General features: G+C 52.2%; 101 protein-coding genes, 1 tRNA gene, 10 pseudogenes, 1 CRISPR repeat array and 1 riboswitch (2 of these 114 cut by a window edge). Of the genes and pseudogenes, 60 read left to right on the top strand and 52 right to left on the bottom strand.

Features of this window, described 5'->3' with window-relative positions; all coding sequences use genetic code 11:
* Positions 1-182: the 5' portion of a sulfate transporter CysZ gene (gene cysZ, locus DDT52_RS09450; protein ID WP_136156127.1), read on the bottom strand. Its footprint begins 595 nt before the window's first position; 182 of the gene's 777 nt are visible here — the first part of the coding sequence; its start codon is at positions 180-182; its stop codon lies beyond the left edge, outside the window.
* Between the two features lie 221 nt (positions 183-403).
* On the opposite strand from cysZ, the gene zipA reads away from it, so the two are divergent.
* Entirely contained in the window at positions 404-1,378 is a 975-nt protein-coding gene (zipA, locus tag DDT52_RS09455) for a cell division protein ZipA (RefSeq protein ID WP_210732698.1), read from the top strand.
* Between the two features lie 155 nt (positions 1,379-1,533).
* Positions 1,534-2,787, top strand: coding sequence for an L-methionine/branched-chain amino acid transporter (gene yjeH / locus DDT52_RS09460; RefSeq protein WP_136156128.1), 1,254 nt, complete (start codon positions 1,534-1,536; stop codon positions 2,785-2,787).
* 64 nt (positions 2,788-2,851) lie between these two features.
* Here yjeH and ubiK read toward each other — a convergent pair whose 3' ends face one another.
* Positions 2,852-3,133, bottom strand: coding sequence for a ubiquinone biosynthesis accessory factor UbiK (gene ubiK / locus DDT52_RS09465; protein WP_136156129.1), 282 nt, complete (start codon positions 3,131-3,133; stop codon positions 2,852-2,854).
* Positions 3,134-3,303: 170 nt separating this feature from the next.
* Positions 3,304-3,494, top strand: a riboswitch (FMN riboswitch).
* A 129-nt stretch (positions 3,495-3,623) separates the two neighbouring features.
* On the opposite strand from ubiK, the gene ribB reads away from it, so the two are divergent.
* On the top strand, positions 3,624-4,277 hold the full coding sequence (gene ribB, locus DDT52_RS09470; protein ID WP_109054502.1) for a 3,4-dihydroxy-2-butanone-4-phosphate synthase: 654 nt from the start codon (positions 3,624-3,626) through the stop codon (positions 4,275-4,277).
* A gap of 151 nt (positions 4,278-4,428) precedes the next feature.
* Here ribB and tehB read toward each other — a convergent pair whose 3' ends face one another.
* From tehB to DDT52_RS09485, 3 genes are all read right to left on the bottom strand, one after another.
* Positions 4,429-5,295: an SAM-dependent methyltransferase TehB gene (tehB, locus tag DDT52_RS09475; protein WP_136156130.1), complete on the bottom strand. Its 867-nt coding sequence runs from the start codon at positions 5,293-5,295 to the stop codon at positions 4,429-4,431.
* 220 nt (positions 5,296-5,515) lie between these two features.
* Positions 5,516-7,159 (bottom strand): class I fumarate hydratase FumA, encoded by a 1,644-nt coding sequence (gene fumA / locus DDT52_RS09480; protein WP_136156131.1) that lies wholly within the window; start codon positions 7,157-7,159, stop codon positions 5,516-5,518.
* Between the two features lie 502 nt (positions 7,160-7,661).
* The gene (locus DDT52_RS09485) at positions 7,662-8,549 is read right to left on the bottom strand and encodes a LysR family transcriptional regulator (protein ID WP_136156132.1); all 888 of its coding nucleotides are present in this window, start codon (positions 8,547-8,549) and stop codon (positions 7,662-7,664) included.
* 156 nt (positions 8,550-8,705) lie between these two features.
* Between DDT52_RS09485 and DDT52_RS09490 the strand changes: the two genes are divergently transcribed.
* Entirely contained in the window at positions 8,706-9,170 is a 465-nt protein-coding gene (locus DDT52_RS09490) for a multidrug/biocide efflux PACE transporter (RefSeq protein ID WP_136156133.1), read from the top strand.
* Here DDT52_RS09490 and DDT52_RS09495 read toward each other — a convergent pair.
* Positions 9,112-9,846: a DNA-3-methyladenine glycosylase family protein gene (locus tag DDT52_RS09495; RefSeq protein ID WP_136156134.1), complete on the bottom strand. Its 735-nt coding sequence runs from the start codon at positions 9,844-9,846 to the stop codon at positions 9,112-9,114. The two genes, DDT52_RS09490 and DDT52_RS09495, sit on opposite strands and share 59 nt — an antisense overlap.
* Before the next feature lie 265 nt (positions 9,847-10,111).
* Between DDT52_RS09495 and ada the strand changes: the two genes are divergently transcribed.
* The gene (gene ada / locus DDT52_RS09500; protein WP_136156135.1) at positions 10,112-11,266 is read left to right on the top strand and encodes a bifunctional DNA-binding transcriptional regulator/O6-methylguanine-DNA methyltransferase Ada; all 1,155 of its coding nucleotides are present in this window, start codon (positions 10,112-10,114) and stop codon (positions 11,264-11,266) included.
* Positions 11,267-11,292: 26 nt separating this feature from the next.
* Positions 11,293-11,949, top strand: a complete 657-nt coding sequence (gene alkB / locus DDT52_RS09505) for a DNA oxidative demethylase AlkB (protein WP_136156136.1) — start codon at positions 11,293-11,295, stop codon at positions 11,947-11,949.
* A gap of 9 nt (positions 11,950-11,958) precedes the next feature.
* On the opposite strand, the gene DDT52_RS09510 is transcribed toward alkB, so the two are convergent.
* From DDT52_RS09510 to DDT52_RS09520, 3 genes are read right to left on the bottom strand one after another with little or no spacing between them, the layout of a single operon-like run.
* Positions 11,959-13,335 carry an MFS transporter gene (locus DDT52_RS09510; RefSeq protein WP_136156137.1) on the bottom strand — a complete coding sequence of 459 codons (1,377 nt, stop codon included), beginning with the start codon at positions 13,333-13,335 and terminating at the stop codon, positions 11,959-11,961.
* Positions 13,336-13,338: 3 nt separating this feature from the next.
* Complete coding sequence (gene nrfD, locus DDT52_RS09515; RefSeq protein ID WP_136156138.1) at positions 13,339-14,301, bottom strand: cytochrome c nitrite reductase subunit NrfD; 963 nt, start codon at positions 14,299-14,301, stop codon at positions 13,339-13,341.
* On the bottom strand, positions 14,294-14,998 hold the full coding sequence (locus DDT52_RS09520; RefSeq protein WP_136156139.1) for a 4Fe-4S dicluster domain-containing protein: 705 nt from the start codon (positions 14,996-14,998) through the stop codon (positions 14,294-14,296). The genes nrfD and DDT52_RS09520 overlap by 8 nt, the downstream gene beginning before the upstream one ends.
* A gap of 995 nt (positions 14,999-15,993) precedes the next feature.
* On the opposite strand from DDT52_RS09520, the gene manD reads away from it, so the two are divergent.
* From manD to DDT52_RS09545, 5 genes are all read left to right on the top strand, one after another.
* Complete coding sequence (gene manD, locus DDT52_RS09525; protein ID WP_136156140.1) at positions 15,994-17,208, top strand: D-mannonate dehydratase ManD; 1,215 nt, start codon at positions 15,994-15,996, stop codon at positions 17,206-17,208.
* Positions 17,209-17,223: 15 nt separating this feature from the next.
* Positions 17,224-18,243 (top strand): Zn-dependent oxidoreductase, encoded by a 1,020-nt coding sequence (locus DDT52_RS09530; RefSeq protein WP_136156141.1) that lies wholly within the window; start codon positions 17,224-17,226, stop codon positions 18,241-18,243.
* Positions 18,244-18,446: 203 nt separating this feature from the next.
* The gene (locus tag DDT52_RS09535) at positions 18,447-19,817 is read left to right on the top strand and encodes an MFS transporter (RefSeq protein ID WP_136156142.1); all 1,371 of its coding nucleotides are present in this window, start codon (positions 18,447-18,449) and stop codon (positions 19,815-19,817) included.
* 40 nt (positions 19,818-19,857) lie between these two features.
* Entirely contained in the window at positions 19,858-21,324 is a 1,467-nt protein-coding gene (locus tag DDT52_RS09540) for a mannitol dehydrogenase family protein (RefSeq protein WP_136156143.1), read from the top strand.
* A 174-nt stretch (positions 21,325-21,498) separates the two neighbouring features.
* On the top strand, positions 21,499-22,185 hold the full coding sequence (locus tag DDT52_RS09545) for a GntR family transcriptional regulator (protein ID WP_109054489.1): 687 nt from the start codon (positions 21,499-21,501) through the stop codon (positions 22,183-22,185).
* 149 nt (positions 22,186-22,334) lie between these two features.
* Here DDT52_RS09545 and ydfZ read toward each other — a convergent pair whose 3' ends face one another.
* From ydfZ to DDT52_RS09555, 3 genes are all read right to left on the bottom strand, one after another.
* Positions 22,335-22,541, bottom strand: coding sequence for a putative selenium delivery protein YdfZ (gene ydfZ / locus DDT52_RS09550; RefSeq protein WP_136156144.1), 207 nt, complete (start codon positions 22,539-22,541; stop codon positions 22,335-22,337).
* 141 nt (positions 22,542-22,682) lie between these two features.
* The gene (locus tag DDT52_RS21380; protein ID WP_281728906.1) at positions 22,683-22,814 is read right to left on the bottom strand and encodes a hypothetical protein; all 132 of its coding nucleotides are present in this window, start codon (positions 22,812-22,814) and stop codon (positions 22,683-22,685) included.
* A 34-nt stretch (positions 22,815-22,848) separates the two neighbouring features.
* Entirely contained in the window at positions 22,849-24,042 is a 1,194-nt protein-coding gene (locus tag DDT52_RS09555) for a multidrug efflux MFS transporter (RefSeq protein ID WP_136156145.1), read from the bottom strand.
* 363 nt (positions 24,043-24,405) lie between these two features.
* Between DDT52_RS09555 and azuC the strand changes: the two genes are divergently transcribed.
* Positions 24,406-24,483, top strand: coding sequence for a stress response protein AzuC (azuC, locus tag DDT52_RS21490; RefSeq protein ID WP_136156311.1), 78 nt, complete (start codon positions 24,406-24,408; stop codon positions 24,481-24,483).
* Between the two features lie 111 nt (positions 24,484-24,594).
* Here azuC and DDT52_RS09565 read toward each other — a convergent pair whose 3' ends face one another.
* On the bottom strand, positions 24,595-25,674 hold the full coding sequence (locus DDT52_RS09565; RefSeq protein WP_048637068.1) for a tartrate dehydrogenase: 1,080 nt from the start codon (positions 25,672-25,674) through the stop codon (positions 24,595-24,597).
* 108 nt (positions 25,675-25,782) lie between these two features.
* On the opposite strand from DDT52_RS09565, the gene DDT52_RS09570 reads away from it, so the two are divergent.
* The 3 genes from DDT52_RS09570 to DDT52_RS09580 all read left to right on the top strand — a co-directional run bounded on the left by DDT52_RS09570 (position 25,783) and on the right by DDT52_RS09580 (position 27,573).
* Entirely contained in the window at positions 25,783-26,667 is an 885-nt protein-coding gene (locus DDT52_RS09570) for a LysR family transcriptional regulator (RefSeq protein ID WP_121588959.1), read from the top strand.
* A 91-nt stretch (positions 26,668-26,758) separates the two neighbouring features.
* Positions 26,759-26,899, top strand: a complete 141-nt coding sequence (locus DDT52_RS21155; protein WP_247595513.1) for a hypothetical protein — start codon at positions 26,759-26,761, stop codon at positions 26,897-26,899.
* 182 nt (positions 26,900-27,081) lie between these two features.
* On the top strand, positions 27,082-27,573 hold the full coding sequence (locus DDT52_RS09580; RefSeq protein ID WP_136156146.1) for a DUF2569 domain-containing protein: 492 nt from the start codon (positions 27,082-27,084) through the stop codon (positions 27,571-27,573).
* Between the two features lie 131 nt (positions 27,574-27,704).
* Here the strand turns inward: DDT52_RS09580 and DDT52_RS09585 are convergent, their stop codons facing one another.
* The 5 genes from DDT52_RS09585 to DDT52_RS09605 form a co-directional block, all read right to left on the bottom strand.
* Positions 27,705-28,250 (bottom strand): fimbrial protein, encoded by a 546-nt coding sequence (locus DDT52_RS09585; RefSeq protein WP_136156147.1) that lies wholly within the window; start codon positions 28,248-28,250, stop codon positions 27,705-27,707.
* A gap of 121 nt (positions 28,251-28,371) precedes the next feature.
* Positions 28,372-29,409, bottom strand: coding sequence for a hypothetical protein (locus tag DDT52_RS09590; protein ID WP_136156148.1), 1,038 nt, complete (start codon positions 29,407-29,409; stop codon positions 28,372-28,374).
* Positions 29,410-29,443: 34 nt separating this feature from the next.
* The gene (locus DDT52_RS09595) at positions 29,444-30,193 is read right to left on the bottom strand and encodes a fimbrial biogenesis chaperone (protein WP_136156149.1); all 750 of its coding nucleotides are present in this window, start codon (positions 30,191-30,193) and stop codon (positions 29,444-29,446) included.
* Between the two features lie 26 nt (positions 30,194-30,219).
* Positions 30,220-32,730, bottom strand: coding sequence for a fimbria/pilus outer membrane usher protein (locus DDT52_RS09600; RefSeq protein ID WP_136156150.1), 2,511 nt, complete (start codon positions 32,728-32,730; stop codon positions 30,220-30,222).
* A gap of 233 nt (positions 32,731-32,963) precedes the next feature.
* Positions 32,964-33,512 carry a fimbrial protein gene (locus DDT52_RS09605; protein ID WP_136156151.1) on the bottom strand — a complete coding sequence of 183 codons (549 nt, stop codon included), beginning with the start codon at positions 33,510-33,512 and terminating at the stop codon, positions 32,964-32,966.
* A gap of 829 nt (positions 33,513-34,341) precedes the next feature.
* Between DDT52_RS09605 and DDT52_RS09610 the strand changes: the two genes are divergently transcribed.
* The 13 genes from DDT52_RS09610 (at position 34,342) to DDT52_RS09670 (ending at position 49,767) form a co-directional block, all read left to right on the top strand.
* Positions 34,342-35,091 (top strand): winged helix-turn-helix domain-containing protein, encoded by a 750-nt coding sequence (locus DDT52_RS09610; protein ID WP_136156152.1) that lies wholly within the window; start codon positions 34,342-34,344, stop codon positions 35,089-35,091.
* Complete coding sequence (locus DDT52_RS09615) at positions 35,078-35,557, top strand: FidL (RefSeq protein WP_136156153.1); 480 nt, start codon at positions 35,078-35,080, stop codon at positions 35,555-35,557. Before DDT52_RS09610 ends, DDT52_RS09615 begins: the two co-directional genes overlap by 14 nt.
* A 413-nt stretch (positions 35,558-35,970) precedes the next feature.
* Positions 35,971-36,879: a LysR family transcriptional regulator gene (locus DDT52_RS09620; protein WP_136156154.1), complete on the top strand. Its 909-nt coding sequence runs from the start codon at positions 35,971-35,973 to the stop codon at positions 36,877-36,879.
* Positions 36,880-37,488: 609 nt separating this feature from the next.
* The gene (locus DDT52_RS09625; protein WP_136156155.1) at positions 37,489-38,484 is read left to right on the top strand and encodes an enoyl-CoA hydratase/isomerase family protein; all 996 of its coding nucleotides are present in this window, start codon (positions 37,489-37,491) and stop codon (positions 38,482-38,484) included.
* Positions 38,485-38,681: 197 nt separating this feature from the next.
* Positions 38,682-39,521 carry a beta-keto acid cleavage family enzyme gene (locus tag DDT52_RS09630; protein ID WP_136156156.1) on the top strand — a complete coding sequence of 280 codons (840 nt, stop codon included), beginning with the start codon at positions 38,682-38,684 and terminating at the stop codon, positions 39,519-39,521.
* 35 nt (positions 39,522-39,556) lie between these two features.
* Entirely contained in the window at positions 39,557-40,726 is a 1,170-nt protein-coding gene (locus tag DDT52_RS09635; RefSeq protein WP_136156157.1) for a thiolase family protein, read from the top strand.
* 2 nt (positions 40,727-40,728) lie between these two features.
* Positions 40,729-41,394: a CoA transferase subunit A gene (locus DDT52_RS09640; RefSeq protein WP_425591543.1), complete on the top strand. Its 666-nt coding sequence runs from the start codon at positions 40,729-40,731 to the stop codon at positions 41,392-41,394.
* Positions 41,391-42,035: a 3-oxoacid CoA-transferase subunit B gene (locus DDT52_RS09645; RefSeq protein ID WP_109052710.1), complete on the top strand. Its 645-nt coding sequence runs from the start codon at positions 41,391-41,393 to the stop codon at positions 42,033-42,035. The genes DDT52_RS09640 and DDT52_RS09645 overlap by 4 nt, the downstream gene beginning before the upstream one ends.
* Positions 42,036-42,084: 49 nt before the next feature.
* Positions 42,085-43,440 carry an MFS transporter gene (locus DDT52_RS09650; protein ID WP_136156159.1) on the top strand — a complete coding sequence of 452 codons (1,356 nt, stop codon included), beginning with the start codon at positions 42,085-42,087 and terminating at the stop codon, positions 43,438-43,440.
* Complete coding sequence (locus DDT52_RS09655; protein ID WP_136156160.1) at positions 43,437-44,423, top strand: SphA family protein; 987 nt, start codon at positions 43,437-43,439, stop codon at positions 44,421-44,423. Before DDT52_RS09650 ends, DDT52_RS09655 begins: the two co-directional genes overlap by 4 nt.
* 148 nt (positions 44,424-44,571) lie before the next feature.
* Entirely contained in the window at positions 44,572-45,750 is a 1,179-nt protein-coding gene (locus DDT52_RS09660) for an acetyl-CoA C-acetyltransferase (protein WP_136156161.1), read from the top strand.
* Between the two features lie 208 nt (positions 45,751-45,958).
* On the top strand, positions 45,959-47,878 hold the full coding sequence (locus tag DDT52_RS09665; RefSeq protein ID WP_136156162.1) for an FAD-dependent oxidoreductase: 1,920 nt from the start codon (positions 45,959-45,961) through the stop codon (positions 47,876-47,878).
* Between the two features lie 512 nt (positions 47,879-48,390).
* Positions 48,391-49,767, top strand: coding sequence for a carbohydrate porin (locus DDT52_RS09670; RefSeq protein ID WP_247595510.1), 1,377 nt, complete (start codon positions 48,391-48,393; stop codon positions 49,765-49,767).
* 104 nt (positions 49,768-49,871) lie between these two features.
* Here the strand turns inward: DDT52_RS09670 and DDT52_RS21160 are convergent.
* Positions 49,872-50,174, bottom strand: a pseudogene (locus DDT52_RS21160) (heparinase II/III domain-containing protein); the annotation flags it as partial.
* Here DDT52_RS21160 and DDT52_RS09675 point away from each other — a divergent pair.
* The 3 genes and pseudogenes from DDT52_RS09675 to gss form a co-directional block, all read left to right on the top strand.
* Positions 50,175-50,642, top strand: a pseudogene (locus DDT52_RS09675) (alginate lyase family protein); the annotation flags it as partial.
* A gap of 362 nt (positions 50,643-51,004) precedes the next feature.
* Positions 51,005-53,182, top strand: a complete 2,178-nt coding sequence (gene fhuE, locus DDT52_RS09680) for a ferric-rhodotorulic acid/ferric-coprogen receptor FhuE (protein ID WP_136156163.1) — start codon at positions 51,005-51,007, stop codon at positions 53,180-53,182.
* A gap of 238 nt (positions 53,183-53,420) precedes the next feature.
* Positions 53,421-55,292 (top strand): bifunctional glutathionylspermidine amidase/synthase, encoded by a 1,872-nt coding sequence (gss, locus tag DDT52_RS09685; RefSeq protein ID WP_136156164.1) that lies wholly within the window; start codon positions 53,421-53,423, stop codon positions 55,290-55,292.
* Between the two features lie 77 nt (positions 55,293-55,369).
* Here the strand turns inward: gss and DDT52_RS09690 are convergent, their stop codons facing one another.
* On the bottom strand, positions 55,370-55,969 hold the full coding sequence (locus DDT52_RS09690; RefSeq protein WP_136156165.1) for a TetR/AcrR family transcriptional regulator: 600 nt from the start codon (positions 55,967-55,969) through the stop codon (positions 55,370-55,372).
* 115 nt (positions 55,970-56,084) lie between these two features.
* Here DDT52_RS09690 and DDT52_RS09695 point away from each other — a divergent pair, with 115 nt between their 5' ends.
* From DDT52_RS09695 to DDT52_RS09705, 3 genes are all read left to right on the top strand, one after another.
* A complete protein-coding gene (locus tag DDT52_RS09695) occupies positions 56,085-56,687 on the top strand; it encodes an NAD(P)H-dependent oxidoreductase (RefSeq protein ID WP_136156166.1) in 603 nt (200 codons plus the stop codon).
* Positions 56,688-56,827: 140 nt separating this feature from the next.
* Positions 56,828-57,106, top strand: coding sequence for a colicin E3/pyocin S6 family cytotoxin (locus DDT52_RS09700; protein WP_247595511.1), 279 nt, complete (start codon positions 56,828-56,830; stop codon positions 57,104-57,106).
* Positions 57,106-57,357 (top strand): DUF7683 domain-containing protein, encoded by a 252-nt coding sequence (locus DDT52_RS09705; RefSeq protein ID WP_136156167.1) that lies wholly within the window; start codon positions 57,106-57,108, stop codon positions 57,355-57,357. The genes DDT52_RS09700 and DDT52_RS09705 overlap by 1 nt, the downstream gene beginning before the upstream one ends.
* A gap of 363 nt (positions 57,358-57,720) precedes the next feature.
* Here DDT52_RS09705 and DDT52_RS09710 read toward each other — a convergent pair whose 3' ends face one another.
* Positions 57,721-59,187, bottom strand: a complete 1,467-nt coding sequence (locus DDT52_RS09710) for a tetratricopeptide repeat protein (protein WP_168709755.1) — start codon at positions 59,185-59,187, stop codon at positions 57,721-57,723.
* A gap of 80 nt (positions 59,188-59,267) precedes the next feature.
* On the opposite strand from DDT52_RS09710, the pseudogene DDT52_RS09715 reads away from it, so the two are divergent.
* Positions 59,268-59,502, top strand: a pseudogene (locus DDT52_RS09715) (type II toxin-antitoxin system TacA family antitoxin); the annotation flags it as partial.
* Positions 59,482-59,574: pseudogene (locus tag DDT52_RS21165) on the top strand (GNAT family N-acetyltransferase); the annotation flags it as partial. The pseudogenes DDT52_RS09715 and DDT52_RS21165, both read left to right, overlap by 21 nt.
* Before the next feature lie 153 nt (positions 59,575-59,727).
* Here the strand turns inward: DDT52_RS21165 and DDT52_RS20920 are convergent.
* Positions 59,728-59,895, bottom strand: coding sequence for a hypothetical protein (locus DDT52_RS20920; RefSeq protein ID WP_168709756.1), 168 nt, complete (start codon positions 59,893-59,895; stop codon positions 59,728-59,730).
* 147 nt (positions 59,896-60,042) lie between these two features.
* On the opposite strand from DDT52_RS20920, the gene DDT52_RS09720 reads away from it, so the two are divergent.
* From DDT52_RS09720 to DDT52_RS09730, 3 genes are all read left to right on the top strand, one after another.
* A complete protein-coding gene (locus DDT52_RS09720) occupies positions 60,043-61,392 on the top strand; it encodes a CobW family GTP-binding protein (protein WP_136156169.1) in 1,350 nt (449 codons plus the stop codon).
* Complete coding sequence (locus DDT52_RS09725) at positions 61,380-62,420, top strand: WD40 repeat domain-containing protein (protein WP_136156170.1); 1,041 nt, start codon at positions 61,380-61,382, stop codon at positions 62,418-62,420. The genes DDT52_RS09720 and DDT52_RS09725 overlap by 13 nt, the downstream gene beginning before the upstream one ends.
* A 10-nt stretch (positions 62,421-62,430) precedes the next feature.
* A partial coding sequence (locus tag DDT52_RS09730; RefSeq protein ID WP_136156315.1) for a CobW family GTP-binding protein occupies positions 62,431-63,529 on the top strand: 1,099 nt, incomplete at its 3' end.
* A 1-nt stretch (position 63,530) separates the two neighbouring features.
* Here the strand turns inward: DDT52_RS09730 and DDT52_RS09735 are convergent.
* A pseudogene (locus DDT52_RS09735) lies at positions 63,531-64,131 on the bottom strand (transposase); the annotation flags it as partial.
* 46 nt (positions 64,132-64,177) lie between these two features.
* Positions 64,178-64,381, bottom strand: a pseudogene (locus tag DDT52_RS09740) (transposase domain-containing protein); the annotation flags it as partial.
* A gap of 67 nt (positions 64,382-64,448) precedes the next feature.
* On the opposite strand from DDT52_RS09740, the pseudogene DDT52_RS09745 reads away from it, so the two are divergent.
* Positions 64,449-65,979: pseudogene (locus DDT52_RS09745) on the top strand (IS3 family transposase).
* Between the two features lie 1,380 nt (positions 65,980-67,359).
* Here the strand turns inward: DDT52_RS09745 and DDT52_RS09760 are convergent.
* From DDT52_RS09760 to lptF, 7 genes and pseudogenes are all read right to left on the bottom strand, one after another.
* Positions 67,360-67,992 (bottom strand): LysE family translocator, encoded by a 633-nt coding sequence (locus tag DDT52_RS09760; protein WP_210732699.1) that lies wholly within the window; start codon positions 67,990-67,992, stop codon positions 67,360-67,362.
* Between the two features lie 172 nt (positions 67,993-68,164).
* Positions 68,165-68,335, bottom strand: a pseudogene (locus DDT52_RS09765) (helix-turn-helix domain-containing protein); the annotation flags it as partial.
* Positions 68,336-68,539: 204 nt separating this feature from the next.
* Entirely contained in the window at positions 68,540-68,701 is a 162-nt protein-coding gene (locus DDT52_RS09775) for a CopG family transcriptional regulator (protein ID WP_136156172.1), read from the bottom strand.
* A gap of 17 nt (positions 68,702-68,718) precedes the next feature.
* Positions 68,719-68,856, bottom strand: a pseudogene (locus tag DDT52_RS21170) (tyrosine-type recombinase/integrase); the annotation flags it as partial.
* Positions 68,857-69,105: 249 nt separating this feature from the next.
* Positions 69,106-69,190: transfer RNA gene (locus DDT52_RS09785), tRNA-Leu, on the bottom strand.
* Between the two features lie 243 nt (positions 69,191-69,433).
* Positions 69,434-70,504, bottom strand: a complete 1,071-nt coding sequence (gene lptG, locus DDT52_RS09790; protein ID WP_136156173.1) for an LPS export ABC transporter permease LptG — start codon at positions 70,502-70,504, stop codon at positions 69,434-69,436.
* Entirely contained in the window at positions 70,504-71,619 is a 1,116-nt protein-coding gene (lptF, locus tag DDT52_RS09795; RefSeq protein WP_136156174.1) for an LPS export ABC transporter permease LptF, read from the bottom strand. Before lptF ends, lptG begins: the two co-directional genes overlap by 1 nt.
* Before the next feature lie 282 nt (positions 71,620-71,901).
* Here lptF and pepA point away from each other — a divergent pair, with 282 nt between their 5' ends.
* The 4 genes from pepA to DDT52_RS09815 all read left to right on the top strand — a co-directional run bounded on the left by pepA (position 71,902) and on the right by DDT52_RS09815 (position 77,661).
* A complete protein-coding gene (pepA, locus tag DDT52_RS09800) occupies positions 71,902-73,413 on the top strand; it encodes a leucyl aminopeptidase (RefSeq protein WP_136156175.1) in 1,512 nt (503 codons plus the stop codon).
* Positions 73,414-73,500: 87 nt separating this feature from the next.
* Positions 73,501-73,950, top strand: a complete 450-nt coding sequence (locus DDT52_RS09805; protein ID WP_136156176.1) for a DNA polymerase III subunit chi — start codon at positions 73,501-73,503, stop codon at positions 73,948-73,950.
* Positions 73,951-73,962: 12 nt separating this feature from the next.
* On the top strand, positions 73,963-76,818 hold the full coding sequence (locus tag DDT52_RS09810; protein ID WP_136156177.1) for a valine--tRNA ligase: 2,856 nt from the start codon (positions 73,963-73,965) through the stop codon (positions 76,816-76,818).
* Between the two features lie 192 nt (positions 76,819-77,010).
* Complete coding sequence (locus DDT52_RS09815) at positions 77,011-77,661, top strand: DUF421 domain-containing protein (RefSeq protein ID WP_136156178.1); 651 nt, start codon at positions 77,011-77,013, stop codon at positions 77,659-77,661.
* 57 nt (positions 77,662-77,718) lie between these two features.
* On the opposite strand, the gene DDT52_RS09820 is transcribed toward DDT52_RS09815, so the two are convergent.
* Entirely contained in the window at positions 77,719-78,753 is a 1,035-nt protein-coding gene (locus tag DDT52_RS09820) for a M48 family metallopeptidase (RefSeq protein WP_136156179.1), read from the bottom strand.
* A gap of 9 nt (positions 78,754-78,762) precedes the next feature.
* Positions 78,763-79,944, bottom strand: a complete 1,182-nt coding sequence (locus DDT52_RS09825; protein ID WP_136156180.1) for a YjgN family protein — start codon at positions 79,942-79,944, stop codon at positions 78,763-78,765.
* 364 nt (positions 79,945-80,308) lie between these two features.
* Between DDT52_RS09825 and DDT52_RS09830 the strand changes: the two genes are divergently transcribed.
* Positions 80,309-80,812 carry a GNAT family N-acetyltransferase gene (locus tag DDT52_RS09830; protein WP_136156317.1) on the top strand — a complete coding sequence of 168 codons (504 nt, stop codon included), beginning with the start codon at positions 80,309-80,311 and terminating at the stop codon, positions 80,810-80,812.
* A 78-nt stretch (positions 80,813-80,890) separates the two neighbouring features.
* On the opposite strand, the gene rraB is transcribed toward DDT52_RS09830, so the two are convergent.
* Complete coding sequence (gene rraB / locus DDT52_RS09835; RefSeq protein ID WP_136156181.1) at positions 80,891-81,316, bottom strand: ribonuclease E inhibitor RraB; 426 nt, start codon at positions 81,314-81,316, stop codon at positions 80,891-80,893.
* A 92-nt stretch (positions 81,317-81,408) separates the two neighbouring features.
* Here rraB and argL point away from each other — a divergent pair.
* Both argL and argF read left to right on the top strand, forming a co-directional pair.
* A pseudogene (argL, locus tag DDT52_RS21495) lies at positions 81,409-81,456 on the top strand (putative translational regulatory protein ArgL); the annotation flags it as partial.
* 22 nt (positions 81,457-81,478) lie between these two features.
* Positions 81,479-82,486, top strand: a complete 1,008-nt coding sequence (gene argF, locus DDT52_RS09840) for an ornithine carbamoyltransferase (protein WP_136156182.1) — start codon at positions 81,479-81,481, stop codon at positions 82,484-82,486.
* Positions 82,487-82,546: 60 nt separating this feature from the next.
* On the opposite strand, the gene DDT52_RS09845 is transcribed toward argF, so the two are convergent.
* Positions 82,547-83,014, bottom strand: coding sequence for a NanQ anomerase/TabA/YiaL family protein (locus DDT52_RS09845; protein WP_136156183.1), 468 nt, complete (start codon positions 83,012-83,014; stop codon positions 82,547-82,549).
* 431 nt (positions 83,015-83,445) lie between these two features.
* Here DDT52_RS09845 and pyrB point away from each other — a divergent pair, with 431 nt between their 5' ends.
* The 7 genes from pyrB to DDT52_RS09880 all read left to right on the top strand — a co-directional run bounded on the left by pyrB (position 83,446) and on the right by DDT52_RS09880 (position 89,653).
* Positions 83,446-84,381 carry an aspartate carbamoyltransferase gene (gene pyrB, locus DDT52_RS09850; protein WP_136156184.1) on the top strand — a complete coding sequence of 312 codons (936 nt, stop codon included), beginning with the start codon at positions 83,446-83,448 and terminating at the stop codon, positions 84,379-84,381.
* 17 nt (positions 84,382-84,398) lie between these two features.
* The gene (pyrI, locus tag DDT52_RS09855; RefSeq protein WP_109053858.1) at positions 84,399-84,863 is read left to right on the top strand and encodes an aspartate carbamoyltransferase regulatory subunit; all 465 of its coding nucleotides are present in this window, start codon (positions 84,399-84,401) and stop codon (positions 84,861-84,863) included.
* 148 nt (positions 84,864-85,011) lie between these two features.
* Positions 85,012-85,398 (top strand): 2-iminobutanoate/2-iminopropanoate deaminase, encoded by a 387-nt coding sequence (ridA, locus tag DDT52_RS09860; RefSeq protein ID WP_136156185.1) that lies wholly within the window; start codon positions 85,012-85,014, stop codon positions 85,396-85,398.
* Positions 85,399-85,709: 311 nt separating this feature from the next.
* Complete coding sequence (locus tag DDT52_RS09865; protein WP_136156186.1) at positions 85,710-87,149, top strand: circularly permuted type 2 ATP-grasp protein; 1,440 nt, start codon at positions 85,710-85,712, stop codon at positions 87,147-87,149.
* Positions 87,143-88,072: an alpha-E domain-containing protein gene (locus DDT52_RS09870; protein ID WP_109053855.1), complete on the top strand. Its 930-nt coding sequence runs from the start codon at positions 87,143-87,145 to the stop codon at positions 88,070-88,072. Before DDT52_RS09865 ends, DDT52_RS09870 begins: the two co-directional genes overlap by 7 nt.
* A complete protein-coding gene (locus DDT52_RS09875) occupies positions 88,069-88,893 on the top strand; it encodes a transglutaminase family protein (RefSeq protein ID WP_136156187.1) in 825 nt (274 codons plus the stop codon). The genes DDT52_RS09870 and DDT52_RS09875 overlap by 4 nt, the downstream gene beginning before the upstream one ends.
* Positions 88,894-88,915: 22 nt before the next feature.
* On the top strand, positions 88,916-89,653 hold the full coding sequence (locus DDT52_RS09880) for a proteasome-type protease (RefSeq protein WP_136156188.1): 738 nt from the start codon (positions 88,916-88,918) through the stop codon (positions 89,651-89,653).
* Positions 89,654-89,675: 22 nt separating this feature from the next.
* Here the strand turns inward: DDT52_RS09880 and DDT52_RS09885 are convergent, their stop codons facing one another.
* The 4 genes from DDT52_RS09885 to DDT52_RS09900 all read right to left on the bottom strand — a co-directional run bounded on the left by DDT52_RS09885 (position 89,676) and on the right by DDT52_RS09900 (position 94,685).
* On the bottom strand, positions 89,676-91,262 hold the full coding sequence (locus tag DDT52_RS09885; RefSeq protein ID WP_136156189.1) for an ABC transporter ATP-binding protein: 1,587 nt from the start codon (positions 91,260-91,262) through the stop codon (positions 89,676-89,678).
* On the bottom strand, positions 91,255-92,076 hold the full coding sequence (locus DDT52_RS09890; RefSeq protein ID WP_136156190.1) for an ABC transporter permease: 822 nt from the start codon (positions 92,074-92,076) through the stop codon (positions 91,255-91,257). The genes DDT52_RS09885 and DDT52_RS09890 overlap by 8 nt, the downstream gene beginning before the upstream one ends.
* A gap of 63 nt (positions 92,077-92,139) precedes the next feature.
* Complete coding sequence (locus tag DDT52_RS09895; protein WP_136156318.1) at positions 92,140-93,126, bottom strand: ABC transporter permease; 987 nt, start codon at positions 93,124-93,126, stop codon at positions 92,140-92,142.
* 14 nt (positions 93,127-93,140) lie between these two features.
* The gene (locus tag DDT52_RS09900; RefSeq protein ID WP_136156191.1) at positions 93,141-94,685 is read right to left on the bottom strand and encodes an ABC transporter substrate-binding protein; all 1,545 of its coding nucleotides are present in this window, start codon (positions 94,683-94,685) and stop codon (positions 93,141-93,143) included.
* Positions 94,686-95,235: 550 nt separating this feature from the next.
* Between DDT52_RS09900 and nrdD the strand changes: the two genes are divergently transcribed.
* Together nrdD and nrdG are read left to right on the top strand one after the other, a co-directional pair.
* A complete protein-coding gene (gene nrdD / locus DDT52_RS09905; RefSeq protein ID WP_136156192.1) occupies positions 95,236-97,374 on the top strand; it encodes an anaerobic ribonucleoside-triphosphate reductase in 2,139 nt (712 codons plus the stop codon).
* A gap of 54 nt (positions 97,375-97,428) precedes the next feature.
* A complete protein-coding gene (gene nrdG, locus DDT52_RS09910; RefSeq protein ID WP_136156193.1) occupies positions 97,429-97,893 on the top strand; it encodes an anaerobic ribonucleoside-triphosphate reductase-activating protein in 465 nt (154 codons plus the stop codon).
* 67 nt (positions 97,894-97,960) lie between these two features.
* On the opposite strand, the gene DDT52_RS09915 is transcribed toward nrdG, so the two are convergent.
* From DDT52_RS09915 to DDT52_RS09930, 3 genes are all read right to left on the bottom strand, one after another.
* Positions 97,961-98,614 (bottom strand): Rossmann-fold NAD(P)-binding domain-containing protein, encoded by a 654-nt coding sequence (locus DDT52_RS09915; RefSeq protein ID WP_136156194.1) that lies wholly within the window; start codon positions 98,612-98,614, stop codon positions 97,961-97,963.
* A gap of 39 nt (positions 98,615-98,653) precedes the next feature.
* A complete protein-coding gene (locus DDT52_RS09920) occupies positions 98,654-99,109 on the bottom strand; it encodes a YhbP family protein (RefSeq protein WP_136156195.1) in 456 nt (151 codons plus the stop codon).
* A 132-nt stretch (positions 99,110-99,241) separates the two neighbouring features.
* Positions 99,242-101,485: a YgiQ family radical SAM protein gene (locus tag DDT52_RS09930; protein ID WP_136156196.1), complete on the bottom strand. Its 2,244-nt coding sequence runs from the start codon at positions 101,483-101,485 to the stop codon at positions 99,242-99,244.
* 371 nt (positions 101,486-101,856) lie between these two features.
* Here DDT52_RS09930 and DDT52_RS09935 point away from each other — a divergent pair, with 371 nt between their 5' ends.
* Positions 101,857-102,534 carry a hypothetical protein gene (locus DDT52_RS09935; protein ID WP_136156197.1) on the top strand — a complete coding sequence of 226 codons (678 nt, stop codon included), beginning with the start codon at positions 101,857-101,859 and terminating at the stop codon, positions 102,532-102,534.
* 153 nt (positions 102,535-102,687) lie between these two features.
* Positions 102,688-103,876: a CRISPR direct-repeat array (repeat unit 29 nt; unit sequence CGGTTTATCCCCGCGGGCGCGGGGAATAC).
* A gap of 84 nt (positions 103,877-103,960) precedes the next feature.
* Here the strand turns inward: DDT52_RS09935 and cas2e are convergent.
* Genes cas2e through casA form a run of 7 tightly spaced genes read right to left on the bottom strand, consistent with a single transcriptional unit; the run spans position 103,961 to position 109,832 of the window.
* Positions 103,961-104,254 (bottom strand): type I-E CRISPR-associated endoribonuclease Cas2e, encoded by a 294-nt coding sequence (gene cas2e / locus DDT52_RS09940; RefSeq protein WP_136156198.1) that lies wholly within the window; start codon positions 104,252-104,254, stop codon positions 103,961-103,963.
* Between the two features lies 1 nt (position 104,255).
* Complete coding sequence (cas1e, locus tag DDT52_RS09945; RefSeq protein ID WP_136156199.1) at positions 104,256-105,173, bottom strand: type I-E CRISPR-associated endonuclease Cas1e; 918 nt, start codon at positions 105,171-105,173, stop codon at positions 104,256-104,258.
* 27 nt (positions 105,174-105,200) lie between these two features.
* Positions 105,201-105,851, bottom strand: a complete 651-nt coding sequence (gene cas6e, locus DDT52_RS09950; protein ID WP_136156200.1) for a type I-E CRISPR-associated protein Cas6/Cse3/CasE — start codon at positions 105,849-105,851, stop codon at positions 105,201-105,203.
* The gene (gene cas5e, locus DDT52_RS09955) at positions 105,851-106,585 is read right to left on the bottom strand and encodes a type I-E CRISPR-associated protein Cas5/CasD (RefSeq protein ID WP_136156201.1); all 735 of its coding nucleotides are present in this window, start codon (positions 106,583-106,585) and stop codon (positions 105,851-105,853) included. Before cas5e ends, cas6e begins: the two co-directional genes overlap by 1 nt.
* 9 nt (positions 106,586-106,594) lie before the next feature.
* The gene (gene cas7e / locus DDT52_RS09960; RefSeq protein ID WP_136156202.1) at positions 106,595-107,656 is read right to left on the bottom strand and encodes a type I-E CRISPR-associated protein Cas7/Cse4/CasC; all 1,062 of its coding nucleotides are present in this window, start codon (positions 107,654-107,656) and stop codon (positions 106,595-106,597) included.
* 3 nt (positions 107,657-107,659) lie between these two features.
* Complete coding sequence (gene casB / locus DDT52_RS09965) at positions 107,660-108,295, bottom strand: type I-E CRISPR-associated protein Cse2/CasB (RefSeq protein ID WP_136156203.1); 636 nt, start codon at positions 108,293-108,295, stop codon at positions 107,660-107,662.
* 16 nt (positions 108,296-108,311) lie between these two features.
* Positions 108,312-109,832, bottom strand: a complete 1,521-nt coding sequence (gene casA, locus DDT52_RS09970) for a type I-E CRISPR-associated protein Cse1/CasA (protein ID WP_136156204.1) — start codon at positions 109,830-109,832, stop codon at positions 108,312-108,314.
* A gap of 486 nt (positions 109,833-110,318) precedes the next feature.
* Between casA and DDT52_RS09975 the strand changes: the two genes are divergently transcribed.
* Positions 110,319-110,591, top strand: coding sequence for an AbrB/MazE/SpoVT family DNA-binding domain-containing protein (locus tag DDT52_RS09975; protein WP_136156205.1), 273 nt, complete (start codon positions 110,319-110,321; stop codon positions 110,589-110,591).
* Complete coding sequence (locus DDT52_RS09980; RefSeq protein ID WP_136156206.1) at positions 110,591-110,956, top strand: type II toxin-antitoxin system PemK/MazF family toxin; 366 nt, start codon at positions 110,591-110,593, stop codon at positions 110,954-110,956. Before DDT52_RS09975 ends, DDT52_RS09980 begins: the two co-directional genes overlap by 1 nt.
* Before the next feature lie 84 nt (positions 110,957-111,040).
* On the opposite strand, the gene cas3 is transcribed toward DDT52_RS09980, so the two are convergent.
* The 3 genes from cas3 to DDT52_RS20925 are packed head-to-tail and all read right to left on the bottom strand — an operon-like array spanning position 111,041 to position 114,655.
* Complete coding sequence (gene cas3 / locus DDT52_RS09985; RefSeq protein ID WP_425591544.1) at positions 111,041-113,776, bottom strand: CRISPR-associated helicase Cas3'; 2,736 nt, start codon at positions 113,774-113,776, stop codon at positions 111,041-111,043.
* 38 nt (positions 113,777-113,814) lie between these two features.
* The gene (locus DDT52_RS09990) at positions 113,815-114,516 is read right to left on the bottom strand and encodes a bactofilin family protein (protein ID WP_247595512.1); all 702 of its coding nucleotides are present in this window, start codon (positions 114,514-114,516) and stop codon (positions 113,815-113,817) included.
* Positions 114,509-114,655, bottom strand: a complete 147-nt coding sequence (locus DDT52_RS20925) for a hypothetical protein (RefSeq protein WP_168709757.1) — start codon at positions 114,653-114,655, stop codon at positions 114,509-114,511. The genes DDT52_RS09990 and DDT52_RS20925 overlap by 8 nt, the downstream gene beginning before the upstream one ends.
* 266 nt (positions 114,656-114,921) lie before the next feature.
* Between DDT52_RS20925 and DDT52_RS09995 the strand changes: the two genes are divergently transcribed.
* Positions 114,922-115,343, top strand: partial view of an aminoimidazole riboside kinase gene (locus DDT52_RS09995; RefSeq protein WP_136156208.1) — the start only. 514 nt of this gene lie beyond the right edge of the window; 422 of the gene's 936 nt are visible here — the first part of the coding sequence; the start codon lies at positions 114,922-114,924; its stop codon lies off the right edge, out of view.

The raw sequence follows: 115,343 nt of genomic DNA on the forward strand, positions 1-115,343 counted from the left end.
TGTGGGATCCAGTCATTGAGCCGGGTGAACAGCCACCAGAACGCGCCTCCCATCAGCACAATATTGACCAACAGCGGCAGGATGACGAAACGCCGGATGCCTGGTAGCGAAATCAGACGCCATCCTTCGACAAAATAGTGTATTCCGCTATGCGATGTATTTCTGGGATTGGAGTAGGACATGTTGTGATAATTCTCAGCCGTTTGTTTATAGATGCATCATATCGGTATGATTTTATGCTGACCAGTCTGCATTTGGATGAAAAAACAGCAAAAAAGTGCGTTGTATCTATCTTTATTGTCAGAATGTATCGTACAGACTTGCACTTGTGTACGCAGGCAAATAGAGTTAGTGATATAAGTGTCTGCCGTATTGGCAATGTATTGGAACAATTGGGATAGCAATGATGCAGGACTTGCGTCTGATATTAATCGTCGTTGGCGCGATCGCTATAATAGCGCTATTACTGCACGGCTTGTGGACCAGCCGTAAAGAGCGTTCGTCCCTTTTTCGTGATCGCCCGGTTAAACGCTTAAAAAAAGAGCGCGACGAAACGCCGCTTGAGGAGCTTGATGAAGGCGTTGGCGAGGTGCGAGTCAAAAGCGCGCGTCCGAAAGATGAGCCTTCCTTCGGCGCTTATGACGTCAAAGAAAGCCCACGGCCTGAATCTCAGTCTCCATTTGGGAAGCAGCCGCTTCAGCCCTCGTCTGCTTACGATCCTTTACTGGGTGAAGTGACGCCTGATGACGTGTCGCGCCCTGCGGTACGTACCGAACCAGAATCTCGTCCTGCTGCGCCGCAATCGGAGCCATTGCGGGAACCCTCTGTTTTTGCCAATGACACAACTTTCGCAAATGACACAGCGTCTGCTGACGAACCGCGTCTGCATGAAGAAACGAAGCCGGCCCAGACCAGTTCCCAGCATTCCGTTGAAAATGAACCTGTTGATGTACAGCCGAAAGAAGCGGTTTTAGTCCTTCATGTCGCCGCACACCACGGTGGTGTCATCGGTGGTGAGCTACTGCTGCAAAGTGTATTGCAGGCAGGCTTCCTGTTCGGCGAGATGAATATTTTCCACCGCCATGTGAATCCTGCCGGCGCCGGGCCCGTGTTGTTCAGCCTGGCGAATATGGTCAAACCCGGTTCGTTCAACCCGGATGAAATGTCGGAGTTTTCTACGCCGGGTGTGTCCATCTTCATGATGGTGCCGTCCTATGGCGATGCCGGCCAGAATTTCAAGCTGATGCTGCAATCCGCACAGCGTATCGCGGATGATGTCGGCGGCGTGGTATTGGATGATGAGCGTCGGATGATGACGCCGCAGAAAGTGGAATCGTACAAAGCCCGCATTCGCGATGTACTGAAAGCCAATGCCTGATGACTTATGATGCGATTGCAAATGAAAGCCTCCGACCGTGGAGGCTTTTTTTATCGGACTATTTACTGTGTTGATATTTTGCCGTGCCAAATGGGTTATAGCGGTTGCGTGGTATTGATGGGCGCGGGCAACAACGAAAAATAAGGTGAGTGGCGGTGAGTAAGGCTCAAGGATTAAAACAGGAACTTGGGGTGATTCAGGGCGTGGGGCTGCTTTCCACTTCATTGCTGGGTACCGGCGTATTTGCCGTACCTGCGCTGGTTGCTCAACTGGCGCAGCAGGATAGCCTGTGGGCATGGCCGCTGTTAATCCTGTTTGTGTTCCCTATTGCGATCGGGTTTGCGGCATTAGGCCAACATTTCCCTAACGCCGGTGGAGCAGCCCATTTCGTCAATATGGCGTTCGGGCCGCGGCTGGCCCGCGTGACCAGTTGGCTGTTTCTTTCTGTGATCCCGCTGGGGCTCCCCGCGGCGTTACAAATAGCGGCCGGTTTCTGGCAGGCGGCGTTAGGCTGGAGCGATCTGGGATTGTTGATGGTACAGCTACTGACGCTGGGCGGCATCTGGGTTCTTGGGCTGCGCAGCGCCGGGTCCAGCGCCAATATTCAAATTATTATTGCTCTGTTGGTGGTTGGCCTGGTGGCGGCCATCTGGTGGCAAGGGGATATTACACCGGCGCACATTCCGTGGCCGACCATCAGCGAGCTTTCCTGGCCGAATACGTTTAGCGCATTAGCGGTGATGTTCTGGTGTTTTGTCGGGCTGGAAGCGTTCGCGCATATGGCGACAGAATTTCGGACGCCTGAGCGTGATTTTCCGCGCGCCTTGCTGATTGGTATGCTGCTGGCCGGCGCCGTTTACTGGGGCTGTACGGTCGCTGTTTTACACTTTAAAGCCTATGGTGAAGGGATGGCGGCGACGGCTTCCTTACCGGGTATTGTGGTGCAGCTGTTTGGCGAGCATGCGCTGTGGATCGCCTGCATGGTGGGGTATCTGGCCTGCTTTGCCAGTGTGAATATTTATACGCAAGGGTTTGCCCGGCTGGTGTGGTCGCAGGCGCCGCAGAGCAGCGCGTTGGCGAAATTATCCGACGGACAGGCGCCGGTTAATGCGTTATCTATCGTGGTGGCGTGCTGTCTGGCTTGCTGCCTGCTGATCTACTGGTTGCGATTGCCATTAGAGACGCTCATCGTGTATGCCAATGGCATTTTCGTTTTGGTTTATCTGCTGTGTATGCTGGCGGGATGGCGTTTGCTGAAAGGGCGGGCCAAAGTGATGGCCGCGGCGGGCAGTGTGTTGTGTTGCGCGTTGCTGGTGATGATTGGTTGGAAATCGCTGTATGCGCTGACCATGCTGGCACTGTTATGGGCCTTCCTGCCCCGCAGGCAAACCGAACTGGCCTCCCATTAAACCAGATTTTCATTAAGACAATGCCGCCACCGCCGGTCGGTTGGCGGCATTGTCGTCGAGGCGGTTATTCGTTATCCGGCTCGGCCGCCGTTGGTTGTGTCGCGGACAGCCTGGCCTCCAGTTCGCTCAGGCGTTGTTCCAGCTGCGCGATTTTTTCGCGGGTCCGCAGCAGCACCTGGGTTTGAATGTCGAATTCTTCGCGGTTAACCAAATCAAGCCGGGTAAACTGGGCCTGTAGCACCTGACGGATTCTCTTCTCCACATCATCGCCCAATTCCCGGATACCTTTTGGCATGGACTCATGCACTTGACGGGCAATCTGCTCAATCTTCTTCGGGTCAATCATGGCGTTTTCCTGATATGTTATGTCGGATGATCATATTAGTCAGTGTAATGCTAGTTGAATGTTGGATAAACTAAAACCTCGAACTTGTACTGTTAGATTCATCGTTTCCATGTCACATTTCCCGTGGCTAATCAATTGCCCTGCTACTTCATTAGCGCTATAGTTATCTCGCTTATTCTCAGGGCGGGGTGTAATTCCCCACCGGCGGTAAACCAGTCATATACAACGTATACGGATTGGAAGCCCGCGAGCGCTCATTGTTTGATTGACCGGCGAAACCGTCTGGTTTTTCAACGTGGGGTCAGCAGATCCGGTGTAATTCCGGGGCCGACGGTGATAGTCCGGATGGGAGAGAGTAACGGTACCTGTCGGGCATTGTGCCCGCTCGCGTTATTTTTGTTAGCTATTACTATGCAGCCAGTGGTAATGGTTACTCCTCAAAGCTCGCCCTGATTCTGGTAATCCATATAAATATTGAGGTTTTTTTACCATGAATCAGACATTACTTTCTGAATTTGGCAATCCCACCGAACGCGTAGAACGCGCACTTGATGCATTGCGTCACGGTCGCGGCGTTTTGGTTCTGGATGATGAAGATCGTGAAAACGAGGGTGATCTTGTTTTTGCAGCTGAAAGCATGACCGTAGAACAAATGGCGCTGACAATTCGTTACGGTAGCGGCATTGTTTGCCTGTGCCTGACTGAAGAACGCCGTCAACAGCTGGCGTTGCCGATGATGGTGGAGCATAACTCCAGCCCTTATCAGACCGCCTTTACCATCACGATTGAAGCCGCAAAAGGGGTCACCACCGGCGTTTCCGCTGCCGATCGTATTACTACGATCCGTGCGGCAATTGCGGATGATGCGAAACCGAGCGATCTGAATCACCCGGGGCACGTTTTCCCGCTGCGTGCGCAGCCGGGCGGCGTGTTGACCCGGGGCGGACATACTGAAGCCTCGGTCGATCTGGCGACGTTGGCGGGGCTGAAACCGGCGGGCGTGCTGTGCGAATTGACCAACGATGATGGCTCTATGGCCCATGCGCCAGAAGTGATCGCGTTCGCCAGACAACACAATATGCCGGTATTGACCATCGAAGATTTGGTGGCTTACCGTCAGGCGGTGGCGCGTAAGGCGAGCTGATTTCTCAGACGGTTGTGATTAACACCAAGGGCCGGTTATTCCGGCCCTTGGTCGTTTTTGCGTGATATTGCTTGTCGTCGCATACGGCTTCGCCTGTGCGGCGTAGATTATCAGGCCACATGATGTGGCCTGATAACAGGCAATGACGTTTTCACTCCGGTTTCTTTCTCGCCAGCAGGGTGGCGAAACGCAGTTTAATGCGGTTGCCGTTTGCGTCCGTTTTGTGCAACTCGCCGATATCTTCGTTGTATTTGATGATGTCCCAGCCGGAATAGTAGTTCTTCAATTCTCCTGCTTTGAAAGTGAAAGAGAAGGGTATCGGGCACGGGTAATCATCGGTCGACATGGCGGAAATAATCAGGTTATAGCCGCCGTTTGAGGTGCTTTCCTGCATATTCCGAATGATATGCGGGATGCGATCGCGCTCCAGAAACATCAACACGACGGTCGAGAGAATAAAGCCGTACTGTTCTTTGATTTCAGCCAGATTGATGTTGTAAACCCCCGCCTGAATCGCCGTCAACGCTTCACTGTTAATGATTTCCTTGAGCGAAGCAATACTCAGCTCATTCTTATCGCAGGCGGTGACATCAAACCCGCGCAGGTTCAAATACAGTGAATTACGCCCGCCGCCGCAGCCTAAATCCAGCGTTTTGCAGGGTTTGACGTATTGCATGGCATGAATGACTTCGGAATGTGCGCGCGTCAGTCCGTATTTTTTATGGTAAAAATCTTCTGGCGTGCAGAAAAAACTCAGCTGACATTCTAAATTGTCAGAAAAAGAGACGATACGGTGCCATGCCTGCGGTTCAATGAAAGGCGGCTGATTTTGTTCTGAGAAGTGAAACGTTTCCTGAACGTCACCGTTTTCGTGTAACAGCGCAAAAGTCATCTCCCCCTGAAGAATGGTGAGCCTGGCCCAGGTACCTTCTTTGGTATTGTGTTTTTCCTGAAAGGCTGTGGGCAACGTCAGGCTATTCCACTGCGGCATTTTTTTATAACAAATGAGATCTTGCATCTTCACCTCGGTATGTACGCTTCATCGCTCTATTTTATGAATCGGTATGGGTGATGATCAATAAATATGTATTTTAAATGCAATATTTGTTTCAACCTAAATAGGGGCAGAGGGCAAAGGAACGGGTAGGGGGAAACGACGGTAGAGCACTGGGGCTAATCAGGACATCATATATAACATCCCCGGCGTGGTACGCCGGGGAACGTGTTAGCGCATTTTCTTATGCACACTGGGTGCATTTGGCGTTCTGGATCATCTGGTAGAAGTCATTGCCTTTATCATCCACCAGAATAAAGGCCGGGAAGTCTTCCACTTCGATTTTCCAGATAGCTTCCATACCCAGTTCCGGGTATTCCACGCAGGTCAGGCTCTTGATGCTGTTCTGTGCCAGAATCGCCGCCGGGCCGCCGATGCTGCCAAGATAGAAACCACCGTGTTTCTTACACGCGTCGGTAACCTGCTGGCTGCGGTTGCCTTTTGCCAGCATGATCATGCTGCCGCCGTTGGCCTGTAGTAAATCAACATACGAGTCCATACGGCCAGCGGTTGTCGGGCCTAATGAACCGGAAGCGTAGCCTGCCGGAGTTTTGGCCGGGCCGGCGTAGTAGATCGGGTGATCTTTGACGTACTGCGGCAGGCCTTCGCCGTTATCCAGACGTTCTTTCAGTTTGGCATGCGCAATATCACGACCAACGATGATCGTGCCGGTCAGGGAAAGGCGGGTCGACACCGGGTATTGCGACAGCGTCTTCAGGATCTCCGCCATCGGACGATTCAGGTCGATTTTGACGGCATCGCCTTCACCCGCTTCACGCAAACGTTCAGGGATGTATTTACCCGGGTTCTGTTCCAGTTGCTCCAGCCAGATCCCTTTACGGTTGATTTTAGCTTTGATGTTGCGGTCAGCCGAGCAGGAAACGCCCATGCCGACCGGGCAGGATGCGCCGTGACGCGGCAGACGGATAATACGCACGTCGTGAGCAAAGTATTTGCCGCCAAACTGTGCGCCCAGACCCAGATCGCGAGCGGCTTCCAGAATTTCCTGTTCCAGGGCGATATCGCGGAAGGCCTGACCGTGTTCATTCCCCTCAGCGGGCAGTTCATCATAGTATCTGGTGGAGGCCAGCTTAACGGTTTTAAGCGTGGTTTCGGCAGAGGTGCCGCCAATGACAAACGCGATGTGATACGGCGGGCAGGCCGCCGTACCCAGCGAGCGCATTTTCTCAATCAGGAAGCTTTTCAGTTTTCCCGGGTTCAGTAACGCTTTGGTTTCCTGGTACAGATAGGTTTTGTTCGCGGAACCGCCGCCTTTGGTGACAAACAGGAATTTATAATCTTCGCCATCGGTGCTGTAGAGGTCGATCTGTGCCGGCAGGTTGGTGCCGGTATTCACCTCTTTGTACATATCCAGCGGGGCATTTTGTGAATAGCGCAGGTTATCTTCGGTGAAGGTGTTGTACACACCGCGGGATAGCGCCTCGGCATCATTGCCGCCGGTCCAGACCCGCTGGCCTTTCTTGCCGACGACGATCGCCGTGCCGGTATCCTGACAGGTGGGCAGAATGCCTTTGGCGGCAATTTCAGAGTTCCGCAGGAATTGCAGGGCGACATATTTGTCGTTTTCGCTGGCTTCCGGATCGTCAAGGATGCTGGCGACTTGCTGTTGATGGGAAGGCCGAAGCATGAAAGAGGCATCGTGGAAGGCTTGTTGAGCGAGGAGGGTAAGGGCTTCCGGCTCAATCTTGAGAATATCCTGACCTTCAAATTGCGTTACAGAAACGAAGTCGCTGCTCAGCAGACGATACTCGGTGTCATCTTGACCTAGCGGAAAAGGGTCTTGGTAATGAAAGGGTTTATTCGACATTTTTTCTCACTCGCGTTCGCATTATTAGTAGGCTTGTATCTGGTATGATTCAATTCTCTATTAATGACTTTTGTATCAGTCCGAACACCTCTCCCACGCGGGTATCGAAAGCGGTTCTTTATCGTTGTGGCATTCTCATTTGGCACAAATACAAAAGTAATAGTCCTTATAATAGTATGGTTTTGTGTCGGGGAGTACCACTTTGATACATCACATAATTGGCAATCAATCGCGATATTATCTTTACGTTTGTGTCTTAATGAGGAAAAGTAAAATCATTGTAATCAAATAGGTTTGATTATTAGGATTCGGGATATTAAGTTATTTAATTAACTTTATTAATTAAAGTAATAACGCCATTTGACAATAATAACCATTCAATTAATTCCGTTATTTTTTTAAACGGATTGCGTAAGGCGAAAATAATATAAGCAAATAAACCACGCTTCCCCCTCCTGTGGGGGAAATATCACCGTTTCTCAGCGACGAATATGAAAGCGATTCAGTCTCGGAAATCTGGCGTATTTTCCTGTTGAGCCAGGAGGTTATCAATCATCCACAGGCCTGCCGGGCCGGGCGGATGTGGCTTGGACCAGGCTACATCGACCTCAATGAGCTGCGGCCATCCTGCCACCGGCAGTTCCACCAGCATTTGATGATCATAGCGGGAAACCAGCCAGCGCGGCAAAATACTCCAGCCAAAACCTTGTTGCGCCATTTCCAGCAACAACAGATAAGAAGGAGCCGACCACACGATACCTTCCGCCTGTAGCCGATCGCTGCGTTTATAGGTGTTCAGGTAGAGCTGCCGAACGGTGGCAAGCTGGCTGCGGGTGACCTTTTTTGCCAATGCCAGAGGATGGCTAGCCGCGACGAATACCGCCATTTCGGTTTTGATCTGCAAGCGGGAAGCGGCAATATCCGGCGGATAATCGGCCTGGGCGCGCAAGAGTCCTACGTGTGCACGCTCGGATTGCAGCAGGTCAATCACATCGTCATCTTCCGCAATCAGGCATTCAAACTCAATATCGGGAAAGCGCTGGGCAAAGCGCTGAAGCACCGGTTCATAATGCGTGGTTTTCCAGGTGTCGGACAGCACGAAGGTCAGCCGAGGCTCAATATTATCGGCCAACCGGATTGCCAGTTCGTCCAGTGCATCGCTGGCCGAGAGGATGGCCTGTATATGCGTCAGCACCTTTCTGCCTGGCTGGGTCAGCACCGGTTGATGACCTGAGCGATCGAACAGTATTAATCCCAGATCGGTTTCCAGATTGGCTATTGCGGCGCTCACTGTGGATTGGCTCTTGTGCAACTGGCGGGCGGCAGCGGAAAAAGAACCGGTATTTACGGTTGCCATGAAAGCCATGAGCGATTCAGGGGAGTAGCGCATTGTCATCTCTATCGTTTTTATCGATGGATTCTAATTTTATTCTATCACTTATTACGATGAAAATGCGTCACGCTTATTCTCTTTATGAGGAGAAAAGGCGTGAAAGCGGAAACTATGTATGTATGCCGCGCAATCTGAAGAATGAGTGAAAGTGCTATGCAAAAGAAAACAATACGTGAGCGCATTTGCCATGCGGCCGGCTTTGAGCTGATTGCATTGATGATTTGCGCGCCAGTCGGCGCCTGGCTGATGAATAAACCGATATTTGATATAGGCGCGCTGGCCATCATGCTATCCAGCGTGGCGATGATCTGGAATATCATTTATAACTCGGTCTTTGATCGGCTGTGGCCCGTGACGCGAGTGAAACGACGTTTGCCGGTGCGTATTGGCCACGCATTAGGATTTGAAGGCGGGTTCATTTTGATCGGCCTGCCGCTGGCCGCCTGGATGCTGAATATAACGCTGTGGCAGGCCCTGATGGTAGAGATTGGCTTTTTCCTGTTCTTCCTGCCTTACACCATGGCCTATAACTGGATCTATGACACGCTGCGAGAGCGCATCATTCATCGTCGTCACGCCGGGATGCGGGGCGAGTCGGTAAATTCCCGCCTGCGCTGACGGTCGGGGATGGCGGCCGGAGTGCCAGTTTGAACGTCTGATAGGTTGGCAGTTCAAGCGCGCGCCATAAGTACCACGACGCGATAGTGCGGTAGGGTTGGCATGGTTCGCTCAGTTCGCGCAGGACATAGCGAGTCGGCATGTCTTGCAGATTGTAGACATAGCGCAATCCCTGCCTGATGCCCAGATCGTCAAGCGGCATAATGTCACGACGTTCCAGCGAGTAAATCAGAAAGATTTCCACCGTCCAGCGCCCAATCCCTTTTAATGAACTCAACTGCCTGATAAGGGCTTCATCATCCATGTCGGCGGCCTGTTTTAAGCTGGGCACCAAACCGCTCAGGGCGCCGTGGGAGATGGCATGCAGCGTTTCTACCTTGCGGGCGGAAAACCCGCACTGTCTCAGGGTTTCCGTTGAGCAGGCAACCATCTGTTCCGCACTGGGAAATTGTCCATCGTGGATATTGATCAGTTTTGTCACCATCGAATCACCGGCTCGGGTGGTTAACTGCTGATGAGCGACCGCCCGAATCAATGCCTCATAAGGTTCTCTGTGAGGTGCGGTTTGATGACGACATACTCCCACTTGCGATATCAGGCTGGCCCAGCGTTCGCTAATGGCGCTGAGGTGTGCAATGGCTTTACGATCAAAATCCCGCTGAGAGTTGGGCGTCATCACTGTTTTTCCATGATCGAGAGGATAATTCTTGAGGTTTCAATAGGTAATCTACGCATCTGAGCTTGAAGGATAACGAATGTAACCTATCGGTCAGAAAACCTGAGCATAGGCGATTATAGGATGATCCGCTACGCTATGGATGATCATGAGCGATGCCTGGAATTAAAAAGCAAGAGTTGGGCGTGTTCACCATTTCTCTTCATCTTATGGTGGAGGACGCCCTTAAAAAGGCTTCCGACAATCATGACGCGCGAGGTGAAAAATGAAACTAACCGATCCACGCCAACAGAACGATCAAATTCATCAGGTTGTTCAACCCGATCAGGATGAAGACCTGCGCTGGCTGGCTTTACGCACCCGAAACAAAGCGGCAGATGGCCACTTTGTTTATGCCGTCAAAACGACCGGGGTGTATTGTTCTCCCTCCTGCGCTTCGCGTCAGCCAAGGCGTGAAAACGTGGTATTTTTTGATTCGCCTGATAAGGCGGAAGCGGCGGGGTTTCGCCCTTGCAAGCGTTGCCGTCAGGGCCGGATATCCAGGGCGGCTCAGCAGGCGGAACAGATTGCCCATGCCTGCCGCATCATCGAGCAGGCAGAGAATACGCCAGCGCTGGCGGTGTTGGCAAAGACGGTGGGGTTGAGTACTTTTCATTTTCATCGTCTGTTTAAATCGATAACGGGCGTAACGCCGAAACAGTATGCCCGTGCCCATCGCCACCAGCAGATTCGCCGACAGTTGACGGAAAATGGTTCGGTTACGGAAACGATATTGGCCGCCGGTTATGGCGCCAATGGGCGTTTCTACTCGGAAGCCAATGCCTTGCTGGGAATGACGCCGACGACGTTTCAGAACAAAGGACAAGGGATGACGATCTACTTCGCCGTCGGCGTCTGTTCGGTTGGTGACATTCTGGTCGCTGAAAGCGATCGAGGGGTTTGCGCCATTCTGTTAGGGGATGAACCGCAGCAACTGGTCAATGAATTGCAGGCTATGTTCGCTCATGCGCAGCTGGTGGGCGGCGATGCGGATTTTGAACAACGCATGGCGCAGGTCGTTGGTTTTGTCGATGATCCGAATATTGGGCTCGCATTGCCGCTTGATATCCGGGGGACCGCTTTTCAGCAGCGGGTATGGCAGGCGCTGCGGGATATTCCCGTTGGCGAGACGGCCAGCTATCGGGAGATTGCGACTCAGATTGGATCGCCGATGGCGGTTCGGGCTGTTGCGGGCGCCTGTGCGGCCAACCGTCTGGCGGTGGCAATCCCTTGCCACCGGGTGGTTCGTCACGATGGGGCACTGTCGGGATATCGCTGGGGCGTGGAGCGTAAGCGAGCCCTGTTAACACAGGAAACGTTACTCGCGGGCGATAGACCTCCTGCGACGTTGGCTAAGCGCGATTCGGCGGACAAGGGGTGATGGTGGAAAACGAGGAGTCGCATATCATGAATCTTGATTTATTTGCGGATGAAGCCCCGGAACGATGGACGGAAACGCTGGCATCGGGCGCGGTTATTCTGCACGGATTTGCTTATCCGGAGGCTGCGGTGTTGATGTCGGCAATCACTGAGGTCATCAAGCGTGCGCCGTTGCGCCATATGATGACGCCGGGCGGGCATGTCATGTCGGTAGCGATGAGCAACTGTGGCGCGCTGGGCTGGGTGACGGATGAGTCCGGCTATCGCTATTCGCCGGTTGATCCTCTTAGCGGGCACTCATGGCCCGCTATGCCGGCTGTTTTTTCCCAATTGGCGAAGCGTGCCGCCAGCGCAGCCGGTTTTGAGAATTTTGCGCCTGATGCCTGTCTGATTAACCGCTATGATGTCGGGGCGCGGATGTCGCTGCATCAGGATAAGGACGAGCGTGATTTCAGCCAGCCTATTGTCTCTCTTTCGCTGGGGCTGGGAGCCCTGTTTTTATTTGGCGGATTGAAGCGCAGCGATCGGGCTCAGCGCTGTTCGCTGTTGCATAGTGATGTAGTCGTGTGGGGTGGCGAGTCGCGGCTTCGTTACCACGGGATATTGCCGCTGAAAAGCGGCGCGGTGCCCGACAGCGTACCGGGAGAATATCGTTTTAATCTGACGTTTCGTAAAGCCGGGTGATACTTTCTCTTATCGCCCGTGAATAAAATGATGACCATCGTCGTCATTGAGTGATTTAAATATCAGGCAGCAAATCGGCAACCCAATTCCCAATAATAAAAACAACAGGCTGAAACTATTTAATTTAAAGATGACTTCAAATTGAGAGAGAAACCGTAATATAGGGAACGTCAGGGCCATACTGACCATAACGGAAATAAGCTGTGTGATGGTCAACATATTATTACCGCTGTTATACGTGGCGTGGTTCAGATTACTGAAGGCCAGCGTACTTTCCGCCGAATGCAGGGTTGAAATCAATACGCCCAGAATGGCCGCAATAACGCCGATCTGCATCATCGATTTCTCCTGCACGGCAAAACTCAAAGCAAGGATGCATATCGATGTAAACCCGGTCGTCAACATCAGCAGCCGTCTATAGCCGGTACGTTTTATCATGGGCTCGAACAGCACTTTTGACAGTAGCGCCCCGGTGGAGAACAGCAGCAGAATGATACTGGTTTCAACCGGCTTGCACGCCAGGGTCGTTTGCAGCATTAATGAGAGCACGACGGGGGTGGACGACAGTAAAATCCGGGTTAACATGCCGCCAATCATCCCAATGGAGAACGTTTTTATTTCAAACAGCGACGCAGGGAATAATGACTCCTTCTTTGTCATATCCTGTTTGAAATAAAGAAACGCCAGACCGATACCAGACAGGCTTAACAATAGAGCGACAGGCATTGGGATAATGTTTTTCGGTATGGCGGTCAGGATAAACGCGGCTAAAAATAACGTGATCACCAGCAATATCAGGCCATAAGGGTCGGTGCGCCGTTCTGTTTCCCTGTTTTCGTTTGGAATATATTTCCTCGCCAGAAAAAGACAAAACAACGACAGCGGAATATTGGCAATAAAAATCGCCCGCCATGAAAAAAGATTAACGATCAAACTGCCTAATACCGGTCCAATCATCGTTCCCAATAAACCCAGCAGGGTAATCCGATTGAGGAAGATCAGCTTCATGGTCTGCGGCGTCGTTTTTAATATCACGGTTCTGATGATGGGCAACATCAATGCGCCGCCGATCCCCTGAATAAAACGAAAGGCGCTTAAGCTGATGACAGAATTCGCGGTGATGCATAACAGTGAACCCAGTGAAAAGATGCCTATCGCCAGCAAATAGGTTTTTCTTTCCCCCAGACGTTCCGCCAGCCAGCCATTGACTGGCGTAAACGCCACGACGGTAATGACATAGGAAATCACGATCATTTCCATATGCAGCACCGGTTGATGCAGTGAATCCGCGATGGCCGGAATAGCGATATACAGCATGGTGGTATCCAGGGATTGCATAAAAAAAGTGATAGATGCAATCCAGAATAAGACCCATGACGTATTCATTGACTAGGCCACCGTCATTTGTCCGGCGTAGAGCACGAACAGGCGTAACAGGAACACGCCGAGCAAGCTTAGCGTCGCCATGGCAACCAGGTGTCCTTTACCAGGATGCGCATGCGGGTTACGCATAAAACCGGCGATCAGCGGTACGGCAATGCCGGCACCGATAATACCGATCCAGAATACGCCGCCCCAGAAGCCGCTGAGCGCCGTGTGTGCGGCAACGGTTTTCTGTCCCCCCCCCAGTAACAAGCCGATAAAGAAGGCAAACAGCAGGAACAGTTCCGCATAGACCACCGGGTTTTCTATTCGGTGAATAAAGTGCAAGGTTGCCGTATTACCGGAGGACTGGCGGCTCATAGCGCTGGCAAGCATCATCACGGCAATGCCGGACGTTGTTCCTGAGGCCAAAAACAGCACGGGGAGCACCGGGTTATTGAGCAGCGGGAAAGATTTCAGCGCGGAGAGCAGGAAACCGGTATAGCAGCCGAGCAGAATAGCCAGCACCAGCAGCACGTTTTCAATCAAAGCGGATTTTTTGGCGATGATGGCGGTGATGCTTTGCGCCAGCGACGTCAACGCCGGGCGGTGCAATCGGGTTTCAATCAGGCTGAGTAGCCCTTCCTTATAGAGATTAATTATCCATAGCAGGATGACCACAAAGTACACCTGAAATAGCATGACCCCGAGGGACATGATGGAGGTCGGATTATAGAACACCATCAGATACCAGAACGTCATTGGCCGCGTCAGGTGAAAAATCAGAATGACCAGACCCAGAATAACGGCCAACGGGGCGACGATGGCCGTGGATTTAATCACAATATTGCTGCCGCTGTATTCCGCAGGAACGTAATACCTGATCAGAATCGATAGCGATACCATCCCTGCCGAAATACCGACGAGTAGTAGATAAATGGCGATGGGCCAATCCCAGACGAGGGAGTCAAACTGGAAGGCGTTATGCATTGTCGATTTCTCCCCGTCTACCCGGAATACGATAAAGTTGCGGTTCGGTGCCAAGGTAGACCTTTGACCGATAGGTTGAATTGCTCTTGATCATTTTTGAAATATCGCTGTCGGGATCGTTCAGATCGCCAAACACCAGCGCTTTGGTCGGGCATATTTCCACGCAGGCCGGCTGTTTCCCGGCGGCCAGATTGGTTTCCCGGCAAAAATTGCATTTATCCGCCGTCTTGCTGACCGGGTTGATAAAGCGCACATGATAAGGACAGGCGGCAATGCAATAACGGCAGCCGACGCAGCGTTTATCGTTAACATCGACAATGCCGGTTAATGCATCCTTGAAGGACGCTCCGGTCGGACATACCGAGACGCACGGCGGATTTTCACAGTGCTGACAGGATTTACGGAAATACTGTTTGAAGGAGCGCGTGGTTTCCGTCGCCGGTATATCGACAGTTTTCAGTATCTCCAGTCGGGTAACGCCATCGGGCACGCTGTTGGTGGTTTTACAGGCGCCGATGCAGGCGTTACAGCCGATACAGCGCTGTTCGTTGTGTAACAGACCATATTTGACCGCGGTTGATTTGGCGGTGTTCGCGGGTTCGTCCTGCGTCTGCGCTCGCGCGAGGCTGGTGTTCCCGGTGACGACAATCGCGCTTCCTATATAAGCAATGAAACGACGGCGAGAAAATTCTTCCATAACATAAACCTTCACATTGAAGCGGTAGCCGCGCTGAGACAGCACCGAGAATAAGACGTCATTTATTCCCGAACGGCTTTCTAACCGCAGGGCGTCTGGCGTCCTGCGTCTTGAAATCCGGTCGGGGATATTGACTGAAAATATTGCATTTCAGACAACATATTTACTCGTAAACCATACTTTTATTATGCATTTTATTTGACCATAGGGGCCGGAATGTAGTTGTGCTCTTAGTCACATTTATTTATTCATACCGCTATATAAATTACCTATCGGATTATTATAAATGCCTGTTATCTGAGCGAGTCGGGTAATTCTTCATTTTTATCGCACGTGAATATTTTATGCATAACCAATATTTATTTTTGCATAAAGGTTTTGGTAATGAGAGTTGTTTTTATTTGGCCGTTAGCGCATTTTTATATTAGTTGATTTATGTCATATTATAATGGATTTATTGAATTGATTTTTTATAACTATTTGATTTTTATTTATTTTATCAGGGTTATGTAAAACGTTTTAGCTCTCAGGGGAAAGAGTAAGCCGTTGACAAAGCGTTGTTCCGTATTACGAACGCCAAACGTGTCATTTGCAATAAGGCGGGGAAAGATCGGACGATTTATTGCTGGTGGACGTTATTCCGATTTTCAATTACTTGAACTATTACAACATTTTTAATCTATTTCATAATCGTTTCATGAATATTGAAACCACCTTTATTGGCAGGGTAAGTATTGGCTTACCAGAGGAAATAGGTAATACCAGGATTCATATTTCTTTTTCGGTGCCTTCATTATCGTATTCCCGTTTTGATGGGGGATGCCGAATGTATTGATTAACGCCGCTCATCCGTAGCCATTCGCGCACCGCCTTCCCGCCTCCTGAACATTTTTTCAGCATAAATGTGAAGTGATTCAAATTATAATACTAGATATACTTGTATGGTAGTTGCCATTGAAGATATGAACAGTCATGAGTAGAGAAGGATAAGTAAAGTGAAAATTGTCAGCGCTGAAGTGTTTGTTACTTGCCCGGGGCGTAACTTTGTTACCCTGAAAATTACGACAGACAGCGGTGTGACCGGTATTGGTGATGCGACGCTGAATGGTCGTGAACTATCGGTCGCTTCTTACCTCAAGGATCATATATGCCCGCAGTTGATTGGGCGTGATGCGCATCAGATTGAAGACATCTGGCAGTATTTCTATAAGGGCGCCTACTGGCGTCGCGGCCCCGTTACGATGTCGGCCATTTCCGCGGTGGATATGGCGCTGTGGGATATTAAAGGCAAAGTGGCCAATATGCCGCTTTATCAGCTCCTGGGCGGCGCATCGCGTACTGGCGTGATGGTGTATTGCCACACAACCGGGCATACCATTGATGAAGTGCTGGATGATTATGCCAAACACCGCGATATGGGATTTAAGGCTATTCGCGTGCAATGCGGCGTCCCCGGCATGAAAACGACTTACGGTATGGCAAAAGGGAAGGGGCTGGCCTATGAGCCGGCAACCAAAGGAAACTGGCCGGAAGAGCAACTGTGGTCGACAGAAAAATACCTCGATTTCACCCCAAAACTGTTTGAAGCGGTACGTGACAAATTCGGTTTCTCGGAGCACTTGCTGCATGACATGCACCACCGGCTGACGCCGATAGAAGCCGCCCGTTTCGGCAAGAGTATTGAAGATTACCGCCTGTTCTGGATGGAAGATCCCACCCCGGCTGAAAATCAGGCGTGTTTCCGTTTAATCCGCCAGCACACCGTTACCCCGATTGCGGTTGGTGAAGTATTCAATAGTATCTGGGATTGTAAGCAGCTGATTGAAGAGCAGTTAATCGACTACATCCGTACCACGATCACCCACACCGGCGGGATTACCGGGATGCGCCGGATTGCTGATTTCGCATCCCTGTATCAGGTTCGCACCGGTTCTCATGGCCCCTCGGATTTGTCACCGATCTGTATGGCGGCGGCACTGCATTTCGATCTCTGGGTGCCTAATTTCGGCGTACAGGAATATATGGGGTATTCGGAACAAATGCTGGAAGTGTTCCCGCATAGCTGGGTCTTTGACGATGGCTACATGCACCCTGGCGACAAGCCTGGGCTGGGTATCGAGTTTGATGAAAAGCTGGCAGCCAAATATCCCTATGAGCCTGCCTACCTGCCGGTGGCTCGCCTGGAAGATGGCACGCTGTGGAATTGGTAATAAGAGGTTAATTACATGAAAAGTATTGTGATACAGCAGCCGAATACACTGGTGATCGAAGAGCGCAGCCTGTCCCAGCCCAGCGCAGGAGAAGTGCGGGTTAAGGTAAAATTGGCGGGTATTTGCGGCTCGGACAGCCATATTTACCGGGGACATAATCCTTTTGCCAAATATCCGCGGGTGATTGGACATGAATTCTTTGGCGTCATCGACGCAGTAGGCGATGGCGTCGATCCGGCGCGCCTTGGCGAACGGGTATCGGTCGATCCCGTGGTGAGCTGCGGCCATTGCTATCCTTGTTCCATCGGCAAACCGAATGTCTGTACATCACTGGTGGTGCTGGGTGTACACCGTGATGGCGGGTTCAGTGAATATTCCGTCGTACCGTCGAAAAATGCATACCACATTCCGGATGATATCCCGGATGAATTCGCGGTAATGGTGGAGCCGTTTACCATTTCCGCCAATGTGACCGCGCAGGTAAAACCGACGGAACAGGACGTTGTGCTGATTTATGGTGCGGGACCAATGGGGCTGACATCCGTTCAGGTTCTGAAGGGGGTGTACAAGGTTAAAGAGATCATTGTCGTTGATCGTATCCCCGAACGGTTGGAAATGGCGCAGCGTAATGGAGCGGACAGAGTCATTAATAATACGTCGCTGTCATTGAAAGAAGAACTGGACGCGCTGAATATCAAGCCCACGTTGATTATTGACGCTGCTTGCCATCCGTCCATTTTGCAAGAAGCGATTACGATTGCTTCGCCTGCGGCACGCATCGCCATTATGGGTTTTTCCAGCGAGCCTTGTCAGGTAAGCCAGCAGGGAATAACCAGCAAGGAACTGTCTATATTCTCGTCCAGACTGAATGCCAATAAATTCCCAATAGTGATTGACTGGTTGAAAAATAAAAGTATTGATCCGTCAAAATTAATTACACATCAATTTGAATATCAGCAGGTAATTCAAGCTATTGAGGTTTTTGAGAAAGATCAGAAAAACTGTTGCAAAGTGTTACTGACATTTAACGACTGATAACGTTAATAATATTGGGGTTATTTTCAAGAGGTAAGCCAATATAAATTATATTCACATGTAACGATTTATTTAATAGCAGTTATTTCTTTTTGTACTGATCCAGATCTTATTTTATGAGACCTGGATCGCATTATGACACCATTATAAGCAGTGATTTTATTGCTGTGCTCTACCCATAACTAAAACCGTCGAGAGTATATATGAATAAGCATAAAATAGAGTCTGGACAAAATAAGCCTGTAAGGAGTACCGCTGATTTGGTCAAGGCGGCCGTATCCGGTTGGTTAGGGACTGCATTGGAGTTTATGGATTTTCAGTTATATTCACTCGGTGCGGCATTGGTTTTCCATGAGATCTTCTTTCCTGAACAATCGGCGGCGATGGCGTTGATTCTGGCAATGGGCACTTACGGCGCAGGCTATGTGGCGCGTATTGTCGGCGCCTTTATCTTCGGCAGAATGGGCGATTCGGTAGGCAGAAAGAAAGTGCTGTTTATTACCATCACGATGATGGGGATCTGTACGACGTTAATCGGCGTTTTACCAACCTACGCCCAGATCGGTATTTTCGCTCCGATACTGCTGGTGACGTTGCGTATTGTTCAGGGGCTGGGCGCGGGCGCGGAGATATCTGGCGCCGGTACGATGCTGGCTGAATATGCGCCGAAAGGCAAACGTGGCATTATCTCTTCTTTGGTGGCGATGGGAACCAACTGCGGAACACTCAGCGCCACGGCGATATGGGCGGTGATGTTCTTTGCGCTCGACAGAGAAGAATTATTGGCCTGGGGATGGCGTATTCCTTTTCTGGCCAGTGTGATAGTGATGCTGTTCGCCATCTGGTTGCGTATGCACCTCAAAGAAAGTCCGGTCTTTGAAAAAGTCAGCAACGAGGCGGCGGAAATGAATTCCGTTTCGACTGCCGCTGTTGAGCAAAACAGACCGAAATCCATACTGGAAATGTTCAAAGGCAAGTCTTTCTGGCTGGCGACGGGATTACGGTTTGGACAAGCCGGTAATTCGGGGCTGATTCAGACATTCCTGGCAGGCTATTTGGTACAGACGCTGTTATTTGAGAAATATATTCCCACCGATGCGCTTATGATCAGCTCTATTATCGGGTTTATCACGATTCCATTGCTGGGGTGGCTCTCTGATAAAATAGGTCGTCGGACGCCTTATATTATTCTGAATATTTCTGCGATTTTATTAGCGTATCCGATGCTCTCAATTATCGTGGATAAAAACGCAGATGTTAACATTATTATCACCTGTATCATTGTTATCCATAACTTCGCCGTATTAGGTCTGTTTGCGCTGGAAAATATCACGATGGCGGAAATGTTCGGCGCCCGGAACCGCTTTACGCAAATGGCGATTTCCAAAGAAACGGGCGGGTTGGTTGCCGTCGGATTCGGCCCGTTACTGGCGGGTATTTTCTGTAATATCACCGACTCCTGGTGGCCTATTGCGGTAATGGTGATTGTTTATTCGCTGATAGGTCTAATTTCCGCAATCTGTATGCCTGAGGTAAAAGATCGCGATTTGGATGAGCTGGAAGACGCGGCATAAATCCAGGCTGTATTTTTTGAGTATAAAATCAGAGAAAATTATGAATATCACTGAGTTTAATGAGCTTAAACCGCAGGTTATCGTACCCCGGTACGATCGTAGCAAGTTAAAAACGCGTATCGCCCATCTTGGTTTTGGCGCCTTTCACCGGGCGCACCAGGCCGTGTGTGCGGATAAACTGGCATCAGAATTCGGCAGCGACTGGGGATATTGCGAGATCAATCTGATTGGCGGCGAACAGCAAATCGACGCGATTCGCCAGCAGGATTTGCTCTGGTCGGTGTCCGAAATGGCGGATACCGGATGGCAGAGCCGGGTGATTGGCGTCGCGACGTCAGCCCTGCATGCCGAAATTGAAGGTATTGATGCGGTTCTGGAGGCCTTGAGCGCGCCGGATATTGCTATCGTATCGATTACGGTCACTGAAAAAGGCTATTGCCACTCTCCGGCAACGGGCCTGTTAAATATCGAACATCCGCTGATTCGCCATGACTTGTCGTTTCCTGACCAGCCACGCTCCCTGCCCGGCGTGATCCTGGCTGCCATTAAACGCAGGCGTGAACGTCAGGTGCCGCCTTTCAGCGTGATGTCCTGCGACAATATGCCGGAAAATGGTCACGTTACCCGCAATGTGATTGTGCAACTGGCCGAGCAGCAGGACACCGAATTGGCGCAGTGGATTGGAAAAAACATTACCTTTCCGTCAACGATGGTCGATCGGATTGTTCCGGCGATTACGCCTGAAACCCTGGAGACGATTCAGCAGCAACTGGGGGTTGTCGATCCGGCAGGCGTTGCCTGCGAGCCATTCTTTCAATGGGTTATCGAAGACAACTTTGTCAACGGCCGCCCCGATTGGGAAAAGGCCGGCGCGGAACTGGTGCGGGATGTGCTGCCCTTTGAGGAGATGAAGCTACGTATGCTGAACGGTAGCCATTCGTTTCTGGCTTATCTGGGTTATCTTGCCGGGTATCAGCATATCAGCGAGTGCATGCAGGATGACATGCTGGTCGCCGCCGCTCACCATCTCATGCTGCGGGAGCAAGCCCCGACATTGCGTACTCAGGGCGTCGATCTCGCTGCCTATGCGGATGCATTGCTGGCACGCTACCGCAATCGTGCATTAAAGCACCGCACCTGGCAGATTGCGATGGACGGTTCGCAAAAATTGCCGCAGCGTATGCTGGACTCTATTCGCTGGCATCTGGCGCACGATAGCCGTTTCGATGCGCTGGCGTTGGGGGTTGCAGGCTGGATGCGTTACGTCGGCGGCGTGGATGAGCAGGGGCAGCCGATTGAAATCAGCGATCCGCTGAAGGATGTCATTGCCCACACCGTGCAGAACAGTGCCGAAGGTGAAGCCCGTGTGACGGCGCTGCTTTCTCTGAACGCTATCTTTGGTCAGGATTTACCGAAAAATACCGTCTTCGTGGACACGGTGATGCAGTACTACCTGACGTTGCTGGAGAAAGGCGTCCGGGGAACGTTAGCAACCGTTGACTGGTAAATATGGCCTTTGCCGGAAAGAAGCACGGTAGCGGATGCTATCCGTGCTTTTTTTTACGCGGTTTTTATCACCGAAAATCCCGGGTTATTGAAATTTTAGCGGCAATTACACCTAGGGCGACGAGCGTGAAACATGTATCATAATCCATAAACATTTGGTGTAAAAAGCGACGGTATGGATACTTCTTTTCAGATCAACAACAACGAACCTGTAAATCAACAAATTTACCGTGTGCTGCGTAAAGACATTGTGGAATGCAATATTCCTCCGGGTAAACTGCTGTCTGAAAAAGAAATCTCCACACGTTTTGACGTGTCCCGCCAGCCTGTCAGAGAAGCGTTTATTAAACTGGCTGAAGCCGGTTTGGTACAAATCCTGCCGCAACGCGGCACGTTTGTGATGAAAATTTCTGAACAACGGGTAGCCGATGCGCGTTTTATCCGCCAGGCGCTGGAATGTGCGATTGCCCGCCGGGCGGCAGAAGCGGTCACCGATGAGCAACTGCTGATTCTGGAACATAATCTGCGCCGGCAGGAACTGGCGGCGCAGAATAACCGGATACGTGAATTTCTTAGCCTGGATGATAGCTTTCATCAGTTTTTGACGCAGATTGCCAATTGTCCGCTGGCGTGGGAAACCATTGAATCGATCAAAGCCACAATGGACAGAGTCCGCTTTCTCAGTTTGAGTCAGGTTTCGCCGCCGGTGAGTCTGATTCAGCAACATTACCTGATTTTTAGCGGGTTGAAGGCGCGCGATCCGGATGCCACCGAAAAGGCGATTCGCGAACACCTACAGGAAATGATTTACTCGATTACACCTATTTCGCAGCAGAACAGCGACTGGTTCGAACATTCCTGACGGGGCGATGTGAGCATCGGCATGAGATGACAATCCATGTCGGGCGACATCACGACGCCCGAATAACAAAACTCAAGCCGAATAAAAACGAGGCTTAATAAAAAACGTCACGCAGTGACGGTCCGCCCTAAAAAACAGACCTGGTAAAACTAGGAACGTCCCAGACGCATCAGCTCTTCCGGGGCAAAGTACCCACTCACGCCTTGCAGTTCAACGCATTTTGCCCGGCGAACTTCTTCGCGTTTCAGGTTTTCTGCATGGATCGCCGCAATAGTGCCGACCAGACGGGAACCGGCCTGCATGACGCGGCAACCGGAGTCGATCGGATTTCTGTATCTGTCATACGCTTTGTACACGTTAACCTCCTTCGTTTGACGATAAAACCGAATCGATCCTACTGCGCTCCGGAACCCCTCACCAGCAGATTACGGTTTTTATAGAGAATCCATATATAAACCATCGTGTTATTATCGAATGCCAATAAAAATACCGGCATGTTAACGTATGACCAACATTGGCTTTACGCGTACGGTAACACCGCCGCTCGCGGTATCGGTGAGTACTAATGCCAAATTGATCAGCACCTGTTCCACCAGTTGTTCAACCGGCTGGCGCACCGTGGTCAACATGGGGACAAAGCGGTGTTCCTGTAATGTGATGTACTCAGGCTTTTCCCGGCACCCGACGGAAGCTGAAGATTATCTGTATCGTGTTGCACAATATCAGGACTGCGGTGACCAGAAATACCCAACGAAATCCCATCATGGCGGACACGCCGGAACCAATCAGCGGGCCGGCCACATTACCTAAATACATAAATGACTGGTTGTAGCCAAAGATCCGGCCTGTGACCTGTTGGCTGCTGTATTTTACCAGCAGCGCCTGTACGGCAGGCATAAGCGCACCATCGGCAAAGCCCAGCATGAATCGGAGTATCCCTAGCTGAGTGGGCGTTTGCACCACGGACATGATGAAAAAAAGCAGGACGCTGAAGGCTAAAGAAACAATCAATATGCGATGCGCGCCAATGCGATCGCCCAGTCGGCCAAGACGAGGCGCGGCGAGCAGGGCCGAGATGCCCGGCACGGCGGCAATCACGCCGCTGATAAAGGCAATATTGTCAGTGCCGGGCGCGAGATCGCGGATGAATAACGTCAGAATGGGGCTGATTGAGCCGTTTGCCATCTGGATCATCATGGTGGTGACAAACAGGCTGACCATCAGGGCTGGATAAGGCAGGGAAGAAAACACCGCCTTGCCGCTCAGGCGGTTCGCTTTGCTGACTTTTATCATGTTCTCTTTAATGGCGAAAAGCGTAATCAGGAAACTGATGAAGAGCATGCCGCCGGTAATAAAAAATACCACCCGCAGACCAACATGATCGGCCATAAATCCGCCGAATAACGGGCCGATAATAACCCCGGAGATCTGTCCGGTAGACAGCGTACCCAATGCCCAACCGCTTTTCTCCCGCGGCACCTGAGAGGCGATCAGCGCCATGGCGTTGGGAATGTAACCGGACGTCAGCCCCATCATGGCGCGCAGAATAAACAAGTGCCATACGTTGGTGGCAAAACCTTGCAGCGTCATGACAATCGCCATCCCCAACGCGGCACGCAGCAGCATGAGTTTACGTCCTTTGCGATCGGCCAGACTTCCCCATAGCGGCGCCGCTACCGCAGAGACCATAAATGAAGAGCTGAAAATCAAACCAGACCAAAGGCTTAATGACTCATGTGAATGTACGCCAAGTTGCTCAATATACAGGGGCAAAAAGGGTAATATCTGGCTCATGGCCAGACCGGTAAAAAAGCACCCTAGCCAGGCAGAAAATAAATTGAGTTTCCAGGTTTCCATGGTGTGCGGAGCAAGCCTCAATAAGCAGATTGCCAACGGTGAAAATCAGGCAGCCGCGCGCTGAATTGTTTTAATATCAACAAATAACGAAGGGTGACTAAACTTTCATCTCTTATAAAAAGCATAACATAGCGCGCTATTTTGTTGCTCAAATGTCCGGTAACTATTCGCTACAAAACGTATTGTCGCCGCGCATGGCGGGGTAAGGCGGTTTTTTGGCACCGCCGGTGAGAGACCATCCAGGAGAGACGAAAGTGCAATATTTTTGTGATGCTCATCACAAAAATATTGCAATGGATGATGCTGAATCGTACAATCTTTTACCTAGAGATAACAACATGACAACGTATCAAGGTGAATAAAATGCGTAATTTTTTGAAAAAAATTCTGGAAATCTACATCAATGCGCATAAAGACATCCCGCCGGGTGCCATGCACTAACTACCTGAAAAAAGGCCGTTTACACGGCCTTTTTTATGCATTGAATTTGTGAGATTCATCAGTGACAGACCATAAAATGGCAGGCCGGATTGACTGCCGTATCACTGCCTGTCACAGCGCAGCCGCAATGGCTTTCCCTGCTGTTTCCGTATTGCCTTTGCCGCCCAAATCCCGGGTAAGGGGCGCCTGCTCCGGTCCCTGCGACAGTACCGTTTCAATCGCCTGCAACACCGCCGCTCCCGCTGCGGGATATCCCAGATGTTCCAACATCATGCCGCCACACCAGATCTGCCCGATGGGATTCGCCAGTCCTTTACCGGCAATATCGGGAGCAGAACCATGGACCGGCTCAAACAGGCTGGGGAAATTTCGTTCCGGATTAATATTGGCTGAAGGGGCGATACCGATGGTTCCAGTGCAGGCGGGACCTAAATCAGACAGGATGTCTCCGAACAAATTGCTGGCGACCACGACGTCAAACCAATCGGGGTGCAGAACAAAATTGGCGGTCAGGATATCGATGTGAAATTTATCGACTTTGATTTCCGGATACTGTTTTGCCATCTCGGCTACCCGTCCGTCCCAGTAAGGCATAGTAATCGCAATGCCGTTGGATTTTGTGGCGGAAGTCAGATGCTTTTTCGGGCGTTTCATTGCCAGTTCGTAGGCGAACTTAAGGATTCGATCGACCCCGACGCGCGTCATCACCGTTTCCTGAATGACAATTTCACGGTCGGTGCCGGCGAACATGGCGCCGCCGACGCTGGAGTATTCTCCCTCGGTATTTTCCCGCACCACATAGAAGTCAATGTCGCCTGGGTTGCGTCCGGCCAGTGGCGCTTTGACGCCAGGCATTAATCGACAGGGACGCAGGTTGACGTATTGATCGAATTCCCGGCGAAATTGTAGTAGCGATCCCCATAAAGAGATGTGGTCTGGCACGATATCCGGCCAGCCGACCGCGCCGAAGTAGATCGCATCGTAATGGCTCAGGGTTGCAAACCAGTCATCCGGCAGCATTTTTCCATGCTTCAGGTAATAGTCGGCGCTGGCGAAATCAAACCAGTCCCATTGTATGGCGATACCAAATTTTTCTGCGGCGCGCTGTATGACGCGCACGCCTTCAGGCATCACTTCTTTGCCAATGCCATCACCGGGGATCACGGCGATTCTGTGTTTTTTTCCGGACATCGGGGATTCCTTTTTTCACTGTAGGGGGAGAATTGAGTGTATTTCCTTGGCAAATGGTGAACAATTGGCCTAAATGGCAAGGCATTGTTGAATTTAAGAGAAGAATCTATGTCGACGGTTAACGATTTATTCTTTTTCAGCCGGATTGCGGCCTCAGGTAGCCTGACCGCCGTCGCTCGCGAACTGGGGCTCTCTCTGCCTGCGGTCAGCAAGCGGCTGACGCAATTGGAAAAACGGCTTGGCGTACAGTTGATACAGCGGACTACCCGGCGTTTGGATCTCACGGCGGAAGGGATGCTTTACGCTGAGGGCGCGTTGCCGATACTGAAAGAGATTGCTGAACTGGAAAGCGCGGTGGCTAAAAATCAGCGCTCGCTCTGCGGCAAGCTCAGCGTGAATGCCTCTTTCGGGTTTGGTCGTCGGTATGTGGCGCCGCTGATTTCGTCTTTTTCACGGTTACATCCCGGTCTTGAGGTTCAGCTTCAGCTTTCCAGTCAGCCAATCAATCTGCTGGATGCCGCCATTGATATTGATATCCGCGTTGGCGAGCCGCCTGATTCGCGTCTGATTGCGCGAAAGCTGCTGGATAATCCCCGTATTTTGTGTGCGTCGCCAGCTTATATTGACCGTGTCGGTACGCCGCAGACCGTCGCCGATTTGTCCGCCCATAACTGCATTGTGCTGAGGCAATATGAAAGTGACTATGCGTTATGGCGTTTCTATCGGTCGGGCAAAGAGTTTACCCATAAAGTTTATGGCAGCCTGTCGAGTAACGACGGCGAGGTAATCATGCATTACGCACTGGATGGACATGGGATTATTCTACGCTCGTTCTGGGATGTGCGAGAGTACCTTGAACGGGGGGAATTGATTGCGCTGCTGACTGATTTTGAGATACCGGCGGCCGATATTCACGCGGTTTACCAGCAACGACGGCACGTGCCGGCCAGAATCACGGCGTTCATTGATTATTTAACTGAGCATCTGGTATGAAAAAGGTGAGTCTGGAACGTTCACCCAGCGCCGCGGGTCCGCCATCCGATCGCTTGAAACGCTGAAATTTCACCCGAAAATCACCTTTTTTATCGGCGAGAACGGTTCCGGAAAATCCACGCTGCTGGAATCGCTTGCGGTGTCGATGGGGTTTAATCCTGAAGGCGGCACAAAAAACTTAAACCACGATCTTCCAGTTCAGCGAAGAGAGTATTCAGCAGGTGGCCTATGAGGAGACGGAGCATTATCAGATCACCCGTTTGTTCCTGAATAACCCTGAACGAATGCTCCGGAAACTGATGGCGGAATAAAGGATGAATATAAACCGATGGATACGCCGCATTCCATAACAGTAATGCAACGCCTGTGTTCTTCTTTATTGTTTTGATTTTATTGCTTGGATAGGGATAAAAAATGAAATGTTTGAATTGCGATAACGATGCGCTAAAAGAATCTGGCCTGTGCCCGGAATGCGAGAAAATGGAGATGCGGAAGATAAACGGTATTTTATATCTTCCCGCATTGGGACTGATTCTGTCTCTGATCCTGGCGCCGTTTTCTCTATTTTCTATTGTCAGAGCGATGGTTATTCATTTTCAACAAACCGGGTTTATTGGCTATTTCGGCTTATTTGTCGTGTTTTGCCAGTTGGTTTCCCTTTTGATGGCGCTATTCGCCGCGCTGACTTTTTTTAGCAGGAAAAAGGGTACGCGTAATATCATGATTGCCTATTATGGCATTAATTTTGTCGTTATCTGTTGTATGACGCTACTTCCGGCACAGCTGTTTAATATGGCGCTGGACAGAAATGATATTGCTGCGCTTATGTCCGCGACCATCGGCGTGGCGGGTTGGATACCGTACTTTATTTTTTCGAAAAGAGTGCCGGTTGTTTTCAGTAAATAAAGTATTTAACGCTCGCTCATTTATTAAATGAAACATCAGCCGGTCATTGCCCGCCGGAGACGATCCGGCGGCGTTCGGGTGACGGCTGCCGCTCTCCCGGTTCAGGTTGCGTACGATATCGATTGAAACCATTACAGATAACTTAATTTAAAATTCGCCGTTGCGACGTAATCGCCAGCCTGAATCAGGTCGTCCCGTATTTTTTCAATACGGGCTGAAAATGGAATCGCGTTATCCCCACTTTGCAGGGCGATCGCGCCGGTGCTGTCGTTTATACCCATCAATTTATTATCATGATAAATACCGATGGCAATGCCCCTGGCGTTGGAGAGGCTGTCCAGCGCCAATCGTTTGGGTAACAATGATTCCTCCCGGCCTAAAAAACTGACGGTGACGCTTTGGTATGTATCAAGGTTGCAATCGGTTAGATTAATCGTAAAGTCGTGCCAGCTACCGTAACCGTTGGCTTTTATGTCCTGGGTCGAGACTTCGTTCATATTGACCACAATGTCCCTGGCCTCGGTACTGACATTACAGGGCGCATCAACGACCAAAACATGGAAGGTGACATCATGATCGGTGAGCGGTGTTTTGGTCTGGCTGGCGGTTGTTTCTGAAATAAAAGCCATCATGCCGGCGGTGATGGACAAAAGGGTGTTGCAAGCAATTCTTCTCATTACGGTATGGTCTCTTTATCGTTTGTTGATAGACGCTGTTCGTCCTGTTTCACTTTGCCGGCATGTGGGCGAGAGGGGAGAACGTCTTGCTATCATTCGAAATCCCAGGCGGCATGGCGAATTAATAATAATTAAATCGCAGAATGATGTTTTTTTCGGTATCACCCACTATCGCCGGACCAGATGCATATAACTGGGCTACATAGCGTCGTTCGACGATGCCGCTTGAGGTTGTTAAACCATCAACAAAATCAATAAATTGATTAAATTTCACATTATTTCCGTTGCGCGTATCTGCTATTTTCAGCATTGAACCATTACTCATGTCCATGCCATCCGTCCCGACGAGAGTATTTCCTCGGGAAGCGGCATCGAAATTGACGGACAGATCGAAACCTTTGCCACAGTCTTCGCCGCCATCGGTGGAGACATCGATACGGAATTCCTGTTGTGCCAGTACGCCGGCTTCCGATCCTGCCCATGCTTTAATCGTACCGAAGTCAATGTAGCTGTCGGGCGACACCACAATATTGGCCGCACACTGCATGATTTCAATGCCGTGAAGCCCCGACAGGCTCAACCCATAGTTACTGTTCGGCTTATTATTGATACCGCCCTCGCCATCGATCTGGAAAACTTTCAGGGCGTTGACGCCGGCGGTGGTATCGGTGATTTCTCCCGTTTTTTCGAGGTAGAGTTGTACCGTGACGTTTAACATCGTCGGATTTTTAGGGGGGAGCGTGCCGCTGGGACCCGGAGCGATCCATTGTCCGGTGGAGACTCGGGATGCCGTGGTGCCGCCATTCGTAATAATCCCTAAATCCTCTCCGTTATAGATGATGCCGATTCCAATGCCCTGGCTGATGACTTTTCCTTCAGGATTTGGATAGAAATACGATAGTTCTCCCTGTGGTCTCACGGTGTAATAAGCCCAACAGGCGAGATTTCGGGTATAGCTTTTTGACGTCCAGAGACGGCTGCCGACGGGCAAGGTTGCCGGAATTTTTAGCGTTCCGACATCCTCGTAATCCGATACCGGCCCGGTGACGGTTCCCAGTCGGCATTCCAGCGCGCTGGCGCTGAAGGAGGTCAGCGCCAGCAGGAAGAGTATGGCGCATGGCGTGACATGATATTTTCTACTAATTAATAACCAAGACATAGCTAATTCCTGATGTTGAATCGATCGCCCTGTTTCATCCTTGATTAACAGGCTGACAATGGTTTTGCGTACAGGTAAACGGTAATTCCAGATGCCCGCCGTAATCATTCACGTAGTACAGATAGAAAGTATTGACCGTATTATCCGTCACGCTGATGCTGCTCGTTGAGCGTGGCGCCAGCATAAAGGCCTTTCCATCTAATAAGCTGGCCGGATTCGGATTTGTATTTTTTGACTGCTTTAAAATATTGCTTACGGTGATGTAATACGGCGTCGGGTTTTCTACGGTAAACGTTTTCCCCGTTTTTCTGATGATTAATTTTTTCTGCCATATATCGTTTTTATCTGGCGTAATGCCTCGGGGGCGAAAAAATACTTTAATTTCTGATTGAATGGCAATCTGTAATACGTTGGCCTTTTCCGGTTTGGGCGGAATTTCCCGTACATTCAAATAAAAGAGCGATTCACGATCTTTTGGCAATTGGATAATCTGTGCTGTTTTTACCAAACGGATCAGGCTGTAGCCTCTGGGTTCAATACGTTGCAACGGCGGCAACACCATCAGCGGCGCCGTCATTTTATTGTGATGTTCATCCGTCAGCCAGGCCTGTGCCAGAAAGGGATTCTCTGCGTTTTGATTCATTAATGTCACCGTGGCCGATTGTTCGTCATCATTAAAAATGACGCGGGTACGATCGAGATTAATTGCGCTATATGCTGCGGGAAGCAAAAAAACACTGCTGATAAATAACCCTATCGTTCGCATATAAGAGGACGATTTCATAAATAACTCTCCGAAATTTTTGCTGTTCAATTAGCTGGTTTGCACGGTAAAAGAAGCGACTCAAGATGATTCAGGTTTGCCGGTAAAGTAATATGGCACTGTGTTTTCCCGTCCCATATCACGCTCAGGGTTTCATTGGGCGATACGCCTGTTATATAGGCCTGCCCGTTATCGGTAATCATGGCGATATCACGACCTTTCCTGTTTTTCACCAGTGCGGCAAAAGGCGGGAATTTGCCATTATTCAATGTCACGTGCCCCAATATTTTTTCCCCGCTGACAACATCAAATTTGCGGTAGCCAATGGCGCCTTCCGTCAGCGTGCCCTGAACGACAGTGGTCGTTGCTTCAATATTTTCAGGTAGTTTCTGTACATCAATACGTGTCGAAACGTCATAATAACTGCTGGTGTTGGCGATAACGGCCAGACCGTTCCGGTTGGTTTTCACCTGGCTGCCGGAAAACGGTACGTCGGCCTGTCCATCCGTATCGACCATGATGCGCGTTCCGCCGTTGTTTCCTTTGGGGTGTGCGGCTACGCCGTGTCTGGTCGCGGTAACGCCACCGCGAAGCGCACCGCTCAGATAGGTGTAACTATCCTGTTGCCAGGCAATTCCCACATTGGCATCGGCCATCGGCGCGAGGCGTGTGTAGTTACCGCTCAGATACATATTTTCCCGGCTGTCGTAACGCGTACTCAGGTTCCAGGAACTCCCCGGGTTAACATTGTTGGTATAGGTGAGCGTCTGATTACTTCCGCGGTTATCGTGTCCGGTGCTGTAACTCAGGCGTTCTTTTTCCCCGAGTGGAATGGAAAAGCTCAGATACAGGCTATCGTCCTGGCGTTTATTGAATTCGGTCCGGTAAGCGGAAAAATTGATCGCAATGCCTTTGAAAGCGCCAATATCGACGTATTTGTTCAGTGAAATACCGTAACGATCCTGCTGTGTGGCATTCCAGTAGGTTTGATGCGTATACGACAAATACGTGGATAATCCGCTTAGCAGCGTTTGTTTTTCCCGCGTCGCAAAGTTTTTGGCGAGCGTCAGGGTGTAGCGTTCTTTCTCATTGTGATACCTGTCGTCATGATTCAGGGTGTAAAGGTATTGCGACATACTCATGTACGTCTTTTCCGAAAAACGGTAACCAGCGAAACTGATCTGACTGTCGATGGAGTCAAAATATTTTGACCAGTTCAGGGAAAAAGAGTGGCCGGTCAGGGATGAGGATGTTGTCGGGATCGTCGCATGTGATTGCGTAATGTCGGCAGACAGCGCGCCAAGCAGATACAGGTTTCTCCCAATCCCTGCCGACCAGGACTGATAATTGTCGGACAGGATGGCGCCGCCGTACACCGACCAGGCGTTGGATAATCCCCACGATGCTTCCGCCGCAGAAAATGCCGGCCCCTGTATATGATGATCCGTATCCGACGGCCTGCCCGCGGAAAGCTTATATTGCACGTGTCCCGGACGCGTTAGATAAGGCAGGCTGGCCGCCTCGGTTTGGAACGTGGTGACCGTGCCATCTTCTTCCGTCACCCTGACATCCATTGTCCCACTGATGCCATTTTTCAGATCCTGAATGGCAAACGGGCCGGCGGGAACGGTAGTCTCATAGACCATCCGGCCGTTTTGCATGACGGTGACCGTTGCGTTGGATTTGGCGACACCTCGAATTTCAGGCGCGTAGCCCCGTTGCGAAGGCGGCAACATATTTTCGTTGTTTTCTACTGAAATACCGGTGAAGCGATAGCTGTCGAACAGGTCGCTATTGAAGTACATTTCGCCAAGTTTTAAATCTGCTGATAGCGTCGGCAGAGGACGATAGGCATAAAACTGATCCCACGAAAACCGATCGCGGGTTGAGTGGTTGGACTTATAAAGGAAATAGCGATAGTCCGCGCGATAACGCCACGCGCCCAGATTAAAGCCGGCGGTGCCGTAGCTGCTTAAATAGCGTGAAGCGTCCCCATTATGGGTATCGTGGCGTATGTTGCCGACCAGATTGTAGTCCAGCAGCGCGCCGCCAATGCCGTGATCCCATTGTTCCGGTGGAACCCAGTTGCTGTCGTTATACATCAGCCATGCCTGGGGGATAGTAATGTTGAGGCTTCCCATACCAATCTGGTTGGAGATTTTTACACCGGGAATGGGCGTCAGATCGACACACATTCCGTCGTTCCATAACACGATTTCTTTCCGCGCTTCTTTTTTCAGCGCCAGCTTGTCTACGATATCCGGCGGGAGGCAGGCCGTTGGCTTAGTGATGTGATTGCCGTTTGGCAGATAGCTCACCATCTGCTGGCGTATTTCCCGGGAGTTGACTTTAATCGATAGCAGGTATTCCCCAGGTGTAACGTATTCAGGATCGGAAAAATGGCTAAGGTCAATTTCGTTACGTTCATCGACATCCAGTACGTTAATATTAAACTCTGTTGCACCGGGGGAAGTTGTACCCAACGATAAAATAAAAATACCATAGTGAAATAACGCGCGTTTAATTTTTTCTTTGAACATAATAATTGTCATATTCATGGTCTGCGCGTGCTTTTAAAATAAAAACCTGCGAAAATTGTGTATTCAAAAAATGGTAAAACACCAGTCGGGCAGCGCTCTTACGGTGGCACAGTCAACTCTCGGGCATCCATTTCCTATCAAATGAATTCACTCGAAAGAATAAAACGCTGACATTGAGAAAAATCATCTTCATTATTTCTCTGTTCAGGTAAGGGTTCTGGCGTCGGCGTCCTTGCCGTTAACTCCATTATTTATTGATAAGAGACGACGAAATTAGCGGTACTGGCAAAAGTACCGGTCATGATTGCCGCCGCCTCTCCTTCCTGCGGTACCGGAAGTTTTTCAACATAAGAGGTAAATGAGAATGTGTTATCGCCATTTGCCAGCGGTGTAGCGGGAACCGCAGGGGTGATACCATCAAATTTAATTTTGCTACCGGAATATTCAACGGCAATACCTGCACCGGATGCGCTGCCATTTAATGCCAGTAACTCGTTATTCGTGCCGGAAGCGCTCCCGCCTGAAAAAACGATTTTAGCGCTTGTTGCCGTATCAAGACTGCAATTCTTCAGCGTAATATCAAATACTTTAATATCAGATGTACCGCCGTTTTCTAAAACGGTCTTGCTGATTTCACCAAATTCTACCGTTTGTTGCAGATCTTCCTGAGAAACCGAACATGGCGTATCAATAATTTTCCCTTTAAATGTGACTGAACCATTATGTGAGTCAGCGGCATTAGCACCCAAAGAACACATCATTGTGACGATGGATGTCAGGGCGATTTTTGATAATTTCATAATATATACTCTCTTTGAATCTACGATATGTTGATAAAAAACTTCAAAAAATACATTAATGAAGATGTCTGTGATTATAAAAACAGCGGCAAAAATTACCTTCCTTGAAAAAGAGAGCAGCGACCCAGCGTCATCATGTCGTAACTATTCCACGAATATACACTCTGGGTATCTCACCCTTTATTTAAAGGAATGAATGTAACTTCTATCGCGTTCTTAGTGACCGACTTGGTAACCGATCAATTTTTCCCTGATGCCATTTCAGCACTGTCAGGATGTGTGGGTATGGTATGTACGCTCACCTTGTTGGTCAAATGTATTATTTATTTTGGTTTTATTTAGATTATATGTCTTAAATTTATGTTTATTTAGAATAAAGCTCTGATTTCTATTTTTTGGAATTATATTGTATGAATCAATAAAATCTTCAGCCTGATGGGGAAAATTTATTTTAATTCAATGCGTTATTTAATTTTATGATTTTACCAAAAGGATAGGCGGCTATTTATTTTTTGATTTTATAAAAATAATAAAATGTGTTTTTATCTATATAAAACTTAAATATAAATAAAATATCCTTTGACAATAAATAGGTAAGTTTTTATCCTTCCCGACGCCATAATCTATGTAATTTATATAAATTTTATTTTTATATAGCTAAATAATTCGAGCCGCAGGAAGGCAGCCAACGGCTGGCCTTCGGTGAGATTTGAACGCGGCTTGCAGTGGCCCCGCCGGGGCGAGGCCCAGGGAGGGGGCGGGTAAGCTATCAGGACCGTTATATAACGCTTAAATAGCGTCACACCTTAGTCGTAATGGAAGAGTCTTTATGATTTATTTGATTAATCATTTAATCCTTTTTAATGAAAAGGATGGAACGCTTGCCTGGCGCGATCGTGAGAATGAGGCTATCTCTCTTGGTTTTCCAGTTTCCCGGTTATTTCTTCTACTCATGGAGAATGCGGGGGTGACGTTAAGCCGTGAGGTCTTACTAAAAGAAGCATTGGAGAAGAATGCGCTTTCTCCTTCTATCAATAACCTTAATAATTATCTCTCATTATTAAGAAAAGCATTGCGGGAGTTTGAGCTTGCAGAGGCGATAGTGACGATCCCTAAATTGGGTGTTGTTTTTAATGTTACCAGTATCGAGTGTTATCAAAATGAAGACGAGATTGGGAGTAAGGAAGAGGCGGAGGTAACGGTTCGTCGCGCAGAGAAACCAGCATTATCGATACGTTATCACGTCGTATCTGAACCGATTGATAAACGCCAATATGCAAAGTTTTTTCTTGTTTTAGGTGGGGTGTTTATCCTTATTTTGGGTTTGCTGATGAATTACAATCCTTTTCCCTATCGATATCTCTCGAGTGTGGATGTGCAGGGAAAGTGCGATCTGTTCTATTTGTATGACAGCGTTGATTACCCTATTCCGACAGACTATGAAAGTCTGTGTGCAGATAATGTTTTGTTTTTCTTGTCAAAGAACATACATATCTCTGGAGACCTGAATAAAAAAACTGAGATTGTGATTTCCTGTAATAAAGATGGTAAAGGATGTGTGACATATGTTAATAATTAAAGTAAGAAGGCGTATTGTTTTCATCGCTATAGTATTACTTATTGCTTTTTTATTGAGTATGTCATTTTGTCTGAAAGTTAATTTATATAAAAAAACGCTGATGTGTCAGGCCGAAGCCAAGATCAAGATAAAAGGAAACAATAATAATGACATCAGAAAAGAATATAATGTCTATTTCTATCTGAATGATAAAAATAGAGCACTGGTATTGGTTAATGGAATTTACATCGGGGAAGACGGTGTACCGCTAACCATCCGGCGAGTCTTCAGCTTTGATGCTATCTGGAGCTCGTATCATTTGGTTGTTCGCAATATCGCGGTAGATAAGAATATCAATGACAATGCGCCGGACAATGCTATTCCCATACTTGGCGAGAATGATGTGATAAAAATAGAAATGCTGACAAAATATACCTATCTGATCAGCACCGTACAGTCAAAGATGGCATGCAATATTCGTGATTAGAGAACATTCTTGTGTTATTGCCTTGTTTTCAGTTCCCCCGAACCTTGTGACAGAAGTCATACCGGAAACTATCTGGTAAAGCGGGCCATCCGCTTTTAGATAAGGTCCTGCGTGCCTGCACAGCGTGTCATGTTTTAGCGCATTTTACTGAAAAATCCGGTTTCGGGGGCGACTCTCCGGATAGCCGTTTCTGATGTCAATCAACCAGCGGTGTCATGGCGTCGCGTTTGTGGTTCTGATGCGAACATCTTCGATTTCTTTGACTCTCGTAGGCCCGGCGGAATCTTTTCGTGTGCGGTTTTTCTGAATATTGATAAAACGCTATTTGATAGCTTTCACAGTTAATGCGATGTGATTTCGCTATAGTGTTAACAATGCATTGAGGCCGTTTTTAAATGTGAAGAGAATAATTGATGAAAATACAGCTTCTATACGAATTTATCCTGTTATCGGAATTACTTAATTTTAGCAAGGCTGCACAAAAAATGAATATAACTCAGCCTGTGTTAAGTCGCCATATGAAATACCTTGAAGAACAGTTCAGTGTAGAATTGTTCAGACGTGATACGCACCGCGTTGAATTGACTTCGACCGGCAAACTGTTCTCTGTAGAAGCGCGAAAAATAATCTATCAGTATGAAACATCTATCTCAGTCATTAATGCGTTCACCGGTAAAAGTCGCCGCCGACTGACTATCACGTTCTTGGGAGAGGCTATTCAATATATTTTGATAAAATTCTTAACACAATTCCGACAGGAGAATGCCGATATTGTTGTTGAGTGCCGTGATAGTGAACTGGATGAAGCATTACTTTTTTTGGAGGATCATAGCTGCGATTTGGGTTTTTTGATTCGGCCTAATTTTCTGGAGAATAAAAAATTCTGTGCTCTATCGTTTCAGACCGATCCGCTGTGTGTGGCGGTGAACAAGAATCATCCATTGGCTGGGCGAGAGCGAGTGTCGTTAAGGGAAGTCAGCGAGTGGCCCATTATTCGCGTGGATCCTCGTGAGTTTTTGTTATCTGAAGAATACAGCACTCGATTTTTCGATTGCTACCACATTCCTTTTACACTGGATAAAGAATACCCCAACCTGAAAACCTGTTGTTTTAATCTTGAGTTCAGGGATCGGGTGGCGTTACTCATGCCGAAGCATCGGGGGTATTTATTGGGTAGCAATAGCGTGTTACTGGAAGTGATAGAAGATGACTACTGGTTTAATCTGGAGCTGGTATGGGATGATAAAAATACAAACCCTTGTATTGCTATGTTTTTAAACGAATTTAAAAGTTTCCTCAATACCAGGGAATTGCAGTCATGAATGTAAGTCTGCCTCCTTCCACCTTACAGGTACATTGGCCTTTCTCCACACCTTTCTCAAGAATAAATAATATTATTTAAGATTTTCATGTGTTTTTTCGAAATATAGTGGGTTGTTAATCAATTTTCCCTGAGAAAAAATTCCTGAAGCAGACGCTGGCGATTGCATAACCGGGAAACAACCCGGTTTATCGCATTAAACCCTTTTTTGCTCAGGTTGACGCCGTTGTCATCGGTAACGATATCTAATTCAATTTTCGGATGATATGGGAAGAGCTAAGAGGAAATAATCAAATGTGATATACATCCCATTAATATCTCATCAGCCACCGTCAATTTTGGGTTTTAATATTATTAATTTCCGGTTTAAAAAATATATATCTTGTTGTTTTTAAAGTGAAATATAATATTTCCATCATGATTTTATAAATGGCTATGCTAAAAATGCATAGCCGTGTTAATAAAAAGAATTTCTCCTGTTCGGGGGGCGATGATACGTTTTTATTGCCCCGGAAGTGCCGGAATAAAAATGTGAATTACATCATATAAAACGGCATCTCTTCCAATAAATGCCAATGAATTCAAATAAAGAAATATAAAGGAGTAACTCATGGTGATTAAAGCCAATTATGAGTCTGATCACGACAAGCGTAAAGAAATGTCACATAAGGAATTGGGAACGATTCCCCATATGCCTTTTGAAGAATATTCAGAAAAGCTCAAACACTGCTTCACCATGAAGCGGAAGAACGGAATTCTTGAAGCCCGACTCCATACCAACGGCGATAGTTTGCAATGGGGCGCGCCGGCGCATCAGGCGCTTCACTACTTCTTTGATTGGGCCGGCAGGGACCCGGACAACGAGATCATTATTCTTGGCGGCACCGGTAAGGATTTTATGAAAGGCATCGGCCGGCTGGATGAAAACGGTAACTGGCTTCCGGCCACCGAGTTCTCTTCGGCGCCGGACGAAGCATGGAAAATGTATGAATATCAGTACTATGACGGCACCAACGACATTGAAGGCCAGGTCTTTGATGTAGAGGTTCCCACCATTGGCGTCTGGAACGGCGCGGCTTTCCATACCGACCTGGTGCTGTTCAGCGACCTTACCCTGTGTACCGAAGACGCATGGACTACGGAGATGCACTTCCGCACCAACATGGTGCCCGGCGACGGTATTCAAATCGCCTGGCGCGAGCTGATGGGCCGTAAGCGCTATGCCTACGCTGAACTGACCGGCGAAATCATTACCGCGCGCAAGGCGCTTGCCCTCGGCATGGTCAACGAAATCTGCCCCGATACGGAAGCGGCCTATGACCGCGCCTGGGAAATTGCCGAATTGATTATGCGCACCGGCACCCGCGTTACCCGCCGCATCACCACGCAGCAACTGCGTAAAGCCTGGAAGGAAGACATCGCCAACGAACTGCGCAACGCCTTCGCTACCGAAATGTTTGTGACCGCCACCGAGCACTCTCCGCACGAAGCCAACTACTGGATGTTGGCCCACGAAGAGGCCGAGCTGGTCAAGGCTGCCGAAAAGAAAGGCAAGGTTATTCGTCCAAGGATCGGCGGCGGGCAGGAAGAAGACGAAATCAAGTAAGGGCCTGCTGCTGGCTTTGACTGACCCTATGCACCTGAGCGTCATCGCCATTCGGTCAACGGCGGCCGTTCATACGGTCGCCGGACTTGACGACGGCATAGCGCATCGCCCGTCGTCAGGAACCGCGCCACAATAGCAGGCGTGAATATGTAAGATATTGATTTTTATAAAATAAAAACTGTGAGCGGGGAAGATCCATGAACACAGGCAACGACATTATTATTTCCGCCGCGCTGACCGGCGCGGTAACACCAAAAGATATCAATGAAAATATTCCTCTGACGCCAGAAGAAATCGCGGCGGATGCCTACCGTTGCTGGCAGCAGGGCGCCGCCATCGTGCACCTTCATATGCGTGACGATGAAGGCATGGGCACCATGGACCGCGAGAAGTTTGCCCAGACTATCCGTCTGCTGCGCGACTACCGTGACTGCGATGTGATTATCAACTGCACCACGTCCGGCGATCATCGCGCCAGCGACGCGCAGCGTATGGCGCACGTTTCCACGCTTGACGGGATCGAAATGGCCTCCTGGGATGCCGGGTCGTTTAACTGGATGCCCGGCGGCGTGTTTATCAATTCTCCGCAGTTCCTGGGAAAGCTGGGTGAAATCCTCACGGAACGGTCGATCAAGCCGGAAGTGGAAATCTTCGACAGCGGCATGTTGGGCGTTGCCGGCTATTTTGTCGAGCAGGGCAAGCTGCAGTCGCCGCTCCATTATCAATTCTGTCTCGGCGTGCCGGGGGGGATGCCCGCCACGGTAGAGAACCTTAACTATCTGGTTTCACATATTCCGGCGGATGCCACCTGGTCGGCGTTTGGCGTCGGCAAGCACCATCTGCCGATTCTGTTTGCCACCCTGGCGCTGGGCGGACACGTGCGGGTAGGGCTGGAAGACAACGTCTATTTCAGCAAGGGCGTGAAAGCCACCAATCCACAGTTGGTGGAGCGCGCGGCACAGGCCATTCGCCTGGCGGGCAAGCAGGTGGCGACGCCTGCCAGCGCCAGAAAAATATTGGGGATTCGTCCTCTGTAGTTATCCCTTTATGCGGTTACATCGGGAAAAGAATTATGAAAGAAGCAGTCATTGTTTCGGCGGCTCGCACGCCGATCGGCAGGTGCCGCGGCGTATTGGCGCCGGTTCCGGCGCATAAGCTGGGGGCGCTGGCGGTGAAAGAGGCGGTACGCCGGGCCGGAATAGCCCCAGAGAGTATTGATGACGTTATCTTCGCCAATTTAATGAACAACGAAATCAACAATATGGGGCGGATGGTGGCGCTGGAAGCGGGGCTGCCCATTTCGGTGCCGGGCATCACGCTCGATCGTCAGTGCGCCGCGTCGCTTAATGCGCTGGCCTATGGCGCGATTCAGATTATGGCGGGTTTCGCCAAAACCGTGGTCGTTGGCGGCGTGGAAAGCGATTCCAGGCGTACCTGGTCGATGGAAAAAACGGAAACGGCGTATTCGGTGCAGCCGCCGCGCTGGGTGGATATTCATACCTCGCCGGATCGGCTGGGCAATCCTTCCATGGGGATCACGGCCGAAAATATTGCCCGCCGCTATGAGCTGAGCCGCGGAGAACTGGATGAGTTTTCGCTGCGTAGCCACCGGCTGGCTGCGGCGGCCTGGCAGCAGGGGCGGTTTGACGAGCAGGTGGTGCCGGTTTCATTACCGGATAGAAAAGGAAAGGAAATCGTGGTGCGGCAGGATGAATCGGTGCGCCCCGACTGTTCGCTGGCGGCGCTCTCTGCGCTGCGCCCTGCTTTTTGCGACGACGGTATCGTCACCGCCGGCAATAGCTCGCCGATGAGCGACGGCGCGGGCGCGCTGGTGGTGATGGAACGCTCGCTGGCGCAAGCGCAGGGACGGGAAATTCTGGCGGTATTCCGCGGCTATGCCGCCGCCGGCGTCGACCCCAACTATATGGGGCTGGGGCCGGTGCCTGCCACGGGCAAATTACTGCAACAGACCGGCCTGACGGTTAAAGACATTGACCTGTGGGAACTGAATGAAGCCTTTGCCGCCCAGTCGCTGGCCTGTATCCGGGATATCGGCATGGATCCGGATCGGGTTAACCCGAACGGCGGCGCGATTGCGCTGGGACATCCGCTGGCCGGGAGCGGCGCCATTCTGGCGACCAAAGCCGTTTATGACATGCAACGCCGTCATCTGAACAATGCCGTCATTACCTTTTGCGTCGGCGGCGGTCAGGGCGTTGCGGTCCTGCTGACGAGGGAATGATGATGCCGGGAAAATTTACTTCAACAGATGAAATTATCGGCCTGTTTCGGGACGGACAAACCTTAATGTGCGGCGGTTTTGCCAACCACGGCGTGCCTAACCGGCTTATTCAATGCGTGATTGACAGCGGCGCGCGGCACTTCACTTTGATTTCCAACGACTCCGGCGACGCGGATCTCACGATAGGCCGACTTATCCATCACGGACTGGTGGACAAACTGATTGCGTCGCACATCGGGCGCAATACCGAAACGGTGGCGCTGGTCGCCGCCGGGAAAATCGAACTGGAGCTGGTGCCGCAGGGCAGCCTGGCCGAGCGCATGCGCTGCGGCGGCTCGGGGCTGGGCGGGGTGCTGACCAAAACCGGCATCGGCACCATGGTGGAAGAAGGCAAACAGTCGGTGATGGTCAACGGCGAGCGCTATCTGCTGGAAACGGCGCTACAGGCGGATATCGGTCTGGTTCGCGCGCGGACCGCCGATCCGCTCGGCAATCTGACCTATCGCGGCACCATGCGCAATTTCAACCCATTAGTCGCTAAAGCCGCCCGCCTGACGCTGGTGGATGCCGACATGCTGGTGGATGTGGATGAGCTCGGCGTCGACAGCATTATCACTCCCGGCGCCTATGTGGACAAGATCCTGACGTTGCAAGGAGAACGGCTATGAACGCACGCGACAGAATTGCCAAACGTGCCGCGCAATATTTTTCGGACGGCGACGTCATCAATCTCGGCATCGGTATCCCCAGCCTGTGCAGCGACTATGCGCCGCCCGGCGTCATGTTCCATACCGAAAACGGTCTGGTCGGCATGGGGCCGCTGGTCGACGGGCTGCTGGCGGTGGAAGGTTTCTCCAACGCCACCGCGCTGCGTTTTGTGCCGGTGCCTGGCGCCTGCGCGTTCGACAGCGCCGAATCCTTCGCCCTGGTGCGCGCCGGCAAACTGGCGGCGACGGTGCTGGGCGGGTTGCAGGTGGCGGAGAACGGCGATCTGGCCAACTGGGCGCAGCCCGGCCGGGTATTCGGCATGGGCGGCGCGATGGATCTGGTCAACGGCGCGCGGAAAGTGATTATCACCATGGAGCTTTGCACCAAGAAAGGCGAGCCAAAGATAGTCAAATCATGCAGTTATCCGCTGACGGGCGAGGGCTGCGTCGACCATATCGTGACCGAACAGTGTGTGATTGACGTCACGCGCGACGGATTGGTATTGGTCGAGCTGCTGGAAGGATTGACGCCCGAAGATATTCAACGTCAGGTCGAACCCCAACTGATCGTCGCCGATCGGTTGACGATTATGCAGGCTTAATAACGGCGACGGTCCCGCATTACCCTGTTCGCGCCGTGGAGCACACTTTATGACTGGGCAAAAAAATAATATCGCGTTAAATAAAATGACTGCGTGTTCTATCAAGGATGATACGCCATCCGCCGCCGCCGATCGCAACGGTTTTGGCGCGCGCGGTTGGACCGTTATCATCTTTCAGGCCATCATGTTCTGGATTGCCGCGGGTGCTGTGACCCACGGTTTGAACGTGATATTGCCTGCGTTATCTCAGACCTACGATCTGGACTACAGCGCGCTGCTGGCATTGGCGACGCCGGCGTCCTGGGCTTCGATTCCCGCCGGTCCGGCTTGCGCCTGGCTGTGCGAGAAGAAAGGCGCCAAGTTCAACATCGTTTTCTGTCTTGTGGCCTGCGGGCTATGCTTCGGCCTGCTGGGATATTGCGGCTCGCTGACCGGATTCGCACTGCTGTTCGCGGGCGTCTGTTTCTTCGGCACCGGGTTTGCCTATGTCGGCGGCACCGCCATCATGACCAGCTGGTTCGTGCGCAAAGCAGGGCTGGCGTTAGGATGGTGTACGGTGGGGCAGACGTTCTCCAGCGCCTTTTTCGTTCCCACGTTGGCGGCGCTGTTCGTTTGGCTGGGGATCATTCATGGCTTCTGGGGTATCTCGGTCATGATGTTCATCATGGCCGTGCTGGTGCTGCTGTTCATCGCCAATAAACCTGAGGATGTCGGGCTTGCTCCGGATAACGAACCGCTCACCGCCGCTGAACTGGGGGCGCGGGTGCGTGAGCATGACAGCTATGTTTGTCCGCTCGGCGTCAGACAATTGCTGCGCATGCGCGATGTCTGGTTCATGGGGATCTCCACCGGCGCCATTTATATCATGCTGGTAGGGGTCGTCAGCCAGATCGTTCCCCGGCTGATGGAGATGGGCTATGAGTTAAACACCGCCATCTTCTATATGACCATGTCAGCGTTGTTCGGCACGCTGGGCGCATACGGCTGGGGCTGGCTCAATCACCGCATTGGGGTCAAGCGGGCGCTGCTGGTTTATACCCTCTGGTGGATGGTGGCCGTGGTGATTAACCTGTTCGCCCACCATGCCGTGATGTTGTGGATCTCCCTGCTGATGATTGGCTTCAGCCTGCCGGGTGCCACTAACTTAAGCACGGCGCTGATTGCCACCAAATTTCCCCGTCGCCTTTACGTTCGCGCCATCGGCATTGTGCATCCGATTCAATCCGTAGTGCGCTGTTTCGCCTTTTCCATTTTGGCTTTCGGCCTGGCGTATCTGGGCGGCTATACCGGCGCTTATCTGCTGCTGGTGGGGGTCGGCGCCGTCGCATTTCTGTTGATCTTGATGACCAATGTGACGCCCGTCGATGTCAGCGTGGGCACTGAAGGAACCGGGAGCGAGGAATGACTCAAATTAAATCAATATCCAGGCATATGGTTCGTGCAATGGCGCTTTATCTCTCTGTGACAGCCGGCCACGCCATTGCCGCGGAGGGCATCAGCCCTCTGCAACCCGGCGCGACGACGGGCAATGCCGCCGGAGCATTGCCGCCGCCGGGATGGTATTTGATGGCGGATGTCGCGTCTGAAGGGGGAAAGCTGAAAAATGAGCAGGGCAAAACGGCCAGGACGCCGACCGGACAACGCATTAAGGCGTCAAACGTCAGTTCCGTCGTGGCGCTGACTTGGGTGCCGGGTTGGGAAGTGCTGGGCGCGCGCTATGCCGCGGCCATTGCGCAACCGTATAAATGGGCGCGGACCCGGGTCAGCGATGAAAACGGCAGTGATGTCGTGCGTAGCAGCGGCATGGTTAATACCGCTATCACGCCGGCTATCCTGTCATGGAATTTGGGCGGCGGATACTATTTGGCAACCGGGCTGACCCTCTATGCCGATAATGGGAAATTCCGCTACGACTACGATGCGTCCGCCAGGCGTAATGTGAAAGCGTCCACGGCCATCGGCAATGATTATTGGACGGTGGAGCCGAGTCTGGCATTAACTTATCTGGCTGATGGCTGGAATATTACGGTTAATAATTTGCTGGATTTTAATACCACCAATAAGACAACCGATTACCGTTCAGGCATGACCTATTATCTGGATATGACCGTCGCCAAAAGCATTAATAATTTTACCTTGGGATTAATTGGAAATTATACCAGGCAAATCACCGACGATAAAATTAATGGGAAAGCGGTGCCCGCAGTTCCGGGTTTTTATGGTGAAGGAAATAAAATGGAGCATGTGCTGGCAGGGCCTTTATTGGCCTATGATTTTGGCGCGTTCTCGATAAATGCGCGGATGTTATTCTCGCTACGGGCAAAGAATGACGCCGATGTATCATTCCTTCACCTCGGATTCAGTATGCCATTAATTAACTTTCACTGAATATTGGCGTGTTTAATATTGGCGGCGAATTTTTAACTTCAGGAAAACATAAATAACGCTATCTGTCGGTTTGTTATTCGTGAATTAATTCGGCCTGATGCCAAATCAAATTCAGTGTGAAGAGTATCTCTATTATAACGAGGCATTTATGACATCACTTGTTATCGCCAGCGCCGCACGGACGGCCATTGGCAAATTTGGCGGCAGCCTGAGCACCTTCAGCGCGCCACAGTTGGGCGCCCTGGTGATGGATGCGGCGGTTCGTCGGGCGGGACTTGAACCCTCAGCCATCGACGAGGTGATTTTTGGTAACGTGCTTCAGGCCGGGCTGGGACAAAACCCCGCCCGTCAGGCGCTGCTGCAAGCCGGTCTGCCGGATACCACGCCGGCCACCAGCGTCAATATGGTCTGTGGCTCCGGACTGCAAAGCGTGATCCTCGCCGCGCAAAGCATTGCCGCCGGTAACGCGGATGCGGTGCTGGCGGGCGGCATGGAAAACATGTCGGCGGCGCCCTACCTGCTTAATCAGGTGCGCTGGGGGTATCGGATGGGGGATCAATCGGTCACCGACAGCATGGTCAATGACGGTCTGTTCTGCGCCATCAACCGTTATCACATGGGGGTCACGGCGGAAAATGTGGCGAAACGCTGTCAGGTCAGCCGTCAGGAGCAGGATGAAGTGGCGCTGCTTTCCCAGCGCCGGGCGGCGGCGGCGATTGAGCGTGGCGCATTTCAGCAGGAAATCATTCCGGTAACGCTGAAAAGCAAGAAAGGCGACACGGTGTTTGCGGTTGATGAGCACCTGCGGGCGAATACCTCGGCGGAAAGTCTGGCAAAACTGTCGCCGGCCTTTGATCCCGAAGGTTCCGTAACGGCGGGCAATGCATCGGGGATTAACGATGGCGCGGCCGCGCTGGTCGTGATGAGCGAGTCGTGGGCCAAACAGCATGGTATTAAACCGCTGGCGCGGATCCGCAGCTATGCCGTCAGCGGCGTCGATCCCGCCGTGATGGGGCTGGGTCCGGTGCCGGCAACCCGGATGGCGTTGCATCGGGCGGGGTTAACGGTCGGCGATCTTGATCTGGTGGAAGCCAACGAGGCCTTTGCCGCCCAGTTTGTCGCCGTCGGTCATGAGCTGAAGCTGGATATGGATAAAACCAATATTAACGGCGGCGCCATTGCGCTGGGTCACCCGATCGGCGCGTCCGGCGCCCGTATCCTGGTGACGCTATTACATGCATTGGCTGCACAGGATAAAACGCTGGGGCTGGCGACGCTTTGTGTCGGCGGCGGGCAGGGGGTGGCGATGATAGTGGAGCGCCTTTGAACGCAATGTATGGAAATCGCAAATCATTCGAAAAAATAAAGTCAGGAATAACGCCGGGTAAATATAAATAGGCGCGAGGTAAAGAGTTTCGTTGTTTATGTCACTGATATTAAAAATCAAATGTGGCTATTTGGATGAGTAAAGATAAAGGGTTGAGAAATCAAATGCGGTATTAGCATGGTGAAAATATCTCTATAAAGGTGAAATTATGATAACGAAAAATAGGGGACGCACCTATAAATGGCGACTTGCCATGATGTTGTTGGTGTGCGGCATGATGGGCTCGGCCCAGGCCGCGATTACCGCCGGCCAGTACAGCGCGACGGAAAAAGGCAATGAAGGGATGGTCAATGTGACGGTCACCGTTGATGCGGAAGGCGTCATCAAAGATATCGCGGTGGATGCCAGTCAGGAAACGCCGGAACTGGGCGGCGAGGCCGGTCCGGCGGTGGGCAAGGCGATTGTCGAGCATCAGAGTCTGAATGTGGACGGCGTGACCGGCGCGACCAATACCAGTAACGCAGTGAAGAAGGCGGTCTCAGCGGCGCTGAGCCAGGCGGGCGCGGACGTAGCGCGCTACCAGGGAAAGGTCGTTAAACAAGGGCAGGATGAGGAAACCAGCGTTGACGTGGTGGTGGTCGGCGGCGGCGTATCCGGCACTGCCGCTGCGCTGGCCGCGGCGGAAAAAGGCGCCAAGGTGCTGGTGATAGAGAAGATGCCGGTGCTGGGCGGCGCGGGCCGGATGGCCAGCGGGTTTACCGCGGTAGAGTCGTCGCTGCAAAAAGCGAAAGGTATGAAATATACCGCCGCCGAGCTGACGCAGCGGTTACTGGAATATAACCAGTATCTGTCCAACGGACCGCTGACCAAAAGGATCGTCGATAAATCGGCATCAACGGTCGATTGGATGATCAAGCATGGCGTAGAGCTGGAAATCGTGGAAACGACGCGCGACGCCAAGCAGAGCTCCGTACAGCAGGCGCACCTTGAAGATCCGATTAAATCGGATGTGTATCACCGTATCAAAAACGGGGGAGAGGCCGCTTACCAGACGCTGTACGCGGAGTTCGCCAAGCTGGGCGGAAAAGTGATGACCAAAACTATCGGTAAATCGCTGATTCAGGATGATAAAGGGAAAGTGATCGGGCTGATCGCGGAAAAAGAGGACGGCGGTACGTTAACCGTACACGCCAGGGCCGTCATTCTGGCAAGCGGCGGCTTCGGCGCGAACAAGAAGATGCTGGATGAAGCGATGCTGACGTCGAACATTTTCCCGCTGGCATGGCCCAATATGGGTGAAGGGCTGCAAATGGCCTGGGCGGCCGGCGGCGCGAAATGGGATATGCAGTCCGCCTTGATTCACGCCGCGCAGTTGGTTGACATCGAGCCTTCGGAGGGGGCGCATCACGGCGGCGGCGACGCGGCGGCGTTGGACAGCCCGCTGATCTGGCTGCTGAAATCGCCGCTGCTGTGGGTGGATACGGTCGGGGAACGCTTTGCAGACGAGGGCCATATCTACGATACCGCCTTCTGGGCCAACGTCGCCTATTCGGTCGGCGGCAATTATTACATCATTGTCGATACGCCCACGCTGCAATCCTTCACCAAAAACGCCATGCCGTTCCCGCTGTCAGGGGCCGGACCGGCCAACCCGCCTAAACCCGGCGACTTTGTCGCGCTGGCGGATGCGGGCACCAGAGGCGGAACCAGCAAATCGATCCTCAAGGGCAAGGACATTGCCGAACTGGCGTCGCGTATGGGGATCGCGCCTGAGAGTCTGAAAGCCACCGTTGATCGCTATAACGGCAATGTGAAGGCCAAACAGGATAAGGATTTCGGTAAGAAGTCTGAATATCTGGCATACGGCATCGAAAAAGGACCGTTCTATGCGTTTAAGGCGGTGGTGGTCAGCCTGAGTTCTCTGGGCGGTGTACGGGTGAACTCTGACTTGCAGGTCACAAATACGGACCTTAAGCCCATCGACGGCCTGTATGCGGTTGGCAACAATGCGGCCGGTTTCTACAGCGTACCGGGTTATCCGCCTTATCAGGGCCTGGCGAACGGTTTTGCACTGAACTCCGGCCGTATCGCCGGTGAACATGCGGCTCAATATATTCTGAAAAAATAATAGACCGTTGCAATTTGAAGTCTGACGGGTATAGACCATGCGGCACAGCATGTGCCGCATTAATAAAAACCCGAGACGGAAACAACGCGGTAAAAATAATAAAGCTGGCTATCAGCGGAATAAGATTACCGCCGTGCCGTCATATAAAATATATATCTTAAATAATTCGGGTTGCAGGGCAAAACGTTGCCGTTTTGAACGCCGCTTGCGGCGACCTTATAGGGGCGAGGCTCACTGAGAGACCGGCCAACGCACCGGCAATCTGACGTATGACGGGTATATTTATGACTGAAAAGAGTGTGAGGAAAACTTTATTCAACGCCTGTTGATCGTAATTTCGCTTGCCCGTGGAGGATATCGGCATTCGCCGGTAACGGTTATCTGCATATAAGCGGAGATCCGGAAGTGGAAATAAATAACGGACAATGAAATAAGGTCTATAGATCGCTCTGTTGTTTTTTGTCATTCAATGACCGCTGTTACCGTCTCATTGATCTCAATGGGATAGAACAATGAAAATCACACATCACAATATGTGGACGAGAATGCTGTCCGTCGGCGTTGTCGTGTCCGGTATGATGCTGACGAACGGCGCGGCGGTTGCCGCCGACGAGAAACAGCCGGAACGTCCGCTGTCCGATGCGGGAGAATGGCTGGCGGAGCATGGCGTCACCCCGCATCTGATCGCCTCTCAGCTCTATTTGGGTAACCCCAGCGCGGGGACGCTCACCGACCAGCACGAAACGCTGACGATGTTTATGGCCGGCGCAGATTTCGATCTGGATCGCATGGGGCTGATTCCCGGCGGGAACATCCATTTTATGCAGCTGTGGGTGCCTTTTACTCATAATCTGGAGCTTGGCAACCAGTCTGGCGGGGTGCTGGCGGGCAATCCGCCGCCCTATATTCCTAAAACCGCGCACCTGATGCGCTTTACCTACGAACAGAAGCTGTTCGACGATCGGCTATCGATCGAGGTCGGTAAGAGCAATCCCGGCCAGTTCTTCGGTTTCACCAATTGCAATATTCCATCGGCCTGCGTGAATACCGTGCTGAATGAAACCGCGGTATTCGCGCCGCCGCCTTATGCCGGCTGGGGCGCGCGCATCGGCTACCGCTTTACGCCGGCGCTGGAGTCCGGCATCGGAGCCTGGCGCACCTATCAGGCGTTTCCGTTCACCAACGGCTGGGAAAGATGGGACGACGATTTCGGCAGCGGCAACACCCTGCTGGTCGCCAACGTGGCTAAGCGCGTCAACTGGCAGCAGGAAACGTATCCCTTTAACTGGGAAGCCATGGCGTTTCATAACTTCAAGGAGTATGACGACGTCTACTATACGGTGAACGGCACCTCCAAAGTGTACGACAGCAGCTCGCCGGTGCGTACTCACAAGGGCGTCTCCGGTGTCTATCTCACCGCCAAGAAGGCGTTGTGGCGGCGCGACGGCGGAGCCGATCCTCAGAACCCGGCGCCTAGCGCCATCAGTCTGCATGGTAGCGTAACGCAGACGCTGCAATCGCACGCTCACCGGGGCATTTCCACGCTGGCGGATACCGGGCTGATCTGGTCCGGTCCGTGGCAGAGCCGTCCTCATGACAGCTACGGCCTGACCTTCCGCTGGGCCAAGCTGACCGGCAGCGAGCAGAATTATCTGCAAGATATGTATGACGTTTCGGGTGGAACGGGGTGGCAGGTGCCGAATAACGAGTACCAACTGAGCATCGACGCCTCCATCATGCTGACGCCGGAAGTCAATTTACAGATGATCGGCGCCCGTACCTGGAATAACAGCAACTGGCAGTACCCCTATACCAGCGTCAAATCTGAGAACGGCTATACGTTCTGGCTGCAATTAAACGTTATGCTGGATAAAGTTCTCGGGCTGTAACGGCATGTGCAAATGAGCGGGGAAGGTGCTGCCTCGCTCATTATACTCAGGCGAATCAGGAGTATGGCGTTCGTTCCCCTGTTTTACCCGCCTTCTTGTTGCTGGCTGGGGATCAGTTCAACCTGTGTTTCCGGCAGCGTGTCTTCACCGTAAAGCAGGGTATCGATATTACAACGTGGTTTATGGCGATAGATATGCCGCAGTGCGGCGGCATAATATTCGTCTTTGTAGCAGGCCCAGGCAAATTCGTAGATATGACTGTGATCGAGTTCTTCCTGCCCGGCGATGCAGTCGTTGAGGCGCGGAAAAGTCGCCTCCGGCATGAGGATCTGCAACGGAAACGTGAGCATTTTCCGGTAAAAGGGCAAGTCAAGCAGGCTCCAGCGGGTGCCGCGCGCCAGCTTTTCTGGTATGACGTTCAGCGGGCGGTAAACGCGCTGTTTTACGGTGATAAGGGTCTGGTGGCCCGCATTATTCAGCAGGGCATCACGCAACGGATGGCGGCGCAGATCGATCAGGATGGCAAACAGACCATGGAGATGGAGCGGGCTGCGCCGTTCCATTCCGCGCTATTCAACCTTGAAGCGCACCTGCTGCTGAACCGCTATGCGGAACATGTGGAATTTGACCGCTGGAATGCGGTACGAGACGGCCGCTGCGTAAAGCTGGGGATTGAGTATCTGATTCCGTTCATCGCCGAGCCCGATCTCTGGCCCTATCGCGATTTACAGGGCATTGTTTGGGACAGCGCGTTGCGCGTGTTGCTACAGTCGATACGAGGCTATCCCAAGGATGCCGTCCGCTATCGTCCAATTCTGGATTCTTTCCCTGACGACACGCTGACCTTAAAAGAACATTTGATATGGTGCTATTAGGCGGGGAAATGGTTTAATCCCGCCGGGCCGCCTGTAATTTACATGGCCTAATCCAATCTGCCCCGGTTAGCCCCTCTGATTTTATGAATGTCAAAAGGTTACACGGTATGTCCCTATACCGTGCTTTCTTCTTTTCCAACCATGACGGTTATTCCCCGGACTGCAATACGGGCAGCATCAAAGCCCATATCTGCATTACCTCGTTTGGCGTTCATTTTACAGATTAATTGGTAATGCATATAGTTATCATTCTTATTAAAAGCCGCTGACTTGTCTGCCCTTACTATTCCCCCGTACTGCGGGGATTGGCCAGCGGCTGAACGAACGACGCAGCTATTTCATCATTCATTAATGGGGTAATCATGTCTTATTCGATCACAACGGGGGACGTCACTGGCAGACCCGTGCCTGCTCTACTGGCGGTTTGCATCGCCTGCGCGTTATTCAGCGCATCCCGCCATGCACAAGCCGAGACGCCGCAGGACACCGTGATTGTTGATGCCACTTCCAGTGACGAGAACAACGCTGAAAAGCAGGATTACAGCGTTAAAACCACGACTACCGGCACGAAATTACTGTTAGTACCACGTGATATTCCACAGTCGGTGAGCGTGATCAGCCAGCAGCGGATGAAAGATCAGAACCTGCAATCTATCGGCGAGGTGCTGACCAACACCACCGGCGTATCAGCTCAGATTCAGGATAGCGATCGCGTTGTGTATTACTCGCGTGGGTTCTTCATCAGTAACTATTCCTACGACGACTTACCCACCTCGATAAGCGAAGTGTGGGACTTTGGCGACACCGCCGCCGATACCGCCATTTACGATCGCATTGAAGTGGTTCGCGGCGCGAGCGGGCTGATGTCCGGTACCGGCAACCCCTCTGCCTACGTTAACATGGTGCGTAAACACGCCGACAGCCGGGAATTTACCGGTTCGGCCTCCGCCAGCTACGGTAGTTGGGACAAGCAGCGCTATGTTCTCGATCTCTCCGCCCCGCTGACCGAATCCGGCAACGTGCGTGGCCGCATGATTACCGGTTATCAGGATAACGACAGCTGGCTGGATAATTATCATTACCGCAAGAAATTCCTTTACGGCGTGGTTGATGCGGATTTGACTGATTCAACGGCTCTTTCTGTCGGCTATGAATACCAGGAAACGCACAGCGACAGCCCGACATGGGGTGGTTTGCCAACCTGGTACAGCGACGGCAGCAAAACGCACTTCGATCGCAGCTTTAATACTGCGCCGGACTGGGCATATTCCGATAAAGATGCCAGAAAAGTCTTCGCGAGTCTGGTGCAGCGCTTCGGCGACGGCTGGGAAGCGCATATCAACGGTATGCATACGGAAACAAATTTCGATAGCAAACTGATGTACAGTGATGGCTACCCGGATAAAGAGACCGGCGCGGGCGTCACCGGCTACGGCGGCTGGAACCGGGGCGAGCGTAAACAGGACGCCATAGACGCCTATGTTCGCGGCTTTGTCGACCTCTTTGGTCGCCAGCATGAAATGATGTTTGGCGGCAGCTACAGCCGTCAGCGCAACCATTACGATAACTCCATGCCTGATAGTCTTTATGGCGCTATCCCGATCGATAACTTCCTGACGTGGGATGGATCGCTGGCCGATCCGCAGTGGACGCCGTGGACACTTTACAGCAAGGATACTCTGCGTCAGAAATCGGTTTATGGCTCCGCGCGCTTCTCGCTTGCCGATCCTTTGCACCTGATCGTCGGTGCCCGCTATACAGACTGGGACGCGGAATATAATCCACCTACCTCTCCACAAAGCACTTTCACCAGCAACAAGAGTGATGTCACCCCGTATGCCGGTCTGGTGTACGACATTAACGACGCCTGGTCTGCTTACATGAGCTACACCTCTATTTTCCAGCCGCAGGATAAGCGCGACATCCAGGGACGCTTTATCGATCCCACCACCGGTAAAAGCTATGAGGCAGGCATTAAAGCGGATTGGTTTAACACCCGTCTGACCACGTCTCTGGCCGTATTCAGAATCGAACAGGATAATGTTGCCCAGTCCACCGGCAATTACATCCCGGGCAGCAGCGAACTTGCCTACGATTCGGTGGACGGTACGGTCAGTAAAGGGGTGGAGTTTGAGCTGAATGGCGCGTTGACGGATAACTGGCAGCTCACCTTCGGCGCGACCCGTTATCTTGTGAAAGCTCAAGACGGTACGGCAGTCAATCCCGACCAGCCTCGTACCCAATTGAAATTGTTCACCCGCTATCAGTTGCCGATGCTACCCGAACTGACCGTGGGCGGCGGCGTGAACTGGCAGAACAAAGTCTGGAATGCGGTTGCCGGCCCTCAGGGCGATACTCGGGCGGAGCAAGGCAGCTATGGCATCGTCAACCTGTTCAGCCGTTATCAGGTGACGAAAAACTTTGCCGTGCAGGCCAATCTCAACAACCTGTTCGACAAAGAGTATTACGACTACGTATCCCAATACGCCGTCTACGGCGCACCGCGTAATTTCTCGGTAACCGCCAGCTACAACTTCTGATTTTCTCTGTCTGAGATAAAAGCCCGCCTTCATAGAAGTCGGGCTTTTATCGTCAAAGGAGAGTGACAATGCCGGATGCAAAAACGCGGATAGCCGGGTAATTTTCTGGCCGTGCGTCATTATCATGTTGAATGAGTGCTATCATAAATCTTCCCTCTGTCGGGTATTGCCTGGACGGGATAATGAGAGGGATTTTCTACAGCCAACGGTCCGGGCAGCATTAATTTGAGGTCAGGCAATGAGCAAAGGAACAACAGGTAGTGACGCCCCGTTTGGAACATTGTTGGGGTACGCGCCGGGCGGTGTAGCGATTTATTCATCAAATTACAGAAGTTTGGATCCGCAAAACATGCCGGATGACGCCTCGTTTCGTAGCTATATCGACAACGAATATATGGGGCATAAATGGCAGTGCGTCGAGTTTGCCCGTCGTTTTCTGTTTTTGACCTATGGCTTCGTCTTTACCGACGTCAGCATGGCGTATGAAATCTTCTCTCTGCGCTTTTTGCGCCAGGTCGTTAATGACAATATCCTGCCTTTACAAGCCTTTGCCAACGGTTCTCGCCGCGCGCCGGCGGCGGGTTCGCTGCTTATCTGGCAAAAAGGCGGCGAGTTTAAGGATACCGGGCACGTAGCGGTGATTACCCAGCTATTGGGCAATAAAGTTCGCGTCGCCGAGCAGAACGTGCTTCACACACTCTTGCCACAAGGGCAGCAGTGGACGCGCGAGCTGACGCTGGAAGTGACCGACGGCCATTACACTATTCGCGACACTTTCGATGACACCACTATCCTCGGCTGGATGATTCAGACCGACGAGACGGAGCACAGTCTGCCGCAGCCGATCATTCCCGGAGAGGCGTTGGCCATTCACGGTGCGCGGCTGGACAATCAAGGCCAGTTCGCCGGCAAGTGGCTCAACGAGCAGGATCCCTTGCAGATGGCCTATGTGAAGGCGAATGGCGGCCACGTTATCAACCAGGATCCCTATCAATATTTCACCATCACCGAATGCGCCGAGCAGGAACTGATCAAGGCGACCAATGAACTGCATCTGATGTACCTGCACGCTACCGATAAAGTGATGAAAGATGACGATTTACTGGCGCTTTTTGATATCCCCAAAATTCTCTGGCCGCGTTTACGGCTTTCCTGGCAGCGGCGTCGACACGATATGATCACTGGCCGCATGGATTTCTGCATGGATGAGCGCGGCCTGAAAGTCTATGAATACAATGCGGATTCCGCTTCCTGTCACACCGAAGGCGGACTGATCCTCGAACAGTGGGCCCGCAAAGGGGGCTTTGACAAGGGGAATAATCCGGCGGAAGAGTTGTTAGGCGAGCTGACCGGCGCCTGGAAACACAGTCTGGCACGCCCCTTTGTCCACATCATGCAGGACAAGGATCTGGAGGAGAATTACCACGCCCAGTTTATGCAACGTGCCCTGACGCAGGCCGGTTTCGACAGCAAAATACTCTACGGGCTTGATGAGCTGCGCTGGGATGCCGCTGGGCAACTCATCGATAGCGATGGCCGGCTGGTTAACTGCGTCTGGAAAACATGGGCCTGGGAGACCGCGATAGAACAGGTGCGTGAGGTCAGCGCAACCGAATATGCGGCGCTACCGATCCGTACCGGGCACCCGAATAACGAAGTTCTCCTGATCGATGTGCTTCTGCGTCCCGAAGTGATGGTCTTTGAGCCGCTGTGGACGGTGATCCCCGGCAATAAAGCGATTCTTCCAGTGCTGTGGTCGTTGTTCCCGCATCATCCCTATCTGCTGGATACCGATTTTGAGGTGACCGACGTACTGGCGAAAACCGGTTACGCGATCAAACCGATTTCCGGACGCTGCGGCAGCAACATTGACCTGGTCAGCCACCACGATGAAGTGCTCGATAGAACTTCCGGCAAGTTCGTCGATCGGAAAAATATCTACCAGCAGCTGTGGTGCCTGCCCAATGTCGCCGGAAAATACATTCAGGTCTGTACCTTTACCGTTGGCGGCAACTATGGCGGCGCCTGCCTGCGTGGCGATGATTCGCTGGTCATCAAAAAAGAGAGTGATATTGAGCCGCTGATTGTGCTGAAAGATAATCAGAGGTAGCGTCGGGCGGCGTGCGTTGCCGCAGAAAAGGGCGAGCCTCATGGATGAGGCTGCCACGATAACGTCGTCATGAGGTTTTAGTTCCCGATGCGATTCCTCTGTACCATCGAGAGAATCACATGGAACAGCTCATCTTTTGCCTGCTGTTCCGTAATAACCCCTTGAACCGTTGCATAAGATAACCCTTCGGCGGAACCGAGCATTGCCCGAAGCGCGGCGTCATGAAGCGGCTGACCACCGCAGAACGGTGCAAATAGTTTGCGACATTTCTCCGTAAACGTAGTGGCGTAATCCTGTCTGATTTGTTCAAGTTCGGGAGTTCCGGTGAGCGCCGCCATTACGTTGGGCATTTCACGCCCCTGAAGCAGCACGCACTCAACGTATGATGTGGCAATGACCGACGCCAGTTGCTCAAGCACTGGCTCTGTATTTCGGATAATTTCATCCATCTGCGCCGTCTGGCGATGATCAAATTCTTTATAGAGTGCGGCGAACAGCCCGGAACGGCTGGTAAAATGATCGTAAACCACGGGTTTCGTCACGCCTGCTCGCTCCGCCAGGCGTCCTAGCGTGAGCGCTTCTGTACCTTCCTCCCGGATAATCCGCCATGCGGCTTCTATCAGCTGTACATGGCGCTCTTCTCTTGATAAACGCTGTCGTGCGCGCGGTATGGGCATTGCCGATATTTCCTGTTGACATGATTATATACCAAAGGTAACTTACCATTGGTAGGTTACTGTTAGTATATAAGACTAACTGTGGTGCCGTTTCATCGCAATAGGGAGTCCCCGAATGCATGCATTAATTGTTGTTTCTCATCCTCTTAATACCTCACTGACCCATAGTGTCGCTACCGTAATAGCGAAAGGGATCGCTGAATCAAATCCGGAAAATACGTTTGAAATAGCGGATCTTATGCAGGAAGGGTTTAATCCGAGTTTTTCTGCGTCAGATGTAGCTGCTTTTCAGCAAACAGGCAAAACGCCGCCCGACGTCGCTGCCGAGCAGTTGCGTATCGACAACGCGGATGCGCTTGTTCTGGTATTTCCGATCTATTGGTGGTCAATGCCGGGGTTACTGAAAGGGTGGATCGATCGCGTTTTTTCAAACGGCTGGGCTTATGAAGACACTGCGGATGGAAACGTGTTAAAGAAACTGGGACATTTGCCGGTGCACCTTATTGCGCTGGGCGCCGCCGATCAAAGGACATTCGAAAAGCACGGTTATTCCGATGCCTTTAATGCACAGATAGTACACGGGATTTTTGACTATTGCGGTGCGCAGGTGGTGACCTCTGAAATGCTGCTGATGCCGGAGTTGAAAACATCTGAGGCTTGTCTCGAAGCCGGACGTAATATTGGGAGGCGTATTTTCCAGGATGCCAACATATCGTGATGTAATGACATTAGCGTTACATGTGTTGCGTGGAGCTAAAGCAAGTGTGCTTACAGGATGAATAACCTTGTTCTGGACTTTAGTGATTTATCAAATATGGAAAAATATGGGGTCTTGAAACCCGTTGTTGCTATGTTTATTTGAGTGAGGCTCACAAGTACCATACTCCTCCAAAAGGAAATCCTCCTCTTCCGGCTTTTCCTGATGCTAAACGCTCACCACGCAAAACACCGATACAAGGTGGTGGCGGATTAAGAGCCAGATGGAAAGATTCAGATGGAAAAATTTATGAGTGGGACTCCCAACATGGGACAGTAGAAGTGTATGATCGGTCGGGAAGAACGCATCTGGGGGAATTTGATCCAGTCACTGGTGAACAAACAAAGTCAGCCGACTCACGCAGAAGGGTAGAAAAATAATGATAGTTTATTCTGTCGAAATTTATGACAAAGTGACTGAAAATTTTGTTCGTGAAGTGAACATCTCAAAATCAAAAATAGACGCAGTTGCTGAAATTATGAAGTGGGAAGGTAGCGATAAAGATTCTTTTATCAGTGGCATTGGAGGATTTAACGTCACTAAGGAACAGGCTATCTTGCTGGAAGCATTACTGGGTGTGAAATTTTTTGCTGAAGATGTGATTATTCAGATCTCAGGTGGAGAAATATGATTTAAATCGCAGTCTAGAAAAAGGGTTTGGAAGCCCTTTTTGTGTTTCAGAAAAACTTATTAATAAGATATTAACTTACTTCTGCTTCTTGATAGCTACGATACAGAGTATCGAGCCTTTCTCACAAAATAAAAGAAAGGATCTCTTTTGCTTGGGAGTTTTAAATTTCAACAACGGCATAAATTAATGTCCGACAATCTCGCCCATTGATATTTCCGGTTGCCGCCAGACCACTTTTTTGCCGCTCAGCATATACTGGTGGGACAAGACAGTAGCGCTTTCAGGCTCCGCTTGCCAGGCATACCGGAGTACGCCTTATTGTGATAACAATGCCTGTTTAAAAAATAGGCTTGTCATCCGGCATTAATTCCCATTCAGTCTGATAATATTGGCCGCCAGTAAATCTTTTTCCTGCCCATTTATTCGCGCTGTTGCGGAATCAATATGGAGTGTGAAGTCATTCTGACAAAAATCTGTTGTTTGTTGGGGAACCAGTGTGGATGAGCGAAAGGAACTATATTCCCGACCATTCAGGCTCTCATTCATGGTATTCATGCCAAAAGGTGCAAACGCCAGCGTATATTTCCCAGTGATGCCCTCAGTATTTTTTAATGTGACGGCCACGCGAAGATTGGTAATTTCACCGATTTTATCCGTATCGACAATAAAATGATTTTCACACTCCATCGCAGGATCGCTACCTCCAAAAAATCTACCGTTGGTTTTCAATATCAACGTAGGTAACGTCTGGCTGCTTTGTTCACGAGCGAGGTTATCGTTAATGCAGTGCGAAATATAATCGGCTTTGTTATCGCCCATACTTGTCTGTGTACGATATTGCCAGGCCTTCTGACAATCAACCGTTACACCTTGCCCATTGAAATAGCTCCATGCCAGATATTTTGCCACTCTTGATCTCGATATGCCCATTTCATAGGCTTTGGTAAATAGCGTCAGCGCCTTGCTGTAGTCAACGTTAACACCTTCACCGGTGTAATACATCTCTGCAAGATTGATAATGGCATAGTTATTACTCTGCTGTGCCGCGCGCTCAAACCACGTGATGGCTTCTTGCGGAGAGGCGTTTACGCCCCAACGCCCTTCTCGGTAGGCTAAACCAAGAAGATTCTGTGATTCGGGTTCACCCCCCTCTGCCGCGCGACGAAACCAGCGTAACGCTTCAACGTTGTTATCTTTAACCGTGGAGTAACCGAAATTATAAAAATGTCCAACGTAGAAATTGGCTTTAGGATCGCCCTGTCGCGCCCAACGCTTTGCCAACCGTAACGTGTCGCTTTTACTGAATCCGATACGGCTGAATATGCGCAGAGTCTCGGCATCTGCAGAGTTTAAAAAACGGGAAACATACTCCAGTACCGGTACACGCATCTCTGCATCGGTTTCTGCCTTTGCTTTGGCCTTATAAATTGTGTCCCCGAGCTTTCTGGTAATCTCAATATCAATATCCGATGCGTTAATCTTTTCCAACAGTTGGCTGGCTCGCTCTTTATCCTCCGGCACGTCAATGCCATATTGATAAAAATATCCTGCGTTATAACAGCCGTAGTATCCGCCTAGTGCGCAGGCTTGTTGATAATAATCTATTGCTTGCTGGGTATCTTTAGGAACGGAAACGCCAAATTCATAGACAAAACCCAACGTGGAGAGTGCCCGAGGATCCGCATGTTTTGCTAAATCGATGAGGGCGGTAAGTGCGACGACATCTTGCTGTTCAAGGCGATCATAGAGCCGCTCTACATCATTAGTGTCCTCTGCGAAAGCAGAGCAAGATAAGCTCAACAGCAGCATTAATACCAATATCTTCTTCATTGTTAACGACTCTCTTGTCATATTTTTCCTAATGCGAACGGTATAATTACTCTCCAGAGGGAAAGGCGGAGGATAACATTATGCCAGTAGCAAAAGGCGTTTCTGCTAAACGCGGGACATTGAATTTACGTATCAAACCTGCGGAGCGCGGCCTTATTGATCGTGCAGCGAAAGCCAAAGGAAAAACCGTACTGATTTTGTACTGGAGATGTCCGTGCTGTTGCTGAGGTTGCGTTGATCGAACCGCGCATCATTATGGCAAATCCAGAAGCTTATCAAAAATTTCTTGCTCGTCTGAATCAAGCCCCTGAGCCTCTCTACGCTGGACATGTTCTATCCTCATTCTGTTGCGTCGTGGATTCTATGGGCAACTGGCTGAAACAGCGAACTGATCTTCTCCCTGAAAACAGCGCCAGGGAATACAGTGCATCACCGCTGTAAATTCCCGGATAAAGATGTGTGAACGGGATGACGATATAACGTTTTTCCCGTACGTCCCGTAGATGTGATAAGGCCGGGGATTGTTCCAACCATGCGATTTTACTCGCCGCCGTTGACCATACCGAAAGGACCGTCTTTGGGCGCGACATACAGGCCGGGAACATACATCTGCAATACGCGGGTGATATCCGCGTCGGGGAATTGACTAAAAGTGAAGAATAAACCACCTACTGCCAGACGAGGCAGAGAAAAGAGTCGTGTTGCCATGATTTCTCTTGGATCAAAAGAATATAGTCTAGATTGATTTTCTGATGTTATGTTATAACATATCAATTTGAAGTGAAAAGAAAAGTGAAGCCGACTGCCGTGCGATCTTCCTCGTAGCAGGCGGTGTTTTGCTATCCGAGGCGAATCATGAACACCGATAATCGTATTCCCGTAACCGTCCTGACCGGATTCCTGGGATCAGGTAAAACCACGTTACTGAATCATATTCTCAGCCAGCAGCACGGGTTACGCGTGGCCGTAATAGAGAATGAATTTGGTGAAATCGGTATCGACGATGCACTGGTCATCAATGCCGATGAAGAAGTTTTCGAAATGAATAATGGCTGTATCTGTTGCACGGTACGGGGCGATCTGATCCGTATCTTGAATCGGCTGATGCGTCGCCGCGATAAGTTTGACCGTATCCTGATTGAAACTACCGGGATGGCGAACCCCGGCCCCGTTTCACAGACCTTTTTTATTGATGAAGACGTCAGCGCTGCTCTGCGCCTTGACGGCATCATCACCGTCGTGGATGCCAGACATGCTGGGTTGCATCTGAATGACAGCAGCGAACTTCGCGAACAGATTGCGTTTGCCGATGTTCTCCTGCTGAACAAGGCCGATCTGGTCACACCCGCCGAACTCGACGAACTGGAGACGCGCTTGCGTGGCATGAATGCTCTGGCGCGCATTTATCGCACTGTCAATGCGGATGTGGATATCCCGACGGTGTTGGACGTCGGCGGATTTGATTTACAGCGCGTGTTACAGGAACGCCCGCAGTTCCTGGAACCAGAATATCCTTTCGAGTGGACAGGTATCTGGCATCTGCCAGCGAGCGTGGCCGAATTGCATTACACCGCTGGCCCCGATCCGTTCATCGACGCCTTGTTCACTGCTGTGGCGGGAAGCGACGAGAAAACCTTTACTCAGCTTACCGAACAGGCGGATAAGGCTTTTTCCCGCGACAGTCTGCGTGGTGAAGTGGAGGACGAATTAGCGCCATCGTCTCGGGTCGTATCGCTGCTGGTGCCAGAAACCGGCACTCAGACGCTTAGGCTGACTATCCCCGAAGAAGGGGACTATGCTTTGGTGACCGAACACCTGCCCGACGAGTTTGACCTCGAACTGCACTACGATGGTGTGGTGCAGAATCCCATCGTGTCCCGTGCTTTCAGTGCAGCGCACAGCCATGACGAGGAAGTGACGTCCGTTGGCATTACTGTGGATGGCGCACTTTCGGAATATAAATTAAACAACTGGTTGTGCCTGCTTCTGAGGTTGCGGGGGCAGGATATCTTCCGTTTCAAGGGGATCCTGAATCTGGCAGGAAAAAACCAGCGGGTGGTTTTCCAGGGTGTCCATATGCTGATGGATGTCAAAGTTGATCGTGACTGGAAAGCCGGTGAACCGAGACGCAGCGAGATCGTCTTTATCGGTCGCAATCTGGACCGCGAGATGTTGAACCGTGGAGTGCAGGCATGTCTGGCGTGACGGGTAGATCTGAACCCCGACAGCAGTTAGTTCCGCTGTGGATGGCGCACGATCATGACTATATCAACCTGCTGGCCTGGTCACCGACAGAACGGTTACTGGCCTGCGCCAGCGCAGACGGCGGGGTGGCCGTGTACGCGGGAGACGACGGGCATTTGCTGTGGCGGCATTCGGCACATGGATTAGGTACGACGGCGCTGGCTTGGTCGCCGGACGGGCAGAGACTTGCCAGCGGAGGGCAGGATGACCATATCGTGATATGGGAACCGGTAACCGGCGAACCGTGGGGATGCTGGAAAGCAGGCCGGGGCTGGGTGGAAAAGCTGAGCTGGTCACCTGATGGTGTTCTCGCCAGCATCGCCGGTAAGGAGCTCAAACTGTGGGATGAACGGGGCTTACTGCGGCAGGCGTTTGAACCGGCGGACAGTACGTTGACGGGGCTGGAGTGGATGGCTGACGGCAGTCTGCTGACGGCGTGTTACGGCCAGGTTAGCCGCTGGCGTCCCGGCAAGGCAGAGCCAGTACGGAATTATTTCTGGAAAGGGTCGCTGCTCAGTTTGGCGGTTAGTCCGGATGGCGCGTGGATAGCGGCGGGCAGCCAGGAAGGTATCGTGCAGTTATGGACGACATCTGGAGGAAAATCGTGCCAGATGAGCGGTTATAACGCCAAGGTTCGTCATCTCTGCTGGAGCCATGATGGTCGGTTGTTCGCTACCGGTGGCGGCGAGGAAATATTGATCTGGGATTGCGGTGGTGACGGGCCTGAAGGCTCGGAGCCTGACTACTTGCCGGTACATCTGGGAACGATAACAGCGCTTTCGTTCAGCCCTGTTGGTATGTGGATTGCCAGTGGTGCGGCGGAGGACTGTAGCCTGTTTCTTTATGATACAGCAAGCCGTCGGCAACTGGCGGTTCTGGTGGATAATGAAGCAGTAAGCGCGCTGTGCTGGCATCCGGAAGGAGAATATCTGACGGCAGGTTATGCGGACGGAACGGTCAAATTGCTGCGGTTGACCGGTTACCGCTGAGAGAAGATGAATGGAGAGAGTACCGCTAACGATCCTGAACGGCTTTCTTGGCGTGGGAAAAACCACGCTATTAAAGAGTCTGCTGGTACAGGCACACCAGCAGCAGCTTTCGGTGTGCGTCATCGTGAACGATATGAGCGAACTGGATGTCGACGGTGTCCTGATTGCCAATACGGAAATTGTCGGGGCGGAAAAGCACAATTTTGTGACCATTTCCGCCGACAGTATCAGCAGCGCCAGTGGTATCCAGAAACTGGATACCGCGCTGAACCAGTTACTATCTTACCAGCAGCCAGCGCATATTTTACTGGAAACGTCCGGTAGTAGTCATCCGCTGCCGCTGGTGAAGTACCTGCGCAATCATCCGCGGGTCAGCCTGAAAGGGCTGTTAACGCTGGTGGATGCCGTGATGCTGCATGACGATTTTGATGGCGGAGAAACGCTGCTCGATATGTGGCAGGAGAATCTGCGGCACGGTCGTCGGGGAATGGAAAACCTGCTGGCGGAACAGGTGCTGTTTTGCAGCCACCTATTGCTGACCAAGAACGATCGCCTGCCTTTTTATCGAGTTACCGATATGGCGCAACGCCTTCATACCATCAATCCTTGCGTTTCAGTGATGGCCGTGCCGTGGGGCAACCTGCAACTTGCCGAAGTACTTGCCATGCCAGATTACGATTTTCACCGGGTAGCGATGCTGATTGACGAACTGGAATCCGAAATCGAAATAACTCCGGGACAACCTTACGACATTGAAGCGCGAGTGCTGGAAGACGACCGGCCTTTCCACCCGCAGCGGCTCTGGGATACCTATCATCAGTTTCTCGGTACTGGCATACACCGCAGTAAAGGTTTTTTCTGGCTGCCGAACCGGGATGATTTGGCCTTGCTGTGGAATCAGGCGGCGGGCAGCATCAGCCTGGAGTTTGTCAGCTACTGGAAAGCGGGTGTGCTGACTCACAATGATCCGTTGCTGGCCGAGGAAGAGCGTGAAGCACTACGTCGGCAGTTACAGCGACAGTGGCCCGGTCGTTTCGGCGACAGACGTTGCCGTCTGACGGTTATCGGGCAGCGGCTTTTTTTCGTGTTTCTTCCGGTCGGCCTCCACGNTTGCCACCGACTCCAGCCCGAAGCGCTGTCTCTGCCGCTCAAGTCGGCCGATATACGGCTGGCTGTCATGCACGTTGCCCGGCGTCACATGGGTATCCATGATGATGCCGTGTTTCCCGTCCACCGTGCGGTGGTCCAGATAGAAGAAGCCCTGCGGCTTGTTGTCCCGGTGCATGAAGCCGCTTTCCGGGCCGGTGGTGCTGACCTTGGTGTTCTTAACGGCGGCTTCGCTTTCTGGCTTGCTTTTTACGGCGGGCAGCGGCTTTTTTTCGTGTTGCTTCCGGTCGGCCTCCACGGCGGCGTTAAGCTGTTCCAGATACTCGCTCACCCCTTCCGGGCGCCGTTCGTTCACCGCCTTGCGTGGGTTGGCGTCGGCTTTCAGGTGCGTACTGTCGGTATACAGTACCCGGCCGTTGGCCATTCCGTTTGCCAGCGCCTGCTCGACGATATGGTCAAAAATCTGCTGGAAGACCTCGCTGTCGTTAAAGCGGCGGAGGCGGTTCTGGCTGAGGGTGGAGGCGTCAGGCACTTTTTCGGTCAGGCCCATGCGCAGGAACCAGCGGTAGGCGACGTTGACCTGGATTTCTTTCGTAACCGCTCGGCGAACTCACATTGCGCCCTGAAGTAACATTATAGACTGGTCGGTATTAGCTAAAGCTATTTTCGGCGTAAGGCAACAGCTCGCTGATCCGGTTGTTGGGCCAGGTAGGCAAGCGCGTTAATACGTCACGCAGCCAGATATAAGGATCGTGGCCGTTGAGTTTCGCGGTTTCCAGCAGACTCAGGATAGACGCCATCCTTTGCCCGGCACGCAGCGACCCGGCAAAGAGCCAGTTCTTGCGGCCTACGGCCACCCCCCTCTGTCAGGATAGTTGTCACCCCCTATTGAAAATCTAAATGGGGGCAATGGAGCCTGATATGAAACGTTATTCACCGGAACCTAAGGCCGCGGTATTGGTAAAATTATTGCCGCCTTACAAACATGACCGTCTCCTTGCTGGCTCAGCAGGAAGGAATTTCTGACGCAACCCTGTATAATTGGCGTAATCAGGCCAGACTGGAGGGGAAACCGGTGCCCGGAGCCAATAAAACCACTGAGCAATGGTCGAGCGAAGCCCGTTTTGCCGTCATTGTTGAAACCGCCACGCTCAGTGAGGCGGAATTAGGGGAATACTGTCGTCGCAAGGGACTCTATCCACAGCAAATAGCACAGTGGAAGCAGGCTTTTATCGAACAGAATAACGATAGCCCCTCGGATAAAGCGCAGTTAAAGCAACAGGCTAAAGAAAACAAGCAACTTAAACGTGAACTGGCGCGAAAAGAAAAAGCGCTGGCGGAGGCTGCCGCCTTGCTGGTACTGCGAAAAAAGCTCAACCGTTACTACGGGATGGAAGACGAGGACGACTGACGCCCGTCCTCGAACGCGTGCAGTTTATCCAGTGGATAAGGGAGGCGATGAGCCAGGGGGCACGTCTGGCTCTGGCCTGCCGGGAAGTGAATATCAGCCTGAGAACCTGGAAGAGATGGCACGGGCAGGCCGAAGATCGGCGTCCCACCGCAGTACGTCCGACCCCGGGCAATAAACTGACGCTGGCGGAGGAACAGCAGGTACTGACCGTGTGTAACCAGCCGGAATACGCCAGCCTGCCCCCTGCGCAGATCGTGCCGCGTCTGGCGGACAATGGCGTCTATCTGGCGAGCGAATCAACGTTTTACCGGATACTTCGGCGCCATGGTCAGGTTCATCATCGCGGCCGCAGTCGGGCGCCGGTAACCATCAGTAAGCCGACCAGCTACCATGCCGTCGCCCCCTGTCAGGTCTGGACCTGGGATGTGACATGGTGTGCGTCACGGGTACGAGGCCGTTATTTTTATCTGTATCTGATAGAAGATATTTTTAGCCGGAAAATCGTCGGTTATGAGGTTCATGAAGAGGGGAACGGTGAGCACGCTGCCGCGTTGCTGCACCGTGCCGTACTGCGTGAGCGATGCTACCGGCAACCGCTGGTGTTGCACGCCGACAACGGTGGACCGATGAAGTCCCAAACGTTAAAGGCAAAACTGGAAGAGCTGAATATCACGGGTTCGCACAGTCGGCCTCGGGTCAGTAACGACAATCCGTTCGTGGAGTCATTGTTCAGAACGTTAAAATATGTGCCGGGCTGGCCGTCAGCCGGCTTCACGGGTCTATGAAGTCAGACGGTGGGTTGAGCGCTTTAGCCGCTGGTATAACGAAGCGCATCGGCATAGCGGCATCGGTTATGTCACACCGGAACAGCGCCACTAGGGACAAGATATAAGTCTGCTGGCAAACAGAAAAGCGGTATATGAAGCGGCGAGGAAAGTCAGACCGGGTCGATGGTCAAGGCAATGTCGTCAATGGCAGCGTGAAGGCGTGGTGATGTTAAATCCGGATAAGCCACAAAACGCATCAGAAAAAGCAGCCTGAAAACTCATTAAGGGTGACAACTTCGTTGACAGCTACCGGCATCACCACCTCAATAGACTGATATAACTCGCTATCTTTGATGGCGTGGGATTTAGCCGCCTTAGTGAATCATTTGGTTTTGAATACACGCATCAGGCCGACATCCTGTAACCTTAACTATAGCACTAAGTGCTAGATTACTTTTTTTTCTGGCAGAGTCAAAGCGCTTGAAGTCTGCAAAACTTTGTCATGTTTTTAACCACGAACCCCTGCTGTCGATGACAGCCACTAATGTTTCCAGTATCGGGATGATATGAGTGACCTGTGAGAAACGCCTCCGGGTGGTCACACTGCCAAAGTCATAGGGAATGGAGCGTGGTCTGAGACTGACGCCTTCGGGCGACCACTTGATACCCTTGAAAGGAAGGGAGCGCGGTTAGAAGCGCGGTAAATCTGCTTAACTTCTACAAGCAGATGTCGTCAGGGCCGCTATGAGCGTGACGATGAAGGCCACTACTTTACTTCAAGCCCAATATTGCAGTGGGCTTCACTATACCCAGCCAGAGAGCGGCTTCCATACCGTAGGAGACTGGCCTGTAGCTGCAAATCGTTGTGGTGATTTCACTTCATAAGTGGCTTAAACAGCGCTTATCCTCGTAAGTTCACGTTATCGTGCAACTTAGACTTTACTCGTCTCAATGATTTGCGTCTGCGCGTGTGAACGTGCGCGCTGCTAAGCGCCTGCCTGCAACGTCTGCAACGTCTGCACCGGCGTCACTTTTTCTGTGTCAACGGATGAAAGTGACGCCGCAGTCTAAGACGCCATCAGCCCCAGAGACAAGCCACCTCAACCTAGGCGTCATGAATTCTGACACACCCGTTTGTGCCGGACTGATCGCTTTTTTTTACAGGAGATTGAACCGATACCGAGGCAGGCCTAACGGCCTGAGAGGAAAACCTGCAACCGCAGGCGGCCGCACCGAGTGCATAACCGACACCTCCCAAGACCTCAACTACTGTCCGCTCTGGCGCACAGGTATCGTTCAAGGCAGTTCAATTCCGATTGTTTCTGCCCTTTCCCATGCACCAGAGAAAAGCATCAAGTTGAAATTATGGGGGGAAGTTACATGAGTAAATTAAGTCGTGAAATGACCACGCTGGCTGGACAAACTGGAAAAGGATGGCCTGATCGCCTTTGACGGGGAACGTATTACGCCGTTATCGCAACGAAATAAAGTGGAGGAACGGTGAGGGATTGTTTTTATACCTAATAGACTTCAAGATGCAGGGCAACCCCCGCAGTAATGAAGCTGTGAATCAGTGGTTTTACCCTGCACCTTTATCTGCGGAAGGTATAAATAAACATCGGGCTTTTAGCTGGAAGCCTTCTGGGAATTGTCCTCAACGGCGAGATTCACCTAATATTTTGACGGCGAGGGTTGTCAGAACGCACCCCATAACCCAGCGTTGGATTAACGAAAAGGACGGCCGTTTCGTGAGAAAATGCGCGATTGTTCCGGCAGATATGGCGATTACGGCATTGACTGAAACGCTAATGATTATCTGTGTCATACCGAGGGCTAACGACTGCGTTAAGACGCTGCCATGAGCGGGGTTGATAAACTGTGGTAATAACGATAAATACATCACGGCAATCTTTGGATTTAACAAATTGGTAAGGAATCCCATAACGAACAGTTTCCGAGCGCTATCCTTCGGCAATACTTTAACCTGAAATGGTGACCTTCCGTTTGGACGTATTGCCTGCCATGCCAGCCATAAGAGATAAATAGCACCCGCGATCCGGATCGTATCGTAAGCATAAGGAACAGCCATCACTATCGCTGTTATACCAAATGCTGCACAGATCATGTAAAACACAAAACCCAGCGCGACGCCTCCGAGCGAAATCAGTCCAGCAGCACGCCCTTGGCAAATAGAACGTGAAATAAGGTATATCATATTGGGCCCCGGCGTAAGCACCATCCCAAGAGCTATTAGCGAGAATGCAAAAAGGCTATTTATTTCAGGCACATACCCTCCAGTTAGCGACAAACTCCATACCCGATTAATTCGAAGATACTGGCCTTAATATATGAAAATTATCTGTTCAGGCTGACTTCAACATTCATTCACTGAGCATGATCTCCAGGCTGTACAAAATCAAGCAGTTTCAATGATCTTGGGTATAATTATTTACCCTGCCTTATCTCTTTTTCCTTCTTGGCTTTCGATCAAGCAATATTCCCGAATCATCAAAATAACGGCTGGGCCAGATTTCCGCAGGATGCACGTCCAGCGCCGTAGCCACAAGCCATTCCCCTTTCGTCCACGGACAGGAAAACACATTGGCGAGCGTTGATGAACTTAGGCCTGCCGGTTAGCGTCGGTGCTACATGTTCCAGCTTGCTATTTCTATACGGTAGAAGACGGTCCGGCGGAAATGGTACTGGAGTATTATGAGCCGTAGGAAAAGCCACTCACATAAGAAAAATGAGCGCCAGCCCCTACCCAAAAAGGGGCTGGCGCGGAGCTTAATGCATACGCTTTCGATGCAGGATACGCCCCGTATTTCTATCGATTATGCTTTCTTCAGTCTGGCGATAAATTCCTGCACATCGGAGTGATTCACAACGCGTCCGGCATCAACATCGGTAAGACCTTGTAAAACGCTCTGGTGACGCTGTTCTTCCTTTTCAATCAGAGAAGTAAGCGCTATCGTTTGTTTTTCCGTTTTTTTCATCGCTCCCCCCGAATGACTCAGACATTTTTGAACTCATACGGCACCACATACTCTTCCCGGTTCGTATCCAGATAATCCGCCCACCATTGCAGCATTAGCCTGCGCTCATCCAGATGTTCCGCTTTATGGATATAAGCCGCTCGCGAGGCTTGGCGGTACGGGCAACAACGTCGGTCAGCGCCATAATTTGGGGGTCAACTCATAATCGAAGTGAATTGACCCTCATCTTGACCCCCAAATCCTCTGGATGTCAATGGACGAAAAAAGACCACTGTGGATAAAACAGACAAAATTTCAGAAAGGATTGTGAAATTAAAATCGTTATTTTACAGATAGATATGGACTTAACTGGACGACTATGGACATAAAAAAAGCCACCCTGAGGTGACTTGATTTTCATACGATGGTGCCGAAGGCCGGACTCGAACCGGCACACCTTGCGGCGGTTGATTTTGAATCAACTGCGTCTACCGATTTCGCCACTTCGGCACTGAAGTAGTATGCGGAAAACGGGTGCATTATACCGTTTGCCGACTGGTGCGCAACTCTATTCCGCCCTGTGTCGGGTTAAGTGCTGAAAAAATCATCTTTGGCAAGATGTTAACATCATTTTAGAGGGCCAATGCACATTGGCCCCGCGACCGACGCTCCCTAATCTTTGGTTACCTCTCGGCATAAAAAAGGCGTTGCGCGGTTTCCCGGCAACGCCTTTTTACAAGATTTCAGGCCAGGCTAGCGACGTTTCAATAGCAACGCCACGCTGATAACCAGGAACACTGCGCTTGGCAAGATAGCCCCCAGAATCGGGGGAATGCCATATACCAGGCTCAGCGGTCGGAAGATTTCATTAAGCAGATAGAACAAGAAACCAAAGCTGATGCCAATTACGATCCGCGCACCAGCGGATACGCTACGCAACGGTCCAAAGATGAAGGAAACCGCCATCAGCATCATCACGGCGACGGACACCGGTGAAAATATCTTGCTCCACATGTTGAGCTGGTAACGACTCGCTTCCTGACCGCTTTGTTTCAGGTAGTTGGCGTAATCGTGCAGTCCGCGAATCGAGAGCGAATCAGGCTCCAGCGCCACCACGCCCAGTTTGTCCGGCGTCAGGTTGGTTTTCCATTCCCCGCTAAGCGTCTGGCTTCCGCCAATCTGCTTGCCGTCGCTCAGATCGGATTCATCAACCTGTGAGAGTTTCCAAACGCCGTTATCGAAGGTCGCCGATGCCGCATAGCGTACAGACAACAGTTTGTTTTGCTGGTCGAAATGATAAATATTGACGCCGGAAAGTTCACCGTCGCCGACGACCCGTTCAATATAGATAAAATCATTGCCATCTTTTGCCCACAGCCCGCCTTGTGTGGAGATCATCGAACCACCCGAGATCATCTGAGAACGGTAGTTGCGCGCCATCTGTTCACCCTGAGGGGAAACCCACTCACCAATCGCCATGGTGAGCAACACCAGCGGAATCGCGGTTTTCATTACGGCTCCGGCAATCTGCAATCGGGTGAAGCCTGAAGCCTGCATCACAACCAACTCACTGCGGGTCGCCAGCGTCCCCAACCCCAGCAAAGCGCCGAGCAGCGCGGCCATCGGAAAGAAGATTTCGATATCTTTTGGCACGCTGAGCAAAGTGTAAAGTCCGGCCCCCAACGCCGAATAGCTTCCCTGCCCAACCCTGCGCAACTGGTCGACAAACTTGATAATGCCGGATAGCGATACCAGCATGAACAGCGTCGTCATGATGGTATTGAAAATGGTTCTGCCGATATAGCGGTCTAATACACCAAACATCAGGCCGTCCCTTGTGTTTTAAAAGAACGAGTTTTAAAGCGAGAACGCGCTTTGCGCATTGGAACGCTGTCCCAGAGGTTGAGAACCACCGCGATACCGAAATACACCAGATTGGTCAGCCAGACCCAGAACATGGGATCGATTTTCCCTTTACTCGCATTGGAACGCAGCGAACTTTGCAGCAGAAAGAAAATCAGGTAGAGCAGCATGGCCGGCAGCATACTGAGTACCCGCCCTTGCCGTGGATTGACCGCACTGAGCGGCACCACCATGAGCGCCATGATGAGCACCGAAACAATCAGCGTCAATCGCCAGTGAAATTCGGCCCGTGCATCATTCTCGCTTGAATGCCACAAGGTCTGCATATCCATTTGCTGTACGTCTTTGTTGTTCAGCGTAACCGTTTGATGACCAATCACCGCCTGATAGTTGGTGAAGTCGGTAATACGGAAGTCACGCAGTAATGCCGTTCCTTCATAGCGGGAGCCGTTATCCAGCGTCACCACCTGCGAACCTTCGCTATTCTGCGTGATATGACCACGATCGGCCACCACAACGGAAGGACGGGCATTGCCGCTTGTCCGCAGCTGCGCCAGAAAAACGTGTTCAAACTCCTGACCTTTTACATTACCAACAAACAGCACGGCATTACCGCCCTGAGCGGACTTAAACTGTCCTTCGACCAACGCGGCCATGCCGGGATTGGCTTTTGCTTCCGCCAGTACCACTTCCTGATGCCGGGAAGACCAGGGGCTAAGCCACAGCACATTGATGGTCGCCATCACCGCCGTCAGCACCGCCAGTACCAGCGCCGCTTTTAACAGAACGCTTTTACCCAGCCCACAGGCATGCATGACCGTAATCTCACTTTCTGCATACAGGCGGCCAAGCGACATCAATAATCCAAGAAACAGGCTTAATGGCAGAATAAGCTGCACCATCTCTGGCACTCCCAGCCCCAGCAGAGAGATAACCAAATTTGTCGGGATTTCGCCATCAACCGCAGCGCCCAGTATCCGCACTAATTTCTGACAAAAGAAAATCAGTAACAGAATGAAAAGGATGGCCACTTGGCTTTTAAATGTTTCCCTTACCAGATATCGAATGATGATCACGCTTAATTACGCCTGTGAAAACTTGTCTTTTTGCAGGAAAGTCGATAGTTTCTTCGCTAACTCGCCATTTATACTCATTTGTGGCAACCTTCGTAGCTAAAACTGTATTACAACATACTGCGTTTGAGCTGTTGTATCAGAACCTGCTTATAGTCACCAAAACAGATTCGTTACGTCGTTAAGATTAACACAGGTTATGTTAACGCAACGGCGGGAAAATATTACGGAGTGTCACATTCTATCCGTTGATCCTGCCTTTGTCTTTAAGATTCAGGAGAGTACATGGAGTTCAGCGTAAAAAGCGGTAGCCCGGAAAAACAACGCAGTGCATGCATTGTCGTCGGCGTGTTTGAACCGCGTCGCCTGTCCCCAATTGCCGAACAGCTCGATAAAATCAGCGACGGCTATATCAGCGCGTTGCTTCGCCGCGGTGAACTGGAAGGCAAAGTGGGGCAATCATTGCTATTGCACCATGTACCCAACATTCTTTCAGAGCGTATTTTGCTGATTGGCTGTGGCAAAGAGCGCGAGCTTGATGAACGTCAGTACAAACAGGTCATTCAGAAAACCATCAACGCGCTGAATGAAACCGGTTCGATGGAAGCGGTCTGTTTTCTTACTGAACTGCACGTCAAAGGCCGTAATACCTATTGGAAAGTGCGTCAGGCCGTCGAAACCGCCAAAGAGTCGCTCTACACCTTTGACCAGCTCAAGAGCAACAAAATCGAGCTGCGCCGTCCGTTGCGTAAAATGGTGTTCAACGTGCCGACGCGCCGTGAACTGACCAGCGGCGAGCGGGCTATTCAGCACGGTCTGGCCATTGCCGCCGGCATTAAAGCCGCCAAAGACCTCGGCAACATGCCGCCAAATATCTGTAATGCCGCTTATCTGGCGTCGCAGGCTCGTCAACTGGCGGATACCTACAGCCAGAACATCACCACCCGCGTCATTGGCGAGCAGCAGATGAAAGAGCTGGGCATGAACGCTTATCTGGCTGTCGGCCAGGGCTCGCAGAATGAATCACTGATGTCCGTCATCGAATACAAAGGCGATCCGTCTGCGGATACCCGCCCGATTGTGCTGGTCGGCAAAGGCCTGACGTTCGATTCCGGCGGCGTCTCCATCAAACCTGCCGACAGCATGGATGAAATGAAATATGACATGTGCGGGGCCGCCACCGTTTACGGCGTGATGCGCATGGCCGCCGAACTGGCGCTGCCGCTGAATATCATCGGCGTGCTGGCCGGCTGTGAAAATATGGTCGACGGACGTTCCTATCGTCCGGGCGACGTGCTGACCACCATGTCAGGTCAGACCGTCGAAGTGCTGAATACCGACGCGGAAGGCCGTCTGGTGCTGTGTGACGCCCTGACCTACGTTGAGCGCTATGAGCCGGACGTGGTGATTGACGTTGCGACGCTGACCGGTGCCTGCGTGATTGCCCTTGGTCATCACATCACGGGCCTGATGGCGAACCATAACCCACTGGCGCATGAGTTGCTGGGCGCGTCCGAGCAATCAGGCGACCGCGCCTGGCGTTTGCCGCTAACCGATGAGTTCCAGGAGCAGTTGGAATCCAATTTTGCCGATATGGCAAACATCGGCGGTCGTCCCGGCGGGGCGATTACCGCCGGCTGCTTCCTGTCACGCTTCACGCGCAAATACAGCTGGGCGCATCTGGACATCGCAGGAACGGCATGGCGCTCAGGCAAGGCCAAAGGCGCCACCGGTCGTCCGGTGGCGCTGCTGTCGCAATTCCTGCTTAACCGCGCCGGACTGAACGACGTAGAATGACGGCAGTCTGTCAGGCGCCATCATCTGCGCCTGACTCAATCAGCAATACCGGGCCGGACTTTCCGGCCTTTATCAATAGTGTAGATAATGAAAAACGCAACGTTCTATCTTCTTGAACACGACAGTAAAAGCGGCGATCTCAGCGCCTTCGAGGTGCTGGCGTGCACACTGGCGGCGGAACGTTGGCGCGCGGGAAAGCGAGTGTTGATTGCCTGTGAAAATGAGCAGCAGGCCATGCGATTGGATGAAGCGTTGTGGCAACGCGATCCCCACAGCTTTGTTCCGCACAATCTGGCGGGAGAAGGACCGCGTCAGGGGGCGCCCGTCGAACTGGCGTGGCCGGAGCGGCGCGGAAATGCCCCACGGGATCTGCTAATCAGCCTGCTGCCTCACTTCGCAGATTTTGCCACCGCTTTCCATGAAGTGATAGACTTTGTCCCTTACGAAGAATCCCTGAAACAGTTGGCGCGCGACCGCTATAAAGCCTATCGCAGCGTCGGCTTTCAATTGACTACGGCTAAGCCGCCAACTCACTGAATTTTGAGCATAATGGAAACGAAATATAACCCGCAAGATATCGAGCAGCCGCTCTACGAGCGCTGGGAAGAACAAGGCTATTTCAAGCCGAACGGCGATACGAGTAAAGAAAGCTTCAGTATCATGATCCCGCCGCCCAACGTCACCGGCAGCTTGCATATGGGCCATGCTTTCCAGCAAACCATTATGGATACGCTGATCCGCTATCAGCGTATGCAGGGTAAAAATACGCTATGGCAGGCGGGTACCGACCATGCGGGTATCGCCACCCAGATGGTGGTTGAGCGCAAGATCGCGGCCGAAGAAGGTAAAACGCGCCATGATTACGGCCGTGACGCGTTTATCGATAAAATCTGGCAGTGGAAAGCCGAGTCTGGCGGCACGATCACCCGCCAGATGCGCCGTCTGGGTAACTCTGTCGACTGGGAACGTGAACGCTTCACCATGGACGCCGGCCTGTCCAATGCGGTGAAAGAGGTATTCGTTCGTCTTTATAAAGAAGACCTGATTTATCGCGGCAAACGTCTGGTGAACTGGGATCCGAAACTGCGCACCGCGATTTCCGATCTGGAAGTCGAAAACCGTGACGTTAAAGGCTCCATGTGGCACCTGCGCTATCCGCTGGCCGACGGCGTAAAAACCGCTGAAGGCAAAGATTATCTGGTGGTTGCCACCACACGTCCGGAAACCATGCTGGGCGATACCGGTGTCGCGGTCAACCCGGAAGATCCGCGTTACCAGAGCCTTATCGGTAAAGAAGTGATCCTGCCGCTGGTGGGCCGCCGCATCAAGATCGTCGGTGACGAACATGCCGATATGGAAAAAGGCACCGGCTGCGTGAAGATCACGCCGGCCCACGATTTCAACGACTACGAGGTCGGCAAACGTCACCAGCTTCCGATGATCAACATTCTGACGTTTGATGGCGATATCCGTCAGGAAGCCGAAGTGTTCGATACCCATGGCGAAGCCAGTACCGCCTACAGCAGCGCTATCCCTGAATCCCTCCGTGGTCTGGAACGTTTTGCTGCGCGTAAGGCCATCGTTGCGGCCTTTGATCAACTCGGCCTGCTGGAAGAAATCAAAGCGCACGACCTGACCGTTCCTTACGGCGATCGCGGCGGCGTGGTGATTGAACCGATGCTGACCGACCAGTGGTATGTTCGCACCGCGCCACTGGCCAAAGTTGCGGTTGAAGCCGTCGAACAGGGTGAAATCCAGTTTGTGCCCAAGCAGTACGAAAACATGTACTTCAGCTGGATGCGCGACATTCAGGACTGGTGTATTTCTCGTCAGCTGTGGTGGGGTCACCGTATTCCGGCCTGGTACGATGCGCAAGGCAAAGTATACGTTGGCCGCGATGAGGCAGAAGTTCGTCGTGAAAACAATCTGTCTGACGATATCGCCTTAAATCAGGACGAAGACGTGCTGGATACCTGGTTCTCTTCCGGACTGTGGACCTTCTCTACACTGGGCTGGCCGGAACAGACGCCGGAACTGAAAGCGTTCCATCCCAGCAGCGTGATGGTCAGCGGCTTCGACATTATTTTCTTCTGGATTGCCCGCATGATCATGCTGACCATGCATTTCATCAAAGATGAAAATGGCAAGCCGCAGGTTCCGTTCCATACCGTGTACATGACTGGTCTGATTCGTGATGAAGAAGGCCAGAAAATGTCAAAATCCAAAGGGAACGTGATTGACCCATTGGACATGGTGGACGGTATTTCGCTGGAAGCATTGCTGGAAAAACGTACCGGCAACATGATGCAGCCGCAGCTGGCGGAAAAAATCCGCAAGCGTACCGAGAAACAGTTCCCGAACGGTATCGAGCCGCACGGAACGGACGCCCTGCGCTTTACGCTGGCCGCGCTGGCCTCCACCGGGCGCGATATCAACTGGGATATGAAGCGTCTGGAAGGTTACCGCAACTTCTGCAACAAGCTGTGGAACGCCAGCCGTTTTGTACTGATGAATACCGAAGATCAGGATTGCGGCTTCAACGGCGGAGAGAAGGAGCTGTCGCTGGCCGACCGCTGGATCCTGACGGAATTTAACCGCACCGTGAAAGCCTACCGTGAAGCGCTGGACAGCTACCGCTTTGATATCGCGGCCAATATCCTGTACGAGTTCACCTGGAACCAGTTCTGCGACTGGTATCTGGAGCTGACGAAGCCGGTGATGAACGGCGGAACGGAAGCGGAACTGCGCGGTACGCGCAACACGCTGGTGAACGTACTGGAAGCGTTGCTGCGCCTGGCCCATCCGATCATTCCGTTCATCACCGAAACCATCTGGCAGCGGGTGAAAGTGCTGAAAGGGACTGCCGGCGACACGATTATGTTGCAGCCTTTCCCGGCATTTAACGACGCACAGGAAGATACGCTGGCGCTGAACGATCTGGAATGGATCAAGCAAGCGATTATTGCCGTGCGTAATATCCGGGCGGAAATGAATATTGCGCCGAGTAAACCGCTGGATGTATTGCTGCGCAATGCCAGTGCCGACGCCCAACGCCGGGTAGACGAAAACCGCAGCTTTATTCAAACGCTGGCGCGTCTGGAAAGCATTACGCTGCTGCCCGCGGGTGATAAAGGCCCGGTTTCTGTGACCAAACTGATCGAAGGTGCAGAACTGCTGATTCCGATGGCGGGGTTGATCGATAAAGCCGCTGAGCTGGATCGTTTGGCTAAAGAAGTCGCCAAAATCGAAGTTGAAATCGGTCGTATCGAGAGCAAACTATCCAACGAAGGTTTCGTTGCTCGCGCACCTGAAGCGGTTGTCGCCAAAGAGCGCGAAAAACTGGATGGCTATGCCGTCGCCAAAGAAAAACTGCTGGAACAGCAATCGGTTATCGCCGCACTATAACTCTCGACCCCTCTTTATCCTTGTAAACAGGCCCTGACGACAACGTCAGGGCTTTGCTATCTGGCTTCAATCTCATTTGAAGGTAAATCGTGAAGATCGCCAGCTCATCTCGTCCAATATTGCTATATTCACTATACCGCAGTAGACAAACCTACAGTATGAAAGGCAAGAAAGTGAGTAAGGGAGAATAAAATGGAGTACTACGGATTTGTATTATTAAAATTCATAATAGGATTTATTATTGTTATCGCTCATTTAAATTTTTCAGGCAAAACACAACTGTCGCAAATGACGCCTGTAGACTTTATTGGCAACTTTGTACTGGGCGGCGTAATTGGTGGCGTTATCTATAGCGACAGCATCCCGCTCTATCAATACATTATCGTACTATTTATTGGCGTTGGCTTAATCTCACTGCTCAATGCCGTTAGCAAACATATTTATTTTTTTCGCTCCGTCAGCATTGGTGACCCTATTCCAATCATCAAGAAAGGGCATTTTCTGATGGACAATATTCTGAAGAAAAGAAATAAAATCGATATTATCAACGTCGCCTCACAACTTCATACACAAGGCATCTATTCTTTTCAAAAAATCAATTACGCCCAGATTGAGCCAAACGGACAGCTAACCGTTGTCTGCGAGGACATGGATATGCCATCCGTGATCGTCGTTAAAGACGGTAAACCCAGAAAATACGAACTGAGTGAAATAGAAAAAGACGAAGACTGGCTTTCCACTGAGATATCACGACGTGGCATTGAACTGGAAAATATTTTTCTGGCCGAATTCTGGCGGGGAAATCTGATGTTTATCTTAAAAGATGGTTCGGTAGTGAAATAACTCAGGAATGGCAACTCGCTGAGTCACAGGTCGGCGGTTTAACACCGCCGACATGGATTATTGTGACTGGGCGTTTTGTGCTTTGATGGCATCCAGCCGTTCCTGCATATTGGGATGCGTGCTCAGCCAGCCGGGCAGTTCCAGTGATTCATTATCGTTGTGCGCATGGTTCATCAATGCCTGATACATCGTCTGCATCGCTTGAAGCGATCGTCCCTGACGCTGCATTTCCGCTATCGCCCAGGCATCCGCTTCCCGCTCCATCCCCCGTGAAAACTGTAGTTCATTCAGGAATGCAGTGGATTGCAGCAGCGTATCGCCAATCCCGCTGACATCTCCCGTCATCCACATAAACGTCAATGACACCAGCGAAGAACGCACCAGCATCCGCATCGGATGCCGATGGGCATGATGTCCCATCTCATGCAGCATCACGGCAGCCAGCTCATCGTCGTCTTTTGCCAGTTTGACCAGATCATCGCTGATAATCAGCGAACCATCTACCAACATGAATGCATTGGGGCCGATCGGGGCAGACATCAGTTCAAGACGCAGCGGCGTTCTCTCGTCGCGCATTTCCGGCGGTATCACTTGCAGGAATAGCCGCTGCATTTCCTGCTGACGGGCCGGCGGTAATGCGGAAGGTTTGAAATCACTATGTTGCAGTAACGTTCGCGTATGTTTGCCGAGTTGCAGCTCGACGATGGTGGGGATACGTAACGCAATGGCCGAGCTGGCCCAGGGCAGCACGACATAAACATAGCTGAACGCAACCAGAATCGTGACCAGCAGGGTCAACGCCACCCCGCGTTTATAACGCTCCAGCCGATGTACCAGTCCGGCCGGACGGCGTTTTTCGTACCATTCGCGAAAAGCCGGGTCATTATCGGGCACAAAGCGCCCACCGTCTGAAAACGAGAGCGTCAAAGGGATAGAACCCAATGCATCGGACACAGCAACCTGCTCCAATGGGTGGGTGACGGTCGCTTTCTGCGTTTTCAAGACCAGCAGCGAACCGTTATCGCTTAAATCGAGACAGGCAGCCTCACGGGCTGCCTGTCCAGGGTACTGGTAATGCCCCTCAATGATCATGATGTGGCCTTAGATGCCAATATTCAGATCGAGCGCATTGACCGCCTCCTCTGCCACTGCCGTATTTGCGCTATCTTGATGCGCCTGTACATTTAGCAGAGACAGATCGCCTTCGATGGCTGTCGAATTCGCTATATAACGCGCGTGACGGACTTCGGCAACCGGCGCGGCCAATCCCAATGAAAATACGGTGATCAAACTGTTCGTTATCAGCAACCCCATGTATGACAGGGTCTGCATGGTGGAACGTAATTTGATATCACCGTTTAACACCGTCTGATTAAACAGATAGTTTCGCTGGGCGACGACCAGGTAGCTGCTGGAAACCAGCACCCCAAAGCCCATCACAATAAACATCATAATCAGATTAAACATGTTGCTCAGCAACATCATACCCGCCATCTCGTCCGTTCTTTCTCCCATCATTCCCGCCTGGAACATGGCGAAAAGGAATGAACTGATGAGTGACAATCCCGCGATCAGGAAAGGAATAAAGATTAGCAGGCTAATCAGAGAAAATTTAATAAAGGGCGCTTTATTCAGATCGGCTTTGAACGCCACCTTTCCGAAGAACATATTATTGATATACAGATCGCTCTGCATCATCGCAATCATGCCGTTAACAGCAGCAAACCCTGGAATAAAAATGGCAATGGCTAACAAACCGGTAAACATCGGGCTATTTGTCAACCCAGCCAGCATTCCAATCGCCAGCAGCGCGAGATAGAGTCCTAATACCAAAATGATCGGGAAAAACAACAATACCCAATATGCTTTGCCGGTTTTGCAGTGATAATTAAAACGCACACCACGATAGCTTGACATAATGGCGTTATAACGCCAGCTGCGGATAATGATCCACGGCACCAACCCCATCAAAGCGATTAACACCAGCGTCCCCATAACCGGTGACAGCGCCAACAGCACGTAAAATATGATAATGCCGCCAATTACCAGCAGGCGGCCTTTAAGAATCTGCATGGGCTGCGCATGGTAGTCAAAACGGTCACCATTAATTTCCGTGTTCCCATAGAAATAACGACGGCGGCGTACGGTCGCCCAGGCAGAATATATCCCTAAAGTAATCGCTGTTAATAACGCATTTACTAACCAAATAGAGAAATACTCCCCACCTTTGCCATGAAATTTTACTTGGTGAAGTGTTTTATTTTCCGAAGTATTGATATCCATAAATCCTTTCATCCTAAAAGAAATAAATCATAAACCCTTATTCGTTAAGGGTCATTTAGCATGTAAAAATAGCGGCTTATTAAATCACGACCTGCCACGCACGACAATCTCTGTTAACAAAAATAAAAATACAGTAACCAAAATCGGTTATTGCATTAAAATGGGGTTAAATGGTATTACACTCTGCATCTATCCAGGAACTGTTGAGATGCAGGGCAGCGCGACAACCGGCCTGCGTCCCGAAGGAGAAAGACCCGGGATGGAGCCGGGTAGCCAACATACCTGCGACGTGAAAGATGACGGATAGAGATTGGTATAAAATTATTCCTGACACGGCCAGAGCAAAAAGACAAGAGCGAGCATGATGACAACCGCAATTCCCGTCAGCCTTCGGGTACGCCCGATTACAGCACAAGACAACGCTGCCATCGCCCACGTTATCCGTTGCGTGTCGGCTGAATTCGGTTTGACAGCGGACAAAGGCTACACGGTGTCCGATCCGAATCTGGATAATCTGTTCGCACTGTACAGTCAGCCAGACAGCGCCTATTGGATCGTGGAATATGAAGGTAAAGTGGTTGGCGGCGGCGGTATTGCTCCGCTGATAGCGGGCGATGATGACGTGTGCGAATTACAAAAGATGTATTTTTTACCCGTCGTACGCGGCAGAGGGCTGGCAAGACAACTTGCTTTGCAGGCGCTGGAATTTGCCCGTCTGCGTGGTTTTCGCCGCTGCTATCTGGAAACCACCGGACATTTGACCAGCGCCATCCGGCTCTATCAATCGCTTGGATTCGAGCATATCCCGCATTCCATGGGCAATACCGGTCATACCGACTGTGAAGTGACCATGTTGAAGACGCTGTAACCGAAGACCCCGAGCGGAAAAGTAAAAAGCCGCAGATGCTTTCACATCTGCGGCCTTGAACGAGGCAGGCTTTAAAACTTAATGACGCTTCCCGTCATCGTCCTCGTCATAAAAATCCTCGTCTTCTCCATCCTCGCCGTCTTCGCCATCAGGATCTTCAAAGTACGTGCCCCAGCCGTCGTAGTTCACACCATGACGTTCAGCCAGCGACAACAGTTGTTCCACCTGCGCGTCGATCAATTCGGCGTTCAACGCCACTTCGCTGATCGCATCACAGCACATCAGCAAAATGCCGTCTTCAACTTCCAGTTCTTCCGCATCCGTCACTTCATAGCCCAACTTGAACGCTTCCACGGCGACTTTTTCCAGCACGTCAAACTTCTCCGCTGAAAAATGATGCTCAATGGTGTAAAGCGCATCGGGATCGCTGCCATCTTCCAGCAATTCTTCGATGATCAGGCGTGTCTCTTCACGTTGTTCTTCCAGCAATTCGCGGTTTGCCATGCCTCAGTCCTCATTAATCGACGTAATATTTCGTCATTGTCCCACAGCGTTGCAACGGTCTCCACTATAAAGTTTGATATCAGCACTTGAAATTGAATAATTACACATATAAAGTGAATTTTAATTCAACCACTGGTGTTGAGCCGTATGGAGATGTATGTCATGAAATCGTTTTATAAACGCAATTTTTTAAGATTAATGGATTTTACCCCCGTAGAAATCGCCAATCTTTTAGCCCTGTCAACCAAACTGAAAGCCGATAAAAAAAGCGGCAATGAAATCCGCCACCTGCAAGGCAAAAACATCGCACTCATCTTCGAAAAAGATTCGACCCGAACTCGTTGCTCTTTCGAAGTTGCTGCATACGATCAGGGCGCACAGGTGACCTATCTAAGCCCGGCCGGCAGCCAGATCGGCCATAAAGAATCGATCAAGGATACGGCCCGCGTACTGGGAAGAATCTACGACGGTATTCAATACCGCGGCCACGGCCAGCAAATTGTTGAAACACTGGCGCAATATTCCGGCGTTCCCGTCTGGAACGGACTAACGAATGAATTCCACCCGACCCAGTTACTGGCGGATCTGCTGACCATGCAGGAGCACCTGCCCGGCAAACCACTGTCGCAATTAAAACTGGCTTATGTGGGCGATGCGCGCAACAACATGGGCAACACCATGCTGGAAGCGGCGGCGCTGACCGGGCTGGATTTGCGTCTGGTCGCACCCAAAGCCTGTTGGCCGGAAGCCGGACTGGTTGCCGAATGTCAGGCTGCCGCCAAACAGACCGGCGGCGCGATCACGTTGACAGAAGATATTGCCGCTGGTGTCGCTGGCGTTGATTTCATTTACACCGACGTATGGGTTTCCATGGGTGAACCGAAAGAAACCTGGCAGGAACGTATTACGCTGCTGAAACCTTATCAGGTAAACATGGCAATGATTGCCGCGACGGGCAATCCACAGGTGAAATTCCTGCACTGCCTGCCTGCATTTCATGATGACCAAACGACGCTTGGCAAGCAAATGGCGGAGCAATACGGTCTGCACGGCGGGATGGAAGTGACGGACGAGGTCTTTGAATCCGCACACAGTATCGTGTTCGATCAAGCGGAAAACCGCATGCACACCATTAAAGCGGTAATGGTGGCAACGTTAAGTCAGGATTAGAACGCCAGCCCTCGCGTCCCCCCGCCGATCGGGGGAGGACGCGGAGCAAAGCAGCCGGTGTCAACGCACCAATGAGGCGTCAATCTTCACTACGGCTTTGCGCACGTGCGCAGGTTCACCCACTGCACACAGCGGTTTGTGTACTTCGCCGGGGAAAAAGACCACGAAATCCCCTTCCTGCAACACAAACTGCTTTTCCTGTTCGCCGGAGGGTAAAAAGGCGATGTCTTTATCCGCCAGCCAATCGGTATCCGGTTCGCCCGCAGGCCGATTGCTGAACGTCATGCCCTCCGCACCAGAGAGCACAATCTGGATATCCAGATATTTGGCGTGATACTCGGCGCGGCGTTTTTCCAGCAGGTCAGTGCTGTCGTTGGAAATCAGAACGAATTCATTATTACCGTCAATGTCATGCTTGCCCAATGGAGTATCCGCCGTGATGTGTTGTTTAACATATTCGATGGCATCGCGCAGTTTGGCAGGCAGGTAAGGAACCAGCTCAAGGTGATGGATATTGCCAGTGATCATATATTCCCCGTTTTAAAATGAACCCTTGTTTTATAAAGTTATAGCTGAGAACTTTATACTCCCCAAATGTGATGCCCGCCAGCGCCTTGGCCCGAAAAAGTGAACTGAGTTTCACTATTCATTTTTAATGCCGGGAATATTCATTTCGCAACCGATTGCCATGCGTAAAAAATCACGTTTTTCGCTTGAATTAGCGTCCTCGGCGCGTATAATTTCCGACAATTTGCCGGGAGGGGTCATGCACTGCTGCATAAATAAAATCGCCGCTGCTGATGTTGGTTACCAGCCACGACTGCCATCCGGCAGCCAGCCAGCGTTTTCCTTTCCGTTGCTCAACCGATCGTTTAAAAAAGCCCCTCAATTGAGGGGCTTTTTTTTGCCTGTCTACCAGTCCAGTGTTTACCGGGCCAACCGTTAGGAGAAAAACAACAATGGTCAATCCGCTTTATCAAAAACACATCATTTCGATTAACGATCTCAGTCGAGAGGATTTGGAGCTGGCCTTGCAGGTCGCTGCCAGTCTGAAAGCCAAGCCTCAGCCAGAATTGTTAAAGCACAAAGTGATTGCCAGCTGTTTTTTTGAGGCATCTACACGAACACGATTATCTTTTGAAACGGCGATGCATCGTCTGGGCGCGTCCGTGGTCGGGTTTGCCGACAGCAATAACACTTCGCTTGGCAAAAAAGGCGAGACACTGGCCGACACCATTTCAGTCATCAGCCAGTACGTTGACGCCATCGTCATGCGTCACCCACAGGAAGGGGCTTCCCGCCTGGCAGCCAAATTCTCCGGCGGCATTCCCGTCCTGAATGCCGGCGACGGCGCCAACCAGCATCCAACGCAAACGCTGCTCGATCTGTTTACCATTCAGGAAACGCAGGGCCGTCTGAACAATATCAATATCGCCATGGTCGGCGACCTGAAATACGGCCGTACGGTACATTCGCTGACGCAGGCGCTGGCGAAATTCGATGGCAACCATTTCTACTTTATCGCGCCGGACGCGCTGGCCATGCCGGATTACATCCTGACCATGCTGGAAGAGAAAAACATACCTTACAGCCTGCATAACAGCATCGAAGACGTGGTGGACGAGCTGGATATTCTGTATATGACCCGCGTGCAGAAAGAGCGTCTGGACCCATCCGAATACATCAATATCAAGTCTCAGTTCGTTCTGCGGGCCGCCGACCTGCAAAATGCCCGCTCAAACCTGAAGGTGCTGCATCCCCTGCCGCGCGTGGACGAAATCACCAGCGATGTGGATTCGACGCCCTACGCCTACTACTTCCAGCAGGCAGGTAATGGTATCTATGCACGTCAGGCTCTGCTGGCGCTGGTACTGAATAGTGAACTGGTTTTGTGAGAGAAAGAGGAATAGCCATGACTCACGATAATAAACTACAGGTAGAAGCCATCAAACGTGGCACGGTAATCGACCACATTCCCGCTCAAGTCGGCTTTAAGCTGCTGACGCTGTTCAAGCTGACGGCCACCGACCAGCGCATTACTATCGGTTTGAATCTGCCGTCGAACCAACTGGGCCGTAAGGATCTGATTAAAATTGAAAATATCTTCCTGACTGAACAGCAGGCAAATCAACTGGCGATGTATGCGCCGCAGGCCACCGTTAACCAGATTGATAACTATGATGTGGTTCGCAAGCTGGTGCCGACGCTGCCGGAACACATTGACGATGTACTCACCTGCCCCAACAGCAACTGCATCAGCCGTAGCGAGCCGGTGTCGTCCTCGTTCAGCGTCAAACAACGGGAAGGCGAAGTACACCTGAAGTGTAAATACTGCGAGAAAGAGTTCGAACGTCAGGCCGTATTGCAGGATCGCTAAGCCTTACCAGCGTAGCGGCTGACGACTTTCTTTCATTGCCCTGCTCACGGACATTGCCTGATGCAGGGCTTTTTTGAATAATGGGCAGCGTCAGAGCCTATCCCGATAGGCTCCCTGCGTTCCTTTTACGCCCTAATCAGGAGATACCATGTCACGCACTATCAGCACTGAACACGCTCCAGCCGCCATTGGCCCTTATGTACAAGGTGTCGACCTCGGTAGCTTGATCATCACATCCGGACAGATTCCGGTAAATCCGAAAAGCGGTCTGGTTGCCGACAATATTACGGCTCAGACGCGTCAGTCTCTGGAAAATGTTCAGGCCATTGTGGAAGCCGCGGGTCTGAAAGTTTCCGACATCGTCAAAACCACCGTCTTCGTTAAAGATCTGCACGACTTTACTCTCGTCAATACCGCTTATGAAGCCTTCTTCAACGAACACGAAGCGCCGTTCCCGGCTCGTTCTTGTGTTGAAGTCGCTCGTTTGCCGAAAGACGTCAAAATCGAGATTGAAGCGATTGCCGTTCGTCGCTAAGCCCCGTTATTGATCATCCTCCCCAAAGACGCACCATTTGGCAGCGTCTTTTTTGACGGGCGGTCCTGCCCCTGCCCGTCACCCTGTGGGCCGTCACCCGGTGACGTTAAAAAATTTCTCCCGGTAATTTTTTCGTTCTCTCTCACCGCATCGCCCCTGACATGAATGGCTATGGTGCATAGCCATTCATAAAACGCCCCATCAGTGTGCAAAATTTTTCACTAAACAATGACGGACGCGCACTTTGTCAAAATGGCGCATTTTATGCATTGTCCTATTATCGCTATCAAGCGTGATGCCTGGGGATGACAATGATAAAAATGAAACTTCCGACTGCGCCTTACTACGACGAGATGATCTCGGAGGAAGGCAAACAACGTCAGCACTACAACTCCTATTGGCAATGGTTACAACAGACCGATCAGCAGGCAATCCGTCAGAAAAAGGAACAGGCCGAGCTGTTGTTTCATCGGGTTGGGATAACCTTTAACGTTTATGGTGAAGAAGGAGGAACCGAGCGTTTAATTCCTTTCGACAGCGTGCCGCGCATTATTCCGGCCCATGAATGGCAACAGCTCGATCGCGGTATCCGTCAGCGGGTACAGGCGCTGAACGCGTTTCTGTACGATATCTACCATCAACAACATATTCTCAAAGCAGGTATTATTCCCAGCGAGCAGGTGCTGGCGAACGATCAGTACCAGCCCTGTATGCAGGGAGTCAATCTGCACAACAATATCTACGCCCATATCACCGGCATCGATATGGTGCGTAACAACGACGGCAATTATTACGTACTGGAAGACAACCTGAGGACCCCTTCCGGCGTCTCTTATATGTTGGAAAACCGCAAAATGATGATGCGGCTCTACCCGGATCTGTTTGCCAGACAGCATATCGCACCTGTCGAACGCTACCCCAGCTACCTGCTGCAAACGCTGCGTGAAAGCACGCCCGTCGACGATCCTACCGTTGTGGTGATGACGCCGGGGCGCTTTAACAGTGCGTACTTCGAACACAGCTTTCTGGCTCAGCAAATGGGGGTCGAACTGGTGGAAAGCGCCGACCTGTTCGTCAAGGAAGGCGCGGTCTATATGCGCACCACGGAAGGCCCCTGTCAGGTGGACGTTATTTATCGCCGCGTGGACGATGCCTTCCTCGATCCGCTGGCGTTCCGCGCCGATTCGATGCTCGGCGTGCCGGGCCTGTTGTCGGTCTATCGCACGGGTGGAGTGGTACTGGCCAATGCCATTGGCACCGGGGTGGCGGACGATAAGTCCATCTATCCCTATGTGCCGGATATGATCCGCTTCTACCTGTCCGAAGAACCGATTCTGGGCAATATTCCGACCTGGCAGTGCCGCGATCCCAAAGAATTGAGCTACGTGCTCGACAATCTGGCCAGTATGGTGGTGAAAGAAGTCCACGGCGCGGGCGGCTACGGCATGCTGGTTGGCCCGAGGGCCTCGCGTCAGGAGATAGACGACTTCCGGCAGCGCCTGTTGGCAAACCCGCATAATTACATCGGGCAGGAAACGCTGGCGCTCTCCACCTGTCCCACCTTTGTCGAAGATGGTTTGGCTCCCCGCCACATTGACCTGCGCCCGTTCGCGCTGTTTGGCGAGGAGATCCGTCTGGTGCCGGGCGGTCTGACCCGCGTGGCGCTCACGGAAGGTTCACTGGTGGTCAACTCGTCGCAAGGCGGCGGTACGAAAGACACCTGGGTCATGGAGGAGGATGAATCATGCTAAGCCGCACAGCCAGTGAACTCTATTGGATGGCCCGTTATCTGGAACGGGCGGAAAGTCTCGCCCGCGTTCTGGATGTGACCTATAAACTCTCCATGATGCCGCGCCACAGCCAGCAGCAGAACGATCTGGCGCTGCCGCTCAACCTGACCTACACCCACGAGCTGTTTCAGCAACGCTACGTTCGTTTTTCGATGAATAACCTGCTGAACTTCTTTGCGTTGGACAGCCAGAATCCGAGCAGCATTTACAACTGCATCGAGATGGCGTGGAACAACGCCCATGCCGTGCGCGGCAGTCTGTCCTCCGAAGTCTGGGAGTGCATTAACACCACCCGGATTGATATCCGCAACCTGCGCCATCAAGGGGTCGATAAAATTGGCATTGATGCGTTCTTTGACTGGGTGAAAGAGCGTTCTCACCTGTTCCGGGGCGCCATGTTCGGCACGCTGCTGCGTAACGATGCGCAGTGCTTTATTCGTCTTGGAACGTTGATAGAGCGAGCTTACGCCACCGCGCAGTTGCTCAACGTGAAAGACCAGCAGTTGAATAGCGATCCCGATCCGGTGCGAGAATATTATCGGCTGGATACGCTGTTGCGATCGGTCAGCGCGCGGGAAGCCTACCACAGTATCTATCGCCAGCCGATGAGCCGTGAAACCGTGACCGAACTGTTGGTATTACGTGAGGATGTTCCGCGTTCGCTGCACGCCTGCGTGGGCGATCTGGTACAGCAACTGGAAGCCATTGGTAGTCAGCGGGCCAAGGTCCCCCATCGTCTCGCCCACCTGCTGCACGTCGAGCTGCGCTTCAGCACGCTGGATGACATTCTGGCCGACGATCTGCACCTTTATCTCAATAATTTTATCGGCAAAATCAATGAACTGGCTGACAGCATCCGTCATACCTATCTGGAGGCGCTATGAAACTCACCATCAATCACCTGACGCATTATCACTATGATGAGGAAGTGAAATTCAGCACCCAGTACCTGCGCCTGACGCCGCAGAACTCGGCCCGCCAGCAGATTCGGGAATGGAAACTGACGCTGCCCGCCTCGGCCGTTGCCACCACCGACGCCTACGGTAACGTTCTGCACGTGCTGACCCTCGATGTTCCGCATCACGACATCACGATTCACGCTCAAGGCGTGGTAGAAATCGCCGATAACGCAGAAGAGGTTTATCACAGTAATGAGACTGATCCCTTATCACCGCTGGTGTTTCTGCGAGCCACGCCGCTGACCGAGGCTGATAGCAGCATTCGTGAGTTTGCGATGCGCTATTATCGGCCCGACGCACCGGAAGAAAGCCTGAATACGCTGATGGCGGAATTACAGTTGAAAATGCCGTATACTCCCGGCGCGACGCAGGTTCAGGATACCGCCGCCGTCGCGTTTGCCATGCAGAAAGGCGTCTGTCAGGATCACACCCACGTCTTTCTGGCCTGTTGCCGCAGCCTGCATATCCCGGCCCGCTATGTAAGCGGCTATGTGTATAGTCAGGATACCCAGCACGTGGCGATGCACGCCTGGGCCGAAGTCTGGCTGGACGGTCGCTGGCAGGGATTTGATATTACCAATAACACCCGGGAGCTCCATCAACACCTGTGGCTGGCGGTGGGCATGGATTATCTGGATGCCTGTCCGGTACGCGGGACACGGCTTGGCGGCGGGTGTGAAGAGATGTTTTCAGAGGCTGAAGTACGCCTGTTTGAACAACAGCAACAGGTACAGCAGCAACAGTAAATTTTTTAACGAGAAGGTATCTATGACGTACTGTGTGGCCATGCGTCTGTCCGACGGTTTGGTATTTGCTTCAGATTCCCGCACCAACGCCGGTGTCGATCACATTGCAACGTTCAAAAAACTTCATGTTTTTCATCATGAAGGTGAACGAGTTCTGGTGATTCAGTGCGCAGGTAATCTGGCCACCACGCAGAGTATCATCAGCCTGCTCAACGCCCGCATTGAGGCACAGCACACGCCCAACCTGATGCAGGTCAATTCCCTGTATGACGCCGCCACGCTGCTGGGAGAAACCGTGCGTGAAGTGATTTATCGCGATAGCCAGTCCCAGCAGAGCGGCAGCAATACCAACTTCGGCTGTAATCTGCTGCTGGGCGGCCAGATTGGCGATGAAGAACCGCGGTTATTCCATATTTACCCTGAAGGCAACTTCATCGAAGCCACCCGCGATACGCCTTATTTCCAAATCGGCGAAAGCAAGTACGGTAAACCGATTATCGATCGGGTGCTGAGTATGGATACGCCGCTGGAACAGGCGATGTGTTGTGCATTAATCTCCATCGATTCCACCCTGCGCAGCAATCTGTCCGTCGGGCTGCCGCTGGACGTCATGATTTATCGCAACAACAGTTTTGACGTCAGCGAACAACAGCGAATCACCGAGAATAACCCCTATTTTGCCACCATCCGCAAGGCGTGGGCGGAAGGATTGCTGAACACATTCCGTCAGCTTCCTCCCTTCCCTGAGAGACAAAAATAGCCGCTTCACGACCACCAGAAGGCTATGCGTCAGCGGCGTCCATCACTTCCCGCAGCCAGCCGCAGCGCATTTCCGGTACGGCATCCAACAACCGTTGGGTATAATCATCCAGCGGCGGCGATAGCGCTTCGTCCACCGCGCCCTGACGAATAATCTGCCCGTTTTTCAATACCGCCACGTTGTCCGCGATTTCCCGGACAACATGGAGATCGTGGGTGATAAACAGATAAGAGACACCGGTTTCCTGCTGAATCTGCGCCAATAGCGCCAGTACATCCCGCGCCACCAGCGGATCCAGCGCAGACGTCGGTTCATCACAGACAATCACCGCCGGTGAAGCCGCCAACGCCCGGGCGATGCAAACGCGCTGCTTCTGACCGCCGGAAAGCGATGCCGGGTAGCGTTCGGCAACCGTCGCCGGCAACCCAACCTGATGCAGCAAATCACCAACGCGTATACGCCGCTGCACAGCAGGTAAGTCCGTCAGACAGGCGATGGTGCGTTCAATCTGCACCCCTACCGTCAAACGTGGATTCAACGCGGTATCAGGATGCTGATGGATCATTTGTATTGATTGCAAATGCTGACGGGTACGCTTCGCCAATCGGGCTGGCAGGCGCTCGCCATGTAGCAAAATGTCACCGCTTGTCGGAGAGATCAGCCCACAGACCGCACGCCCCAGCGTCGATTTTCCCGAGCCGGATTCACCAATGACCGCCAGCGTCCGTCCGCGGCCAAGTTGCAGCGAAACCGACGCCAGTACGCGCTGACGCTCGTAATGAACACTGACCGTGCGGATATCCAGCAGGGTAGCATCCGGCGGCGGCAGAGGCTGCCGGTGCCCGCCTCTTACCTGCAACAGTTGGCGGGTATAGTCTTCCTTTGGCTGAGCCAGCAGTTGCGCCGTTTCTCCGGTTTCAACCTGACGGCCGTTGCGCAACACCATGATGCGGTTGCTGAGCTGAGCAACCACGGCCAGATCGTGACTGATATAAAGCGCGGCGACGCCGGTTAAACGAATAATGTCGTCAATGGCTTTCAGTACGCCCAACTGCGTGGTGACATCCAGCGCCGTCGTCGGTTCATCAAAGATAATCAGCTCAGGCCCGGCGCACATCGCCATGGCAATCATTGCGCGTTGAAGTTGTCCGCCGGATACCTGATGCGGGTAGCGCTTGAAAAACACCGCGGGCTCCGGCAGAGAGAGCAGACCGAACAGCGTCAGCGCCCGTTCAATCGCCTGCTTGCGGGACAACACATGATGACGCACGGCGGCCTCAATCACCTGTTCGCCGATGGCTTGCGCCGGATTAAACGCCGCACTGGCAGATTGCGCCACGTAGGCGATGCGCATACCGCGGATTTTTCGCAGCTGCCGCGCCGTAAGCGCGGCCAGATTGATATTCTGCAACCAGATATTGCCGTGCTGAATACGCATGCCATGACGACAATGGCCGAGAATAGCCTGCCCGATGGTCGATTTCCCGGCGCCGGATTCGCCAATCAGCCCCAGCACTTCACCTTTTTTCAGGCTGAAGGAGATGTCCTGCACCAGCGTCTGGTCGCCCGCCACAACGCAAAGCTGCTCAACGCGCAATAAATCATCCATGTCGGCCTCCCTGCCAGTTGCGTTCGTTGCGGCTCAGCAGCCAGTCGGCTACCGCATTCAGCGAAATCGCCAGCAGGGCGATCGCCGCCCCCGGCACCAGCGCCGCCCAGACGCCAAACAGGATGCCGTCTTTATTGTCGCGCGCCAGTCCCCCCCAGTCCGCCGTCGGTGGCTGGATCCCCATGCCAAGAAATGACAGTGCGGACAGAAACAGCAGAATGAAAATAAACCGCATGGCAAACTCCGCCACCAGCGTGGTCAATGCGTTAGGCAAAATTTCCCGCCACAGGATCCAGCGCATGGATTCGCCGCGCATCCGCGCGACTTCAATAAATTCCTGCGCGGCGATGTCCACCGCCAGCGCACGGGCCACACGCAATACCCGCGTGGCCTCAAGCACCCCCAGCACCAGAATAATGGTCAGCGTACTCTTCGGCAGCATCGCCAGCACCACCAGCGCCAGAATCAACGTCGGGATCGCCATCAGCACATCGTTCACACGGGAAATCAGCTGATCCACCCAACCGCCACACACGCCCGCCAGAAATCCCAGCAGCGTGCCAAGCAAAAAAGCCAGCAGCGCCGCCATAGCCGTGACCGCCAGCGAGGTTCGCGTTCCCCAGATCAACCGTGAGAACAGATCTCTGCCCAGATTGTCCGTCCCCAGCAGGGCGTTATCCATCGGCCCCAGCCAGGCGCCGCCGATCACCTGTTCAGCCGGATACGGGGCAATCCACGGCGCCAGCAACGCCACCAAAATAAAAACGCTCAGCCCTGACAGGCCGAGCAGCGCGGAAGGTTTTATCGCAGGCATTCGGTAGAATCCATTTCTCTTAACATATTGCATTCTCCCACGTGGCTTACGCTGCCCCGGGAATCAACGAGCATGACGCAAACGAGGATTCGCGATCAGCGCGACCACATCCGCAAGGAGATTCAGCAAGATATAAATCGCCGCCAGCACCAGCGCACATCCCTGGATCACCGGCATATCGCGTTTACTGATGCTATCGACCATATACTGTCCCAGTCCGGCATAAACGAAGACGTTTTCTACAATAACCACGCCGACCATCAGATAAGCCAGATTCAGGACGATGACGTTGATAATCGGTCCCCAGGCATTCGGCAGCACATGGCGGAGTAAAATACCAGAAGGCGAGATGCCTTTCAGCAAGGCGGTATCAACATAGGCGGCGCTCTGCGCACTGATGAGCGCCGCGCGGGTCATATTACTCATATGACCCAACACCGCCAGTACCAGCGTGATGCAGGGCAAGGCTATCGCGGTCAACCGCGATGATAACGGCATGCCTTCACTCACGCTGCTGTTGCTGGGCAGCCAGAACAGCGTGATAGAGAAAATCAGGATCAGAAGATAACCCGAGAAAAACTCCGGCAGCGCCACCGCCGTGCGGGTAAACAGGCTTAATAATCGATCGAGCCAACTCCCCTGATAGCGCACGGAAAGAAACCCCATCAACAAGGCGAGCGGCACCGCCACCGCAGCGGTGACGCCTGCCAGAAACAGCGTATTTTCAAGGCGCGAGAGTAGCACGGGGGCGATATCCTGACGGCTGGTAAAGCTCTGCCCGAAATCCCCCCGCAATACTCCGCCCAACCAGGAGAGATAACGAGATAGCGCGCTTTGATCGAGCCCCAATTGCAGGTTCAGCGCCTTCACCGCTTCCGGCGTGGCGGATTGCCCCAGAATGGCCGTCGCCGGATTCCCCGGCAACAGCTGAATGCCGGCAAAAATCAGCACCGACACCACGACAATCATCAGAACGCCCACCACAAGGCGACGTAAAATCATCGCCAGCAGTGGAAAACGATCGCTAAAAAACCCGCCATTACCTGACATCAGGTTACCTGTATTCAGCTTGCCAGCCACACTTTCTCCGCAGCACGGTTGCCACTCAGCGGGAAGCCAGGAACCGCGTTCAGTCCTCTGACTCTAGTGCTGCACGCATCCAGCGCATCAGCATACAACGGGATAATCTCGCTGCCCTGTTCCACCAACATCAGTTGGATATCGTGGTAGATTTGACGCCGTTTGTCTTCATTCTGTTCGCCACGCGCGGATTCCACCAGTTGGTCAAACGCAGGTTCATGCCAGAAAGACTCATTCCACGGCGCTTTGCTGGTAAATACCAGCGACAGCAGCGCATCAGCCGTCGGTCGCATTGACCAGTTGGAAGACACAAACGGTTTCTTCATCCAGACATTATCCCAGAAAGCATCGTCCGGCACACGCTCCACCGTGAGCGGAATACCGGCACGCTGGGCTGATGCCTGATAGAGCTGACCCGCATCCACCGCGCCGGGGAAACCGGCATCGGCGACGGACAACACCAGCGGGCCGCTGAATCCGGCTTTCTGCCAGTGGTATTTGGCTTTTTCTGGATCGTAAGGACGCTGTGGAATGTCTTTGGCGAAATAGCGATTCGACGGGAAAATCGGGTTGTCGTTCGCCACGCTGGCGTAACCGCCCAGCACGGTATCGACGATCTGCTGACGATCGATGGCGTACTTCAACGCCAGACGCCCGTCCTGCGATGTGAAAGGCGCGACGTTACCCAGGCCGGGGAACGTGAAAATAAACGCGTCGCGTGAACGCAGCAGTTGCAGATTCGGCATATTTTCAATGCGGCTGACAATACGCGGGTTTACGCGGTTGATAATGTGCGCGGAGCCACTGACCAGCGCGGCCACGCGTGCGGTTGAATCGTTCATCGCCAGCGTTTCCACCGAATCGACATGTCCGCGTTCGCTGTTCCAGTGATTCGGATTACGTTTCACCCGCGTACGCACGCCCGGCTGGAAGCTTTCCAGAATAAAGGCGCCGGTGCCGATCCCTTTATCGAAGGATTCATTTTCCGGCGTAATGGCGAAATGCACATCACCCAGCAATGCAATAAATTCGACGTTCGGCTCACTAAGGCGAATGGTCACTTCAAGCGCCCCCGTCGCTTCCAGCGACGTGACCGGGTCCAGATAGCCTTTTACCGCCGAGCTGGATGTTTCGCCACGATGGTGATTAAGCGAGTAAACCACATCTTTCGCCGTCAACGGACGACCATCGTGGAACTGGACGCCGGAACGGATTTTTAAAATCCACAGGCGACCGCCTTCCGAGCTGTCCCAGGATTCAGCCAGCGATGGGATGAGATCCCCTTGTTCATCCAGTTCCACCAAATTATTGAACAGTTGGGAGCCGACAAAATACATGTAGGTTTCAAACCAGAACGCAGGATCCAGACGATCGGTACTGGAAGCGTTATCCACTCCCACAATCAGATGCCCGCCTTTTTTCGGCGTCTCATCGGCTTGCGCCCCCCAGGCATAGCCCAACGGCCAGCCCGCTGTCGCGGCGGCAACGGAAACAGCACAGGCACCCTTAATAAAATGACGGCGATTCATGATGTTATATTCCCTTCGTTATTCCATCTTTCGTGGAGTGATATGGTTATTATCGTTATCAAAAATACACTTATGACGTGTTATGGCGATTTTATCGCCGCGTGACCACGTTGACGGACGAGAAGACGCGTCTGTGCGCCCCGTTCACATCCTATCCTCTGTCCAAGAATCAGAACGCTTTCCGCCATCGTCACTACGCTGATGCATTAATAAAAAAATTATGAACACATTACTGAAAGCACTTCTGGATGTCTAGATGCCTTGATAGCTAAATACCGGCAATCCATTGCAACACCGCATATACCAAGCCTTTGCCGGCAGCGCTGCTTTTATGGTTATATTTTGTTCAAGTATGAATTGTCTTCGACATGCTATTTTCTTTGCTCTACATCAATAAAATGGTGAGATCTGCGCACCAAATTCAATATATAGTGTCTATCCTATAAACATCACCCATATGTAGTGTTTATCCACAATATCATCCACAGCCATCGCAGCCCTTGCCTGCTGCGGTTTTTGCCTGTGGATAACATTGACAGAGGAAGAAAACGTGAAACCAGTAGTGATTAAACGGGACGGTTGCCAGGTGCCTTTTGATGAAGTCCGTATCAAAGAGGCGGTTGAACGCGCGGCGCATGCGGCCGGTGTTAATGATGCTGATTACTGCGCAACCGTGGCCTGTGCGGTCGCTCAACAAATGCAGGATAAATCGCGTGTCGATATTCACGAAATTCAGAATGCAGTCGAAAACCTGCTCATGTCCGGCAACTACAAACAGCTGGCTCGTACCTACATTGAATATCGTCATGACCGTGATGTGGCGCGTGAGCGTCAGGGCCGTCTCAATCAGGAAATTCGTGGTCTGGTTGAACAAAGCAACGTGGCGCTGCTGAACGAAAACGCCAACAAAGACAGTAAAGTGATTCCGACGCAGCGCGATCTGCTGGCCGGAATTGTCGCCAAACATTACGCCAAACAATATATTCTGCCGCGTGATGTCGTATTGGCTCATGAACGTGGCGAGATTCACTATCACGATCTCGATTACTCGCCTTTCTTCCCGATGTTCAACTGCATGCTGATCGATCTCGACGGTATGTTGACCAAGGGATTCAAAATGGGGAATGCGGAAATCGAGCCGCCGAAATCGATTTCAACGGCCACCGCGGTGACCGCGCAAATCATCGCCCAGGTTGCCAGCCATATTTATGGCGGCACTACGATTAACCGCATCGATGAGATTCTGGCGCCGTTCGTCACCGCCAGCCATGCCAAACATAAGGCAATTGCTGACGAATGGCAGATCCCCAATGCCGACGACTATGCCCGTACCCGCACGGAAAAAGAGTGTTATGACGCTTTCCAATCGCTGGAATATGAAGTCAATACGCTGCACACCGCCAACGGTCAGACGCCATTTGTCACCTTCGGTTTTGGTCTGGGCACCCGTTGGGAATCTCGTCTGATTCAGGAATCCATCCTGCGTAACCGTATTGCCGGGCTGGGCAAAAACCATAAAACGGCGGTTTTCCCCAAGCTGGTCTTTGCTATCCGTGATGGCCTTAACCACAAGGCCGGCGATCCGAATTACGACATCAAGCAACTGGCGCTGGAATGTGCCAGCAAGCGCATGTACCCCGATATCCTGAACTACGATCAGGTCGTTAACGTCACCGGATCGTTTAAAACCCCGATGGGCTGCCGCAGCTTCCTCGGCGTATATGAAGAGAATGGTCAGCAAATTCACGACGGCCGCAACAATCTGGGCGTAATCAGCCTCAATCTGCCGCGTATAGCGCTGGAAGCCAACGGTGACGAAGTCCGCTTCTGGACGTTGCTAGACCAGCGTCTGGCGCTGGCGAAAAAAGCGCTGATGACACGCATCGCCAGACTGGAGAATGTGAAAGCGCGCGTAGCGCCGATTCTTTATATGGAAGGCGCCTGCGGTGTACGCCTGAAGGCGGACGATAGTGTGGCGGATATTTTCAAAAATGGTCGCGCCTCCATTTCTCTGGGCTACATCGGGATTCATGAAACCATCAACGCCCTGTTTGGCAACGAAGCCCACGTCTTCGACAATGAAACCCTGCGGGCGAAAGCCGTAGCGATTGTTGCTCATCTGAAAGCCGCCACCGATCGGTGGAAAGCGGAAACCGGCTACGGCTTCAGCCTGTACAGCACGCCAAGTGAAAACCTGTGCGACCGTTTCTGCCGTCTGGATATGGCCGAATTCGGCGTGGTGCCGGGCGTCACCGACAAAGGTTACTACACCAACAGTTTCCATCTGGACGTCGAGAAAAAGGTCAATCCTTACCAGAAGATTGACTTTGAAGCGCCCTATCCGCCGCTGGCGACCGGCGGATTCATTTGCTATGGCGAATATCCGAATTTGCAACATAATCTGAAAGCGCTGGAAGACGTCTGGGATTACAGCTATACCCGCGTGCCGTATTACGGCACCAACACGCCGATAGATGAGTGCTATGAATGTGGCTTCACCGGCGAATTCGAGTGTACCAGCAAGGGCTTCACCTGCCCGAAATGCGGAAATCATGACTCATCTCGCGTCTCCGTCACCCGTCGCGTTTGCGGTTACCTCGGCAGCCCGGATGCCCGCCCGTTCAACGCCGGTAAGCAGGAAGAAGTCAAACGCCGGATCAAGCACTTGGCTAACGGTCAACTGGGGTGATTATCTCAGGCCGCAGGGAGCGCGGCCTCACCTTTATCAAATGGCTTTATCGACATGAATTATCACCAGTATTACCCGGTTGATGTGGTCAACGGACCCGGTACGCGCTGCACTCTGTTTGTCGCCGGGTGCGTGCACCAGTGCCCTGGATGTTACAACAAAAGCACCTGGCGGATTAATTCCGGTCAGCCGTTTACCCAGACCATTCAGGACCGGATTATCGCCGATCTGCAAGACACCGAGATCCCCCGGCAGGGTATTTCCCTGTCCGGCGGCGATCCGCTCCACCCGCAAAATGTTCCTGAGATCCTGAAACTGGTTAAGCGGATACGCGCGGAATGCCCCGGCAAAGATATCTGGGTGTGGACGGGCTATGTACTGGCGGAACTGACGGCGGAACAGCAACAGGTGGTGGATCTGATCAACGTACTGGTTGACGGCAAATTCGTGCAGGATCTGAAAGACCCTTCGTTAATCTGGCGCGGCAGCAGCAATCAGGTTATTCATCACCTGCGCTGACGCCGCTCCGCCATCCTGTTCCACCCGGCGCTCAGGAAAAGCGGCTGCCAGTAACCGACCTTATTAATTATTGCAGCGATTTCTGCCCGCCCAGCGCACGCAGCCGATCGGACTCCAGCACCGTGACACGCGCTTTAGGTTCGGGGGAGAATGCCTGATTCAATAGCGCCTGAGCCACGATCTTCCCTTCAATGGCGCGCCACCTGGCCGGAAACAACCGAAACAGCGGCGCAGTCAGACTTTCCAGCAGACGGCTGTCTTTTCTTTCGCCCAGCAACATCGACGGTTGCGCCAGCGTCAGGTGCTGCCAGCCCTGCTGACGTAAGGATTCCTCCGTTTCTCCCTTCACCCGGGAATAGAAGAAAGGCGAGGCCGCATTCGCGCTGAGCGCGCTGACAACCAGCAGATGTTTTGCTCCCAGCGCCAATGCCACTTTTGCGCCTTCCACCACCAGCGTGTAATCCACATAGCGAAAAGCCTTTTTGCTTCCTGCCGTTTTGATCGTGGACCCGAGGCAACAAAAAGCGATATCAATGGGGGAAATCAACTGGGAAAGCGCCACAGAGAGATCGGCGTTGTGTGGATTCACCAATTTTTCAGAAGGAGGCAACGGTTTACGAGTAGGCGCGTAAATCGTTTCAACCCGGTGATTGACCTTTAAAAGCTGCAACAGTTCATTGCCTACCAGCCCCGTCGCACCTAATAGCAATACCCGGCTCATACATTTTCCTCTGGTTATCTATCTTTTAACATCATGACGTCATTGCTCAGTTCGTTGCCAATGGCGTTTCTTCCCAAAACCCAACGTATTGTCCGTCATTTTCAGTTCGGTTAATTGTAAGCGCCACACGGGCGCCTTGACGGATCGGGCGATGGGAAAACGGGAGTTATAATGTGCTCTTGCCTGTTGCTCATCCTCCCCTTGCAATAGCTCGGCCCGCGCCTGAAACTGAACCCCCTTGATCAGCATGACGCTTTTCGGCTGGCCGCTGACCGTCCCGGCAACCCGCGGTTGCCGTCGCATCAGTTCACCATGACGAGTGTGTAACTCCGTCATCAGGTAAAAGGCTACCTGCTGTTGGTCATAAGTATAGAAGCAACTCGCACACCATAAATCCGAATTATCGCCCACGCATAAGGTGAGCACGTGCAGCTTCTTTAGATAACGAGAAATAGCATCAAGCGCGAGCGCCGTCTCTCTGGGTTCTTCTGACATGCCGGCTCCTTCAATCAAGTTTCTGCACAAACGTATCCTGCGCAGTCAATAAACGCCCTTGCGCAGAGTGGGGCAACATGGCTTGCAGAGGCTTCACCAAACTCGGCATTGGTTTCCGGGCTGCTCCATATCTTAAGACGATTTTTTCCCTTGAATAACGCATCTTGTCTGGCCCGATTTTTTACCCGCTTTGCCATTTTTAGCCACAGCCGGACGGCCTGATGCGGCTTTTTTCGCTGATGACTTAGGGGATAGCGGCGGCGCAGTAAAGCGGGTCAACGCAGGACGACTGGGTGATCCGCCCTTTGTGCCTGAACCACCGCGCGGCGCGGCGCGTTCCCCCGGCGCTTCTGCCGGGATCAGGCAGTCAGGCCGGTTGCCAATCAACCGTTTCATCCCCATTGCGACCAAAGCGTCGCGGATCAGAGGCCAGTTCGCCGGATCGTGATAGCGCAGCAGCGCTTTATGCAGGCGACGCTGACGTTCGCCCCATGGCACCACCACATCTTCACTCTTGTAATCCACTTTGCTCAGCGGATTCTTACCGCTGTAATACATGGTGGTGGCATTCGCCAGCGGGGAAGGATAAAAGTTTTGTACCTGATCCAATCGGAAACGGTTTTCCTTCAACCATAGCGCCAGATTGACCATATCTTCATCCCGGGTTCCCGGATGCGCGGAGATAAAATAGGGGATCAGATACTGCTGCTTTCCCGCCTGTTTTGAATAGGTGTCAAACAGCTGTTTGAAGCGATGATAGCTGCCCATGCCGGGCTTCATCATTTTCGACAGCGGCCCCGCTTCGGTGTGTTCCGGCGCGATCTTAAGATATCCGCCCACATGATGCTCGGCCAGTTCCTTGATATAACGCGGATCTTCCACCGCCAGATCGTAACGGACGCCGGAAGCGATGAGGATTTTTTTAATACCTTTCAGGCTGCGGGTGCGCCGATAAAGCTTAATGGTCGGCTCATGGTTGGTATCCATGTGCGAACAGATTTCGGGGTAAATACAGGACGCCCGCCGACAGGTCTGTTCGGCGCGCGGCGACTGGCAGCGCAGCATATACATATTTGCCGTCGGGCCGCCCAAATCGGAAATAACACCGGTAAATCCCGGTACGCGATCGCGGATCTCTTCGATCTCTTTGACAATCGACGCTTCCGATCGGCTCTGGATGATCCGCCCTTCATGTTCGGTGATCGAACAGAAGGAACAGCCGCCATAACACCCGCGCATGATATTGATCGAAAAACGGATCATATCGTAGGCGGGAATGACGGCATTACCGTAAGAAGGATGCGGGACACGCTGAAACGGCAGGGCAAATACCGCATCCATCTCTTCAGTCGAGAGGGGGATCGCCGGCGGATTAATCCAGACGTAACGGTCGCCATGCTTTTGCATCAAGGCTCTGGCACACCCCGGATTGGTTTCGTGATGCAATATCCGCGACGCATGGGCGTACATCACCTTATCGCCCTTCACTTTCTCGAAGGACGGTAACAGCACATAGGTTTTTTCCCACGGCTTAGGCTTCGCTGCTCGTACGGTGATTGGCTGAGCCGAATCCTGCACGGGGAGTTCACCTTCGACGCAGGGTAAATCTTCACCGTAAGGATTCATGATCGGTTCAATGCGACCGGGCTTGTCGAGTCGCGTTGAGTCAACCCCCGTCCAGCCAATCAACGCGGTTTTACGCATCACGGCGGTATTGCGCACATCCTGAATATCGCTTATCGCTTCACCCGCCGCCAACCGATGCGCAACCTCCACCAACGGGCGCTCGCCGTTACCATAGACCAGCATATCCGCCTTGGCATCCACCAGCACCGAGCGCCGCACGGTGTCGGACCAGTAGTCATAGTGCGCGATACGCCGCAGGCTGGCTTCAATACCGCCCAGAATCACCGGTACGTCGTTATAAGCCTCCTTGCAACGCTGGCTATACACCAGCGTGGCGCGATCCGGCCTTTTCCCACCGATATTGTCGGGCGTATAGGCGTCGTCATGACGTAATTTGCGATCCGCCGTGTAACGGTTGATCATTGAATCCATATTTCCGGCGGTGACGCCAAAAAACAGATTGGGCTTACCGAGACGCATAAAATCGTTTTTTGACGTCCAGTCGGGCTGGGAAATGATGCCGACGCGAAATCCCTGCGCTTCCAGCATTCGTCCGATAATCGCCATGCCAAAACTCGGATGATCAACGTATGCATCACCGGTCACCACGATCACATCACAACTGTCCCACCCCAGTTCATCCATTTCCTCCCGCGACATCGGGAAAAAGGGGGCGGTACCGTAACACTCGGCCCAATAGCGCGGGTATGAGAACAGTGTACGTTCGGGCTGGATCAGGCTGATTGGCATGGCATTCTTCGTTGTCAAAATTGGGGTTAGGTCAACCCGGTTAATATTTGATAGTTTATTAACCAGGGGACAGAGCGCGGAATTATACGTGGACAAAAATAAAACTGCTGGCCAGAGTCACGCGGATATGCGACGGATCAAGACTTTCGCCCCAGAACTGCTCTTAACTATGCGGGAGCACCCATTACTTCAGTGATGCTCCCCACTAAATCGCATTTCTCAACCATAGCTATTAATTTATCGTTCTCAAGAGAACGCGAAGCGTGGTTCGTTCGCTGGCAGGGAAAGCTGATTGGCATGATATTGATTACTCCGGGACTCAGGGCGGCGGCTCAGCAGCGTTAATGCCGCTGCCGGTACAAGGAAAAACGATGATTTCAATCACAGCAGGTATGACAGAGCGATACAGCCGCACACCTTTTGGCGTCCTGGCGCTGCGGGGATATCAGGAAAGCGCCGGGGGATTACGGCGTTTTCGGGAGCAGGCGGACAGTGAACTGGCGAAACTCCGGCAGACGCATGGCAATAGGGACAGAAAAGCGCTGGTCGATGCCGACCATACCCTTGCCGCCTACGTGCGCTATTACAAAAAATTCAAGAAAACCTATCACGTTCTCCCGCAAATCGAATCAGCGCTGAACGGGAAAAGTCTGCCTGACGCTCCGGGACTCATACAGGCGCTGTTATTGGCCGAGCTCACCACGTCACTGTTGATTGCCGGCCATGACCTGCAACATCTGACATTGCCGCTGACCATTGATGTGTCGCAGGGTAACGAGCACTATTTGGCAGCCGGCGACCGTGATGTTCAGCCGAAGCTCAATGACATCTGCCTCAAAGACCGGGATGGCATCATCCTGAGCATTATCTACGGCCAGGACGACAAGTCGCGCATTACCGACACTACCCGTGACGTACTTTTCTTCATTGACGGCGTCCCCGGCATCGAGCATGCCGTTATGGAAGCCGGGCTGGATCACCTGCTTGACCTGCTTCGGACCCTGTGCCCTGATGTCGGGGTTGAGTACCACTCCATAATCGAAGCATAGCCCTCTGCTACGCGTTCATTCCAGACGCCGCCAGGCTCGGCATCGGATACAGGAACCACTCGCATCAATCCGGTACTGCCAGTCAAGAATCGTTTTTTATCCCCGTTGGTACGGGGAATACAAACGCGCCAAAGCCGGCCAGGTCATCGGCAACGGTTTATCCCCGCAGGCGCGGGGAATACCCCCGGTTGTTCATCGTCGAAGCCGGTAACAGCGGTTTATCCCCGCGGATGCGGGGAATACATGTATACAGAACTGGCTAAGGTCTGGTTAGCCGGTTTATCCCCGCGGGCGCGGGGAATACAGTTTTTCTACGAATTCAAAGCAGCCGCAGTACGGTTTATCCCCGCGGGCGCGGGGAATACATTACTCCAATCTGCAAATATCAGACATCTATCGGTTTATCCCCGCGGGCGCGGGGAATACACATGTCGTGGTGAGCATTCTGATGGCTAGCGCGGTTTATCCCCGCGGGCGCGGGGAATACGATATCAAGGCTCGTCATTCTTAGTAGCTCCACGGTTTATCCCCGCGGGCGCGGGGAATACGGTTTGCAGAATTACGGGATTTGATACGCGAGCGGTTTATCCCCGCGGGCGCGGGGAATACTTTCGTTCACCACAAAGATCCCTGAGTTATTACGGTTTATCCCCGCGGGCGCGGGGAATACTTGTTCGAAAAGTTTCTCAAAGGTAGAGAAATCGATTTATCCCCGCGGGCGCGGGGAATACTATTCTTTCGCCGCCGTGTCTATCATCACATACGGTTTATCCCCGCGGGCGCGGGGAATACACAATGACCGCCTACTACAACGAGATAGATCCCGGTTTATCCCCGCGGGCGCGGGGAATACGATTGACCGGTACGCCGGTAACACATATCCCCCGGTTTATCCCCGCGGGCGCGGGGAATACGGGGGTGTGCGAATGAAGAAAACGAGAGACTACGGTTTATCCCCGCGGGCGCGGGGAATACGATAAGTGCCGGCAAACGCTCAATTAATGCCTCGGTTTATCCCCGCGGGCGCGGGGAATACCAACAGGTTTTTCTAAAAATATTTCAATTCCGCGGTTTATCCCCGCGGGCGCGGGGAATACGTATCTGAAAAGCCGACGAACTCCCATACTCACGGTTTATCCCCGCGGGCGCGGGGAATACACCGGACGCGTATGTTTCCACAACCTGGAATGCGGTTTATCCCCGCGGGCGCGGGGAATACTGGCGCAATGATGGCGGGAGATATTGAAATCGCGGTTTATCCCCGCGGGCGCGGGGAATACGTTTGCTGACGAGCGGCACTTATGGCCGTCCTTCGGTTTATCCCCGCGGGCGCGGGGAATACACTAAGTGTAGTGTATTGTTTTATAAAGGTTTATTTGAAAGGATAAAATCCACCAAACTTTCCCTATTTTTAAAGAACTATAACTTATTGATTTTCAGGTGGATAGAATGAGACTAACCGCAGTCCGTCCAGGTCTACCGGCATACGGCGGTTTTCTCCCCAGGTTTGAAATTCAAAACCGGACTCGGTGTTCGTTGCCCATGCCATCACCACGTTTCCCTGTTCAGCCAATTCAACAATTTGCTGCCAAATCATTTCCCTGATGCGCTGCGACGTATCGCCGACATAGACGCCCGCCCTCACCTCCAGCAGCCAAATAGCCAAACGTCCGCGTAGACGAGGCGGTGCATTCTCTACCACAACCACTAACATACTCATTTCAGCGATGCCCCCGATGTCCGATATCACCAAGCGTTTTGGGCTCAGGAATGGCTGGCGGTTGCGCGTCTTCAGGCGGCAGCGGCGGGTTGATACCTCCGGCAGAAAGCACGTCTTCGATGAGGGGGATAAGTCTGCCAAGCGTTTTCTGGCTGCGGAAAATATCGCGGCAGGCGAGGCGCACTTCACGATCGGGCTCGGCTGGATTACGCGCCGCAATTTCAAAGGCTTTGGGAACCACACCGTCAAACTTGATGATATCGGCAATGTCATAAACAAAAGATAGCGGTTTACCACTGTGGACAAACCCGATCGCGGGGGCATACCCCGCTGCCAGCACCGCCGCCTCCGTGATACCGTACAAGCAGGCAGTAGCGGCGCTAATGCACTGATTAACTTTGTCGCCCCGCGCCCAATCCTTCGGATCATAACGCCGTCCATTCCACTTTACGCCATACTGCTGCGCCAATAACGTGTACGTTTGCCGGACTCTGGCGCCTTCAATACCCCGTAATTGATCGACCGAACGTCGGCTTGGCGCCGGTTCGCCAAAGCGCAGTTCGAACATCTTCCGCACCACTTTCAGGCGCAATTCTTCATCCAGCGCCAGTTTGGCCTGATAGAGCAACTTATCCGACCGCGCGCCGCCGGGCTGTCCGGAGGCGTACAGCCGCACGCCCGCCTCGCCGACCCAGACGAGCAGCGTTCCCACCGTCGCTGCCAGCCGCACTGCCGCATGAGAAACCCGCGTTCCCGGCTCCAGCATGATGCAAGCCACCGAACCGACGGGAATGTGTGTGCGAACGCCGGTTTTATCCACCAGCACGAACGCGCCATCGATGACGTCGATCTGTCCGTATTGCAGAAAAATCAATGAGACGCGATCTTTCAGCGGAATCGGATTCAAGGGAACATACATGGTCAACCCTCCTTGTCATAACCAGTGCTACGCTCGTTTCAGTAACAGTAATCCGCATCCTAACGCTTTACTTTTCCCCAGCCCTTGCCGGACCGCCTCGGCAAAGCGGTCGGCGTCCGTAATGTGCAATATGCCGTCATAGTCAACGCTGCTGAACATAATCGCGGCGGACTGACCGGGCTTATTGAAACGATGGCGTTGATATCCATCCACCCGACATGGCGACTCAACGGAGAAACCGCTTTTTTCGCCCTGACGCCGTAACCAGTCGAACGCGCGCTGTTGCTGGTGCCGCCAGAGTTCCTCGCCATCCAGTCCGGCGGCTTTTCCCTGCTGTCGGGCATCCATCAGTATGTCGCTGCGCTTGCCGTCACGCGTTACCACCGGGTTGGCCCGCAGCGAAAATATCAGCGCCATGCCGTTACGCCACTGCGGTTGATAAGGTTTGGTTTCTATCCGAAACAGATTATGCTCAGCCTGCGGCGGCTGGCTGGAAAGCAGGAAAAACACGCTTTCCGCTTCACGCACATCCTCTCTAAATAGAAACTGACGCTGCGGCTGGTCGGGGAAAAGCTGCCAGAGCCACTGGTGGCTGGCATAACCGCCGGCATTCTGCCGCTTCTCCGCCATAACGCGCGGTAAGGCGGAAAGCCGTAGCGTTATTCTGGAAAAATACATTATTTCTCTCCTTTCCAGTCGCCGGCGTATTGTACGCGGTACGTGAACTGCCAGCGCCGACGGTCGGCAGGCTGATCGTTACGCGATATCTGATGCGATAACCTCAGCCCGGTATCGCTTTCCTGTTCCCAGTAGCACAATCCGTCCGCGAGATTAATGGTTATCAGCGCCGGATCGTTGAGCGCCGGCTCCCGGCTGGCCTGCCGCCAAACCTCGGCCAGCGAACCGGAAAACAAGTGTGGCGCAAGCGGCAGCGCAGGCGGACAGCTTTTACGCCCGAAATAGAGCGTAAACACCGGCGACAGCAGCGCCTCGCACAGTGCGTCTAACGAATAGGGCGCGCCCGGCGTTTCGCTAATCGCGATGTGATAATAAGCGTCGCAGCGGTATTCGCGTGAGGTCAACATGGTTTCCAGCGACTGTCCGGACTCCGGACGCAGTTCATCACGTCGGGTATAGCGCGGCACTTTGCGGTTTTCCTTTGGCATCTGTACCGTGTGATAGTCGTTCAGCCAGGTATCGCGCCCTGACAATGGACGCACCGCCACATGGTAATGTTGGTTGAAGGTGTGCAACGCGTGATGATCGTCACGCCGAATCCCCAGCGCCGCCGCCAGCATCCCCAACAGCGCCGACCGGCTGGGCACCGTAGCGGTATGACGCACCTCGCCGACCGCCGCTTCTCCCCATGACACCAGCGGAGCGTAAATCTGGAAAACCAGATAGTTGTCCATGTTGTTCTCCTACCGGCTGATAAAATCCAGCAATCCCTTCAGCGTTCCGTTTTCCGCTTCCACGTCCAGTTCATAAGACTGGCTGCCCTGTTCCGGCGCATAAACGCGATCAAACCTGGCCTTTTGTTTACGCAACAGCTCAATGGCATCCTGCACCTGATCCTCGCTGCGAACGGGTTTAAAGAACGCCACGGACAGCGTACGCGGCTGCGCCGTGCCTTTTTCCGCTAACGCATAGGAAGCATACGCCCGGCTGGCGAAGCTGTTCTGCTTACCGCCCGGCGGGACGGTCAGCGCCGTTTCCGCCAGGGCACGCAACGTGCGCTCCACCAGCGCCTCATCGTTATTCAGGTTTTCCAGCAACAGATCGCGATTAATGCAGAGATAGTGGTAAAACAGCGATGAGGCAAAGCCCTGTTCACCCATATGGGCCGAACCGCTGTCTTCCGCCGTATTCAGATCATCCACCGCGGTAAAAAAATCATCTTCGATCGTCACCGCGCTGACGCCCAGCGCATGCGCCACCTGACAGGCGGCTTCAACATTAAATGCGGGACTGGAAGCCAGCATCCGGCCAAACAGCGCGATATCCACGCTGGTCGCATCATTGCGCAGCAGCGCCAGTTCATCGCCGGCAGGCTCACGTGATTCCGCCGCCAGACGGGCAATCAGTTGGTCGATCCGTTCTTTTTCCTGCACGCTAAAGTGTACCAGTTGCTCAATGTCATATTTCTCCAGCTTGTCTTCGCTGCCCTTCTCTTCTTTTTTCAGCTTGCCAAACTGAGCGGCAATGCTCAGTGCCGCTTTATCCGCCAGTTTTTCATTCAGGCCCGCCGCCGTGAGCTTGACGTATACCTCGCGCCCCAGCCGACGACTCCGGGTACCAATATGTCCATCAAGCGCTTCTTCGAATACCTCGGACGTACGCCATGCGCGTTTCAGGCTCTGCGAGGAAATACGCAGGCGCTCAACGCCGCCGACAATCGCGGTTTTCGGCCGGCCCGCATCGTCACGATTCAGGTTGGAGGACGGGTAAGCGGTTAAAAAATGGAGCTGAATAAAGGTTGTCATCGGTTATTCCTTATCTGATGGTTCGGCTGTGTTCGTCTGGCCTTCTGTGCCTGAATCCTGCGAAGCTTGCGCATATTCACACGCCCAGCGCACCGCATTGCGTCGCAGCGGATGAATATCCGGCATACGATTTTCCCGGCGCGCCTGCCATTCATCCGCCCACAGGAAAATGCCGTCCGCCAGCGACGGCAGGTTCACGCCGTCTTCGCCGCGTATTTTTACGGCGCGAAAAAGCTGGCGATATAACTCATCCGGCGTCGCCGCCCGTTGCAGCCGTTCAAAACGCAGTGGGGACAGGTAAGCGCGGTCGCTGCCTTTGATTTTCTCGCCGAGCTGCGCGGCAAAACTTTTTTTATCTTTTGGTAAGGTGTTTCTTGCCGCATGAGCCGCGACGGAAACAAAAATGGACAGCGCCATAATGCGCGTTTCACTGGTCAATCGCTGGCTCAGCGATGCCGCCAGATCGTGATACCCGACGCAGGTCAGCACGCCATAGGGCGCGTTAGCCCGGCGCAATTCAGCTCGCCGCGCGCGACCGTTATACGTCGGGTTACGACGGTGCTGTAGGCCATCAAACCAGCGGTTAATCCTGTCTGCCTCATCGCTGTTGATCACCAGAAGATCGGCCGTGTTCGCCATAAAATGCCTCCTACGTTTATCCCTGCATCTGAGTAATGAGCTGCGCCGCTTTTTGCTTATCGAAAAACGCGGTCATTTTTTTACGCGTAGCGGCCGCGGCCGCCAGATCGCGGTGTTCATCCGGGTTAGTGAATACGCGGGCGTCGTAGGTGGAGAGCAAATAGTGATACAGCGAACGCCGCCATGTCTTGAGTGCAACAGCCGGGCTGACGTTCTGCCCCAGCGCCTGACAAAAACGGACAAATCCCGGTTGGGTTTCCTGCCAGAAGGCGACATCAATAGCGCTAAAATCCCCTTTGACGTCTTTCGGGCGCGAAAACCAGGCTTCCTTAATTGACTGCCGCAGCAACCCTACGCTGTCCCGCGCCAGATCGACCGCCAGTTCCAGGTAATCCTTATATTCACGCAGACTATCGTGCAACAGCGGGATGCGATGCTCATACCAGCAACGCGCTTTCATATTGTCCATGTCATAACCAAAGCACCATAATCCGGCTTTGCGCAGCGGCCGACGTTGCGCATTTTGTCGCACCGCCGTGGCTGGGAACATCCGGTTATGCTTGTCCTCGCTTTTGACGATAAGACCGAGCCAGTCGCGGTACGCCAGCCCGCCCGGCTGGCCTTTAACCGACAGGAACGGCGCTGCGTCATCTTTCAGCGCCTGCCGATAGGGCGTCAACGGATGCCGCCAGCAGTCGTACTGAATACCGTAATTTTTGCTGCGATAGTGCGTGAGCAGAGACGTCGATATTGCGCCGCACAGATCGCACTCGCCCTGTTGCACGGTAGTGAAATCCAGTTCGATGCGGCGCGGCATCCCCCAGTAGGCCTGTAACAGATGCGCGTTTTCCGGCGTCACCGGCGGATGCGCGCCATCGCTGGTTGGCGTGGCGGCCAGCCAGGGGAAAACCGACGCATCAACGGCGCCGGCGGGGATCGCCTCCCGCGTGACGACGTTCATCCAGAGTTTTTTCCACAGCGGCAGATGGGCATCTTCCGGCATCAGCAGCGTGGTGATTGGCCCGCCGCCGCGCATGCCGGTGCGGTGCCCCTGCCCGCCTGACGGGGCGTTGGTTTGCAGCGTGAACAGCGCCATTGCCGCGCAGTGCGGACACACGGCCTTGACCGTGCCGCGCTTGATAAAGTGATCTTTATTCAGCTTGAGCGTATTACCGCCGGGCGCCTCGATCAGTAAACCGGATATCGGCGCCGCCTCGCTGTCAAGCGTGTCGAAATCCTGCATAAACGCGGGCTTGTGCGCGCCAAACCGCATTGCGGGCGCCAATGAAGCCAACGCCTGCGGCCAGCCGGCGCCAAGGCCATCCTCCCAGATATCCTCCCACGCATCGTCATCGGCGGGGGAATAAGCGGTCTGTAACAACCCAATAAGCAGTTGATAGGCCGCCCCCTGGAAATCGGCGCGCGGCCAGACGAGATCGATAATGTCGTTGTCGGCGAGTTGCTGCGGGGAAATCTTGTCAATCCGGCCATCCGCATGCACGGCGGGCAGCCATTGTGTTTCAATCAATGAAAACATCAATTCCTCCTGAGTATGCCGCGTCCGTGCGGCAATATTCTTATGGTGATGATGCTACCGCCTGATATTTATTAACTTATTCAAAAAGCCATGTCAGAAATATGGGTCACGTTTCTAAAAAACAGAGTCTAATATCACTAAAAATCCTATTAATTAAGTTAAACTCTGGCGGTTCCCTCTATGAGAGGGATTAACCAATAATGGAAACGCTCTTTCATACTTCCCCGCGCCAGCGGGGATAAACCGGGCGGCGGCGCGGGTATTCAAGTGACGGCCTAAGTGTGTTCCCCGCAACCGCGGGGACAAGCCGCACGGATGCGGCATCGCTCGCAAAGTCTGCTACCAGAAAAACGCTCCCCTTGCCTGTGGCTATCTATCAGCCTGTAATAGCGCCATACTGAACGGCTCGTGCTACTCATAGGTTAATTGACAGGTAACTACAAAGTGCCACTCTGTTCCACAAAGTAGCACTGTAGAGAGGCTAATATGCCAACAGTAAAAATTCGCCAGCAAGGCGGAGCCTTAATCGTCACCATCCCGCGTGATTATGGTAATGAACTGGGATGGGAGGTTGGAACAGAGATCACCGTTGAACGCAATGGTGAAGGGATAAATCTGCAACCGGCTAAAAGAAAACCGCGTGGTAAGTTCACTGTAGAAGAACTACTGACTCAAATTGATAGTGAAGAGATCGCAGCGCTTAACGAAGACATTAAGACGTTTACCGATGCTGCGCCAACAGGCAAGGAATACTGGTAATGGTTGGAGCTCGTATTCCCCAAAAAGGCGATATCTGGCATTTTAGTCCCGATCCCGTTTTTGACCGGGAGTTAAAAGGCGATCACTATTGCATCGTCATCACGGAAGAAGCATTGAATGCAGCGTTAGGTGTCGCCATTTGCTGCCCTATCTCAACCAAAGCCGAAGCTGCCCGTTCCGCTGGCGTGACCGTCGCTGTTACCCCAATAGATACGGATCGCGGTGATTTACGAGGTGTGGTTCTATGCCACCAGGCTCAGGCGGTAGATCTCATCGCAAAAGGCGCCACATTTGAAACGGTAGCAGAGGATGTGCTTACGCAAGATGTCATTATTAAATTGATCAACCTTATTGACCCACAATAAGCGCCTATTTTCAAATAACGTAATAGCATAGAGAATCAGGCCTCCCGGGTAAGTTCAAGGCTATCTTTCAGTTGGAAATTGTCCTTACCCGTTGGTATATCGCGTATCCTGAATACTCAACCCCACTGTTTTGCTGTAAAAGGCGTGACTTTCCACGTTGTTCAACAGCAGCACCTCAGCGTGCGGCCGATGCAACTGCTGGCGAAACTGCTCCAGCGCTTCGCCTTCCAGCACGGGCAATGACTTTTTATGTTTCTGCCACCAGCTTTCCCGTATCTGCAAGCGGCTTTTTTCCCACGCAAACTCTTCTGGCGGAGCGTAAGGCAGCGGCAGATGACCTTCTTCATCCGGCACACGCGCCAGATAAATATCCAGCGTCGCTTCCCCCAGCCGAGTGGAAATTTCCACGGCGTCACTCCAACCCGAGTCGCTGGACCTGGCGCAGTAGCCATGCACTAACGCCAGCGACGACTGTCCGGCTATCGACCGCTGACTATACTGTTTCCCCAGCACGATGTTGGCGATTGCCTCCAACGCGGCGGGCGCCGCAATCTGCTCTTCATAGACGCTGTTAATCAAGGTCCGGGCATCTTCCGGCATTCTGATCGCCCCACGTTCACGCAGGATAGCCTGCGTGCGCCACAATGCCGCGTGGTCGGGATACACATAGCCGCTGTTGCGCAGTTCGCTGCCCAGCCAGTCGGCGTCGACTTCAGGCTGCCATTCCGGCGCCAGAACATGCAGTACGGCAGCGGGGCGCTCATCGGTCAGCGGCGCTTGGTCCCGCGCCGTTTTCCGGCGGCCATCAAGACGGCGAATATGCCGCTGTAAACGCCCGACTCGTTGGATCAGCAAATCAATCGGCGCTAAATCGCTAATCATGTTATCCACATCAATATCCAGCGACTGTTCAACCACCTGCGTGGCAATCAGCACTTTGCCCGAACGCTGTGCGGGCGTGCTGTCTTTACCAAACCGGCTCAGCGCCTGTTCTTCAATCGACAGACGATCGCAAAAGGCGAAACGGCTATGGAACAACAACATGTCATCCTGTGCCACGCCTTCCGCCACCAGTTGGCGATAGACCGCAATGGCATCATCCACACTGTTTCTGATCCAGCATATTGATTGTCCCGCCGCTATTGCCGCCTTGATGATCGCAATACCTTGTTCTCTGGCGGTCAGCCAGCCGATGGTGACTTCACGCTTCACTTCCTGTCGGGTTTCCAGCGCATTTTCCCGCAATCCCTGCCGGTTAAGCTGGGTAAACCACGGATAACGCGCATCAGGATCGGGTTGCCATCCCGTTTCACATGCCAATCCCTGCGCAAAAGCCCGCGTCAACCTTTCACGCAGACTGAGCGGCAACGTTGCGGTCAACACGATCGCACTGCCTCCCTGCCGGGCATGGAAACCGAGCAAATGTTCGATCAGCTTGCTCATGTAGGCATCATAGGCATGGATTTCGTCCAGAATGAGGATCTTATGCTGTAATCCCAGCACACGCAGCGACTGATGGCGGAACGGCATCACCGCCATCAATGCCTGATCGAGCGTTCCCACCCCGACATCCGCCAGCAGCGCCTTCTTACGCGAATCAGCAAACCAGATATTGCAGTCTTTGCTGGCGGTATTCTCTCCATTGTCGTACTGCGTCTGTCCCTGACTTTCGCCCTCCCACAGCGATTGCGTGAAGGTATGCGACATATGACGCGCGCCGTGCGCCAACATCAGGGACGGAGAATGATCAGGCCGATAGAGCGCCCGGTATGCTGCGGATAACCGCTGATACATGGCATTGGCCGTCGCCATCGTCGGCAAACCGACATAAATGCCCCCGCCTTTTTGCTGCGTCATCAGCCGATGCGCCAAGATCATCGCGGCTTCCGTTTTACCCGCGCCGGTGACATCTTCCAGAATAAAAAGCTGCGGTCCGTCGGTGGAAATATCAGCCCCCAGCGCCTGCTGTTGCAACGGCGTCGGTTGCTGGATAAACGGAAATAGCTGTTGGATATGTTGAAAAGACGAAGGCGCCGGCGTGCGCGGTAAACGTGAGACGACTTTTTCCGCCGTCGGTAACGCATGGCGCTGCCAGTAATCGCACAGTGGTATCGGCTCGCTGCAATAGCGAAAATCCTGCTGACGCGATCCCAGCCAGTCAGCCAGAACGGTCAGCCCGGCAAGCGCCCAACTCTGTTGTTTCAGCGTTGCCTGCCAGCGTCGGTCGGCAAAACAGGCGGGCAAGGAAGAAAGATCGGGGAAAACGGAAGTTAGATCGCACAGATAGTCCTTAACCGCCAGATAATCATCAGCGTGAAAAGCCAATTTTCCCTTGCATCCCGGTTCAGGAGGCTTGCCGTGGTGCCCGGTCATGATGTTCAGCCAGATATCCAGCGTTTTCTGAACGGAACCAGATATATCGCCAAAAGGAAAAATCGGCGGAATATCGTCACGATATTCCCACAGCCAGAAACCTAATGAATCATGTCGGGCGGAATCGACCTGTCCTGTGTTTTGTACTAACGGCGAGTCGGGATGACTATATTTCCGTTGAAACCCACGGGCGAACTTTCCAATATCATGCCACGCCAGAAAATAAGCAAACCACTGTGCCCCGTTTTCATTATCTAATTCAAGTTCAGAGAATATATTGTCAGCCTGGAAATAATTTTTCTTTAATAAAAAATATCCGCAGGCGGCCACATCAAGGCAATGGTAAGGCAGCAGATGATAATCATCCCCGCCCAGCTTATCCGGTGATTTACGGGCTTTTCCCCAATAACGAAAATAACGCTGATCGGCTGCGTCTTCATTCGCCATCTGCATTCACCCCGTCACCCTATTCCCACCCAATTAACTTACGCTGACGGATTATTCTCCACCAGCGCCATGATATTCCCGCCTTCTATCAGGTCGTCCGCTTTTTCTGCGTAAGCAAGTGTTTCCTGACTGTGCTGTCCCTGTTTCAACTGATTTGACTGGCCCAAAAAGATACCGCCTTTCTCAATCGACAGTTCATCAGAAAAAATATCGCCGACCATTTTCCCCTGCGCCAGTATGGTTACCGTGTGGGCATAAATACGTCCTTCCACATAACCATTGATCACAATCTGCTGCGATTTCATTTCACCTTTAACTTTGCCAATGTGCTCCACCCGGATGGTGTTTTCACACTGTACATCGCCTTCGATATGGCCTTCGACGGTAATATTGCCATCCGCCGCTACCTTGCCCGTCAGCTGCGTCCCCTGGGCGATAAACGTATCCTTCTTAACGCGCACAGGGCTTACTGAATTAACCAACTCCGGCGGGTTGCTTATTTCACTACTCTCTTGCGGCTCTTCTACGCTCTTTTTTCTTTTATCAAATGAAAACATCGGGTTACTCCTTTTAAGATTATAAAAAAACACCATCAGCACAACTATACCAGCACCCAGAATAGCGGCCAGTAGTTGCCCGTAATCCAGCGCGGGTAAATCCAGGTAGATATCGATAAACCAGATGACGACCAATAATGCCCAGACCGCCCACAAACCCCATAGCAGATTGTAATTACGCACGGTTACCGCACCGTTCAGGCAACTGCCACAGTTTGAGTTTTTTCGGGTTACTCAGCGGGGTGACGATACGGATCGGTTGCGGAAGATCGGTGATGATGCTGAATTCATTTCGAACCCAGAAAGAGGTGATTTGGCTCATATCTATCCCTTCTCCTTTGCGCCATAAATCCTGTCACAGAGTACTCAAACCAAGTACCGTTCCATAGGTATCGGATAAAGCGCTTTTTAATTTAGCCTGACGCCGCCAATGATGGGCGCTGGCTCGCAAAAATTTTCATCCTGTGTCATGCATTAAAAATACATTTCCTGTGCGCTCGCAAACATCTTCCGTGAATGAAGTTGATTAGCTAAACCGATTCTTCTATTTTAGCAATCAGGCTTAGCATCTTTGATAAGAGTAAATTTATGGCACACAAAATTTGGGTGATGGGCGATGCCGTGATCGATCTCATCCCGGAAGGTTCAGAGCGTTATCTCAAATGTCCAGGGGGAGCACCTGCCAACGTTGCCGTCGGCATTGCCAGACTGGGAGGCAGCAGCGCTTTTATTGGCCGCGTAGGCGACGATGTTTTTGGTCACTTCCTTCAGGATGTATTGCACCGGGAAGGCGTCGACACGCATCGAATGATTCGGGATAACCGTCATCGTACCTCGACGGTGGTCGTCAGTCTGGATGCTTTGGGCGAGCGTTCTTTCACCTTCATGGTACGCCCGAGCGCCGACTTGTTCCTGCAAACGGACGATTTACCCACTTTCAAACGAGGCGAATGGTTGCATCTGTGTTCGATCGCCCTATCGCAGGAACCTTCACGCAGCACCGCCTTCGA

It is taken from the genome of Brenneria roseae subsp. roseae (assembly GCF_003115845.1).
GTDB lineage: Bacteria > Pseudomonadota > Gammaproteobacteria > Enterobacterales > Enterobacteriaceae > Brenneria > Brenneria roseae.

Excerpts from the sequence above, each read along its gene's own strand:
- zipA (WP_210732698.1), top strand. The coding sequence starts at position 404 with ATGATGCAGGACTTGCGTCTGATATTAATCGTCGTTGGCGCGATCGCT.
- ubiK (WP_136156129.1), bottom strand. The coding sequence starts at position 3,133 with ATGATTGACCCGAAGAAGATTGAGCAGATTGCCCGTCAAGTGCATGAG.
- ribB (WP_109054502.1), top strand. The coding sequence starts at position 3,624 with ATGAATCAGACATTACTTTCTGAATTTGGCAATCCCACCGAACGCGTA.
- tehB (WP_136156130.1), bottom strand. The coding sequence starts at position 5,295 with ATGCAAGATCTCATTTGTTATAAAAAAATGCCGCAGTGGAATAGCCTG.
- fumA (WP_136156131.1), bottom strand. The coding sequence starts at position 7,159 with ATGTCGAATAAACCCTTTCATTACCAAGACCCTTTTCCGCTAGGTCAA.
- DDT52_RS09485 (WP_136156132.1), bottom strand. The coding sequence starts at position 8,549 with ATGCGCTACTCCCCTGAATCGCTCATGGCTTTCATGGCAACCGTAAAT.
- DDT52_RS09490 (WP_136156133.1), top strand. The coding sequence starts at position 8,706 with ATGCAAAAGAAAACAATACGTGAGCGCATTTGCCATGCGGCCGGCTTT.
- DDT52_RS09495 (WP_136156134.1), bottom strand. The coding sequence starts at position 9,846 with ATGACGCCCAACTCTCAGCGGGATTTTGATCGTAAAGCCATTGCACAC.
- ada (WP_136156135.1), top strand. The coding sequence starts at position 10,112 with ATGAAACTAACCGATCCACGCCAACAGAACGATCAAATTCATCAGGTT.
- alkB (WP_136156136.1), top strand. The coding sequence starts at position 11,293 with ATGAATCTTGATTTATTTGCGGATGAAGCCCCGGAACGATGGACGGAA.
- DDT52_RS09510 (WP_136156137.1), bottom strand. The coding sequence starts at position 13,335 with ATGAATACGTCATGGGTCTTATTCTGGATTGCATCTATCACTTTTTTT.
- nrfD (WP_136156138.1), bottom strand. The coding sequence starts at position 14,301 with ATGCATAACGCCTTCCAGTTTGACTCCCTCGTCTGGGATTGGCCCATC.
- DDT52_RS09520 (WP_136156139.1), bottom strand. The coding sequence starts at position 14,998 with ATGGAAGAATTTTCTCGCCGTCGTTTCATTGCTTATATAGGAAGCGCG.
- DDT52_RS09530 (WP_136156141.1), top strand. The coding sequence starts at position 17,224 with ATGAAAAGTATTGTGATACAGCAGCCGAATACACTGGTGATCGAAGAG.
- DDT52_RS09535 (WP_136156142.1), top strand. The coding sequence starts at position 18,447 with ATGAATAAGCATAAAATAGAGTCTGGACAAAATAAGCCTGTAAGGAGT.
- DDT52_RS09540 (WP_136156143.1), top strand. The coding sequence starts at position 19,858 with ATGAATATCACTGAGTTTAATGAGCTTAAACCGCAGGTTATCGTACCC.
- DDT52_RS09545 (WP_109054489.1), top strand. The coding sequence starts at position 21,499 with ATGGATACTTCTTTTCAGATCAACAACAACGAACCTGTAAATCAACAA.
- DDT52_RS21380 (WP_281728906.1), bottom strand. The coding sequence starts at position 22,814 with ATGTTGACCACGGTGCGCCAGCCGGTTGAACAACTGGTGGAACAGGTG.
- DDT52_RS09555 (WP_136156145.1), bottom strand. The coding sequence starts at position 24,042 with ATGGAAACCTGGAAACTCAATTTATTTTCTGCCTGGCTAGGGTGCTTT.
- azuC (WP_136156311.1), top strand. The coding sequence starts at position 24,406 with ATGCGTAATTTTTTGAAAAAAATTCTGGAAATCTACATCAATGCGCAT.
- DDT52_RS09565 (WP_048637068.1), bottom strand. The coding sequence starts at position 25,674 with ATGTCCGGAAAAAAACACAGAATCGCCGTGATCCCCGGTGATGGCATT.
- DDT52_RS09570 (WP_121588959.1), top strand. The coding sequence starts at position 25,783 with ATGTCGACGGTTAACGATTTATTCTTTTTCAGCCGGATTGCGGCCTCA.
- DDT52_RS09580 (WP_136156146.1), top strand. The coding sequence starts at position 27,082 with ATGAAATGTTTGAATTGCGATAACGATGCGCTAAAAGAATCTGGCCTG.
- DDT52_RS09585 (WP_136156147.1), bottom strand. The coding sequence starts at position 28,250 with ATGAGAAGAATTGCTTGCAACACCCTTTTGTCCATCACCGCCGGCATG.
- DDT52_RS09590 (WP_136156148.1), bottom strand. The coding sequence starts at position 29,409 with ATGTCTTGGTTATTAATTAGTAGAAAATATCATGTCACGCCATGCGCC.
- DDT52_RS09595 (WP_136156149.1), bottom strand. The coding sequence starts at position 30,193 with ATGAAATCGTCCTCTTATATGCGAACGATAGGGTTATTTATCAGCAGT.
- DDT52_RS09600 (WP_136156150.1), bottom strand. The coding sequence starts at position 32,730 with ATGAATATGACAATTATTATGTTCAAAGAAAAAATTAAACGCGCGTTA.
- DDT52_RS09605 (WP_136156151.1), bottom strand. The coding sequence starts at position 33,512 with ATGAAATTATCAAAAATCGCCCTGACATCCATCGTCACAATGATGTGT.
- DDT52_RS09610 (WP_136156152.1), top strand. The coding sequence starts at position 34,342 with ATGATTTATTTGATTAATCATTTAATCCTTTTTAATGAAAAGGATGGA.
- DDT52_RS09615 (WP_136156153.1), top strand. The coding sequence starts at position 35,078 with ATGTTAATAATTAAAGTAAGAAGGCGTATTGTTTTCATCGCTATAGTA.
- DDT52_RS09620 (WP_136156154.1), top strand. The coding sequence starts at position 35,971 with ATGAAAATACAGCTTCTATACGAATTTATCCTGTTATCGGAATTACTT.
- DDT52_RS09625 (WP_136156155.1), top strand. The coding sequence starts at position 37,489 with ATGGTGATTAAAGCCAATTATGAGTCTGATCACGACAAGCGTAAAGAA.
- DDT52_RS09630 (WP_136156156.1), top strand. The coding sequence starts at position 38,682 with ATGAACACAGGCAACGACATTATTATTTCCGCCGCGCTGACCGGCGCG.
- DDT52_RS09635 (WP_136156157.1), top strand. The coding sequence starts at position 39,557 with ATGAAAGAAGCAGTCATTGTTTCGGCGGCTCGCACGCCGATCGGCAGG.
- DDT52_RS09640 (WP_425591543.1), top strand. The coding sequence starts at position 40,729 with ATGCCGGGAAAATTTACTTCAACAGATGAAATTATCGGCCTGTTTCGG.
- DDT52_RS09645 (WP_109052710.1), top strand. The coding sequence starts at position 41,391 with ATGAACGCACGCGACAGAATTGCCAAACGTGCCGCGCAATATTTTTCG.
- DDT52_RS09650 (WP_136156159.1), top strand. The coding sequence starts at position 42,085 with ATGACTGGGCAAAAAAATAATATCGCGTTAAATAAAATGACTGCGTGT.
- DDT52_RS09655 (WP_136156160.1), top strand. The coding sequence starts at position 43,437 with ATGACTCAAATTAAATCAATATCCAGGCATATGGTTCGTGCAATGGCG.
- DDT52_RS09660 (WP_136156161.1), top strand. The coding sequence starts at position 44,572 with ATGACATCACTTGTTATCGCCAGCGCCGCACGGACGGCCATTGGCAAA.
- DDT52_RS09665 (WP_136156162.1), top strand. The coding sequence starts at position 45,959 with ATGATAACGAAAAATAGGGGACGCACCTATAAATGGCGACTTGCCATG.
- DDT52_RS09670 (WP_247595510.1), top strand. The coding sequence starts at position 48,391 with ATGAAAATCACACATCACAATATGTGGACGAGAATGCTGTCCGTCGGC.
- fhuE (WP_136156163.1), top strand. The coding sequence starts at position 51,005 with ATGTCTTATTCGATCACAACGGGGGACGTCACTGGCAGACCCGTGCCT.
- gss (WP_136156164.1), top strand. The coding sequence starts at position 53,421 with ATGAGCAAAGGAACAACAGGTAGTGACGCCCCGTTTGGAACATTGTTG.
- DDT52_RS09690 (WP_136156165.1), bottom strand. The coding sequence starts at position 55,969 with ATGCCCATACCGCGCGCACGACAGCGTTTATCAAGAGAAGAGCGCCAT.
- DDT52_RS09695 (WP_136156166.1), top strand. The coding sequence starts at position 56,085 with ATGCATGCATTAATTGTTGTTTCTCATCCTCTTAATACCTCACTGACC.
- DDT52_RS09705 (WP_136156167.1), top strand. The coding sequence starts at position 57,106 with ATGATAGTTTATTCTGTCGAAATTTATGACAAAGTGACTGAAAATTTT.
- DDT52_RS09710 (WP_168709755.1), bottom strand. The coding sequence starts at position 59,187 with ATGAAGAAGATATTGGTATTAATGCTGCTGTTGAGCTTATCTTGCTCT.
- DDT52_RS20920 (WP_168709756.1), bottom strand. The coding sequence starts at position 59,895 with ATGGCAACACGACTCTTTTCTCTGCCTCGTCTGGCAGTAGGTGGTTTA.
- DDT52_RS09720 (WP_136156169.1), top strand. The coding sequence starts at position 60,043 with ATGAACACCGATAATCGTATTCCCGTAACCGTCCTGACCGGATTCCTG.
- DDT52_RS09725 (WP_136156170.1), top strand. The coding sequence starts at position 61,380 with ATGTCTGGCGTGACGGGTAGATCTGAACCCCGACAGCAGTTAGTTCCG.
- DDT52_RS09775 (WP_136156172.1), bottom strand. The coding sequence starts at position 68,701 with ATGAAAAAAACGGAAAAACAAACGATAGCGCTTACTTCTCTGATTGAA.
- lptG (WP_136156173.1), bottom strand. The coding sequence starts at position 70,504 with ATGTTTGGTGTATTAGACCGCTATATCGGCAGAACCATTTTCAATACC.
- pepA (WP_136156175.1), top strand. The coding sequence starts at position 71,902 with ATGGAGTTCAGCGTAAAAAGCGGTAGCCCGGAAAAACAACGCAGTGCA.
- DDT52_RS09805 (WP_136156176.1), top strand. The coding sequence starts at position 73,501 with ATGAAAAACGCAACGTTCTATCTTCTTGAACACGACAGTAAAAGCGGC.
- DDT52_RS09810 (WP_136156177.1), top strand. The coding sequence starts at position 73,963 with ATGGAAACGAAATATAACCCGCAAGATATCGAGCAGCCGCTCTACGAG.
- DDT52_RS09815 (WP_136156178.1), top strand. The coding sequence starts at position 77,011 with ATGGAGTACTACGGATTTGTATTATTAAAATTCATAATAGGATTTATT.
- DDT52_RS09820 (WP_136156179.1), bottom strand. The coding sequence starts at position 78,753 with ATGATCATTGAGGGGCATTACCAGTACCCTGGACAGGCAGCCCGTGAG.
- DDT52_RS09825 (WP_136156180.1), bottom strand. The coding sequence starts at position 79,944 with ATGGATATCAATACTTCGGAAAATAAAACACTTCACCAAGTAAAATTT.
- DDT52_RS09830 (WP_136156317.1), top strand. The coding sequence starts at position 80,309 with ATGACAACCGCAATTCCCGTCAGCCTTCGGGTACGCCCGATTACAGCA.
- rraB (WP_136156181.1), bottom strand. The coding sequence starts at position 81,316 with ATGGCAAACCGCGAATTGCTGGAAGAACAACGTGAAGAGACACGCCTG.
- argF (WP_136156182.1), top strand. The coding sequence starts at position 81,479 with ATGAAATCGTTTTATAAACGCAATTTTTTAAGATTAATGGATTTTACC.
- DDT52_RS09845 (WP_136156183.1), bottom strand. The coding sequence starts at position 83,014 with ATGATCACTGGCAATATCCATCACCTTGAGCTGGTTCCTTACCTGCCT.
- pyrB (WP_136156184.1), top strand. The coding sequence starts at position 83,446 with ATGGTCAATCCGCTTTATCAAAAACACATCATTTCGATTAACGATCTC.
- pyrI (WP_109053858.1), top strand. The coding sequence starts at position 84,399 with ATGACTCACGATAATAAACTACAGGTAGAAGCCATCAAACGTGGCACG.
- ridA (WP_136156185.1), top strand. The coding sequence starts at position 85,012 with ATGTCACGCACTATCAGCACTGAACACGCTCCAGCCGCCATTGGCCCT.
- DDT52_RS09865 (WP_136156186.1), top strand. The coding sequence starts at position 85,710 with ATGATAAAAATGAAACTTCCGACTGCGCCTTACTACGACGAGATGATC.
- DDT52_RS09870 (WP_109053855.1), top strand. The coding sequence starts at position 87,143 with ATGCTAAGCCGCACAGCCAGTGAACTCTATTGGATGGCCCGTTATCTG.
- DDT52_RS09875 (WP_136156187.1), top strand. The coding sequence starts at position 88,069 with ATGAAACTCACCATCAATCACCTGACGCATTATCACTATGATGAGGAA.
- DDT52_RS09880 (WP_136156188.1), top strand. The coding sequence starts at position 88,916 with ATGACGTACTGTGTGGCCATGCGTCTGTCCGACGGTTTGGTATTTGCT.
- DDT52_RS09885 (WP_136156189.1), bottom strand. The coding sequence starts at position 91,262 with ATGGATGATTTATTGCGCGTTGAGCAGCTTTGCGTTGTGGCGGGCGAC.
- DDT52_RS09890 (WP_136156190.1), bottom strand. The coding sequence starts at position 92,076 with ATGCCTGCGATAAAACCTTCCGCGCTGCTCGGCCTGTCAGGGCTGAGC.
- DDT52_RS09895 (WP_136156318.1), bottom strand. The coding sequence starts at position 93,126 with ATGTCAGGTAATGGCGGGTTTTTTAGCGATCGTTTTCCACTGCTGGCG.
- DDT52_RS09900 (WP_136156191.1), bottom strand. The coding sequence starts at position 94,685 with ATGAATCGCCGTCATTTTATTAAGGGTGCCTGTGCTGTTTCCGTTGCC.
- nrdG (WP_136156193.1), top strand. The coding sequence starts at position 97,429 with ATGAATTATCACCAGTATTACCCGGTTGATGTGGTCAACGGACCCGGT.
- DDT52_RS09915 (WP_136156194.1), bottom strand. The coding sequence starts at position 98,614 with ATGAGCCGGGTATTGCTATTAGGTGCGACGGGGCTGGTAGGCAATGAA.
- DDT52_RS09920 (WP_136156195.1), bottom strand. The coding sequence starts at position 99,109 with ATGTCAGAAGAACCCAGAGAGACGGCGCTCGCGCTTGATGCTATTTCT.
- DDT52_RS09930 (WP_136156196.1), bottom strand. The coding sequence starts at position 101,485 with ATGCCAATCAGCCTGATCCAGCCCGAACGTACACTGTTCTCATACCCG.
- DDT52_RS09935 (WP_136156197.1), top strand. The coding sequence starts at position 101,857 with ATGATTTCAATCACAGCAGGTATGACAGAGCGATACAGCCGCACACCT.
- cas2e (WP_136156198.1), bottom strand. The coding sequence starts at position 104,254 with ATGAGTATGTTAGTGGTTGTGGTAGAGAATGCACCGCCTCGTCTACGC.
- cas1e (WP_136156199.1), bottom strand. The coding sequence starts at position 105,173 with ATGTATGTTCCCTTGAATCCGATTCCGCTGAAAGATCGCGTCTCATTG.
- cas6e (WP_136156200.1), bottom strand. The coding sequence starts at position 105,851 with ATGTATTTTTCCAGAATAACGCTACGGCTTTCCGCCTTACCGCGCGTT.
- cas5e (WP_136156201.1), bottom strand. The coding sequence starts at position 106,585 with ATGGACAACTATCTGGTTTTCCAGATTTACGCTCCGCTGGTGTCATGG.
- cas7e (WP_136156202.1), bottom strand. The coding sequence starts at position 107,656 with ATGACAACCTTTATTCAGCTCCATTTTTTAACCGCTTACCCGTCCTCC.
- casB (WP_136156203.1), bottom strand. The coding sequence starts at position 108,295 with ATGGCGAACACGGCCGATCTTCTGGTGATCAACAGCGATGAGGCAGAC.
- casA (WP_136156204.1), bottom strand. The coding sequence starts at position 109,832 with ATGTTTTCATTGATTGAAACACAATGGCTGCCCGCCGTGCATGCGGAT.
- DDT52_RS09975 (WP_136156205.1), top strand. The coding sequence starts at position 110,319 with ATGCCAACAGTAAAAATTCGCCAGCAAGGCGGAGCCTTAATCGTCACC.
- DDT52_RS09980 (WP_136156206.1), top strand. The coding sequence starts at position 110,591 with ATGGTTGGAGCTCGTATTCCCCAAAAAGGCGATATCTGGCATTTTAGT.
- cas3 (WP_425591544.1), bottom strand. The coding sequence starts at position 113,776 with ATGGCGAATGAAGACGCAGCCGATCAGCGTTATTTTCGTTATTGGGGA.
- DDT52_RS20925 (WP_168709757.1), bottom strand. The coding sequence starts at position 114,655 with ATGAGCCAAATCACCTCTTTCTGGGTTCGAAATGAATTCAGCATCATC.